This is a genomic window from Rhodomicrobium vannielii ATCC 17100, assembly GCF_000166055.1.
GTDB lineage: Bacteria > Pseudomonadota > Alphaproteobacteria > Rhizobiales > Rhodomicrobiaceae > Rhodomicrobium > Rhodomicrobium vannielii.
Map to the genome: position 1 here is coordinate 1,541,751 of NC_014664.1, position 112,408 is coordinate 1,654,158.

The 112,408-nt window shown below is 59.1% G+C and carries 113 protein-coding genes, 1 tRNA gene, 3 pseudogenes and 1 CRISPR repeat array (2 of these 118 only partly in view); of the genes and pseudogenes, 59 read left to right on the top strand and 58 right to left on the bottom strand.

Annotation, left to right across the window (positions count from 1 at the left end; all coding sequences use genetic code 11):
• Window positions 1-163, bottom strand: partial view of an ATP-grasp domain-containing protein gene (locus RVAN_RS07020; protein ID WP_013419057.1) — the 5' portion only. Its footprint begins 1,136 nt before the window's first position; 163 of the gene's 1,299 nt are visible here — the first part of the coding sequence; it begins with the start codon at window positions 161-163; the stop codon falls past the left edge of the window.
• 66 nt (window positions 164-229) lie between these two features.
• Window positions 230-2,119 (bottom strand): OPT family oligopeptide transporter, encoded by a 1,890-nt coding sequence (locus tag RVAN_RS18805; RefSeq protein WP_013419058.1) that lies wholly within the window; start codon window positions 2,117-2,119, stop codon window positions 230-232.
• 402 nt (window positions 2,120-2,521) lie between these two features.
• Here RVAN_RS18805 and RVAN_RS07035 point away from each other — a divergent pair, with 402 nt between their 5' ends.
• The 7 genes from RVAN_RS07035 (at window position 2,522) to RVAN_RS07065 (ending at window position 11,356) form a co-directional block, all read left to right on the top strand.
• A complete protein-coding gene (locus RVAN_RS07035) occupies window positions 2,522-3,478 on the top strand; it encodes a TauD/TfdA family dioxygenase (RefSeq protein ID WP_013419059.1) in 957 nt (318 codons plus the stop codon).
• A gap of 302 nt (window positions 3,479-3,780) precedes the next feature.
• A complete protein-coding gene (locus RVAN_RS07040; protein WP_013419060.1) occupies window positions 3,781-4,776 on the top strand; it encodes an iron ABC transporter substrate-binding protein in 996 nt (331 codons plus the stop codon).
• Between the two features lie 58 nt (window positions 4,777-4,834).
• The gene (locus RVAN_RS07045) at window positions 4,835-6,463 is read left to right on the top strand and encodes an ABC transporter permease (protein ID WP_155942374.1); all 1,629 of its coding nucleotides are present in this window, start codon (window positions 4,835-4,837) and stop codon (window positions 6,461-6,463) included.
• On the top strand, window positions 6,460-7,494 hold the full coding sequence (locus RVAN_RS07050) for an ABC transporter ATP-binding protein (RefSeq protein WP_013419062.1): 1,035 nt from the start codon (window positions 6,460-6,462) through the stop codon (window positions 7,492-7,494). The genes RVAN_RS07045 and RVAN_RS07050 overlap by 4 nt, the downstream gene beginning before the upstream one ends.
• A 429-nt stretch (window positions 7,495-7,923) precedes the next feature.
• Window positions 7,924-8,000, top strand: a tRNA-Arg gene (locus RVAN_RS07055).
• Between the two features lie 224 nt (window positions 8,001-8,224).
• Window positions 8,225-9,343 (top strand): Fic family protein, encoded by a 1,119-nt coding sequence (locus tag RVAN_RS07060; protein ID WP_013419063.1) that lies wholly within the window; start codon window positions 8,225-8,227, stop codon window positions 9,341-9,343.
• Window positions 9,344-9,436: 93 nt separating this feature from the next.
• Window positions 9,437-11,356, top strand: a complete 1,920-nt coding sequence (locus RVAN_RS07065) for an AIPR family protein (protein ID WP_013419064.1) — start codon at window positions 9,437-9,439, stop codon at window positions 11,354-11,356.
• A 26-nt stretch (window positions 11,357-11,382) separates the two neighbouring features.
• Here RVAN_RS07065 and RVAN_RS07070 read toward each other — a convergent pair whose 3' ends face one another.
• Window positions 11,383-11,616: a helix-turn-helix transcriptional regulator gene (locus RVAN_RS07070; protein ID WP_013419065.1), complete on the bottom strand. Its 234-nt coding sequence runs from the start codon at window positions 11,614-11,616 to the stop codon at window positions 11,383-11,385.
• Between the two features lie 63 nt (window positions 11,617-11,679).
• Between RVAN_RS07070 and RVAN_RS07075 the strand changes: the two genes are divergently transcribed.
• From RVAN_RS07075 to RVAN_RS07100, 6 genes are all read left to right on the top strand, one after another.
• Window positions 11,680-12,174: a hypothetical protein gene (locus RVAN_RS07075; protein ID WP_041787325.1), complete on the top strand. Its 495-nt coding sequence runs from the start codon at window positions 11,680-11,682 to the stop codon at window positions 12,172-12,174.
• A gap of 142 nt (window positions 12,175-12,316) precedes the next feature.
• Entirely contained in the window at window positions 12,317-12,655 is a 339-nt protein-coding gene (locus RVAN_RS07080; RefSeq protein ID WP_013419066.1) for a hypothetical protein, read from the top strand.
• 318 nt (window positions 12,656-12,973) lie between these two features.
• Window positions 12,974-13,363 (top strand): plasmid mobilization relaxosome protein MobC, encoded by a 390-nt coding sequence (gene mobC / locus RVAN_RS07085; protein ID WP_013419067.1) that lies wholly within the window; start codon window positions 12,974-12,976, stop codon window positions 13,361-13,363.
• Entirely contained in the window at window positions 13,363-14,571 is a 1,209-nt protein-coding gene (locus RVAN_RS07090; RefSeq protein ID WP_013419068.1) for a relaxase/mobilization nuclease domain-containing protein, read from the top strand. Before mobC ends, RVAN_RS07090 begins: the two co-directional genes overlap by 1 nt.
• Before the next feature lie 133 nt (window positions 14,572-14,704).
• A complete protein-coding gene (locus RVAN_RS07095) occupies window positions 14,705-16,678 on the top strand; it encodes a type IV secretory system conjugative DNA transfer family protein (protein ID WP_013419069.1) in 1,974 nt (657 codons plus the stop codon).
• A gap of 11 nt (window positions 16,679-16,689) precedes the next feature.
• Window positions 16,690-17,208 carry a hypothetical protein gene (locus RVAN_RS07100; protein WP_013419070.1) on the top strand — a complete coding sequence of 173 codons (519 nt, stop codon included), beginning with the start codon at window positions 16,690-16,692 and terminating at the stop codon, window positions 17,206-17,208.
• 6 nt (window positions 17,209-17,214) lie between these two features.
• On the opposite strand, the gene RVAN_RS07105 is transcribed toward RVAN_RS07100, so the two are convergent.
• Complete coding sequence (locus RVAN_RS07105; protein WP_013419071.1) at window positions 17,215-17,583, bottom strand: hypothetical protein; 369 nt, start codon at window positions 17,581-17,583, stop codon at window positions 17,215-17,217.
• 75 nt (window positions 17,584-17,658) lie between these two features.
• Between RVAN_RS07105 and RVAN_RS18810 the strand changes: the two genes are divergently transcribed.
• The 6 genes from RVAN_RS18810 to RVAN_RS18815 all read left to right on the top strand — a co-directional run bounded on the left by RVAN_RS18810 (window position 17,659) and on the right by RVAN_RS18815 (window position 25,408).
• Window positions 17,659-19,083 carry a M48 family metalloprotease gene (locus RVAN_RS18810; RefSeq protein ID WP_013419072.1) on the top strand — a complete coding sequence of 475 codons (1,425 nt, stop codon included), beginning with the start codon at window positions 17,659-17,661 and terminating at the stop codon, window positions 19,081-19,083.
• Window positions 19,084-19,175: 92 nt separating this feature from the next.
• A complete protein-coding gene (locus tag RVAN_RS07115; RefSeq protein WP_013419073.1) occupies window positions 19,176-19,757 on the top strand; it encodes a beta-class carbonic anhydrase in 582 nt (193 codons plus the stop codon).
• 364 nt (window positions 19,758-20,121) lie between these two features.
• On the top strand, window positions 20,122-20,466 hold the full coding sequence (locus RVAN_RS07120) for a hypothetical protein (RefSeq protein WP_013419074.1): 345 nt from the start codon (window positions 20,122-20,124) through the stop codon (window positions 20,464-20,466).
• Entirely contained in the window at window positions 20,467-21,036 is a 570-nt protein-coding gene (locus RVAN_RS07125) for a hypothetical protein (protein ID WP_013419075.1), read from the top strand.
• A 14-nt stretch (window positions 21,037-21,050) separates the two neighbouring features.
• The gene (locus tag RVAN_RS07130; RefSeq protein ID WP_155942375.1) at window positions 21,051-21,578 is read left to right on the top strand and encodes a hypothetical protein; all 528 of its coding nucleotides are present in this window, start codon (window positions 21,051-21,053) and stop codon (window positions 21,576-21,578) included.
• Between the two features lie 320 nt (window positions 21,579-21,898).
• Complete coding sequence (locus RVAN_RS18815; RefSeq protein WP_155942377.1) at window positions 21,899-25,408, top strand: beta strand repeat-containing protein; 3,510 nt, start codon at window positions 21,899-21,901, stop codon at window positions 25,406-25,408.
• Between the two features lie 72 nt (window positions 25,409-25,480).
• Here the strand turns inward: RVAN_RS18815 and RVAN_RS18820 are convergent, their stop codons facing one another.
• On the bottom strand, window positions 25,481-26,242 hold the full coding sequence (locus RVAN_RS18820; RefSeq protein WP_013419078.1) for an N-6 DNA methylase: 762 nt from the start codon (window positions 26,240-26,242) through the stop codon (window positions 25,481-25,483).
• Between the two features lie 513 nt (window positions 26,243-26,755).
• On the opposite strand from RVAN_RS18820, the gene RVAN_RS20080 reads away from it, so the two are divergent.
• The 3 genes from RVAN_RS20080 to RVAN_RS07155 all read left to right on the top strand — a co-directional run bounded on the left by RVAN_RS20080 (window position 26,756) and on the right by RVAN_RS07155 (window position 28,646).
• Window positions 26,756-27,658 (top strand): DUF6035 family protein, encoded by a 903-nt coding sequence (locus RVAN_RS20080; protein ID WP_013419079.1) that lies wholly within the window; start codon window positions 26,756-26,758, stop codon window positions 27,656-27,658.
• Between the two features lie 110 nt (window positions 27,659-27,768).
• Complete coding sequence (locus RVAN_RS07150; protein ID WP_041787329.1) at window positions 27,769-28,167, top strand: hypothetical protein; 399 nt, start codon at window positions 27,769-27,771, stop codon at window positions 28,165-28,167.
• Window positions 28,164-28,646 carry an ImmA/IrrE family metallo-endopeptidase gene (locus tag RVAN_RS07155; protein ID WP_013419080.1) on the top strand — a complete coding sequence of 161 codons (483 nt, stop codon included), beginning with the start codon at window positions 28,164-28,166 and terminating at the stop codon, window positions 28,644-28,646. Before RVAN_RS07150 ends, RVAN_RS07155 begins: the two co-directional genes overlap by 4 nt.
• Here the strand turns inward: RVAN_RS07155 and RVAN_RS07160 are convergent.
• The 5 genes from RVAN_RS07160 to RVAN_RS07185 all read right to left on the bottom strand — a co-directional run bounded on the left by RVAN_RS07160 (window position 28,643) and on the right by RVAN_RS07185 (window position 32,099).
• Window positions 28,643-29,515, bottom strand: a complete 873-nt coding sequence (locus RVAN_RS07160; RefSeq protein WP_041788554.1) for a DDE-type integrase/transposase/recombinase — start codon at window positions 29,513-29,515, stop codon at window positions 28,643-28,645. The two genes, RVAN_RS07155 and RVAN_RS07160, sit on opposite strands and share 4 nt — an antisense overlap.
• Window positions 29,516-29,546: 31 nt before the next feature.
• Window positions 29,547-30,575 carry a P63C domain-containing protein gene (locus RVAN_RS07165; protein WP_013419082.1) on the bottom strand — a complete coding sequence of 343 codons (1,029 nt, stop codon included), beginning with the start codon at window positions 30,573-30,575 and terminating at the stop codon, window positions 29,547-29,549.
• An 86-nt stretch (window positions 30,576-30,661) separates the two neighbouring features.
• Entirely contained in the window at window positions 30,662-30,904 is a 243-nt protein-coding gene (locus RVAN_RS07170) for a hypothetical protein (RefSeq protein WP_013419083.1), read from the bottom strand.
• Window positions 30,905-30,913: 9 nt separating this feature from the next.
• Window positions 30,914-31,207: a hypothetical protein gene (locus RVAN_RS07175; RefSeq protein ID WP_013419084.1), complete on the bottom strand. Its 294-nt coding sequence runs from the start codon at window positions 31,205-31,207 to the stop codon at window positions 30,914-30,916.
• Between the two features lie 679 nt (window positions 31,208-31,886).
• Window positions 31,887-32,099, bottom strand: coding sequence for a hypothetical protein (locus tag RVAN_RS07185; protein ID WP_013419086.1), 213 nt, complete (start codon window positions 32,097-32,099; stop codon window positions 31,887-31,889).
• Window positions 32,100-32,169: 70 nt separating this feature from the next.
• Here RVAN_RS07185 and RVAN_RS19560 point away from each other — a divergent pair, with 70 nt between their 5' ends.
• Together RVAN_RS19560 and RVAN_RS07195 are read left to right on the top strand one after the other, a co-directional pair.
• A complete protein-coding gene (locus RVAN_RS19560) occupies window positions 32,170-32,616 on the top strand; it encodes a helix-turn-helix domain-containing protein (RefSeq protein ID WP_013419087.1) in 447 nt (148 codons plus the stop codon).
• A gap of 1,316 nt (window positions 32,617-33,932) precedes the next feature.
• On the top strand, window positions 33,933-37,898 hold the full coding sequence (locus RVAN_RS07195) for a HEAT repeat domain-containing protein (RefSeq protein WP_013419089.1): 3,966 nt from the start codon (window positions 33,933-33,935) through the stop codon (window positions 37,896-37,898).
• Window positions 37,899-37,928: 30 nt separating this feature from the next.
• Here the strand turns inward: RVAN_RS07195 and RVAN_RS19565 are convergent, their stop codons facing one another.
• The 7 genes from RVAN_RS19565 to RVAN_RS07230 are packed head-to-tail and all read right to left on the bottom strand — an operon-like array spanning window position 37,929 to window position 42,161.
• Window positions 37,929-38,327: a tyrosine-type recombinase/integrase gene (locus RVAN_RS19565; RefSeq protein WP_081449410.1), complete on the bottom strand. Its 399-nt coding sequence runs from the start codon at window positions 38,325-38,327 to the stop codon at window positions 37,929-37,931.
• On the bottom strand, window positions 38,285-39,892 hold the full coding sequence (gene tnpC / locus RVAN_RS07205) for an IS66 family transposase (protein ID WP_013419090.1): 1,608 nt from the start codon (window positions 39,890-39,892) through the stop codon (window positions 38,285-38,287). The genes RVAN_RS19565 and tnpC (RVAN_RS07205) overlap by 43 nt, the downstream gene beginning before the upstream one ends.
• Window positions 39,893-39,951: 59 nt before the next feature.
• Window positions 39,952-40,305 (bottom strand): IS66 family insertion sequence element accessory protein TnpB, encoded by a 354-nt coding sequence (gene tnpB / locus RVAN_RS07210; protein WP_013419091.1) that lies wholly within the window; start codon window positions 40,303-40,305, stop codon window positions 39,952-39,954.
• Window positions 40,302-40,745 carry an IS66-like element accessory protein TnpA gene (tnpA, locus tag RVAN_RS07215; protein ID WP_013419092.1) on the bottom strand — a complete coding sequence of 148 codons (444 nt, stop codon included), beginning with the start codon at window positions 40,743-40,745 and terminating at the stop codon, window positions 40,302-40,304. The genes tnpB (RVAN_RS07210) and tnpA (RVAN_RS07215) overlap by 4 nt, the downstream gene beginning before the upstream one ends.
• Window positions 40,746-40,756: 11 nt before the next feature.
• A complete protein-coding gene (locus tag RVAN_RS07220; RefSeq protein ID WP_081449411.1) occupies window positions 40,757-41,440 on the bottom strand; it encodes a site-specific integrase in 684 nt (227 codons plus the stop codon).
• Complete coding sequence (locus RVAN_RS07225) at window positions 41,437-41,883, bottom strand: type II toxin-antitoxin system RelE/ParE family toxin (protein ID WP_013419093.1); 447 nt, start codon at window positions 41,881-41,883, stop codon at window positions 41,437-41,439. Before RVAN_RS07225 ends, RVAN_RS07220 begins: the two co-directional genes overlap by 4 nt.
• A complete protein-coding gene (locus tag RVAN_RS07230) occupies window positions 41,880-42,161 on the bottom strand; it encodes a hypothetical protein (protein ID WP_013419094.1) in 282 nt (93 codons plus the stop codon). Before RVAN_RS07230 ends, RVAN_RS07225 begins: the two co-directional genes overlap by 4 nt.
• Before the next feature lie 484 nt (window positions 42,162-42,645).
• On the opposite strand from RVAN_RS07230, the gene RVAN_RS07235 reads away from it, so the two are divergent.
• The 8 genes from RVAN_RS07235 (at window position 42,646) to RVAN_RS19570 (ending at window position 51,846) form a co-directional block, all read left to right on the top strand.
• On the top strand, window positions 42,646-43,692 hold the full coding sequence (locus RVAN_RS07235; protein WP_041787332.1) for a hypothetical protein: 1,047 nt from the start codon (window positions 42,646-42,648) through the stop codon (window positions 43,690-43,692).
• A gap of 225 nt (window positions 43,693-43,917) precedes the next feature.
• A complete protein-coding gene (locus tag RVAN_RS07240) occupies window positions 43,918-45,702 on the top strand; it encodes an SIR2 family protein (RefSeq protein ID WP_013419096.1) in 1,785 nt (594 codons plus the stop codon).
• Between the two features lie 481 nt (window positions 45,703-46,183).
• Window positions 46,184-46,591: an IS66-like element accessory protein TnpA gene (gene tnpA, locus RVAN_RS20985; RefSeq protein ID WP_041787200.1), complete on the top strand. Its 408-nt coding sequence runs from the start codon at window positions 46,184-46,186 to the stop codon at window positions 46,589-46,591.
• The gene (tnpB, locus tag RVAN_RS07250) at window positions 46,588-46,935 is read left to right on the top strand and encodes an IS66 family insertion sequence element accessory protein TnpB (protein WP_013419097.1); all 348 of its coding nucleotides are present in this window, start codon (window positions 46,588-46,590) and stop codon (window positions 46,933-46,935) included. Before tnpA (RVAN_RS20985) ends, tnpB (RVAN_RS07250) begins: the two co-directional genes overlap by 4 nt.
• A 96-nt stretch (window positions 46,936-47,031) precedes the next feature.
• The gene (gene tnpC / locus RVAN_RS07255) at window positions 47,032-48,615 is read left to right on the top strand and encodes an IS66 family transposase (protein WP_013419098.1); all 1,584 of its coding nucleotides are present in this window, start codon (window positions 47,032-47,034) and stop codon (window positions 48,613-48,615) included.
• Between the two features lie 312 nt (window positions 48,616-48,927).
• Window positions 48,928-49,812 (top strand): ArdC family protein, encoded by an 885-nt coding sequence (locus RVAN_RS07260; protein ID WP_013419099.1) that lies wholly within the window; start codon window positions 48,928-48,930, stop codon window positions 49,810-49,812.
• Between the two features lie 125 nt (window positions 49,813-49,937).
• On the top strand, window positions 49,938-50,903 hold the full coding sequence (locus RVAN_RS07265; RefSeq protein WP_013419100.1) for an HNH endonuclease: 966 nt from the start codon (window positions 49,938-49,940) through the stop codon (window positions 50,901-50,903).
• Window positions 50,904-50,934: 31 nt separating this feature from the next.
• The gene (locus RVAN_RS19570) at window positions 50,935-51,846 is read left to right on the top strand and encodes a S1/P1 nuclease (RefSeq protein WP_013419101.1); all 912 of its coding nucleotides are present in this window, start codon (window positions 50,935-50,937) and stop codon (window positions 51,844-51,846) included.
• Between the two features lie 64 nt (window positions 51,847-51,910).
• Here the strand turns inward: RVAN_RS19570 and RVAN_RS19575 are convergent, their stop codons facing one another.
• Entirely contained in the window at window positions 51,911-52,240 is a 330-nt protein-coding gene (locus RVAN_RS19575; protein ID WP_081449413.1) for a type II toxin-antitoxin system RelE/ParE family toxin, read from the bottom strand.
• A 42-nt stretch (window positions 52,241-52,282) separates the two neighbouring features.
• Entirely contained in the window at window positions 52,283-52,543 is a 261-nt protein-coding gene (locus RVAN_RS07280) for a type II toxin-antitoxin system ParD family antitoxin (RefSeq protein WP_041788568.1), read from the bottom strand.
• Window positions 52,544-53,114: 571 nt separating this feature from the next.
• On the opposite strand from RVAN_RS07280, the gene RVAN_RS07285 reads away from it, so the two are divergent.
• Genes RVAN_RS07285 through RVAN_RS20600 form a run of 5 tightly spaced genes read left to right on the top strand, consistent with a single transcriptional unit; the run spans window position 53,115 to window position 54,553 of the window.
• Entirely contained in the window at window positions 53,115-53,339 is a 225-nt protein-coding gene (locus RVAN_RS07285) for a hypothetical protein (RefSeq protein WP_041788570.1), read from the top strand.
• A complete protein-coding gene (locus RVAN_RS20465) occupies window positions 53,336-53,503 on the top strand; it encodes a hypothetical protein (protein ID WP_013419105.1) in 168 nt (55 codons plus the stop codon). Before RVAN_RS07285 ends, RVAN_RS20465 begins: the two co-directional genes overlap by 4 nt.
• Complete coding sequence (locus RVAN_RS07290; protein ID WP_013419106.1) at window positions 53,500-53,697, top strand: hypothetical protein; 198 nt, start codon at window positions 53,500-53,502, stop codon at window positions 53,695-53,697. The genes RVAN_RS20465 and RVAN_RS07290 overlap by 4 nt, the downstream gene beginning before the upstream one ends.
• Window positions 53,694-53,903: a hypothetical protein gene (locus RVAN_RS07295; RefSeq protein ID WP_013419107.1), complete on the top strand. Its 210-nt coding sequence runs from the start codon at window positions 53,694-53,696 to the stop codon at window positions 53,901-53,903. The genes RVAN_RS07290 and RVAN_RS07295 overlap by 4 nt, the downstream gene beginning before the upstream one ends.
• The gene (locus tag RVAN_RS20600) at window positions 53,900-54,553 is read left to right on the top strand and encodes a hypothetical protein (RefSeq protein ID WP_013419108.1); all 654 of its coding nucleotides are present in this window, start codon (window positions 53,900-53,902) and stop codon (window positions 54,551-54,553) included. Before RVAN_RS07295 ends, RVAN_RS20600 begins: the two co-directional genes overlap by 4 nt.
• Window positions 54,554-54,913: 360 nt before the next feature.
• Here RVAN_RS20600 and RVAN_RS07310 read toward each other — a convergent pair whose 3' ends face one another.
• Together RVAN_RS07310 and RVAN_RS07315 are read right to left on the bottom strand one after the other, a co-directional pair.
• Window positions 54,914-55,366 (bottom strand): hypothetical protein, encoded by a 453-nt coding sequence (locus tag RVAN_RS07310; protein WP_013419110.1) that lies wholly within the window; start codon window positions 55,364-55,366, stop codon window positions 54,914-54,916.
• Complete coding sequence (locus RVAN_RS07315) at window positions 55,350-56,057, bottom strand: ParA family protein (protein ID WP_013419111.1); 708 nt, start codon at window positions 56,055-56,057, stop codon at window positions 55,350-55,352. Before RVAN_RS07315 ends, RVAN_RS07310 begins: the two co-directional genes overlap by 17 nt.
• A 343-nt stretch (window positions 56,058-56,400) precedes the next feature.
• Here RVAN_RS07315 and RVAN_RS07320 point away from each other — a divergent pair, with 343 nt between their 5' ends.
• Window positions 56,401-57,456 (top strand): replication protein RepA, encoded by a 1,056-nt coding sequence (locus tag RVAN_RS07320; protein ID WP_013419112.1) that lies wholly within the window; start codon window positions 56,401-56,403, stop codon window positions 57,454-57,456.
• 430 nt (window positions 57,457-57,886) lie between these two features.
• Here RVAN_RS07320 and RVAN_RS07325 read toward each other — a convergent pair whose 3' ends face one another.
• Together RVAN_RS07325 and RVAN_RS20085 are read right to left on the bottom strand one after the other, a co-directional pair.
• Complete coding sequence (locus RVAN_RS07325) at window positions 57,887-59,032, bottom strand: hypothetical protein (protein ID WP_155942378.1); 1,146 nt, start codon at window positions 59,030-59,032, stop codon at window positions 57,887-57,889.
• Entirely contained in the window at window positions 59,013-59,423 is a 411-nt protein-coding gene (locus tag RVAN_RS20085) for a hypothetical protein (RefSeq protein ID WP_013419114.1), read from the bottom strand. The genes RVAN_RS07325 and RVAN_RS20085 overlap by 20 nt, the downstream gene beginning before the upstream one ends.
• Before the next feature lie 288 nt (window positions 59,424-59,711).
• On the opposite strand from RVAN_RS20085, the gene RVAN_RS07330 reads away from it, so the two are divergent.
• Window positions 59,712-59,873 carry a hypothetical protein gene (locus RVAN_RS07330; RefSeq protein ID WP_155942379.1) on the top strand — a complete coding sequence of 54 codons (162 nt, stop codon included), beginning with the start codon at window positions 59,712-59,714 and terminating at the stop codon, window positions 59,871-59,873.
• Window positions 59,874-59,882: 9 nt separating this feature from the next.
• Here RVAN_RS07330 and RVAN_RS07335 read toward each other — a convergent pair whose 3' ends face one another.
• Together RVAN_RS07335 and RVAN_RS07340 are read right to left on the bottom strand one after the other, a co-directional pair.
• Window positions 59,883-60,536 carry an RloB family protein gene (locus RVAN_RS07335; protein ID WP_013419116.1) on the bottom strand — a complete coding sequence of 218 codons (654 nt, stop codon included), beginning with the start codon at window positions 60,534-60,536 and terminating at the stop codon, window positions 59,883-59,885.
• On the bottom strand, window positions 60,523-61,794 hold the full coding sequence (locus RVAN_RS07340) for an AAA family ATPase (RefSeq protein WP_013419117.1): 1,272 nt from the start codon (window positions 61,792-61,794) through the stop codon (window positions 60,523-60,525). Before RVAN_RS07340 ends, RVAN_RS07335 begins: the two co-directional genes overlap by 14 nt.
• A 351-nt stretch (window positions 61,795-62,145) precedes the next feature.
• On the opposite strand from RVAN_RS07340, the gene RVAN_RS07350 reads away from it, so the two are divergent.
• Window positions 62,146-63,267, top strand: a complete 1,122-nt coding sequence (locus RVAN_RS07350; protein WP_013419118.1) for a Fic family protein — start codon at window positions 62,146-62,148, stop codon at window positions 63,265-63,267.
• A 371-nt stretch (window positions 63,268-63,638) separates the two neighbouring features.
• On the opposite strand, the gene RVAN_RS07355 is transcribed toward RVAN_RS07350, so the two are convergent.
• From RVAN_RS07355 to RVAN_RS07395, 9 genes are all read right to left on the bottom strand, one after another.
• The gene (locus tag RVAN_RS07355; protein WP_013419120.1) at window positions 63,639-64,820 is read right to left on the bottom strand and encodes a site-specific integrase; all 1,182 of its coding nucleotides are present in this window, start codon (window positions 64,818-64,820) and stop codon (window positions 63,639-63,641) included.
• A 392-nt stretch (window positions 64,821-65,212) separates the two neighbouring features.
• Window positions 65,213-65,617 (bottom strand): hypothetical protein, encoded by a 405-nt coding sequence (locus tag RVAN_RS07360; protein ID WP_013419121.1) that lies wholly within the window; start codon window positions 65,615-65,617, stop codon window positions 65,213-65,215.
• Complete coding sequence (locus RVAN_RS07365; protein ID WP_013419122.1) at window positions 65,601-65,885, bottom strand: hypothetical protein; 285 nt, start codon at window positions 65,883-65,885, stop codon at window positions 65,601-65,603. The genes RVAN_RS07360 and RVAN_RS07365 overlap by 17 nt, the downstream gene beginning before the upstream one ends.
• Window positions 65,882-66,352: a helix-turn-helix transcriptional regulator gene (locus tag RVAN_RS07370; protein ID WP_013419123.1), complete on the bottom strand. Its 471-nt coding sequence runs from the start codon at window positions 66,350-66,352 to the stop codon at window positions 65,882-65,884. Before RVAN_RS07370 ends, RVAN_RS07365 begins: the two co-directional genes overlap by 4 nt.
• The gene (locus RVAN_RS07375; protein ID WP_013419124.1) at window positions 66,349-66,858 is read right to left on the bottom strand and encodes an HNH endonuclease; all 510 of its coding nucleotides are present in this window, start codon (window positions 66,856-66,858) and stop codon (window positions 66,349-66,351) included. The genes RVAN_RS07370 and RVAN_RS07375 overlap by 4 nt, the downstream gene beginning before the upstream one ends.
• A 3-nt stretch (window positions 66,859-66,861) precedes the next feature.
• Window positions 66,862-67,065: a helix-turn-helix transcriptional regulator gene (locus RVAN_RS07380; protein WP_013419125.1), complete on the bottom strand. Its 204-nt coding sequence runs from the start codon at window positions 67,063-67,065 to the stop codon at window positions 66,862-66,864.
• Window positions 67,066-67,077: 12 nt separating this feature from the next.
• Window positions 67,078-68,001, bottom strand: coding sequence for a hypothetical protein (locus RVAN_RS07385; protein ID WP_013419126.1), 924 nt, complete (start codon window positions 67,999-68,001; stop codon window positions 67,078-67,080).
• Window positions 67,998-68,993 (bottom strand): YqaJ viral recombinase family protein, encoded by a 996-nt coding sequence (locus RVAN_RS07390; RefSeq protein WP_013419127.1) that lies wholly within the window; start codon window positions 68,991-68,993, stop codon window positions 67,998-68,000. Before RVAN_RS07390 ends, RVAN_RS07385 begins: the two co-directional genes overlap by 4 nt.
• 177 nt (window positions 68,994-69,170) lie before the next feature.
• Window positions 69,171-69,800, bottom strand: coding sequence for a helix-turn-helix transcriptional regulator (locus RVAN_RS07395; RefSeq protein ID WP_013419128.1), 630 nt, complete (start codon window positions 69,798-69,800; stop codon window positions 69,171-69,173).
• 901 nt (window positions 69,801-70,701) lie between these two features.
• On the opposite strand from RVAN_RS07395, the gene RVAN_RS07400 reads away from it, so the two are divergent.
• Genes RVAN_RS07400 through RVAN_RS07415 form a run of 4 tightly spaced genes read left to right on the top strand, consistent with a single transcriptional unit; the run spans window position 70,702 to window position 75,367 of the window.
• The gene (locus tag RVAN_RS07400) at window positions 70,702-72,123 is read left to right on the top strand and encodes a DEAD/DEAH box helicase (RefSeq protein WP_013419130.1); all 1,422 of its coding nucleotides are present in this window, start codon (window positions 70,702-70,704) and stop codon (window positions 72,121-72,123) included.
• A 48-nt stretch (window positions 72,124-72,171) separates the two neighbouring features.
• Complete coding sequence (locus RVAN_RS20470) at window positions 72,172-72,402, top strand: hypothetical protein (RefSeq protein ID WP_041787342.1); 231 nt, start codon at window positions 72,172-72,174, stop codon at window positions 72,400-72,402.
• Entirely contained in the window at window positions 72,402-72,821 is a 420-nt protein-coding gene (locus tag RVAN_RS07410; RefSeq protein ID WP_013419132.1) for a VRR-NUC domain-containing protein, read from the top strand. Before RVAN_RS20470 ends, RVAN_RS07410 begins: the two co-directional genes overlap by 1 nt.
• Window positions 72,818-75,367: a toprim domain-containing protein gene (locus RVAN_RS07415; RefSeq protein WP_013419133.1), complete on the top strand. Its 2,550-nt coding sequence runs from the start codon at window positions 72,818-72,820 to the stop codon at window positions 75,365-75,367. The genes RVAN_RS07410 and RVAN_RS07415 overlap by 4 nt, the downstream gene beginning before the upstream one ends.
• A 17-nt stretch (window positions 75,368-75,384) precedes the next feature.
• On the opposite strand, the gene tnpC (RVAN_RS07420) is transcribed toward RVAN_RS07415, so the two are convergent.
• The 3 genes from tnpC (RVAN_RS07420) to tnpA (RVAN_RS20990) all read right to left on the bottom strand — a co-directional run bounded on the left by tnpC (RVAN_RS07420) (window position 75,385) and on the right by tnpA (RVAN_RS20990) (window position 77,816).
• Window positions 75,385-76,968 carry an IS66 family transposase gene (gene tnpC / locus RVAN_RS07420; protein ID WP_013418084.1) on the bottom strand — a complete coding sequence of 528 codons (1,584 nt, stop codon included), beginning with the start codon at window positions 76,966-76,968 and terminating at the stop codon, window positions 75,385-75,387.
• Between the two features lie 96 nt (window positions 76,969-77,064).
• The gene (gene tnpB / locus RVAN_RS07425) at window positions 77,065-77,412 is read right to left on the bottom strand and encodes an IS66 family insertion sequence element accessory protein TnpB (protein WP_013419097.1); all 348 of its coding nucleotides are present in this window, start codon (window positions 77,410-77,412) and stop codon (window positions 77,065-77,067) included.
• Entirely contained in the window at window positions 77,409-77,816 is a 408-nt protein-coding gene (gene tnpA, locus RVAN_RS20990; RefSeq protein ID WP_041787200.1) for an IS66-like element accessory protein TnpA, read from the bottom strand. The genes tnpB (RVAN_RS07425) and tnpA (RVAN_RS20990) overlap by 4 nt, the downstream gene beginning before the upstream one ends.
• Window positions 77,817-78,487: 671 nt before the next feature.
• Here tnpA (RVAN_RS20990) and RVAN_RS07435 point away from each other — a divergent pair.
• Window positions 78,488-79,204 (top strand): HNH endonuclease, encoded by a 717-nt coding sequence (locus tag RVAN_RS07435; protein WP_013419134.1) that lies wholly within the window; start codon window positions 78,488-78,490, stop codon window positions 79,202-79,204.
• On the opposite strand, the gene RVAN_RS19585 is transcribed toward RVAN_RS07435, so the two are convergent.
• From RVAN_RS19585 to RVAN_RS07445, 3 genes are read right to left on the bottom strand one after another with little or no spacing between them, the layout of a single operon-like run.
• Entirely contained in the window at window positions 79,150-79,647 is a 498-nt protein-coding gene (locus RVAN_RS19585) for a very short patch repair endonuclease (RefSeq protein ID WP_210160455.1), read from the bottom strand. The two genes, RVAN_RS07435 and RVAN_RS19585, sit on opposite strands and share 55 nt — an antisense overlap.
• Window positions 79,613-81,607, bottom strand: coding sequence for a BbrUII/HgiDII family restriction enzyme (locus RVAN_RS07440; protein ID WP_013419136.1), 1,995 nt, complete (start codon window positions 81,605-81,607; stop codon window positions 79,613-79,615). Before RVAN_RS07440 ends, RVAN_RS19585 begins: the two co-directional genes overlap by 35 nt.
• Window positions 81,604-82,695 (bottom strand): DNA cytosine methyltransferase, encoded by a 1,092-nt coding sequence (locus tag RVAN_RS07445; protein WP_013419137.1) that lies wholly within the window; start codon window positions 82,693-82,695, stop codon window positions 81,604-81,606. The genes RVAN_RS07440 and RVAN_RS07445 overlap by 4 nt, the downstream gene beginning before the upstream one ends.
• Before the next feature lie 483 nt (window positions 82,696-83,178).
• Between RVAN_RS07445 and RVAN_RS07450 the strand changes: the two genes are divergently transcribed.
• Window positions 83,179-83,379, top strand: a complete 201-nt coding sequence (locus tag RVAN_RS07450) for a hypothetical protein (RefSeq protein WP_013419138.1) — start codon at window positions 83,179-83,181, stop codon at window positions 83,377-83,379.
• 11 nt (window positions 83,380-83,390) lie between these two features.
• Here RVAN_RS07450 and RVAN_RS07455 read toward each other — a convergent pair whose 3' ends face one another.
• Window positions 83,391-84,206, bottom strand: coding sequence for a DNA-methyltransferase (locus RVAN_RS07455; protein WP_013419139.1), 816 nt, complete (start codon window positions 84,204-84,206; stop codon window positions 83,391-83,393).
• A gap of 338 nt (window positions 84,207-84,544) precedes the next feature.
• Between RVAN_RS07455 and RVAN_RS07460 the strand changes: the two genes are divergently transcribed.
• The gene (locus RVAN_RS07460) at window positions 84,545-84,739 is read left to right on the top strand and encodes a hypothetical protein (RefSeq protein ID WP_013419140.1); all 195 of its coding nucleotides are present in this window, start codon (window positions 84,545-84,547) and stop codon (window positions 84,737-84,739) included.
• Between the two features lie 82 nt (window positions 84,740-84,821).
• Here the strand turns inward: RVAN_RS07460 and RVAN_RS07465 are convergent, their stop codons facing one another.
• The 3 genes and pseudogenes from RVAN_RS07465 to RVAN_RS20475 form a co-directional block, all read right to left on the bottom strand.
• Window positions 84,822-85,202, bottom strand: a complete 381-nt coding sequence (locus tag RVAN_RS07465) for a helix-turn-helix domain-containing protein (protein ID WP_041787348.1) — start codon at window positions 85,200-85,202, stop codon at window positions 84,822-84,824.
• Window positions 85,199-85,306 (bottom strand): annotated as a pseudogene (locus tag RVAN_RS20785) (type II toxin-antitoxin system HigB family toxin); the annotation flags it as partial. The gene RVAN_RS07465 and the pseudogene RVAN_RS20785, both read right to left, overlap by 4 nt.
• The gene (locus RVAN_RS20475) at window positions 85,291-85,863 is read right to left on the bottom strand and encodes a hypothetical protein (protein ID WP_013419142.1); all 573 of its coding nucleotides are present in this window, start codon (window positions 85,861-85,863) and stop codon (window positions 85,291-85,293) included. The gene RVAN_RS20475 and the pseudogene RVAN_RS20785, both read right to left, overlap by 16 nt.
• An 825-nt stretch (window positions 85,864-86,688) precedes the next feature.
• Between RVAN_RS20475 and RVAN_RS07480 the strand changes: the two genes are divergently transcribed.
• The 3 genes from RVAN_RS07480 (at window position 86,689) to RVAN_RS07490 (ending at window position 91,987) form a co-directional block, all read left to right on the top strand.
• Entirely contained in the window at window positions 86,689-88,710 is a 2,022-nt protein-coding gene (locus tag RVAN_RS07480; protein ID WP_013419143.1) for a hypothetical protein, read from the top strand.
• A gap of 509 nt (window positions 88,711-89,219) precedes the next feature.
• Window positions 89,220-90,851, top strand: coding sequence for an ATP-dependent nuclease (locus RVAN_RS07485; RefSeq protein WP_013419144.1), 1,632 nt, complete (start codon window positions 89,220-89,222; stop codon window positions 90,849-90,851).
• Window positions 90,848-91,987 carry a UvrD-helicase domain-containing protein gene (locus RVAN_RS07490; RefSeq protein WP_013419145.1) on the top strand — a complete coding sequence of 380 codons (1,140 nt, stop codon included), beginning with the start codon at window positions 90,848-90,850 and terminating at the stop codon, window positions 91,985-91,987. The genes RVAN_RS07485 and RVAN_RS07490 overlap by 4 nt, the downstream gene beginning before the upstream one ends.
• 565 nt (window positions 91,988-92,552) lie before the next feature.
• Here the strand turns inward: RVAN_RS07490 and RVAN_RS18835 are convergent.
• The 5 genes and pseudogenes from RVAN_RS18835 to RVAN_RS07515 form a co-directional block, all read right to left on the bottom strand.
• Window positions 92,553-93,323, bottom strand: a complete 771-nt coding sequence (locus tag RVAN_RS18835; protein WP_013419146.1) for a BRO family protein — start codon at window positions 93,321-93,323, stop codon at window positions 92,553-92,555.
• Entirely contained in the window at window positions 93,320-93,538 is a 219-nt protein-coding gene (locus RVAN_RS20480; protein ID WP_013419147.1) for a hypothetical protein, read from the bottom strand. The genes RVAN_RS18835 and RVAN_RS20480 overlap by 4 nt, the downstream gene beginning before the upstream one ends.
• Window positions 93,539-93,881: 343 nt before the next feature.
• On the bottom strand, window positions 93,882-94,238 hold the full coding sequence (locus RVAN_RS07505) for a hypothetical protein (protein ID WP_081449415.1): 357 nt from the start codon (window positions 94,236-94,238) through the stop codon (window positions 93,882-93,884).
• A gap of 25 nt (window positions 94,239-94,263) precedes the next feature.
• Window positions 94,264-94,895: a CRISPR direct-repeat array (repeat unit 32 nt; unit sequence GTCGCTCCCCGTGCGGGAGCGTGGATCGAAAC).
• Window positions 94,896-94,933: 38 nt separating this feature from the next.
• Window positions 94,934-95,527 (bottom strand): annotated as a pseudogene (locus tag RVAN_RS19590) (IS1595 family transposase); the annotation flags it as partial.
• A gap of 34 nt (window positions 95,528-95,561) precedes the next feature.
• Entirely contained in the window at window positions 95,562-96,527 is a 966-nt protein-coding gene (locus RVAN_RS07515; RefSeq protein WP_041787352.1) for an IS481 family transposase, read from the bottom strand.
• A 128-nt stretch (window positions 96,528-96,655) separates the two neighbouring features.
• On the opposite strand from RVAN_RS07515, the gene RVAN_RS07520 reads away from it, so the two are divergent.
• From RVAN_RS07520 to RVAN_RS18850, 7 genes and pseudogenes are all read left to right on the top strand, one after another.
• Window positions 96,656-97,243: an OmpA family protein gene (locus RVAN_RS07520; protein WP_049779262.1), complete on the top strand. Its 588-nt coding sequence runs from the start codon at window positions 96,656-96,658 to the stop codon at window positions 97,241-97,243.
• 105 nt (window positions 97,244-97,348) lie between these two features.
• Window positions 97,349-97,829, top strand: a pseudogene (locus RVAN_RS19595) (integrase core domain-containing protein); the annotation flags it as partial.
• Window positions 97,830-98,112: 283 nt separating this feature from the next.
• Entirely contained in the window at window positions 98,113-98,520 is a 408-nt protein-coding gene (gene tnpA, locus RVAN_RS20995; protein WP_041787200.1) for an IS66-like element accessory protein TnpA, read from the top strand.
• Window positions 98,517-98,765, top strand: coding sequence for an IS66 family insertion sequence element accessory protein TnpB (gene tnpB / locus RVAN_RS07535; protein WP_425337399.1), 249 nt, complete (start codon window positions 98,517-98,519; stop codon window positions 98,763-98,765). The genes tnpA (RVAN_RS20995) and tnpB (RVAN_RS07535) overlap by 4 nt, the downstream gene beginning before the upstream one ends.
• Window positions 98,692-98,865 carry an IS66 family insertion sequence element accessory protein TnpB gene (tnpB, locus tag RVAN_RS21125; protein WP_425337400.1) on the top strand — a complete coding sequence of 58 codons (174 nt, stop codon included), beginning with the start codon at window positions 98,692-98,694 and terminating at the stop codon, window positions 98,863-98,865. The genes tnpB (RVAN_RS07535) and tnpB (RVAN_RS21125) overlap by 74 nt, the downstream gene beginning before the upstream one ends.
• 96 nt (window positions 98,866-98,961) lie before the next feature.
• A complete protein-coding gene (gene tnpC, locus RVAN_RS07540) occupies window positions 98,962-100,545 on the top strand; it encodes an IS66 family transposase (RefSeq protein ID WP_013418084.1) in 1,584 nt (527 codons plus the stop codon).
• Between the two features lie 242 nt (window positions 100,546-100,787).
• Window positions 100,788-101,072, top strand: a complete 285-nt coding sequence (locus RVAN_RS18850; protein WP_013419151.1) for a hypothetical protein — start codon at window positions 100,788-100,790, stop codon at window positions 101,070-101,072.
• 696 nt (window positions 101,073-101,768) lie between these two features.
• On the opposite strand, the gene pufB (RVAN_RS19600) is transcribed toward RVAN_RS18850, so the two are convergent.
• From pufB (RVAN_RS19600) to pufB (RVAN_RS07570), 5 genes are all read right to left on the bottom strand, one after another.
• On the bottom strand, window positions 101,769-101,921 hold the full coding sequence (gene pufB, locus RVAN_RS19600; RefSeq protein WP_013419153.1) for a light-harvesting antenna LH1, beta subunit: 153 nt from the start codon (window positions 101,919-101,921) through the stop codon (window positions 101,769-101,771).
• 547 nt (window positions 101,922-102,468) lie between these two features.
• A complete protein-coding gene (locus RVAN_RS07555) occupies window positions 102,469-102,672 on the bottom strand; it encodes a light-harvesting protein (RefSeq protein ID WP_013419154.1) in 204 nt (67 codons plus the stop codon).
• A gap of 22 nt (window positions 102,673-102,694) precedes the next feature.
• Window positions 102,695-102,850, bottom strand: a complete 156-nt coding sequence (pufB, locus tag RVAN_RS07560; protein ID WP_155942554.1) for a light-harvesting antenna LH1, beta subunit — start codon at window positions 102,848-102,850, stop codon at window positions 102,695-102,697.
• A gap of 112 nt (window positions 102,851-102,962) precedes the next feature.
• Window positions 102,963-103,157 carry a light-harvesting protein gene (locus RVAN_RS07565; RefSeq protein WP_013419156.1) on the bottom strand — a complete coding sequence of 65 codons (195 nt, stop codon included), beginning with the start codon at window positions 103,155-103,157 and terminating at the stop codon, window positions 102,963-102,965.
• Window positions 103,158-103,181: 24 nt separating this feature from the next.
• Window positions 103,182-103,334 carry a light-harvesting antenna LH1, beta subunit gene (gene pufB, locus RVAN_RS07570; RefSeq protein ID WP_013419157.1) on the bottom strand — a complete coding sequence of 51 codons (153 nt, stop codon included), beginning with the start codon at window positions 103,332-103,334 and terminating at the stop codon, window positions 103,182-103,184.
• A gap of 579 nt (window positions 103,335-103,913) precedes the next feature.
• On the opposite strand from pufB (RVAN_RS07570), the gene RVAN_RS07575 reads away from it, so the two are divergent.
• On the top strand, window positions 103,914-104,573 hold the full coding sequence (locus RVAN_RS07575; protein WP_013419158.1) for a response regulator transcription factor: 660 nt from the start codon (window positions 103,914-103,916) through the stop codon (window positions 104,571-104,573).
• A 347-nt stretch (window positions 104,574-104,920) separates the two neighbouring features.
• On the top strand, window positions 104,921-107,269 hold the full coding sequence (locus RVAN_RS07580; RefSeq protein ID WP_049779264.1) for a GAF domain-containing protein: 2,349 nt from the start codon (window positions 104,921-104,923) through the stop codon (window positions 107,267-107,269).
• Here RVAN_RS07580 and RVAN_RS18855 read toward each other — a convergent pair.
• The 4 genes from RVAN_RS18855 to gntA all read right to left on the bottom strand — a co-directional run.
• Window positions 107,264-109,774, bottom strand: a complete 2,511-nt coding sequence (locus tag RVAN_RS18855; protein ID WP_013419160.1) for a hybrid sensor histidine kinase/response regulator — start codon at window positions 109,772-109,774, stop codon at window positions 107,264-107,266. The two genes, RVAN_RS07580 and RVAN_RS18855, sit on opposite strands and share 6 nt — an antisense overlap.
• Before the next feature lie 62 nt (window positions 109,775-109,836).
• On the bottom strand, window positions 109,837-111,324 hold the full coding sequence (locus RVAN_RS07590; protein WP_013419161.1) for an ATPase domain-containing protein: 1,488 nt from the start codon (window positions 111,322-111,324) through the stop codon (window positions 109,837-109,839).
• Window positions 111,325-111,577: 253 nt separating this feature from the next.
• Window positions 111,578-112,162, bottom strand: coding sequence for a DUF1989 domain-containing protein (locus RVAN_RS07595; protein ID WP_013419162.1), 585 nt, complete (start codon window positions 112,160-112,162; stop codon window positions 111,578-111,580).
• 1 nt (window position 112,163) lies between these two features.
• Window positions 112,164-112,408 carry the end of a guanitoxin biosynthesis heme-dependent pre-guanitoxin N-hydroxylase GntA gene (gene gntA, locus RVAN_RS07600; protein ID WP_013419163.1) on the bottom strand. It continues 394 nt past the right edge of the window, so 245 of the gene's 639 nt are visible here — the last part of the coding sequence; its start codon lies beyond the right edge, outside the window; it ends in the stop codon at window positions 112,164-112,166.

Consider the following 112,408-nt stretch of genomic DNA (forward strand, 5'->3'; position numbering starts at 1 on the left):
CCGACCGCAGGATCAGCGCCTCGGGCAGCCAGTCGCTGTAATCGGCACCGCCGCGGTTAAGGACCACGATCGGTATCAGAGCCGCTGCCTTGGCCGCCTGGATCGCGGGGACAACCTCGCCAAGCGCGTCGTAGCCAAGTATCAGGGCCACATCCACAGCCATGTTCCGCTCTCTGCGTCAGCTTCGAAGGGCGCACGATGCGCGAAATTTCCTTCGATTTCGATAGTCTCACCTTATGTGAACGCCGACGGCCGCCAGAAGCGGGATGAGCAGCCCGCCGAGCAGCGCCTCGCCCGCGATCATTCCCGAGGCCACGGTGATCGCATAACGGTCGTAGGTTTGCCGGTGGAAACGCCTCCAGACGAAGCCCGCTACGCCGCCAAGCGCTATGGGAATGTTCAACTCCCCCGGAAGGATGAGCGCGAAACCGAACCCGGTCACGCTCGGTATCCAGCCGACCCATGCCCGGTCTGACAATTCCCTGATGACGCTGACGACGATCCCCGCAATCCCGGCGATAATGGTCGCAAGCAGCGCATATTCCGGCAGTGCTTCGATGCCCTTGGAAAGCAGCACCGCCATGTTCGCGATCTTGAGCCCCGTGGGCGCGACGAGGCCATCGCCGCCAAGGCCGTATTTCTCGATGAGGATGGGATACATGATCGCGACGGCGGCCGCGCCGATGGGAACGGTCGCAATCTGCACATAGGTGAGAATCTGCGGCGAGGAGCCGATTATCCTGCCGGTCCTGTAATCCTGGATCATCCCTTCGGATTGCGAGGTTATGTTTCCGGCGATGCCCGCCGCGATCAGGTTAGAGCTGATATGCGTCGGCCAGAAGACCGCGAACAGCGCCTGAAGCGCGTTTGCCATCGCCGAAACGGGACCGATATTGGTCTCTCCCTGCACGCGCATGCCTATGAGCATCAGCGGCAAAGACGCCAGCACCGCGACGAATGTCTGGAGATACGACATCTGGAAGAACGCATGCTGGATCACGGCGAGCAGGATTGTCAGGCACACGGCGCTGACGGCGACGGCTCTCAGCGGTATGTCCTTTTCTCTGAAACCCCGCTCGATATGGAGATCCTGGAAAATCTCCGCGATCGACCGCCATTTCATGAACAGCGTCGTGAAGGTCGCCGTGACCATGAGCGCGGTCGCGGGCCACATCACCCAGAAGACGACAATCGGAAAATACTTCTGGGCGTGCATGTTTTGCATGAGCCCGCAATGCTGCGAGATGAACAGGGCCTGATCGGGCGCGGGTTTGACGAGCGCGACGAGGGCCTGGCATCTGTCCCAATATTCGGGCGCGATCTGGCCCCGGACGATGTCGTCCCCGATCCCCGACCCGATGACCCACGGGCCGATGATGTATCCCGTCACGAGAGTGCCGAGCAGCATCGAGAGGCCGACATTAATCCCGACAAGCAGGCCGCTGCCGACGTTGAGGAAACTCCATTCGAAGCCCATGCGATAGGGCTTCGCAAGGTAAAGCGTCGGCAGCCAGCCGAGCCCTTCGCGCAACAAGACCACGCCTGCGGAAGCCACCGCCGTCAGCCCGAGTGCGCGCATCTTGTGCCGCGCTTCGCTCGGATGCGAGTCGAGAACCTCAATGGTTTCCGCCGCCGCCACGCCGCTCGCAAAGACCATTCTCGGGTCGTCGAGAATGTGCCTGCGGAAAATCACGGTGAAGACGACGCCGATCATGCCCGAGCAGGTGAGCCACAGGAACATCGGCCACGGGGCGATCTTGAGATGCATCTCGACGGTGTCGTTCAGGTCGAGATAGCCGAATGCAGCCGCGACAACGCACATGAACGCGGTCGAAGCCGCGCTCGTCCCGGCGGTCTGGATGACGTTGTTGAGGAAGCGGTTCTGTCCCCGCGTGCTGTACGCCGTGACGTTGAGGAACATCGCGCCGAGAAAGGCGGAAACGACGCTCGCGTTCGGACCGAAGCCAAGCTTGAGGACGATATAGGGATAGGCGCCCGCGACGAGCGACGAGATCAGGGCGGCGCCGATGACGGACTGCCATGTAATTGCGCGAAGCGGTGATCTGTCGGGCCGCGTAATCCGCTCGGGTATGCCAGAGGGGTCTAACGAATGATCCATGTTCCCATCGCGCGCGGCAGCTTAACCCGTGAAGCGAATTTGACATTGGAGTTCCGGTTACTGCGGGCCCTCGCTCAAATGTCAAATTCAGAAGCCCCACTGGAAGCAAAGGTTCGCTAGTGGTCTTTGTGATTCCGACATTTTCTCGCGAGCGTGCTGCAAATGGATGCAAATGTCGGAATCGAGCCATCAGGATACGCATGAAAGGTTTCGCAATGGATCAGCGCAATTCAGCTGTGCGAACGAGCTTGATTACTGCCGCCCGTAAAAAGGAATTTGAAGCTTTTGTGATTCACTGAGAGGACACGCGCGAAGGTCGATGCATGAGCGGTGCAGTTCCGTGACCTGCGGCCGGAAACGCGGCTTCGCGCAGATTTCCGCCCGCAACCGGATGTAAAAGAGATGGGCCACGAAAACCTTGGCGATGCACTGCCATATAGAGTTTCGGCGGAAGAGATGCCTTCGCCGACGCCGCTTGCCGACTACTTCGCCGCAAACGAGCCATCCCTTCGAGCGGCGCTCTACAAGCACGGCGCGATCCTGTTCCGCGGGTTCGATATCGTCGATGGGGCTGCGTTCGGAGCCGCCGCCACCGGTATGGCTGGGCCTCTCCTGGATTACCGGGGCGGCGTCGCGCGGCGGCGGCAACTTGGCCACGGCGTTTACAACTCCACGGAGATGCCCGCCGACCGGACGCTCGCGGCCCACAATGAGAAATCCTACTCCGCTTCACACCCTGATCTGGTGCTTTTTTGCAGCGTGACGGTGGCAGCCACGGGCGGGGCTACGCCTCTCGCGGATGGCAGGCGCGTCTGGCAAAGACTGAGCACGCGCCTCAAGGAGGCACTCCGAACGCGGCGGATCACATACATCCAGAACCTGCACGGGGGCGTTGGGGCCGGAAAGTCGTGGATGGCGGCTTACGAGACGGAGGATCGCGCAGAGGTGGAAGCGTTGCTGACCTCTATCGGCGCGCGCTTCCGCTGGAAGCCGGACGGCTCGCTGCATGTCGAGGAGACGGTCAGCCCGATCAAGGTGCATCCCGTGACGGGGGCCGAGGCTTTGTTCTGCCCGGCCGACACATGGTATCGCAGCACGAGCGATTTCGGCAGCGGACGAACGGGCGCGGATCGCGGGGCGGAGGAGTTCCCTCAATATTGCCGGTTCGAAGACGGGGAAGAAATCGAGCCCTGGATGGTCGACGAAATCAGGTCCGCGATTTTGGCCGAGCTTCGCGAGTTTGCGTGGCGTCGCGGCGATGTGTTGCTCGTCGATAATCGCATCGCGCTTCACGGGCGTGCTTCGTTCACCGGCGAGCGGCTGGTGCTCGTCGCCATAGCAATGGATGAACCGCGCTGATCGCAGCGCCGAGGTCGGTATCACGGGATAAGCCGGGAGCAATGTCCGGTCTTGGCCACACAAACGCGACAAAAACGCCACGCTCACGCCCGATTTACCACAAAGCCTCACGACGCGGCTCGCGTGTTTCATGACGATGCGCGGCGAAGTATATCTTGAATGCAATCTCTCCATTGAAGTCACCATGAGTAGTTTATAATTATTCTATTTCTATATTATTCTTGAGTTATAAAGGCTTGCCCCTCATCTCCGTTTGTCTTAAATGCAAGATGCATTTAGAGGTAATGACACGGGAAGCCACCATGAGAAAAACTATTTTTGCCGGCGCGCTTTCAATCGCAACGATTATTTCGGCAATCGCGGCGCAAGCGCAGGAATTGACCGTTTATTCCGGTCGCGGCGAAAGCTTCGCTGGCCCGATCTTCAAGATCTTCGAGGAGCAGACGGGGATCAAGATCAAGGCGCGTTACGGTTCCACGGCCGAATTGTCCGCACTTCTGAAGGAAGAAGGTGCGAAATCGCCCGCCGACGTGTTCCTTGCGCAGGACGCTGGCGCGCTGATCGAAAACCGCCCGCTTTTCGCCGATGCGCCGAAGGCTCTCTCCGAAACCGTGCTGCCTCAGTTCCGAAGCAACGATTCGAAGTGGCTTGCCACTTCTGGCCGCGCGCGCACGCTCGCCTACTCGAAGGAGCGCGTCAAAGGCGACCAACTTCCGAAATCCGCGTTCGACCTGACAAAACCGGAGTGGAAGGGCAAGGTCGGCTATTCGCCAAAGAACGCAAGCTTTCAGGCGTTCCTGACGGCGCTACGCGTTCAGGAAGGCGAGGAAAAGGCCAAGGCGTTCGTCAAAGGGCTCGTCGATAATGGCGCGAAGACCTACGCGAACAACGTCGCCATCGTGCAGGCCATAGCCGACGGCGAAATCGATGCCGGCCTCGTCAACTCCTATTACCTGACGCGCTTCGTCGCCCGCGATGCCAAGGTGCCGGTCGCGCAGACCTTCTTCGAGAAGGGCGATATCGGCAATCTGTTGTTCGTGTCGGGCGCAGGAATCGTCGAGACCAGCAAGAACAAGGCGGACGCGGCGAAGCTGCTGGACTTTTTCCTTAGCCCCGCCGTGCAGCAGCACTTCGCAAGCGCCATCGGCGAATATCCGGTCATCAAGGGCGTTATCCCGAACCCGACGCTGACCGGCCCCCTCGCGACGCCGACCGACTACGCGCCCAAGGTTCCGCTCGAAAAGCTCGGCGACGTCAGCGCGACCAAGAAGCTCCTGACCGAGCTTGGCCTCCTGTAACGATGAAGCTTCGGACCGAAACGGCAGGCGGGATGCGCAGCCCCCGCGCACAGGCGAGATGACAGCCCAACCGCAAGCCACCGCCGAGCGTCCGGCACCATGGATCGAGGTTTTCGGCCGTCGCCGCGCGACCGGGCGAAAACCGCCGCTGTTCCTCATGCTGCCCGCCATCGTTGCGGGCGGCATGATGCTCATCCCGCTCGTCTATCTCGTCGTTCGGGCCAGCGCCACGGAGCGCTCCGAACTCGCCGCCATCGTGCTGCGTCCGTTCACGTTGGAAGTCACGCTCAACACGCTGGCGCTCGTCGGCTCGGTGCTCGCGCTTGCGACGGCGATTGCATTGCCGCTCGCGCTCATCGTCACGCGCACGGACGTTCCGGCGAAACGCGCGATCACAATCCTCGCCACGCTGCCGCTTGCCATTCCCGGCTATGTGATGGCCTACGCATTGATCGGGCTTTCCGGCTATTACGGGCCTCTCAACGCGTTCTTCGGCCTGCGCCTTCCGCGCCCGGAAGGGCTGTTCGGCGCGGCGCTGGCGCTCTCGCTCTACACCTTCCCTTACGTCTTCCTCAACGTGCGCGCGGCGCTCCTCGGCCTCGATCCGGCGCTGGAGGAAAGCGCGCGCAGCCTCGGCCGCTCGCCGCGTGCCGCCTTCCTGTCGGTGACGCTTCCGCACCTGCGCCCTGCCCTGCTGTCGGCCTGGCTCGTTGTCGCGCTCTATACGCTTGGCGATTACGGCGCGATTGCCCTTATGCGCTACGATGTGCTCTCGTCCGCGATCTTCAGCCAATACGCCAATGCCTTCGAGGTGAACTACGCAGCGTGGCTCGCGCTGATGCTGCTCGCGATTGCGGCGGCCTTTCTCGTGCTCGAAGGTGCGTTGAACCGCGGGCGGCGTCTGGCGCGGACGGGCACAGGAACGCGCCGGAGCGTTCCCGTCGTGAGGCTCGGGCGATGGCGCTGGCCGGCGCTCGGGTTTGCCGCGCTCGTTCACCTCGCGTCGCTCGGCGTGCCCGCGCTCGTCATCGCCTTCTGGCTTTCGCGTGCTCCCGCCGATGTGGATTGGGCCAAGGTGCCGGCCACGGTGCTGGGCACACTTTCGGTCGCGCTGCCCGCCGCAGCGCTCGCCGTCGCCATCGCGGTGCCGGTGGCGCTGGTCGCAACCCGCTGGCCGTCGCGGCTGACCTACGGCATCGAGCGCATGACGTATTTCGGCTATGCCGTGCCCGCGCTCCCCTTTGCGCTCGCAACCGTGTTCTTCACGCTCGCGGTCGTGCCCGCCCTCTACCAGACGCTTGCGATCCTCGTCATCGCGCTGGCGCTGCACTCGGCGGCGCTGGCCGTCGGTCCCGTCCGCGTACGCCTCCTGCAGATCGGCCCACGCGTCGAGGAAAGCGCGCGTTCGTTCGGCTATTCCGCGCCAGCCGCCTTCCGCTCCGTGACGCTTCCGGCGCTCTCGCGAAGTGTGCTGGCCGGCGCGATCTTCGTTTTCATAATGGTCGCGAAAGAACTGCCGATAACGCTTATTCTCGCGCCCTCCGGCTTCACCACCATGGCGATGAACGTCTTCAGCCGCACGCATGAGGGCATGCTCTACGAAGCCGCGCCCTATGCCGCGCTCATGATCGCCTTTTCGGCGATATCCGTCGCGCTGATGCTCCGTTCCGAAAGGGATCGCCCGTGACCGACCTCACGAAAACCGCCGCGCCCTTCCTGCGCATCAATGGCGTTTCGAAGCGCTTCGGCGATGTGGCCGCGCTTCGCGACGTCTCGCTCGATCTTCGCGAAGGCGAGATCCATGCGCTGATCGGCCCTTCGGGCTGCGGAAAATCCACGCTTCTTCGCATCGCGGCCGGTTTTGAGGCAGCGGACGAAGGCGCCGTTCATCTTGGCCAGCGCCGCATAGACACGCTCAAGCCCGAGGCGCGCGGGATCGGCATCGTCTTTCAGGACTACGCGCTGTTTCCGCATCTGACGGTGGCGCAAAACGTGGCGTTCGCGCTGAAATACGCGGACGACGCCCGCCGGGCGGACGGGACAGCGCCGCTTCTGCGCATGGTCCGCCTCGACGGGCTCGAAAGTCGCTACCCGGACGAATTGTCGGGCGGGCAGCAGCAGCGCTGCGCACTGGCGCGGACGTTTGCCGCGGGTCCGCGCGCCATCCTGCTGGACGAGCCATTTTCCAATCTCGACGCATCCTTGCGCGAGACGACCCGGCGCGAGATCCGAGACATCTTGAAGGCGAGCGGTCTCGGCATCCTGTTCGTCACCCACGATCGCGAGGAGGCGTTGTCTTTCGCCGACCGCATAAGCGTGCTGCGGGATGGCCGCGTCGAGCAGACGGGCCTGCCGAAGGACTTGTATTTCCGCCCGGCGAATGCCTTCGTCGCGGGGTTTCTCGGCTCGACCAACTTCCTCGACGGCATTGCGGACGGGCGGAGTGCCGAAACGCCGCTCGGGCGCGTGACCCTCGACCGCCCCGCTAGCGGACCCGTTCTGCTGTCGCTGCGTCCCGAAGCGATCGGCATCGCGCCCGAGGGCGGCGGCGTGCCCGCCATCGTCGCGAGCCTCGTGTTCAAGGGGCACGACGCCTCGGCTTTCGTGCGGGTGGGCGAGACGACGTTCGAGGTGCTGATGCCAGCATCGCTCGACGTCCAGCCGGGGCAATGCGTGAGCGTCGCGGCGCGCGCGTCCGCCGTGGTGCTGAAGGAATGAGAAGGAAACCGAGGTTAGTCGCGCGCGCTCCGGGTGGCCTTTGGAGCATGCGGCGCTTCGTGCCGCCTCCATGATTACTCGGCGACCTATTTCGGATTTTGGCGCCCTGGATCGGTCGTACGGCCCGAGTGTAATACCAGCGTCCGAGGTTGGGTTGATGATCTGGTCGTTTCCGGCGACGATCCCCCAACTTGGCTTTGTTCTCCGGGCGGCTTCGGGGAAACCGGCTGTTGATCGCTCTGGCGGGGTCGCTAGCGTTTGGTAATCACGCAGCCTCATAAGATCGAGACGCTGGCGAACGCAATCGGGAGTTTCGACAGTGGAGAGACATACGCCTGTGATATATTTCTAAGTAATATCTATCGCACTTATGGCCCCTAGCCGAAGCCCTCTTGACCTTTTGTCGAACCGCGCTCTAATGAGGCTGCGGTCCTCGTAGCTCAGCAGGATAGAGCACCAGATTCCTAATCTGGGGGTCACAGGTTCGAATCCTGTCGGGGACGCCATAAAATCAAGGGTTTAGGCTCCAAGCTCTCCCTCTTCAAAGTTACAACCTACCACCGGCCTACCAAAATAAAGCGGTATCTCTGCCGGAGACGCATGACTTGTGATGCGAAAGTCGCTCGGCGATGCGGTGATTACTGCTCACATTCTCCGCAATGCATGCGGAGAATGACTTGCCTTTGCGGAGAATAGGCGCTCTTATGTCCGCATAAAGTGCGGAGATTAGATGACCTACATCCACGAGCGCAAAGATTGGCCGAACCTGACATGGGATGCGGGGAGGCTGGCTGCGCCGTTGGCACATGTGCGCCATCGACAGGGGCGGCTGATCGGCCGCATGGAAGGACTGGGCTTCCCGCTGCGCGCAGAAGCGTTTCTCCAGACGCTCACCCAGGATGTGCTCAAGTCGAGTGAAATCGAGGGTGAGAATCTCGACAAGGAGCAGGTGCGCTCATCCATTGCGCGTCGGCTCGGCATGGACATCGGCGGCCTGGTTGCTGCGGATCGCCATGTGGAAGGCGTGGTCGAGATGATGCTTGATGCCACCCAGAACTACGCCGAGCCCTTGACCGAAGATCGTCTGTTCGCCTGGCATGCGGCCCTGTTTCCGACCGGACGCAGCGGCATGACCAAAATTGTCGTCGGCGGCTGGCGCACCAACCATGCAGGGCCGATGCGCGTCGTGTCCGGGCCGATCGGCAAGGAGAACGTGCATTTCGAGGCGCCCGAGGCATCGCGTCTGCCGCAGGAAATGGCGGACTTTCTGGGATGGCTTGAGGGACCTCATCAGATCGACCCGGTTCTGGTGGCGGGGCTCGCGCATTTGCGGTTCGTCACCATTCACCCGTTCGAAGACGGCAACGGCCGCATCGCGCGCGCGATCGCCGATATGGCGCTGGCGCGCTCGGAACAAAGCGCGCAGCGGTTTTACAGCATGTCCGCGCAGATCCGGCTGGAACGCAATGCCTATTACGACATCCTGGAACACACCCAGAAGGGCGATCTGGATGTGACGCCCTGGCTCGGATGGTTCCTGGGCTGCCTTGACCGGGCGTTCAACGGTGCAGAAGCGACACTGGCCATCGTCTTGCGGAAGGCACGCTTCTGGGAGGCACAGGGCGGCCGGGCCTTGAACCCGCGTCAACAGGCCATGCTCAATCGCCTGTTCGATGGCTTTGAGGGCAAGCTCACATCCTCGAAATGGGCAAGGATCTGCAAATGTTCGCCGGATACCGCGCTTCGGGATATCGCCGAGTTGGTTAAGGATGGGGTTCTCGTGAAGGAAGCTGGTGGCGGCCGCAGCACCAGCTATGCTCTGGCTCCGGAATGGGGGGAAGAAGCATAACCAAACCGCGCCTGCTGGGGCATAGGTCTCCCCATTTATTATTTACAACTTAACTAAATAGCTCTAATGGTGTTTTATTCTTAAGGGGGAAGCATGACTGACATTGTTAGCTTTGAGGACTTTAAGGAAAGTTGGCTCGAATCCGTTACTGTCGATAACCCGACCACGGTGCAGCTCGGACAGAGGTTTGCGCAGAAGATTGTCAGCCAGTGGCTAGACACTGACGATGAGTCTTTAGATATCACTTACTGCGATGGCTCTGGTGACGGCGGTATCGATATAGCGGTTTTAGAGCGCAATAGCCCCGCTATTGCCGATGAAGATCAGGAAGGAGATACTTGGTACATCATTCAGAGTAAGTATGGTTCTGCTTTTGCAGGGACAGAAACATTGCTTCTGGAGGGCCAAAAAGTTATCGAGACGCTTTCTGGACAGAGAAATAACCTGTCATCACTTGCCAGTGGGTTACTTGAGAAATTAATCAACTTTCGCGCCAAGGCAACAGAACACGATCATATCCGCCTTGTTTACGCTACTGTGGATCCACTTACGCCGAAGCAGCAAGATGCGCTTGAGTATGTTCGCGTCATGGGGCGTGCTAGGCTGGGGCAACTTTTCGATGTCTCGGCTATCTCAATCGCCTCCATCCATGATGCACAAGCGGAAGAAGCTCAGCTCGCCACACGTCGACATCTCACGTTTCCGCTCAATGGGCATTTGACACCAGCAGGAACGGACCTATTGGTTGGATCGGTCTCATTGCCAGACCTATACACTTTCCTAAAAGCATATCAAAAGCGGACAGGATCGCTTGATCAGCTCTACGAGAAAAATGTTCGTCGGTTTCTTGGAGGGCGAGTAAAAGTCAATAAAGGGATGCAGGGAACCCTGCGCGAGGCGCCAGAAAAGTTCGGACTTTACAACAACGGAATCACCATAACTGTATCAGATTTCTATCCATCCGGTTCTGGGGTTTATGAGTTGGTGGAGCCGTACGTGGTGAATGGATGCCAGACGACGCGTTCGATTTGGGAAGTGCTTTCCAGCAAGTTGGATACTGGCGGCAGCGGAAAAAACATCAAGCTCGACGAATGGCGAGAACGTGCCGAAAAGGGATGTGTTGTTGCAAAAATCGCCAAGGTTGGTAGCGACGGAGAGGCGTTGCTTCAGGATATTACCCGTTACACAAACAGCCAAAACGCTGTCCGGGAAAAAGATTTTGTTGCAATAAATCAAGGATTTAAAACTTGGCACAAGGAGCTTGCTTCAGAGCAATACAAGCTTTTCCTTGAGATACAGCGCGGCGGTTGGGATTCGCAGCGCGCATTCCAAAAACAAAATCCAACAAGTCGGCAGTTTACGCGTTTTGCAAGCGCCCTTGACCTTACAAAAGTATATGGAGCTGGCTGGCTCGCCGAGCCTGGCCTTGCTTTCGGAAAAAATCCCCCGTTTCTCCCAAGTGGAAGCGTGTTCAATAAAATGATCGCGGAGCGTCCAAGTGGTCCCCAGTTTGGATCTCGCGAGCTTTATGCTGCCTATCTTTTACTAGAGTCTGGCCGGAAGATGGGATTTGGGCGTGGCGGCATTACGTCAAGGCGCCAAACCAAATTCTTATACTATTTCGTCCTGATCAACTTGCTGCGCGATGTGTTACAGAAAGAGCAATTATCTTCCACCTTGGTGGATATCACCGAGGCGGTGATAAAATTGTTGGAAAAACAGAATGACGCGGGTACCTCTCTGGAAGAGATCGCTGCGGCGCTTATCGACAGTTACATGACCGAGAGTGATGAAAATAGCGTTTTCCACGAGGAAAAGTTTCGTGACGGTAACGGCTTCAATTTCGATCTGAACGGATTTTTGAAGTGGGAACAGCTTGGAAGAAGCTTGGAGCAGACAGCCTGCTTGCAGGCGCAACTATTCTTTCAAAAGCAATTCATGGGTATGAGCCATTCTGGTGGCCGTACGGTAAGGAAGACGTTATCGGACTATCTCAAAGCAAATAATGCTTAAGGCGAAAGCCACGAAGAAACACAGGATCAGCTCCGCCCATACTCCGACGTCGAATTAAACCCGAACTGGGTGAACCACGCTTCCAGGTCTTCCTTGCGATAGACGACCTTTGACCGCTTGCCCGGCCCGAGCTTGAAGTAGCGCGGGCCGGTGCCGGTCACGCGCATGTCTTCGAGCGTGCGGGGTGAGAGGCGCAGGAACGCCGCCGCTTCGACGGTGGTGAGAAGGCCGGAGATTGCGGAGAGCGGGTGATCGCTCATTGCGTCCTCTAGAAAGAATCTTTATTTCTGATTCTTAGCAGGCCTTTACCACAGGTGGAAGCGATGTCGAAGGTCGACGAAGAGTTGCGCCGCGCCATTTCGCGGGCGAGCGCGGAGTTTTTCGAGGCGCGCGACCGGCTGGAAGAGCTGTTCCCGCAGCTGCTGGGATCGAGATACGACCCCGTCGGGCTCACCGAGGAGTTCGGTGCCACCTACACAGAATCCCTGGTCAGCCGGGATCCCGTCAAGTTCGGCCTTTCGGAGACCGAAGCGAGGGAGGCGGCGTTCAACGTGGAGTTGCGTAAGCGGCTCGCCGCTTTCGTCACCGCGCAGGACAGGCTCGATACGTTGACCCTGGAGGACAACATGCGCCGTGACGTCACCCACGACGGGGAGCGGGTCATGGCGATCGATGGTGAGCTTGCCACCCTCGACATCATCAGACGTACGATGTCACGCAACGGTGAGGCGCCCGAGCCGCTGGTGCTGACCGAAGGGGCGGGACCGGAGCATGGTGCCACCCGTTCCCGCCGCCGAGACCGGGGGCGGAGTCGCTAGTTTACTGAGACCTGCATGGCACCACGGTGCCCGGCTTTCTTCTTCGTTTCAGGACCATGCTGTCAGGATAGGACGTATCACGACTGCTTGTTAGCTTGGCACCAAGGTTGCGTGGTTCTGTTGAATGCAGGAGCATGGCGCCATGCTGTTCGCACACCAGATTGATGGACGGGACCGGGAGTGTATCTTCGTGCTGCCGATGGGTTCGGTGGTGAGCTACTTCATGGCCGAGGGCAGCTGCATGCGGCTGCATATCGAGGCGGGTCTTTGTGCGTATGAGGACGAGTTTGAGGCCAACCGGTACGCGGTGCGTGAGGCCGTGCTGGCCGAGGCGGCGCGGCGACTTGGGGTGCCGCTGTCTGAGGTGCTGCTGCTGCCGTTCGAGCGGTTGAAGGCGGTTTGCGACCGTGAGGCCGTTTGCGGCAACCCCTGGGGCATCCGCAGGCGCGCCAGAAACCGTTCTGCGTCGTTTTGCCGATAGGGAGTGAGTTCCCCGTCAGTCCAGTTGAATCTATGCCCGCAGGGGTAAGCAGAGGCTTTCGCATCACCGGCCGACAAATCCTCGGGGGTGCGGGGGCAGACAGCCCCCGCCGTGATCTTTCAATCGTGGCACCTTGGTGACAAGCTTGGCGTTATTTTGGGCAGTGCGTCTGGTACGAAGAGTCGGGGAGTCGGTATCGTTTGTGTAAGGGAGCAAGCAATGCCTTTGTGCCCAAAAATGGGCTCAAAGGCCCGCGCATTCGCCTGTGGCTCAAGCGCAGTTGCTTGCCCCTCAAACGCCGGGGAGGCTTAACGAACCATGCCCGCGAGGGGATACCAGAAACCCGATCCCGTGGACCGGCGTATCCGGGTCCAGCTGACCGATGCCCAGGCGGAGAAGCTTGCGCGACTGTCCGATGGAGCGGGCGTAAGCCAGAGTGAATACATGCGGAGCCTCCTCGATGGTGTGGGCGCCGCCACGCCGAAGGAGCCGCCAAAACCGAAGCGGGCTTCTCCCGCGATGCTGAAGCTCGTTGAGATTCACGAGTTGGCGATGCAGGTGAAGAAGCTCGGCACCAATGTGAACCAGCTGGCGCGGCAGGCCAACACCGGCATGGTGCCGCTGACACGGCGAGAGATTGAAGCGATGCTGGCCCAGCATGAGGCGCTCCTCAAGGCCGCCATCACCGTCATCGAGGCGTCGCTCTGATGATTGGCAAGGTGCCGGATCAGGGGAAAAGCTTTCGCGGCGTCGTGAACTACCTCCTGTTCGGCAAGAAGGATGAGCCGTCGCCCGAACGCGTGGCGTGGGTGGAGACGCGGAACCTGCTCGTCACCGATCCGAAGAAAGCGGCGACGCTGATGCGGCTCACGGCGCAGAAGTCGAAGCGGGTGAAGACGCCTGTCTACCATTACGTCATCAGCTGGCGCCATGACGAGGCCCCGACAGATGACATCATGCGGATTGTGGCTGATACCACCTGTCAGGATCTGGGCCTTGATGAGCACCAGATGCTGTATGTCGCGCACCGCGATACCGATCACCGCCACGTCCATATCGTCGCGAACCGCGTCCATCCGGACACGGGTCGCGCATGGAAGAACAGCCACGACTACCGCCGCATCGAGTGCTCGTTGCGCCGCCAGGCCGAGGGCATGGGGATGGACTATGTGCCGGGGCGGCACAACGATCCCGAGCGGTTTCACGGAAAGTCACGGGCTCCCGCGAATCCGGAGCGCCAGCGCAACAGGCGCCTCAAGCAGCGCGACCTTCCGCGCTTTGATGAGGCAACGCGGTCGAAACACCGGGAACGGCTGCACCAGTTGGTACTGGGTGCCTCCTCATGGGCAGACCTCGATAGTCAGCTCGCGAGCGAGGGATTCGCGGTGTTGCGAAAGGGGCAGGGGTTGGTGCTGGCCGATGCAAGCGGCACCATGAAGCTCTCTGATCTTGGGAGGGATATCCGGCTCAAGGGGCTGGAGGAGCGGTTTGCAGGCAGCTTTGCCGATCACGAAGAGGAACGGAAACAGCAGCAGGCCATGCAGAAGGCGCTCGTGCCGTCACGTCCGAAGACGGTAGAGCGCCAGCCGGAGCCGCCCGCCGACAAGCCCGCAGAGGTCCCGCCCCCCGGTCCGAAGCCCAAAGAGCCAAATCAGAGCGCCGAGCGGTTCGAAGCGCTGAAGGACGCGGGCGATAAGGCCGATATGACGTATTCTCTCTACAACATGGGCCTCGCTTCCCGCGAGCAGGTGAAAAATGCGGCGCGAGAACTGAAGCAGGCGCGGGAGAAGCTGGACGAGGGCAGGCCGCTTATTGAGCAACTCACGAGGGACATGTTCAAGGAAAAAGAGCTCGAACCGGAGCCACGGGCTGAACCTTCGCGGCAGCGGCGTCGTGATCGCGGGCGGGGGCGGTAATCATCATGCCGGGCGGAGCCGCAGCCGCTGAATTTTGAGGATAGCCGCTTTTCGGAAAGGAAAAGCCGATGCGAATCATCGCGCGCATTGGTTAAGTTGACGCTACCAATGGTTGCGAACTTTCCGGGATCCGATGACGCCCTCTCTTTTCCTGTCCTCGCTTGATGCATTGTTGAACGACCCTGCGGGGCGGATTTCCGCGCCCGTGGCGGATATCCTTGCGACAATCCCCGACAGGCAGCTCCAGAAGATCTTCGACGGGGCGCTTGGCGAGCATCCGATGGTGTCGAAGGAGGACATCCTCGGTCCCATCGGCGCGAGCGGCGTCGGTATCCTGACGTATTTCCTCGGTTCTGCGCAGAGGGGGTACGATCGCGGCAAACGGCTGAAGCTGGAACGGATCATCCGGAGCTATACGGTGTCGCGGCCGTCCATTTCGCTGACGGATCAGGAGAAGGGGCTTGTGCGCGGCATGGCGGCGCTCAGGGCCGGTGAGCATATCAGCGGGCGGGAGTATGAGGCCTTTCTCGCTGAGTTTGCCTATGGTGGCGGGCAATGCGCCGTCATTGCAGACCCCCATTGGCAGGGCGAAAAGCACGAGCGCGACGCAAATCAGGGGCTGCATGCTGTGCTGCGGGTCATCCTCAAGCCCTATCAGCAGTTTCTGGCGCAGACAGCCAATACGGTCGCGGGTGCCCGGCACGTGACGTCGCCCGCCGGTTCTGAAATCGGCACCTTCCTCAATCAGGGCAGCCGCTGGTTCGAGCACACGGCGCCGAGCGGGACGTTCACGACCGCGTCCAATATGGGCGACCTCACCATCGGCTGGACACCGGACGGCAAACCGTTCCGCTATGGCGGCGACGAAAGCCTCATCACCATCGCGGCGCCCGGAACCGGCAAGAGCCAGGTGCAGGTGATCCCGAATCTTCTGTCCTATCCGGGCTCCGCCTTCGTGCTCGACGTGAAAGGCGAGCTGTGGGAGGCGACGGCGGGCTACCGCGAGAAACATTTCGGGCCGGTCTACCGCTTCGCGCCCACCGACCCGGCAGGCAACACCCACGCCTATAACCCGTTTGATTTTGTCAGTGCCGACCCCATTCAGGCGGCAGTGGACTGCGAGCTCATCGCCAGCCAGATCATCGCGCCTGACGCGGGCGGCAAGGATCCGTTCTGGGACAACCGGGGCCGGGATTACCTTTTTACCTTCGCGCTCGCGGTTGCGTTCTCCGAACCAGCGGAGCGGCGCAATCTGGCGACCGTGATGGAGATGCTTGCCGTCCCGGTCAACTTCCCGGACGGTGTGGCCGACGCCGCCTACTGGGCTTCTCCCACGCCGAAGCTGATGGCACGGCTGAAGGCGCTGGCACAGCATTACAACATCCCGGCACTGGCGGATAATGCGGTGGCCGTGGAATCAAGCCTCAACGACCGCATCGACGGCGTATTCGACGCGGCGCGCCGCTATCTTTCAATCTTTTCCCGGTCGGTTCGCTTGCGGGCGGCGATGGCGCGCTCGGACTGGACGCCGCTCGCCTTGCGCGAGCAGCCGGGGACGACAGTCTATCTGTGCCTGAGCGGCGACGACATCGACACCTACACCCCGATCGTGCGGCTCATCATCCAGCAGCATGCCAATCTCCTGCTGCGTCATACGGTCGGGAGCAGGCTTCCGATCACGTTCTTCCTCGACGAATTCCCCCAGCTCGGCAACATGGCGAGCATCCTGCGTCTTCTCGACGTGGGGCGCGGCGCCAAGCTTCGCCTGTGGCTGTTTGCGCAATATCTGGGGCAGCTCCGGGATACCTACGGCAAGCGCGCGGATGGTCTCATCAACGCCTGCCGGGTGCGGAGCTTCATGCAGCCCGACAATCAGGCCGCAAGCTTCCTTGCACCCCAGCTCGGCACGGTGGTCCACCTGTTCAGCGGCGAGAAGAAGCCGCTTGCAGAGCCTTACGAGCTCATGGGCCGCGCTTATGCCGACAAGATCATCGTGACCGCGCGCGGCCACGACCCGGTGCTCCTCGACAAACGCTACGCTTACCGCGACTTCGCGGACGAGATGGCGCTGTCTCCTCCCCGCATCCGTCTTTCCCAACAGGCATAGGATGACCCAGAATGGAGAACGACCAGCGCCGTCAAGGGCGGCTACTTGCCTTCCTCAATCCGGACAAGGAGCCGGGTGATGCCCGACCCGCTTTCAGCGGCAGCCTCACCCTTCCGGATGATGCGAGCGAGCGGCGGATTGCTCTTTGGGCACACACTACGAAGAAGGGGCACACGCTTCTTGCCGGGCGGGTAAGCCAGAGCGCGCAGGAGCAGATCGCGGCGCTGTTGCGTCCGGTATCCGCCTCGGAAACCCTTATTGAAGAGGCGCAGTCGGACGGGAAGGAATTTGCGGTCGATCCGGGAGAGGTGCTGCTGTTCGCCAACATCCGGAAAACCCCGGAGCACGCCCAGGCCCCGGATTACTGGGGCTATTTCAATCCCGGCAACGGCGAAGCCCTGATGCGGGTGAGCGTCTGGGCGAAAACGGATGCGCGTGGCAAGGCGATGCTGTCAGGCGCGCTTGATGTGCATGAGCCCGCGCGGGATTTGCAACGGCAGCGGGAGCGTCATCGTGGGCGGAGCCGCTGAGCGATGCTAGCGGCTGCGGCCTCGGCCGCGCCTGCGGGACGGAGTGTCGGGCGCTGGTTCCGGCCCATCGTCGAGGCTGCGGATCCTGCCCTGCACGTCTTCGAGTGCGCGGGAGAGCGCATAATGCATGACACCCTTGAGGAGCCTGTCGTCGACATGCCCCGCGAGCTCGGTGAGCCGCGTCCATTCCTCGGGTTCGGCGGCGTCGACAATGCGGTCGAGGGCTTCCTTTGCGGCGTCACGGTCGATGCCCTCTTCCTGCGTGAGCCCCTGCCAGCGGGCATAGGCCAGCACCGCCGCATCGGCGTTGGGGAGCTGTTCCTTCGCCTTCCGGCGCTTTTCGACAAGGTCAACCAGTGCGTCGCGGGACCACATGCCGGGCCTCCGATGGATTTGAGCCAAACGTAACATAGCCCTTTTCGCACGCGAGTCATTTCCGAGGATTGTCCAATGACTTCGTCTCAACCCCTTGATTACCGCAAGCTGTGGCTGCCTGCGTGGACCATTCCGCTTCAGCTCACGGCCGCGTTCGCGGCATCGCTCTATGCCGTGTTGTCCTCCATGCCGCCGGTCAAACCCTGCTTTTACTGCACGCCGCAGCCGTTCCCCGCCCTGTCGACCGCGCTTCAAGTCGCGCTTGTGGTCGGCCTCGCAGGGCTTTTTTTCGGGTCCGTCCGGAACGGCGCCATGAAGGGCAAAGCGGCAAGAATGTTCGGGGTCATCTACCTGTCCCCGTCAGATCCCCTGACCAAGCGGGTCCATGACCTTGCCCGCAAGCTCCAGATGCCGCTACCCACCGTTGGAACCGTGTCCATCGCCAATGCCTTTGCGGTTGGCTCCAGTCCCCACGATGCTGCCGTGATCATCGGCCAACCGCTGCTTGGCAGACTGACCGAAAAGGAACTGGACGCCGTGATTGGCCATGAACTCGGTCACATCGCCACCGGCGACATGAGCCGGATGCAAATGGCGGCGGGCTTCCAGTCCATGTTCGACTGGGTGTTCAAAATCATCGGCTTCGGATTGATGATTGCCCTGTATTTCGCGGCCTCCGTGTCCGACAAGCGGGCGCGTGATGCCGAAGGCGGTCTCGTTATCGGCCTTGGTCTTGCTGCTCTCGGTCGCCTTACGGTGGGGATCGCTTCGGAGCTCCTCACGCGGCGCCTGTCCCGCTCGCGGGAATTCTACGCCGACGCCATCGGGGCGTCGCTCACCAGTCCCGACGCCATGCAGAACGCGCTCAGGAAGGTCGAGGGACTCGGCGGCGAGATGAGCCCGCGTGAGAAGGAATACAGGACCCTGATGTTCCGCGCATCGTGGGCGGGCGGCCTCTGGGCCACCCATCCGTCGCTGGAGCAGCGCATTGTGGCCTTGCAGAGAGGAACTTACACGCGTGCCATCGAAAAGGCGGGGGAGCGTATTGACGAGGCAGCGGCGCTGGTGGGCAAGGTCGCCGCCGGGCTGGAGCCCGGAAAGCTTGCGGCGAGGGGACGGACGGCACTGGACGCCGCCGAGCCGCATCTTTCCGCGCTGTCGCAAGGGATATCCTCGGGCGCGCAGGCCGCGAGTTCGGGGTTGCGGGGAGTGTTGGAGGCTTTGCCGCGTCCCCGGTTGCCGTCGTTGCAGGCATTGCGGGTGTTTGTGCTCTACCCGGTTCTGTTTGTCGGCGTTGCCGCGTCGGTCGGTGCGCTGTCCGTTTGGATGAGTGCTGCCTCGGTCGTGACACCGGCTGTCGCACCCGTTCCATCGTGGTCAACGACAACCACGGTAAAGGAAAGCCTGAAGCCTGAGCCTGCTACGCCCGTGGCAAGGAGCGGCAAGGGCTCCCCTCATGTGCCACCCCGGCCCCCCGGAGCCAAGTCCAATAATCTATAGAACTTATCAATAATGCGGCTATCCTTCGGTCATCTGCCGCGACAGTAGGAACAGGAAAGGTCGGCGGCGTTTACACGCATCATGGAGGACCAATGAGCAAGATTGTTGATGAAGTTCTTGAATCCAATCGCGCCTATCAGGCGGAGTTTGGTGACAAAGGCAGCCTGCCGCTGCCTCCGGGCCGTCATTTTGCGATCCTGACCTGCATGGACGCCCGGCTCGATCCCGCGAAATATGCAGGGCTTGCCGAGGGCGACGCGCATGTCATCCGGAACGCGGGCGGGCGGGCGAGCGATGACGCCATCCGCTCGCTTGTCATCTCCTACAAGCTTCTCGGCACCCGCGAGTGGTTCGTCATACATCATAGCGACTGCGGGATGGAGCTGTTCACCAACGAGGTGATTTCGGAGCTCCTGCATGACAGTCTGGAAACCGCGACCATCGACGAGAACGGCTGGCATGATCACGGGCACGGTCCCGGCTCGGATGAAGGCAAGTACATCAACTGGCTCACGATTTCCGACCAGAAGGCCAGCGTGGTCGAGGACGTGAAGCGCATTCGCAGCCATCCCCTCGTGCCGAAGGCCATTCCCGTTTACGGCTACGTCTATGACGTCCATACCGGCGCTTTGATTGAGGTTCCGGAGGCGACGGAAGCCGGTCGGGCCTCCTAGAGGTTTGCTGGCGGCTTCCGTGACGCGGGAGCCGCTTTCTTAGGCAGATCCGTTGCCCCGCACGCGTGCTCTTGGCAGTCTCCTTTACAAAAAGGAGAACAAAAACAATGAGCGAAGCGCCAGCACGCGGCAATTTCATTGCCGGTCTCAATCGGGGCAAGGAGATGGGATCGAAGGATCCTGATTTTACGGGTCGTCTCGGCGTTCCCGGACGCGAGCATGAGCACCGGCTCGTGCTGTGGACGCACCGGGACTCCCGGGGGCGGGCCTATTTTGCGGGATCCATCAACGGGCTTCCCATTGACGGCAACGCTCTGCGCAGATCGAGCGGCTGGCCGACCAGCACCAGACCGCAACCGGGGAAGTGCTTGAGGTCGCGCCGAACCTTGAGCTCGGGCCGCGTCAGGTCATCCTGTTCCCTAACGGCTTCAAGGAACCGCAAGCGACCGACACGCCCGAAGAGGCGGAAAAGCGGGCGAAGCGGCCTGATTTCTGGGGGCGGTTGAATCCCGGCGACGGCACGCCGGGTGTGGGCCTGTCGGTCTGGCTTCGGACGGACCGCTACCAGAACCCGCTGCTGACCGGCAGCACGAGCTATCCCATTCCGGGCCGGACGGATGGGCTTGATGAGCAGGCTCCCGACCAGGCACCCGCCGAGACGGTTCGCCGGAGCCGTCGCCGTTCGGCTGAAGAGGGGGTGGAACGATAGGTGTCTGACGGCACCGCCCGCTATCTCACCGAGCGGGCACTGGCGGAGCTGGAGAAGTTCCGGGGGCGATTGCGCCGGTCGGTTCTCGATGAAACCACAGCCCTATCGGCGGCGCTGGTGCGGCAGTTGCCGGAAGCTGGGATGACCTTGAATGGCAGGACCGCGCCGCCCGCGTCTTGGACGGGGCGGATGCTTACCCTCCATGTGTTCGTCAAGCGAACCCGCGACAGCCTGCTTCTCCTCAGCCATACGATGCTCGACCAGACCGCGCGGCAGGATGAGGACGGGCGTCCGTTCGGCTGGACGTGCTCTCTCCGGCAGGAGTTGCATGGGGCCGATCTTGCCGTTCTGCGCGCACGGGAGATTGCGGTCACCTATTCCGGGGCGCTGGGGGATGAGCCGCTGCCGGTGAAGCTTTCGGAGGCGGCGCAGGAATTTGCGGCTGCGCTGGAGGCCGGGCGGTTCGCCATCGGGGTTTCCGGGCTGGTGCAGGAGATGATGACCGCCGCGCGGCCTCTTCTGCCCCAGAAACCCGAGCACCGTTCCGGCAGATCCGGGCGCGGGCGGTGACGGGGCTGTGCCGTGTGAGTTCGCATCGTCACCTCAAGGGCCGCACCATTCTTTACCGCCCCAAAACGGACTTCGTTGACGCCATGACCGAGGCGCTATCGCTGCAACTCCTCCATCACTGGATGGCCCGTGAGCCGCGTCCGTTCAGGGTGCTCGCCAGTCCAACGCTGGAGGAGTTCACGGCTGCCACACGCCACATCTACCGGACGCCGGATGAGCGGCAGCGGCATTGGCAGAGCTTCTTCACGCAACGCCTGCACTCAGCGCCCGGCAAGCTGCAATCGCTCGTGCAATTCCATCCTGCCCTTGCCGAAGCGGCGGTTTCGCGGCCGCAGCTTTGGCGCATCGTTGCGCATTGCAGCGCGTTCCCGACGCCGCTCACGTGGCGGTTGATGGATCAGCCCCTACAGGAGATCTACATCGCACGAATGCCGTACGGCATGATGGACATCGGCGTGCAAACCGAGATCACCGCCCGTTTGCATAAAGGCGTGGAGCGGCTTGATTACCGTTTTGCGACGCTGGACGAAAATGCACGGTAACCAGCCAAGCTCGGGACTCACCAAAAAACTGCACCCGGAAGTGGCAGGCTGCCGTTTAATGCGAGCCGCCCCGCTGGCGCTCGCGGGTTCGGGCGGCTCGAAAACGGTCACTGGGGGGATGTCCACATTTGCAGCCCCCCTCGTCTTTCCGGATAGGAGAAGTGGCGCAAATGCGGCTCTGTGTCCGGTAGCCCGATGTCCGGCTGGCAGCGTGAGCACACCCCCTTACTTGAAAAACTCACAGAAAGAGGTGTTTGCGGGCGATTGTGTACTAAGCTGCGGCCATGAACCGATTTGGGCTGGCTATGTGTGCGGCGCTGGTGCTGGCCAGCGGTGCCGCGCATGCCGATTCTTGGGGTCAAATCCCGTTTATTTCTGCAACGCTTGGCGATATGCCGAACCGCCTGTGTATGGGCGCCCCGGACCCCGCTCATCAACACGACATCGGCTGCCCGAGCTATTCCCCCTACCTCACCAGCGGCGGGTTGCTGGGAGTGGGGACGTCTTCGCCTACGGCGACATTGCAGGTGTCTGGAAGCTTTATTGTTTCTACCAGCGCGCAAACCACTAATCCCAGTCTGTATGTGGGGACGAATGGGAATGTGGGGATTGGGACGACGGCACTGGCAGAAAAGTTGCGTATAGAGGGCAATATCAAAATGCCCGCGAATTCTTACATCGACTACGGGAGCAATTGGGCAGACGGAACTTTTTCGATCAGGAACTCGGGAACTGATATTCTTACAGTTGGTAGTACGTCCCAATTCACTTCGCATCTACCGATAAGGACTAATGACGGCGATATCTTTTTGCCCGGTTACGGTTTCCGAGACCAACAGGGCGTGGGTATGCGGCGCATAAGCTCCAACAAGCTCGGCCTCCTTACTAATTACGTTGACTGGTTAGTTATCAATAGCACCGGCAACGTCGGCATTGGCACGGCCACTCCCACCACAGCCCTCGAAGTCTCCGGCACCATCAGCGCCACAAACCTTGTGATCAACGGCGTCCCCATCACGGGCGGAGCGACCAGCAGTGACCGCATTACCAGCAACACCGACAACGTCACGGTCAACGGCACCACCCACACCATCAGCTTCACCACCAACGGCAGCGTGGCGAACTATTTGGATTCCTCCGGCCGCCTCGTCACTACGGGGATTTCCGTCACCACCAACCAGCTTTCGGCGACGACTGGATATTTTTCGGGGAATGTGGGGATTGGGGTGGCTCCGACAGCATCCGGAACTTTACATGTCAAGGGAACGATTTACCGATCTAATGGAGCTTATGAATCGACCATTGATAGTTCGGGCTTATCCATTAGCAGTCCAAATGGAACATCTTCTAACATTAGATTTACCCAAGTTGGAATTTCTGACTGGACAATAACTAATAAAGCTGGAACTGGAAGTTTGGCTTTCCAATTGTCAGGTGTGCCTCTAATGGAAATACTTCCGAGCGGCAAAATTGGCCTCGGAACCATCACCCCCACCACCGCGCTTGAAGTCTCCGGCACCATCAGCGCCACGCACTTTGTGGGTGATGGTAGCGGCCTGACCGGCCTTGCCGCCAGCGGAGACCGCATCACCAGCGGCACCACCGCCGTCACAGTTAACGGCGCCACCAGTACCATCAGCTTCACCACCAACAATGTCGTGACGGGGTATGTGGATTCCTCTGGCCGACTCATCACGCCGGGCATTTCCGTCACCACCAACCAGCTTTCGGCGACGACGGGGTATTTCTCGGGGTATGTGAACATCGGCAATGCCACGTCAGGAAAGCTTGGATGGAATGGTAGCCTTAATAACTCCATATCGTTTTCACCTGGTTATACGAAAATAGCAGGCAATCCTTACATCCAACTGGGCAGTGATAGCGTATGGAGTCTCTTGGCTTATCCTACGAATACGAGTCTCAATGCTGGTGTTTTGATTCGAGCTCCAGTTGATGATAAGCCCGCGCTAGTAGTTTTTCCGAAGAATCCGACACACACCGCTGATCTGCAACAGTGGCAGGATAGTAGTGGCAATGTGTTGGCTGAAGTTACGAATAGTGGAAGTCTCGGCATAGGCACCACCACCCCCACGGCCACCCTGCAGGTCTCCGGCAGTTTCATCGTCTCAACCAGCGGCCAAACCACCAACCCCAGCCTGTATGTGGGGACGGATGGAAATGTGGGGATTGGAACGGCTATTCCATCTACCACTCTATCTGTGAGCGGTACGGGCTCCTTTGGAAGTATCATAAGCTCATATGGGCTTTTGGGTAGTCTGAACAATAGCACTGGGCTTCTGCTTTCGTTAGGCGGTAACAGTGGCGGATCCAGCAGTATCGTCAGCGTACTTGGCAGTGCCAGCAATCGTCAGCCAGCTTCCGCAATTACCTTTGTGGGGACTGGCAATGTCGGTGGTTGGCAAGGAGGCGAGATCCGTTTCCAAACCATTCCTGCCGGTGATAGCAATAACTTACGCGATCGCCTTACCATCAAATCAGATGGTACCATCGGCATAGGCACTACAGCCCCCAACGCCAATCTCGAAGTCTCCGGCACCATCAGCGCCACGCACTTTGTCGGAGACGGCAGCGGGCTGACCAATCTTTCGGTGCAGGGAGACCGCATTACCAGCGGCACCACCGCCGTCACGGTGAACAGCGCAACCAGCACCATCAGCTTCACCACCAACGGCAGCGTGGCGAATTATGTGGATTCCTCCGGCCGCCTCGTCACCACCGGGATTTCCGTCACCACCAACCAGCTTTCGGCTACGACTGCGTATTTCAGTGGAGATGTAGGAATTGGTTCGGCATTCGTGGTTCAGCAATCGCCAAATAACACAGGAACAGATAACTTCTATGCGGGTCACCAAGCTGGAGTACTGAACACGTCCGGCTATCATAATGCCGGGGTGAGTGAGCGGGCACTCTCAGCAAATACAACCGGAAACGAGAACACGGCGTTCGGGTATATTGCACTTGGGCTTAATACAACGGGATATTGGAATACCGGCCTTGGCGCGGGGGCGAACTACACCAATGTTTCCGGCAGCGAGAACACGGCGGTAGGCGCTGATGCGCTCAACAAGAACCTGGCAAATAACAATACTGCGGTCGGCTCGCAGGCGCTTGCAGCGAATACCACTGGCACGCTGAACGATGCCTTCGGACGAAATGCACTCAAGGCAAACACAACTGGCTCGAACAATGCCGCGTTTGGGGGTGGTGCACTAGGTAGTAACGTCGATGGTTCTGGTAACATCGCCATAGGTTCAGCTGCTCTAAACGGAAATATTCATGGTAATACAAACGTTGGGATTGGAATTTACTCTCTTCTTACGTCTACCGGAAACGACAACATAGCTATTGGCAATAGCGCTGGTTCTAACCTTACGACCGGCAATGCCAATATCCTATTGGGGTTCAATGTCAATGCGCCAAGCAACACAACCTCCAACTGGCTTAATATAGGTAACATCATTTCTGGCAGTATTGCCACTACCGGTGTCATCGGCTTCGGCGGCAGCGTAACCGTGGCAGGAACAGTTTCCGCAACCCGCTTCGTGGGAGACGGCAGCGGACTGACCGGCATTGCCACCGGCAGCACCGACCGCATCACCAGCGGCACGGCAAGCGTGATTGCCAACCAGAACACCGGCGTGAGCGTTTCCGCGCCGATGGATGTTTCAGGGAATGTAGCCGTCTCGGGAACGGTCAGTGGCAACGCCATGCAGCTTACGGGAGCAGGAACGCCAACCTGCGACGCCGCCCATAAGGGGCTGGTGTACTACAATGACGCCGCAGGCACCATAGAAGTGTGCCGCCCGTAGCTTTCAACCCCTCTTCCTGCCCGAACAATCGCCCGCGACAACGGTATTCATGCGCGGCAGGAAGTGACCCCCTCAGATATCCATCTCAAACTGCCCGCGCTTGCCCTCACGGGCGAGAACGATAGCGGGCGCGGGCTCGGGGCCGGGTTGCGGCTGCATCTTCCGCACGGAATCCTCCAGAAGCTTCTGCGCTTCCGGCTCGGGGAGCCAGCGGAGCTGGCCGCCGAGGATGGTGGAGGCCGTGGCCCAGCCGCCGCGCCCCTTGAGGCGCAGCGTATCGCCCCAGATGATGGTGGAATCCACATTGCGCCAGAGCAGGTTGAGCGCCGCCATCTTGGCGCAGGTGCGGTCGAGGTCCACCCCGAAAAAATACCCCTGGGGCCGAAGCGGAATGCAGGCCATGAGCATCCGCCCGCTGCCGCAGGCGGGGTCGGCGATGGAGGCCCGTTCGGGTGTGCTGTCATCGATGAGCATGAACGCCATCATCCGGCAGAGCGGCATGGGCGAGAAATACTGCGACATGGCGCGCTCACTGCCGCCTTCGGCCTCGTAGATCTCGCCGAGATGGTCGCGGAGCGTGCCGGTCTGGTTGTCCTTGTGCATTTCCAGCTGGATGGCGCCGAGCGCATGGGCGAAGTGGTCGGCGGGGTGCTCCTTGCCCGCTTCGCGCGGGCCGTAGCGGCGGATCACCTCCATGTAGCGGTCTTCCTCGCGGGCATAGGCCGCGAGGGCGAGTTCAAGCCAGTCGTCGAACACCCGGAAGAACCGCTCGCCCGCAATTTTGCGGAGTTCCTGCGTGGCGGGATGGGGCGCGGCCATGCGCCAGTCTGGCATCCGTGCCTTTGCCGGTGAATCCCTCCGGATGTGCCGTTGCCGCCTCGGGCGGCAGCGTCATGGGGCAAATGCTGTGTCAGATGAAGGACAACCCGCCGCCCGAACCCACCAAAAACCTGCCCCGGCCGAGGCAGGCGAGGCGGAGGCCGTCACGGGCCGCCCCGCTGGGCGCGGGGTGTAGGCGGCCCGTGACGGACGGCTCCGAAAACCTGCCCTTTGCCGGGGGGATGCGTCCAAAGGGCCGATTGCGGTCATTGAACCAATTTCCGAAAATGCCTCAAGTTGTGGGTAAGCTGGCGTTCCTGCCTGCGTCGGCCCATGGCACGGAACGCGGCTTTCGCTCTTCCGCAAAATTCTTGGGCTAATTTCGGTCGCGATCCCTGGAACTCGCTCAGAGAGCGGGCACCGGCTTCCATTTCCGGGTCTCTGGGGGAGAAGCTGCCATCGTAACACCATTAGAGGCACGAATCACCTCAACCTGTTTCTTGTGCAATTCCAAATGGCTATAATTCGATGCCCCTAGGCATTCCCGTCGTCTATGACTCTATTAGTGGCAATCTTGTCGAGACCAAGCTAGCCCTCGATCTCGACGACAAAGGAATCTCCCATCTTCGCGCCCGGACGCGACAAGAACGCAGGTCAGGGGCCAGCAGATATCATTGCGGCCTTTGCCGCGATCCGCTGTACGTTTCGAACTCTGGCGGCATACCGCATTTTGCTCATTACATCGAAAGCGGCCGCCATTGTGCATGGCGCGCAGGGTCGCCCCGCAATCTTGACGAAATCAGCGCATCTAGGTTTGGTGGCAAGCCTGAGGGCAAACTACACGCTGGATTGCTCCGCACTTTGAAGGTGCTGTGCGAGCGTTCGACCGGCTTCAGCGAGGTGGGAACTCCGAATGCCACGTTTTTCGGAATTGAAGGCACCGGCCACCGTTATCCTGACCTGCAAGCGTGCTTTCTTGAGCATCGACTTGCCTTCGAGTTTCAACCGTCAAGGACGTATCTGACTACAATTAGCGATCGAGAGATTTTTTATCGGCAAAATCGCGTATTTCTAATCTGGCTGTTTCATGATTTCGAAAATTGGAAAGGGCGGCAGACCGAACGAGACATTGTAGCTCTGAGAAGCCGCCACGCTTTTGAATTGGATGAGCAAGCAATCATTTCGACAATCGAAAGCGGAAGTCTTACGTTCAAGGCTCATTGGCAACTACCGGAATACAATGGCGCACAGTTGAGTTGGCATTGGGAATCGCGCCTGGTGAGAATGGAAGAACTACACTTCGATGATTTCCTAGTGGAAACGCTGGCTGCGCAGCCGTGGCTCTGCGAGGCAGAACTGCTTAATATGACGCACGCAGCGCTGATAATAAAGTTCGAAAAATACTGGGCTGAGAGATTGGATTGGGGGTAGTGTCTCAGTTTGAAATTTCGGTGGGTTGACACTCCATCCCAACCACCTCGTGGAATGTCTTCCAGCTTAAGTTGGATAGGCTAAAGTCATCCAAATTTGTGGGTGATTCGATGCCGAAACCAAATTCATTAGCCCTGCCTCAAGCGACAGATCAAAACGATGTTGCGGCGCTTGCGTTGCAAGCTGTCGATTCAATCGCCAACTTATCTAACCAGTATATGACTTATACAGCCGTCCTGCTTGGGGTTTTTGCCTTGATAGGGCTTGGTGTCGTTTTGAGTGCGGTTCGGTGGTATGCTAAGGATGCCAGCAAGAAGTGCGCCAACGAACACATGCAAAGGTACATCCAAAATGGCCAGGCAAGGGAACTATTGGCGCAACTTGTCGATGAAGCTGTTCAGAAGGAGTTCTCGACAAGAACTTTCGTGAGTGTCCGACCGCAAAGGGCACCTAAAGACGGTGGACCCCGTTTCACAGAAGACCCAAAGTCAAAGCGGAGCCAAGAATGAGCATCATCCCGTCTGAAATTTTGGCTGTGATTGGCCCAAGGCTACGTTCTTCTCCTGTTGACGTCAATGCAATTGCATCAGACCTCGGGTTGGGGATTTACGAAAGCAATTTAGGTAACGGCATATCTGGGGTGTTAGTCCGTGAGCCAGCCTACGGGTCTCCATCTGGCTTTGTGATTTTCGTGAACAGAGATGAGCCTTACGTGCGACAGCGGTTTACCGCAGCCCACGAGATTGGCCATTTTGTCCTGCACCGGGAACGAATTGGTCAGCGCGTTGAAGATAATTATTTGCTGAGAGCACAGGGGCTATCCAACACGCTGGAGTCTCAAGCGAATAGGTTCGCCGCAGACATCCTGATGCCCTACGAGCTTATTCAAACGCTTGTAGATCAGGGCATTAATGGCATTGATGCTTTGGCCAATAGCTTGCAGGTCTCCCAAATCGCCTTGGCAATTCGCTTGGGGCACCCGACCTAAGCGGCCTTCTTTTTATAAGGCCCGCGCTTCTTCGGCTCACACTTCGCGGCGTCGATAAGGGCAATCACGTCATCCCAGCCCCAAAGCTTTTCGGTCAAGCCAGCGGCCATCGCGGGCGAAACCTTCAGGCTCTTATGGATGCGGACGAAATTGTAATAGACGAAGTAGAGCGCCAGAGCGTGGCAGTGGCTTTCGAATTTCTTTGAGAAGGCGTTCGTAAGCCGCGTGAAGCGGCGCATGGACATGCGCATCGTGAGGTTCTGGCGCTCCGCGTAGCTCGTGGAGATGTCCTTCTCCTTCGGGTTTCCGATCTTCGCCGTCTTCTTGATGCCGGTGCATTCTGCTGGGCTGTAGCGGCCCTTAAAGGCTTCCGGTGCGGTGCCGTACATCTTCACGAGCATCGCGTAGTCGATCTCAGACCCGAACGCGCCTTCGACCGCTTGCATGTAGACCTTGTAGCCGTCCGTGGTCATCTGGATGCGGCCATTAAGGCGCGAAGCCAGATCGTCCATGAACAGCTTGGCGAAGTCGGCATCGCGACCGCCCACGAACCAGTTGCAGATCAGCTTGCTATCCGCACAAATCGAGGTCCACGTCCACACGTCGCCAGCGAAGTCGGGAGCCTTCTCAGGAACGTTCTTTTCCTTGGCGTAGACGAAGCTCCAGATCTCATCGCACTGAATTTTCTTGCAGTTCAGGCCCTTCACGTTCTCGTCGTGATAGGCGAGGCAGGCTTCGCCCGCTTCCGCAAGGAGCTTAGCGACCGTGTTTATGGAGACGCCGACCACGCGGGAAATCGACCGCATGGAAGAGCCTTCCACCAGCATGGAGAGGATTTGGACGCGTTTCTCGTGGGGCAGTTTGTTCATGCCCTCAATATATGAACTTTTATGCTTAGCGTCAAGCATGTTTTTCTTCTTCCGGAGGTGGAAGAGAAAATAGGTCGTTGGGGCCCGGTGGGAATTTCTTGCAAAATAACCTAGTAAAGTCTGCCCAGTCGTCGGCGACTGAGAGAAGGGTGGTTACGGCGACAATCTGTTTTTGCAAATGAGGATCGCCGATATCTTCGGTAAGAAAGCGATAATGCAGTTGCCGCCGTCTCCCAGTTTCTGGGGCGCGAGGGTTTTTCCGGCGAAGTTCATCGAGAACGCCTTCTGGTAGTTGCTTATAAATCAATTCATTAGTTAGCTTCCCGATATAATGATTCCGCTTGTTCGAGCCGGGGACATATTTCCATCCTCGCACACGGTGGAGTTCAGCGTAGAAGCTTTGCGGGAAGCGCTGCGACCATGGCATCAGTTCAGGGGATACGTAGGCAGCGAGAATTTTCTGTAATTCATCGCGGGCTCGAAATTCCTGGTAACCTGTGGCTTCATCAACGAGTGCGACAATGCCGATATCGGCAAGGGCCCTCATTAGCTCTTCGGCACGTTGTGCTTTGTCGAGTTGCTGCTCTTGAAGCGCCCCCGCCGCGCGAGCTTTGAGCCATATTTCGCAAACTACGCGCAAGATTCTCGCATCGTATCCGATCACTACTGACCTGCCGTCGACGTACTGAATCGGCGTAAGGGGCCCTGACTCTAAGTCATTGGGAATAAAGGGCTCAAGATGCCTTGGGGCGATGAATAAGGGCAAATGGGCCCCGGCCTCTTCGGCGGCTTTTTTCTTTCGTTTGGATGCGCCGCTTCTGCTCCCCAGAATAGCGTTCGTTATCCCAAACTCTGACAGGACGCGCGTCCCATCCGTCAGGATGGCGCAGGGGATCGTTACATTACCGAGATTCAGGGTTCCTGAAAAATCGACGGATGGTAGGCTTGATCTTTTTTCCCAGCGTGCCGTCGCGGCGATAGATGCGATTGCGGTTCTTTCCTCTGACGTCAGCTTCTGCGCCCGAGCTTCACCGCCCTTGCTTTGGATGGATTTTGACACAGCGTATTCTCCTGAGAAAGCAGGCCAGAGAATTTCCGATTCTGTGCGTGCAAGCAAGCATAAAAATTTTGATTAGCGCATGCTTGCTATTTGCCCCACCGCTTCTCAGCGGCCTTCTTCGCGATCTCCGCGCGCCGCTCTGGCGTCATGGCTTGAGCGCGCGCCTTCCCGCCTCGCTTGCCCATGGATACAGCAGCGGGGTCTTTGCCTTCGTCTTCAGGTTTGGAAGGTGCGTCTTCTTCGACTTCGCCTGTCGCGATCTTCGCAATCTTGACGGCAGCGCCAATCACATCGGCGGGGCGCTTCTCGCCTTTAGGTCCTTTAGGCATCGGATTTCCTCACTTCCCGGAATGGTGGACGATATATTGCAGGATGTCAGGGATGAACCAAATGCCAGCGCAGAGAACGAAAGTCATGACAATCGTTCTTGCGACCGCGCCGCGCCATTTTACCGTGAACAGCGCAAGCCTCTCCGCAATGTAGTGGAGAAATCGAAAAGCCGCGCAGATCATGGCTAGACCGACCGTAGCCCCAAAGGTGGCGTTAGGAGTGTAAAGGTCGATCACCGCTTGGGCGGCGACGAAGAGCAACATCCAGTCAGAGTATGTGTAGGGAGTAGCCTTTTGTTCCATATCCCGGCTCCATGCTTAGCGTAAAGCATACGGCACATGGAGCAGGAAAGCCACCCCCGCGTCAAGCGGGCCAAATTTCAAACTGAGACACTACCGGATTGGGCGGATAAACTATCGCGAGAGGCCGTTTACTGCATCAGATCCGGTCAAACGATCAATAAATCGCGTAGTAGTGAGGCCGTAACATCACGTGCATTTATGGAACTGTTTGGTGCGTGCGGTATGTCTTCACACATGGCCGATCGTGTTAACGAGCTTAACTTTGACGATCTGCTAGATCGCCTTATTTTTTTGAGAGACGGGGTAAATAGATTCAACAAAGAGAATATTCCGGGCTCATTAAACACCGTTCTTGAGAACTGGCCGCATTTCACCGACGCGCTTGTGGCTGTCGCAACAGCATATGGCCATTCAGAGTATCTGAAGAGGCCAAAGATGCTCTCCAAGATCGAGAGGAACGCGAAAGGTAACGACAGGCAAAGACCAGCATCCCAATGTCATGATTTCGACCCGGCTATCGCGATGATCTGTCCTAAGTCGGCCGGGTGGGTCAGGGCTTCATGTCTCCCGATAACGGAGCTTTGGAAACAGCGATCTGTTTCGGCGGAGTCCGGTTCTGAGGGGGCTGCCGCCTACACATGCTCCCACTGAGACTTTCTCTTATCGACCCCAAACGCCATTAAGCCTCCCGCCGCCCATCCCGCTCGGCAGCGGCAAGCCGGGCGTCCATCTCGGCCTGCACATCCTTGGCCCGGAACAGCAATGTCTTGACCTTCGCGGTCACAGCGACATCGTTGCCGTTCTCGGCAACGGTGAGCGCATCTTCGATAAATACGCGCGCGCGGGAAAGCAGCGCGCAAACGCTCTTGAGCTCCTGCACACACAGGGACATGGTCAGCCGCCAACAGATTGTGCTAGTGTCACTTTCATGGATTATTATCATATGACAATGGCACATTCAAGTGACTAAAGTCTCTGTCACGCCCACCCAGTTCCGCATGGCGCGGGCCGCGCTGCTGCTGACCGTGCGCGAGCTCGCCGAGATCGCTGGCGTCCATCGCAACACCATCATCCGCATTGAGGCAGGCGAAGCTTCCCACGGGCCGACCGTGGCGGCCGTCCAGCGCGCGCTGGAGGAGGCCGGGATCATGTTCCTGATGCCGGGTGAGACGCACGGGCCGGGCGTAGCATTGAAGCCCGGCGTGGCGGAGCCGCGCCGTGTTCCGGGTGCGACCTCAGCATCAGAGAGTAGCGACGGCGGCATAAAGGCGCGGGATCCGGAGCTTGCGGCGTTCTGGGAAGCCCGTCCCGCCGGATGGGCGGAATTGTCCGAGGAAGGGCGGCGGGTGATCTCCGAAGCCGCGTTCGGCGATGCGTTGGTCATGGAAGACAGCAGATTGCCGGGCTGATTAGGGTTCCATGCGCTGTGTTGCCCACCCGTTCCAGCTTCAACCCCGACATGGCCTCACGAGTCGTCGCGCCTGCGTTCGTTTGAGCAGAACATACCTAAATAATTAACAGAACAACTTGTCAACGGAGCACATACGTTACTATGATGATGTAGTGAAAGGGTTTCAATGGTGGCCTCAAATTCTGATTCTTCTGCGCTGAAATCGCCCGTTTCTGTAGGAATTGTCGAACTAACTCCTGCGTCGCTCCGATGCATGGGAGAGACCAGTGCATGTCCGGCTGTTTTTCGAACATCGCAGGGTAATCTCTTGATAGTTGGACGTCGTGTCGACACAAGTCAGTATCCTGGCTTAGCCGGTAGAATTGCGGAAGGCGAGGAAGCCGTAGAGATAGAGGAGAAAATTATTACCGGAGCTCTATCCCAGAACACCAAACATGACGAAGAACCAAGCATCTAAGCCGTATTTTGAGCTTCGAGCAGCCTGAGCATGTGTACACCGGTCATGACGGACCTGCTGCCCCACAGCTAAAGTGACAAATTATGCGTCACACGTGGGCAATATCCCCATCACCGGCTGCGCGATCGCGTGCGTCGGCGGGAGCGCTCCGGCCCGGGTGACGGTTGCGGAAAGTCCGGCTCCGGCGTCGGAATGAACACCCTGGCCTCGACACGCGGCACCGGTACAGGTTCGGCCCGCTTCCATTCCTGCGGCTTTGGCTCGGCAGGCTGGATAGCTGGGGCGTTCCGCATGGCGGGCGCGGGCTTTGGCGCCGGTGCCACCGGCTGAGGTTTTGCAGGCTGCGGCGCCTTTGTGGGCCGCATGGCACGCCACGCTCCCCTGGACACCCGGAGAAGGCGACGGAGAAAGCCGCGTTTTGGGGCAAGGGAAGGATGATCGGGCTTGGGCTGCCGGGAGACAGCCCTGCCGGGGCCGGAGGAAGGGTGCGACCCGAACAGAATGGGCAAATACTTGAACAGGGGAAAGAACGGCCACGTATAAAAAAGGCCCGGCCCGCGCGTGAAGAAGCGCCAAAGCCCCGATGAATCGTTTCCAGCCATGCGGCGACCCAAGTGTAGCTCCTTGCAAGAGGATAGCAGCTCTTGCTTGCGCGCAGATGTCGCCGTAGTCACTTTGACTTTATGATACTAAATTCGATGAGAACTTGAGGCGCCAGCTCAGCCATTAACGACATACCCTCTTACAGGCACAAGAAAAAATATTCTCACCGCTATCGCCCCCGCCTCAACCGTGGCAATGTCCTCCCACGAGTGAAGGCACGCTGCGGAAAACACATCCAATCAAGAACTTCTATCATGACAACCGATGCGACTACCTCCGAGACAACAGCGCCGGGCACCCAGGCCCTGAATGGCTTTTGGTATCAGGTCAATGTCTCGGTTTGGGCGGCACTGGACCTTCTGCTCGCCAAGAAGGCCGCAAATGAGGTGATTCTGGAACCAACGAGTCAGGAGGATCTTGAGGCAGACCTAGATGATACTGAACAAGGCCCGATGGCTGCTCGGGCTAATTATGAGAGCTATCGCCTCATTATTCAGGCGAAACTGCGCAGTACCGATACTTGGAACGTCCAGGGCCTAAAATCCCTCCTCACGCATGGCAGCGAGCGTCTTCCCGCCGCGTCGCGGCTGAAAGATGATCCCAGCACCAAATATGTTCTGGTTACAAGCGCGGCTCTTTCCGGCAAGGCGCGGAAACTCGGGGTGCAAGTTTTCGGAGCTTGGCCCCCGCCTGCAGATTTGCCCTCATCTCTTAGATCAGCTGTCCCCGACGCTGCCGGTCGCCTAGCAGTTCTTGCTGGCGAGGACTTGGAGTTCAAGATTCCCAGGCGTTTGCGGGAATTATTGGAAGACAGCTTCAAGGTGCCGCATTCGCGGTATGAGGATTGCGTCAGAGCCCTCCAACACGAAGCGCTAAGACGCATGCGCGGCGATTTCAATGGTATTTGGGCACGGACGGATCTTGAATTAACGATCAAAGCCCATGATGGTATGATCGCCAGCTCCGCCGAAGCGGAAAGCTTCGTAAAGCCAACCAATTGGGCACAGTTCAAACAGCAGCTTGAGGAGCGGCACGCCATCATTATTGTGGGGCATTCGGGCACCGGTAAGACTACAGCCGCCGAAGTCCTCATGAGCGAACTGCGCGAAGCAATACCAGGCCTTTCGGTGATCAGGGTTACGCAAGGTCCCGCACAAGTCAGGAACGCGCCTAATGGCCCGGTAGTGTTCATGATTGAGGATCCCTGGGGGCGCTATCGGTTCGAGCCCTCTTCCGAACCTTGGAATGACGAACTGCCCGAGTTTCTCAAGACTTCCAAGCCTAACCGGCTCTTTATCATCACTAGCCGTTCAGATGTTTTAGGCGAAGCCCACACACGCAAGCTCTTGAACAGGTGGTTCGCAGAGCTTGAGTCCGAACACTACGGCCTTCGGCAACGCCACCAGTTGTTTGATAACCGTGTACGAGCGCTGCCACCCCAACTCCAGAGGTTAGCTGTACAGAGCCGAGATCACGTTTTAGGGGAACTTGCTACTCCACTTGAAATTCAGAAATTCTTCGATGGTCTGATCGATACACGAGAACCAGAAATAAACGATCCTGAGTTTATCCGGCAGTGCCTGGAGGCTGCTCACCGGGATTCGATTGAGGCGACCGTGGTCAGTCAGGTTAGAAACCGGGATGCCTGGGGTAGCGCGGCCGTCGTATGGGGGCTTCTTAAGGCCTGCTCGAAAGTGTCCCGTGCCTCAACTCTTCCCGCCATAGAAACTAGACTTGCGCAGCGAGACAGGGATTTTGAGGATGGATTAGAGCCCTTTATCAACTTTCTGGTAGCAGGCAGGAATCTCCGTCAGGTGGATTCCATCGTCAGCTATTATCACCCGCGGGTTGAGGCCGGGCTGGAAACCGCCATTGGTGAGAAAAAACAGCTTACCAGACGTGTGCTTGGCTATTTGGTGGATGAACTACTAGCCCTGGATCACTCGACAGAGTGGGGTTACGAACCAGCCGCCCGGCTCATTCAGGCGGTAAGGCGGCAAAAGGCGTTTACAATCCAGGTAACACCTGCGTCTCAAATCGCCCTCGATACTTGGTTTCGCAAACGCCTTACAACCGAAAGCCCCCATTTTGAGGAGGACCTACAACTTGCCGCAGATGTTGGTTCCGAAAGTTCAGCGACCGCCGAGTTTTCGCGTTGGCTGTTTGAGCGTGACCTTCAGCGCCACCTGTTTGATGATGAGTGGGCCGCGCCCGTTCGAGATGAAGCCTGGTATCAACGAATGCAGAGTGACCCTGACATCGCTCGAATTGCAGGCATTTTCGTGCGCCAGGTTATGCCGATAGGTCCTCACGATTACTCATCAGATTGGCCGCCATTGTTAAGACGCCTAGCCCCAGATATCACAAAGGATTTTTTGGTGGCCGCTACGAGGCTTGCTCGTTCCGGCTTTCATGGCAGTGTCAATATGATTGCCAAGGAGGCTGCTGCTGATCTTGACGCGTTTGCTGCCGTTGCGAGTCAGGCAATACAAATACTGAACGAACCCCGCAGTACTTCCGAGTTGGCCACCGCAATCGCAGCCGCCGATGGCGAGTTCAATGGCGATTATGCGGACTACATGTTGAATGAGGACGAAGGTTACGCCGCTGGAGTTATGCTTGAAACTTACGTTCAGGAAATGCGGCGCGTGCGAGGATGGACTGCCCTGCGCGACCATCAACAGGTCACTGACTTATTGAACGATTGGATCCGCGTCGCGGGTCAAACTTCGGTCTCCGACGACGAGCTTGCTGCGCTATGTAGCCTAGCCTGGGGAAGCCCATACGAAGACAATTTCTGGCATGTGGCTGAACAGCGGTGGCGTCCGTTTCTTGAAGATCGTCTTCTCACGCGCGTTTTAGAGGGGCATCAAAGCCCGTTGATTCGCGCCTCGGCGGTTGGGTGTTTTGCACGGCATATGTCTCAGCGCGCATCCGGCCTAGCGGCCGATTTACTTTCGCGCGGGGATATCCGTCGGCTGCTTGAGTTGACCTTGGATTGCAAATGGGGACAGTTCGATAACGACGAGGCGGCCAAGAGCTTGCTCTCGAACATCCTCAAAGTGTTCCCGAAGAGCGTGCACGCCGCTGTAAATTTCGTAAGTGCCTCGGATGAAGTGCTGGTGGACGAAGAAGCCATCGACCTTCTCAGCACCGTTGACCCTGGATCTAATGATCGATTGCGGTTGCGTATCGCGCAAGGACTTGCGGGAGCTAGAAAAGATGTTGCCTCCTACCTCGATGTGTTAAATCAATCCGACAGCCGCGATATTGCCAAGCAATCGGCTGATATTGCGGTTTCTCAAGGTTTATGGCAGCGCGTTCGGAATGCGCTACAGCACCGATATGCGGAAGTGCGCTGCGTGGCGCTTTCGGCGCTTGCCAAGCGGACCACAGGTCCGTTGCCGCCGGAGCTGCTGGCTCTGGGCAAAGACCCCAGCGGTTATGTTCGAAGGGACCTGGTGAATCTGCTGAACCAGAATCCCGAACCTTCATATCTGAAAACGCTGATTGATCTGGCGCATGACGACTGGGCAGAACATACGGCTTCTTACTTTGAATTTGCCGACTACCCGATTGCACGAATAGCCACCCAGACACTTTGTGACCTGTCGTCCCTTCCCGACGAATACACCGAAACCCTTTGGAACCTGCAAAGCAACACGCAGGATCCTAAGGTGCGGGAGAACATTCTCGCAACGTTGGCTGAAAAAGGCTCTGAATCGGCCTTCCAGCGAGTTTTTAACCTGGCACTAGCTGATCGAGGCAAAATTTCCCGATGTGCGCAGGCAGCGTGGGCTGTTGTTGGGGCCGTAGACCGTCTCAAAGAACAGGATGCCGATCGCATTAACCCGCACTTTCTTAAGCTGGCGCATCCCTCAAGGGTGGTACCGATGGTGTTCGTCTTGGGTATGCGAGGAAGCAATGCCCATATTCTTGAATGTGCTGCAGCGCTGGCCTCGTACCCTGACAGGCGTGCCATTCTGCTCGCCGTATTAATCGCAGCCCGTGAGCAGTCGACAGAGCTGGCACGCAGTGTTGGGAAATTCTTGCCAGTCGATATTTTCGAAGCGTTTCTCACGGCCTGTGAAGGAGGATCGCCCCTGCCGCCCAGTTCCATCGAAAATCTTGGTAGTGTCGAAGTCGTTGATCAGGTTATTAAAGTCTTGAACCAGTCTGGCTCACTATTCTCCCAACCTGAACAAGCTCGGGCTGGCTGACCAGGATACGGCTATACTTCGCAGAAATAATCAAGAAAGTCGAATGAGCTCCACATCATCCAGAGTCGCGCGGTCATTGCGCCGGTCATAGAGCTGGGTGGTGCGGGTAGACGAGTGGTTGGCCATCGCCCGCGCGCGCTCAAGGACGCCGCCGTTTTCGAGGTAGCTGGTGATGCCGGTGGCGCGGAAGGTGTGGTTCACCACGGCCGTTTTAAGCCCTGCGGCTTGGGCGCGGCGCCGTACCATCGCCCAGGCTTCCACCCGATGCAGCGGGCGATTGGTGAGTTCACGGGAACGCGACAGGGAAGGAAACAGCGGCCGTGCCGACTGACCGTCCAGCCCGGTTTTTTCAAGGTAGTCGCGGAGGTATTCCGTAAGCGGTGTTCTCAGACCACGGGAGCAGCCTTTTGGTGAACGGCAAAGGCCCAGGGCATGAGTTCATCGATTTTGCGCATCGGCCAGCCATTGACGAGGCGTGAGAGAATGCTGGCGAGCCAGGCCTGTGGATCGACGCCATTGAGTTTGGCCGTTTCAATGAGCGAAGCGACGATTCCCCAATGCTCTGCTCCGCGGTCGTGGCCGGCGAAGAGTGCGTTTTTCCTGTTCAGAGCCAAGGGCCTGATGGAACGCTCGACGGTGTTGGTGTCCATCTCGATGCGCCCGTCGTTCGCGAACAGGATGAGGCCGTCCCAATGGTGGAGAGCATAGCGGATGGCCTTGGCCATTTTGGAGCCGCCGGGAACGAGGGAGAGGGTCTTTTCAAACCAGGACTTGAAACGATCGAGTAGCGGCATGCTCTTGGCCTGTCGGACCTTGCGGCGCGCTTCGGCGCTCTGGCCACGGATGGTTTCCTCGATTTTGTAAAGCGCTGCGATCTGCGCGAGCGCGGCGTCGGCGAGCGGCGCGTTGCCGCCCACAGCGATTTCATAGAACCGCCTCCTCAGGTGCGTCCAGCAGAAGGACAGGATGAGCGGTGCCGACGCTGGCCGGTTGCTCGCGAGGTCCTTGTAGGCGCTATAGCCATCGACCTGCAGGATCCCGCTGAAGCCTGCGAGATGGCTTTTCACATGCTCCGATCCGCGGCCTGGCGCATAGCAGTAGACAACGGCGGGCGGATCGGAGCCGCCCCAGGGCCTGTCGTCGCGGGCGTAAGCCCAGAGCTGGCCGAGCTTCACGCGCTTTCGTCCCGGATCCAGGACGGGGCAGCGCGTCTCGTCGGCGAACAGTTTCGGCGAGGTTTTCAGGATCTCGAACAGGCGCGTCTGAAGCGGCGCCAGAAGCGCCGCCGCTTTGCCGACCCAGTCAGCGAGCGTGGAGCGATCGAGATCGACGCCCTGGCGGCGATAGATTTGCGCCTGCCGATACAGCGGACAGTGATCGGCATATTTCGCGGTCAGAACGTGAGCGACCAGTGCCTCGGTCGGGATGCCGGCCTCGATCAGACGCGTTGGCGCCCGAGCCTGAACCACAGCGCCTTCGCAGGCCCGGCAGGCATATTTCGGCCGGCGCGTCACGATCACTTTGAACTGGGCCGGGATCACGTCCAGCCGCTCCGAGCGATCCTCGCCCATGACATGCATGGCACCGCCACAACACGGACAAGCTGTGCTTTCCGGTTCGATGACGATCTCCTCCCGCGGCAGATGGGAGGGCAGCGCCCCGCGATTGACAGAGCGGGGTCCTTTGCGCGACGCTTTCAGCGTCGCGTTCGAGGTCTCATCCGTGGCACCCGTTTCGGCGATCGCCTGCTCGGTCTCCTCCATGGCGAGGCTCAACTGATCGGGATCGAGCTTCTCCGATTTGCGGCCGAACTGCGCGCGACGCAGCTGGCGCAGCGTCTCCCACAATCTCGCATTGGCGCCCTGAACGCGGGCCAGTTCGGCGTCCTTTTCGGCGAGCGCTGCGTCTTTCGCCGACGCTTGTTCCGCCCAGTGCGCCACCAGAGCTTTCAGGACGCCGATATCGTCAGGGAGCTGATCCGTAGCTGCAATCATGACGCGAACAGCACCATGATTTGCAATCACAATCACGCAAAAACAGAGAGATATCAGGCTTATTGCACCGCCTGAGGACGCGCCCTTCGAACCGCACGGACCCGGGCCCAGTCCAAGCCCTCGAACAAGGCGGACGCTTGCGCAGGCGACAGACGCATGACCCCGTCCTCGATCCTTGGCCAGCGGAACTTCGCATCCTCGAGCCGCTTGTAGATCAGGATCAGCCCCGAGCCATCCCAGATCAAAATCTTGATCCGGTCCGCCCGCTTGGAGCGGAAGATGAAGGCAGCGCCGCAAAACGGATCGAGCTTCAAGACCTCCTGAACCGTGGCCGCAAGCCCATCCATGCCTTTCCTGAAATCGACAGGCCGCGTCGCGATGTAAATCCGAGGTGGAATGGCGCCGAAAATCACCGCCGCCTCATCGAAAGCCCGTCGATAATTGCCAGGATAACCTCGCGGCCGGCCGTCACCGGGATCCGCGCCCGTCCCCCTGCGAGTTCGAGTTCGATCAGCCCGGATGGCGGTGCCTCTTCTTTATGCTCAGGCTGAGGCGCATCCTTTTTCTCGATCAGCAAAGGGGCAAACGTCACCGGCTCTGGTTTGGGCGGTCGCGATCTCAGCCCCGCTTCACGGCGCCATTTGAAAAGCTGGCTCGCAGCCACGCCGTGTCGGCGCGCAACCTCGGAAACGCCGACCCCGTCCTCAAGCGTTTCCTGCACGATCGCCGCCTTCACATCGGACGGCCACGACCGTCGCCGGGCAACGCCGGTGATCACCTCAATGCGCTGGAACGTGTCGGCCCGCGCGCACGACGCAAGCTCCGTGATAGGACTACGACCAGGATTAGACATAAGACGATCCCTCAATGAACCGTCACACTCGCAGCCGTTCGTGCAAAATGGAAGGTGAGGTCAGAACGCCGCTTACGGTATTCCTCAAGGGTGTGATGGCAGGGCATTTCATGCCGCTTGCCGCCCTTTTCGTGCAGGCGAACCCAGAGGCGGTTCCGCTCATGGAAAAGATCGCCCACCGTCATGTGGGTGACCGCACCGATGCGGGCGAAGGTGTAGGTCATGAGCGCAATGAGCGCCCGGTCGCGGAGCCCGGCCGTGGTGGTGACATCGATGGCGTTCAGGAGCTGCGCGGCCTGGGAGCCGGTGAGAACCGGCGTCTTGCCGCGTGTGGCGCTGTATTTGGGGCCACGGACGCTGATGGCCGGGTTGGTGGGGATGACGCCGCCGGTGGCGAGGTAGTCGAGAAAGCCCTTCACAGCGGCGAGCCGCTGCTTGATGGTAGCGGTTTCCAGATCGGAGGCCTTCATCTCCTGCACCCATTGAGAGACGACCACTGGCGTCACCTGTGAAAAGTGCTCCAAGCCCCGTTTGCGGATCCACAGGAAGAAGACCTTGACGGCCCGCTGGTAAGCGGCGCGTGTGTTCGGGTTCTCGATGTGGGCGAAGAAGAATTCTTCGGCACGGGCGAGGGCGGGACCGCCCTCATGTTCCAAAACGGGAAAAGCGCCGGGAGGGGTAATCTCGTAGCTCATCCCTTCCTGTCAGCCTTGATCCGTGACTTGGAGCGCGCCATGACCTCGTCATGGGGCACAAATGGCCCGCCAGCATCAGCCTTGGCAATAGCCCTGTTTGCCTCGCGGTTGAACCAAGCCTCATAAGACTCTCGTTCTTCCAACCTGTCCAGGACGTTCCGATCCAGATAACTGACCCCAACGACAGTCACCATGTCACTGGAAACGACGAAAAAAACGGACACGGTTCTGAGGCCGGGAACCCCGCTGCTACGAAAGCCGGGTCGAAATTCTTCGTGACGGGTACCGATCTCTGCAAGTTCGTTCAGGCTGACGATGAATCCAAGGATGCGGTTTTTGAGCGCGTCGGCCCTTTCTTTTCCATCACGCCTGCGAACAAGACGCCACGCCTCCCGAATATCCTGTTGCGCCTCGGGGGTAAGCTGGAAACGACGGGATTTCACGCTGGCATACCAGCTTCATCCTGTTCAATCTGTTCCTCCAGCCCCCGGACGAACTCCTCAAGACTGAGTAGCCGTTCCGGGTGAGCCTCAGCTTCGTCGCAACGCCGGGCGATTTCCTCCCACCAGGCTTTGCGCTGGCGCTCCAACTCAAGCAGATGGTCCACGGCGGAATCGAATGCAGAGCTCAGGGACGGATAAACACCACTTTCGACCAAAGCCCTCAAGGCGGCGCCCTTGTCGTTATTCAGGCTGACGCTGAAGCGTGTCGTATTGGACATTGAAGGTGCTTTCCTTGTGCGCCAACATTAAGACGTAATCCGCGCTTATGCAATCGTAATAACGTTTATTACTACAACCAAAGACCAGCTCTCCTACTTTCTGCGTCTATATTACATAACGTCCTTTATGTTATAATTGAAAATAAGGCAGATCAAACGCCATCGTCCTATCACTCGCACAGCGTGAGTGACGGCACCCTCATGAGAATACCGTCAGATAATTCCAATACAATCTATTATGACGCGATACGTGCTCTATGCCTTACATCAGGTTCGGGCATACTTTAATTTGACAACAAAAAAGCCAACCAGTACACACGAGATATTTCTGCTCTGCAGAAGGTACATACTGTCGCCATCGGCACATTTTTGTTCAAATTTTTCCCGTGTTGTCCCTCCTCGATTCGTTTTTTCCGCTAAGGTTGAGCTGATTCGGGCTTCATCGCGAGCGGCGAAGCCGAAGTCAACAAAGGCGCTTCCGATCATGAAGCTCGTACGAGATGCCCGCTCATTGAAAGCGAAGGCGCTTGGCTCGCTAAGACGAGGCCTCTCCGCATTCAACTCCTACGAGGAAGATGGGCGGACAACCACGGTTCTTCTTCACCTTCAACATGCTTGTGAGATGTTACTCAAGGCGGCGTTGGTGCAAAAACAGGTCAAAATCTTCGACAAACAAACGTCTACATCGTTTGGATTCGCAAAATGCCTCAACCTTGCACAGGCGAATTGCGGGGTTGCCGATGAGCAAGCCGGAGCTATGAGGGCCATCGATGCTCTTCGAGATGCAGAGCAGCACTGGCTTCTCGTCGTCAGCGAGCAACTTCTCTATATGCACTGCCGAGCCTTAGTCACAGTTGTCGACGAAATACTCAAGGGCTCCTTTGATGATGCCTTGGCCTATCATTTGCCTTTGAGGGTTTTGCCGGTCTCTACGACACCACCGGCAAATATTGACGTGCTTTTGGACCGGGAATTCACCCAAATCAACGAACTTCTCACCCCAAGGCGCAGAGCACGTGACGAGGCACGAGGCAGGATACGCGCCCTGCTTGCGATGGAAGCACACGTCGTGGAGGAGGTGGCCGTTTCCGAGAAGGACATTGATAGAATTGAAAATGCAATTCGCGTAGGGAACGCATTCGGAGCCGTATTTCCAAGGCTTACCTCTTTAGGAACTAGCATCGAAGGTGAAGGAATCGAGGTAAAAGTCCATTTCACGAAGCGACAGGGTGCGCCCGTTAGATTCGTAGCAGCAGACAACCCCGAAGAGGCAGCAGCTGTACGGGAGCTAGACCTAAGAAAGAAATATCACCTAAGTCGAAGAGATCTAGCTAAATCGTTGGGCCTAAGCGAGCCCAAAGCTGCAGCACTCAGACGACATCTGCGGCTCGACCAGAATACCGACTATTGTCATGTTTTTGAATTTGGGAAGACCAAGTTCCCCTATTTTTCTGACAATGCACTAGGGGTAATGCGACAAGCTCTCCCGCAGATGGACGAAATTTGGAGGATTACTCGGGAAAAGGGATGAGCCTGCGCGGTCTGGGGAGCGCAAGGCTGCAAAAGCCGCGCCTCTTCGTTGCATATAGCCACGATAAAGTTTACACCCGCAATACGAAAGCAGATATTTTGATTTGAACGCATGGAAGCGACGAGATTTCGACCCAGTTATGAAGGATGTCAAGTCCCGTGAATTGGTTTCCTCCCACCTCGTGCGGGATGTCGATTCACGCCTTAGAAACGGGGACCACATTCCTTGACGCTGTTGGCCAATGACACCCTCACCCAACTCGCGTTCTCAATTTACGAGAACAAAGGAGTGTTCGCGCTTTTGGTTGGCTCTGGTCTTTCGCGAGCGGCCGAGATTCCAACTGGCTGGGAGATTACCTTAGACCTCGTCCGGCGCATAGGGCTGGCTCGCGGCGAACAGGATCAAAACGATTGGGCCACCTGGTACAGAGATACGACAGGAAAAGAGCCGAATTACTCGCACCTCCTTGATCAGATAGCCTCCACTCCCCACGAGCGCCGTTCGATCTTACATAGTTATATCGAGCCCACCGAAGAGGAGAGACGAGAGGGAAAGAAGACCCCAACGGCCGGACATTACGCAATCGCTGATCTGGTTAAGGACGGGTATGTCCGCGTGCTCGTGAATACAAATTTCGACCGTCTGCTGGAAAACGCTCTGCGCGAACGCGGCGTTGAGCCGACGATAGTCGCCTCTCCGGATGCTCTCGCGGGCGCAGAGCCTGTCACTCATACGCAGTGCTACATTCTCAAGCTTCACGGCGATTACAAAGACGCTCGCATACGAAACACGGATAAGGAACTTGGTAAGTACCCCGCCAAATACGACGCCTTACTGGATCGCATCCTTGACGAGTATGGAATACTCATCTGTGGCTGGTCAGGCCAGTGGGATGATGCGTTGCGAGCGGCTTTTCTACGGGCACCTAATCGGCGCTACCCCACATTTTGGGCGGCGCGGGGTGAAGTAGAGAGCGGAGCCGAAGAACTCATTAATCATCGCCGAGGCAAGGTCATCACCATCGAAAGCGCCGATACGTTCTTCACCAGTCTTAGAGACCGGGTTCAGACTATCGAGCAAACTCATCGCAAAAACCCGCGCGGCGTTGAGCTACTCGTAGCCAGCACGAAACGCTTTTTGGCTAAACCCGAATATCGCGTCCAGCTTGATGAAGCTTTCTCTCAAGAATTAGACATTGTTCTAAAGGAACTTGAAGCGCCCGAATTCAACCCGCACGGGCAGTGGAGCCAGGCGGAATTTCGCTCGCGTGTAAGCAGATACCAAGCAGCTTTCGAGGCGCTGGCGGCGATGGCTGGCGTTCTCGGTCGGTGGGGAGACGACAAGGAATTCCCCCTCCTCCTCGACATTATTCAAACTCTTTACGATCAGGCGGAAAAAATCGGCGGTGGGATAACGAGCTACCTCAATCTTCGCTCTTATCCTGCTGTTCTGGTCTTCACCGCTTATGGGCTTGGTCTCACCCGAGCCCGCCGCTGGAGAATCCTCTATCGCCTGTTTAATGCCGTAATAGGTCGTCGGGACAGAGACCCACAAAGAACGGTTGAGACCCTGTTCCTCCATACTTGGAAAGGCACCGCACACGATGCCTGGAAGCAAATTGAAGGGCTTGAGAAACGTAAAACCCCTTTGAGCGATCACCTGCTTGAACTATTTTCTGACTGGTCGAAGCGGTTCGTAGGCGTAACTCCCGATTTCGAGATTGTGTTTGAACAATTTGAGCTACTTGCTTCCCTTGCTCATCTCGAACGAAATGAAAAGTCCGTCGTGCAGCAAGAACTTGCAAATGGACGCCAAGATTCGTTCCTTTGGATGCCAGTCGGGCGTTTAGGCTGGCATGAACGTAGTATGGACAAGATACTTTCCGAGGTAGAGCAAGAGCCACTTAAAACCGAGTTGTCAAAAGCCGGATTTGGCAAGGGAGACCCTGAATTTATCGATGTTTTCTCGGCTAATTTCAAGCGCATCGCCGCTAGGATGACTTGGATGTGATCCCAAATTTAAATGCGTCTTCATGTCGAGCGCCCTGTTTTATAGAGGTCAGCGGCGGCAAACCAAGCGTGGAGGCCGTGTCCCGCAGCTCTGCTGACCTGGACATTAGCAGTTATCAAGGAATACTTGACAACTGAATCCTTCACCACTCACCCTCTGCGAATATGGCTTTCAGGTGAAGGCTGACGTTTTGCTTGCTCGTTTCAAAAAGTGCAGCGATCTCAGACTGCGTAAGCCATACCGAGCCATCGACAAGCCGCAGCTGGAATCCTCCCGACCTTCGAGCTGAATGCTACGGGGTCTCTCGGTTGTCTCCAACCATGAGCGTCCTCTTCGGCGCGCAAAGGTGCTTATTTCCTGGGCATTGGCTTGCCTCTCTGTGCGTTTGCCGGTAAGCCTCCGCTGAGGGCCGCCTTGCGGGGCGTGTAAGAGACAGGTCTTGTCTGTGACGCTTGTCGCGACAGGAGCTATGCCCGTGCCTATGTCTGGAGATACTTTTGCCCGCCGGTATTCCGTAGTTGCTGATACCCGGCGCCGCTGGAGCGAGGACGAGAAGCAGGCGATCATCGCCGAGGCTTTGCAGCCCGGCGTGAATGTGTCAGCGGTCGCCCGCAGGCATGGGATCAAGCCAAGCCTTCTGTTTCGTTGGCGGAAGCTGGCCAAGAACGACGAGAAGCCAGAGCCCGCACCGGCATTCCTGCCGGTCTCTCTGACGGCGCCAGGGAAGAGCCGCGACACGATCTACGATCACAGCGCCAGTGACGCGCCCGCCGCCGATAATCGCATCGAGATCGAGCTTTTGAACGGGCGGCGCGTGCGGGTTGGCCCCGGCGCCGACATGGGCGCGTTGAAGCGCATTCTCGATATTGCCGACGGGAGGAGACCATGATCCCGGTTCCGACCGGCGTGCGGGTGTGGCTGGCGACGGGTCACACCGATATGCGCAGGGGCTTCCCGTCGCTGTCCTTGCAGGTCCAGGAGGTTTTGCAGCGCGATCCTTTGAGCGGCCATCTGTTTTGCTTTCGCGGCCGCCGGGGCGATCTTCTGAAGGTGATCTGGCATGACGGCCAGGGCGCCTGCCTTTTTACGAAGCGTCTGGAGAAAGGCCGGTTCTTGTGGCCGAGCCCGGCTGACGGCGCGATCTCGATTTCGCCCGCGCAGCTTGGCTATCTGCTCTCCGGGATCGATTGGCGCAATCCGCAAAAAACCTGGAGACCGACTTCGGTTGGCTGACGGTTTGCCTTTGAAAACGTTGGCGAACCATGATTCTCTTGTCGGGTGACCACGCCGCTTGACGCTCTTCCTTCCGACCTTGCCGCCGCGCATGCGATGATCCTCGCCGAGCGCGCCGCCCGCCTTTCCGCCGAGGCCGTTGCGGCTCGCGCTCGCGCGGCGACATCCAGCACGGACGCGCTGATCGCTCATCTGAGGCTCGAGATCGAGAAGCTGCGGCGGGTGCTTTACGGTAGCCGCTCGGAGCACAAGGCGCGGCTCCTGGAGCAGATGGAGCTTCAGCTCGAAGAGCTGGAGACAGCCGCGGCCGAGGACGAGCTTCTCGCCGAGACAGCCACAGCCCGGACGCAAGGCACGCCATCCTCTACGCGCAAGCATCCATCGCGCAAGCCTTTCCCGGCGCATCTGCCGCGCGAGCGCGTGGTGCTCCCGGCGCCGACATGTTGTCCGTCTTGCGGCTCGACGAAGCTGTCGAAGCTCGGCGAGGACGTCACCGAGACGCTCGAGGTTGTTCCGCGCCGCTGGAAAGTCATCCAAACGGTGCGCGAGAAGTTCTCCTGCCGGTGCTGCGAGGCGATCGCGCAACCGCCGGCGCCCTTTCATGCAACGCCGCGCGGTTTTGCCGGGCCGGGCCTTTTGGCCATGATCTTGTTCGAGAAGTTCGGCCAGCACCAGCCTCTCAACCGGCAAAGCGAGCGGTATGCGCGCGAAGGCGTCGAACTTTCCGTCTCGACGCTGGCCGATCAGGTTGGGTCCTGCATGGCGGCGCTGCAACCGCTCCAGGCGCTGATCGAGGCCCATGTTCTTTCGGCCGAACGGTTGTTTGGCGACGACACGACGGTGCCGATCCTGGCGAAAGGCAAGACAGTCACCGGCCGCATCTGGACCTATGTCAGAGACGATCGCCCTTTTGGCGGGACCGCGCCGCCGGCCGCGCTTTACTACGCTTCGCGAGACCGAAGGCAGGAGCATCCCGAGAGCCATCTTCGAGACTTCGCCGGCATTTTGCAGGCCGACGCCTATAGCGGCTATAACGGGCTTTACGATCCGGCGCGCGAAAAAGGCGCCATCGTCTCGGCGCTGTGCTGGGCGCACGCCAGGCGCCAGTTCTTCGAACTGGCTGACATCGCCGCCAACGCGAAGCGCGGCAAACAGGCGCCGGCCATCTCCCCGATTGCGCTGGAAGCGGTCAAGCGCATCGACGCGCTGTTCGACATCGAGCGCTCCATCAACGGCCTTCCCGCCAGCGAGCGCCTGCGCGTGCGCCAGAAGCAAAGCGCGCCGCTTCTGGCCGATCTGAAAACCTCGCTTGGCGAGGAGCGCTCGCGATTGTCGCGCTCGGCTTCCGTCGCCAGGCCCATCGATTATCTGCTCAAGCGCTGGGATCGGTTCGCCGCTTTCCTTGGCGACAGCCGCATCTGCCTGAGCAACAACTCGGCCGAACGAGCGCTGAGAGGTTTTGCGCTCGGAAGAAAGTCGTGGCTCTTCGCCGGTTCAGATCGCGGCGCCGACCGGGCCGCCTTTATGATGACGATGATCATGACGGCCAAACTCAACGGCATCGATCCGATGGCTTGGCTGGCCGATGTGCTCGCCCGCATCGCAGGCCAGCCGCAAAGCCGACTCCATGAGCTGCTGCCCTGGGAATGGAAGCAGCCCGGCTTGCAACTGGCGGCGTAGTCATCAACCGCAAGCGCTCACGCTGCGGCCCTCACCGGATGCTTACGTTTGCCGGAAGCCAGCGAGGGTCTCCCAGCCGAACAACCGACCGAGAACGGGCCGACCTGTGCTCCGAGGCCGCGCGCGGATCATCTGTGCCCCTTTCCCGCCGGGCCTGCCCGGCTTTCCCCAGCGCCTAAGCCCTTCGGCGGCGCCCCGCAAGGGGCAGGCCCTCCGCTGACGCGGCCCTGACGGGTGCGGGTCTTCGCGCGCGCGGGCTTTCCGGGGCGCGGAGCCGGGCAATCAGGCCCGGCGAAGGAAAGGACACCTTCCATGACCCGCGCCGCACCTTCCCTCGACGTCTATCAGGCCGTCACCGACCGCATCGTCGCCGCCCTTGAATCCGCCGGGGAAGCCTCCCTGCCGTGGCATCGCCCGGGCCTCGACAGTCTCCTGCCGAAGAATGCTTCCACCGGCAACGGCTACCGGGGCATTAACGTCGTCTCCCTGTGGGCCGAGGCCCAGCTTGCCGGATACACCCGCAACCTTTGGGCCAGCTACCGGCAGTGGCAGGAACTCGGAGCCCAGGTGAAGAAGGGCGCCAAAAGCTCCATCGTCATCTTCTACAAGGAGTTCGAGGTCGAGCCCGAAACCGCCAACCCCGACGACGACGGCAAGCGCCGGGTCGCAAAGGCGAGCCGCGTGTTCAACGCGAGCCAGGTCGAGGGGTTCGAGCTGCCGCCCATGCCGGAAAACCTCGGGCCGATCGCCCGCAATGCCCGCGCGGACGAGGTGGTTGCCGCCACCGGCGCCGACATCCGCCACGGCGGGGAAGCGGCCTATTACCGTCCGTCCGCCGATTACATCCAGATGCCCGAGGAAGGGCTGTTCATGGATAATGCCCATCGATGCCGGTCGGAGGCTTACTATTCCGTGCTGTTCCATGAGCTCGGGCACTGGAGCGGTGCCGAACGCCGCCTCAACCGCAAGCTCGGCAACAAGTTCGGGTCGCCCGACTACGCCCTGGAGGAGCTGATTGCGGAGCTGACCAGCGCATTCCTCTGCGCCGAGCTCCGGTTCTCCCCGCAGCCGCGTCCCGACCACGCGCAGTATATCGCGAACTGGCTCAAAGCCCTGAAATCCGACAAGCGCGCCGTGTTTACCGCGTCCGCGCGGGCCGCCGAAGCTGCCGATTTCCTCGTGAAGCCCTCCTCGTGAGGGCTTTTCATTTTGCGGACGCTTGGAAGGGGCATGGCACCTGCGCTGATGCCTCATCGCCAGGGATTGCAAGTCACCGAGCGCACCCGTAAGAAGGTACTTGTTCGTAGTTACACCGGCTTCCCATGCGCTTTTGGTGGGTTAATCAGAACCAGACCTATCGCCACGAGATCCGAGGCGGATACCTCTGGTCGCCCAAGCGCAATGCCAACGGTAATCGCAACGCTTTCTACGAATCCATGCGAGAGGTGGCGCCGGGAGACATCGTATTCTCCTTCAAAGACACCCTTATCTGTGCCATCGGCGTGGCGCAGTCCTACTGCTGGGAAAGCCCCAAGCCAGACGAGTTCGGTAACGCCGGGGCCTATTGGGAAGATATCGGCTGGAAAGTCACCGTGCTGTTCACGGAACTGACGCACAGGATCCGGCCTAAAGACCACATGGACCTGCTGAAGGCTCTTCTACCCCGAAAATACAGTCCGCTCCAGGATAGCGGCAACGGCAATCAGGCCGTCTACCTCACTGAGGTGCCCGAGGGCATGGCTGATGCCCTCGTGGGACTTATCGGTTATGAGGCCCAAGTTGTCCTGCATGCAGCCGGGGAGGTGCTGCCCGTCCCGGCTGACGATCTTGAAGAGCAGGAACGGAAAATCGAACACAGGATCGAGGCGGACAGTACGATCGTGGAGACCGACCGCCAGGCGTTGATTCGGGCGCGGCGCGGCCAAGGCCTGTTCAAGGACCGGGTTAGCCGGATTGAAGCTTGCTGCCGCGTAACTAAAGTCGACAACCCAACCCATCTGATTGCCAGCCATTGCAAGCCTTGGCGAGATTCAACGAACGAGGAACGGCTCGACGGGGAGAACGGTCTTCTTCTCACGCCGAGTATCGATCACCTATTCGATCGGGGCTTCATCAGTTTCGAAGATACGGGGAGGCTCATCATCTCACCCGTGGCGCACAGGCCATCCCTTCGGAGGATGGGGGTCGAGACCGACAATCCCGTGAACGTCGGCGTCTTCACGAGCGGCCAGAAGAAGTTTTTGGATCTCCATCGAAACGGTGTGCTTCTTCAAGCCATGCGCGGGTAGCGCACTTCAATAATTGATACGGACGACGATTTTGAGAAAACACATACCAGCCGCCATCCTTACAGTTTGTTCTGCCGTATTCCATGCCGGTCCTGCCTTCGGATGGGGTGACACCGGCCACAGGATCATCTGCCGCATAGCTTACGACGAGCTGCGCCCGGAGGTCCGTGGCAGGGTTGATGCGCTGGAAGCGATTGATCCCCGCTACAGGACGTTTACTGACCTTTGCACAGCCGCCGACAAGTCTCCCCGTATGCGGCCTGCGGAGCATTTCGTGAACCTGCCCCGTTCGGCCCGGTCCATTGATCCAGCGACACCATGCCCAGTATCGGATCGATGTGTGGTGTCCGCCGTCCTTGATGATATGCGCGACCTCGCTTTTGCCCAGGACGTTACCGAGCAACTCCGTCTTTTGAAGACCCTGACGCATTTCATGGGGGATATACACCAGCCCATGCATGTGAGCTTTGAGGATGACAAAGGCGGCAACCTCATTAGCGCGTCGGGCCTGTGCGGACGAAGCCTTCATGCCGCGTGGGATAGCTGCCTTATTGAAAAGACGCTGGGATTCGATTCGGACACTATCGCTACGTCATTGGAGGCCGAGATAACCAGCGGCGACCGTTCCCGTTGGCTCGCAGGCGACATTGGCCCCAAGGCCGTGGCCAGTTGGGCAAACGAAACCTTTACCATTACGACGCGGCCGGAGGTTGGCTATTGCGAACGGGCCTCGGACGGGTGCCGCTACAGCGCATACCAGCCCGAATATCACGGAGGCGCCCAGAAGGTGGTCGTTGTTGACGAGCACTATCTGTCCGTGAACGCTCCCTTCGTGCGGGACCGCATCAAGGCAGCAGGTGTCAGGCTCGGCGCGGTTTTGAACAGCGTTCTTATGCCAGACCAGTCACCGGTCGGTGAATACCCCGAGCGTACACGGCAATAAGAGACGAGGTCGGCAGTGCCGTTTCTGGGGAGTAGTTCCTGTCTCCTTCGAAGCATTGCTGCGGCTAATGCTCGAAATCGAATACAATCGCGCTAACGTCCCTTGCGCCATGCAGAAAGCGAACGACGCGGGTTTCGCGGTCGGTAACGCGGAAATAGATGCAATAGTCGCCCAGAACATGCAGGCGAAGGCCGGGGCTTATCCACTCGCGGGATACGCCACTGTGACCAAGATCGGCGAGAGCAACCAGCTCGTCATCGATGCGCTGAAGGAAGCGCATGGCAACCTCGCCACCCGCCTTCTCCGTCAGATGTGTGATGGTTTCGCGGATATCAGCGCGAGCGGCATCGGAAATGTCGAGCCGTTTGGGGGAAAGCGGAGGGTGAGTCGGCATGCCGCACTGTAAGCGGCTTTTCAACCTTTGGCGAGACGGGGCTCAGCGTTTGATGGCGTCCTGCATTTCCCGCACCAGGTCTCCCGCTTTGTAGCTCCGGAAGCGCCCGGCAGCCAAGTCGGCATCGCCCTCGGCGATAGCCTGCCGCAGGGCCTTGAGCTTCAGCTTCTCTTGTTCCAGAAGGCGTAGTCCGGCACGCACCACTTCGCTGGCATTGCCGTATTCGCCACTCTCAATCTGGGCGCTGATGAAGCGGTCATCCCGGTCCGTCAGGGAGACGGTTTTGCGGTATTGGGTGGACATAGTCTGCTCCCTCTTCTCGACCACAGTATAGGTCATATCATACCTAATCACAATAGGTGTGATATGTAATTCGCACGCTCGGTCCCGGTGGTCCATGCCAGAGAGCTTCAGGGTTAGGTGCGGCAAGGCTCCATCTCCAGCGTCCGATGCAGGTCACCAGAGTTTGCGTTCGGGCCGTTAGTCAGCGGGGTGCCTAGTGGCCCGCGTCGTGGGTTTCCTGAGCCTTGGCATGCCCGGCCCATCTGCCGATCCCTTCTCTATCCAAAACGCCGCCTGAAGGCCCAGACGAGGCGTTGCCTGCCCCGAGGAAGACCGGGGTGGACTCCGCTTGGACGCCGATGCCCTGACGGGGCTCTCCTTTGGCAAGGAAATCCTCCCCAAGCGGCCTTGAAATGTCGGGTGGTCTGGACCCCGGCGCGTACCAGCCAAGGGGCTTCCCCAGCTTCCGCGCTTCGCTTGTGCAGCCGGGCGATGCCCCTCCCCGTTGGCAGGCCCGCTCATGGCCGGTGTCCCTCTCCTTACCCGACAGGCCGCAAAGGGTGCGGTCTCGAACCAAAAGGAGAAACCCATCATGAGCAACAAGCAGCAACCCGGAAGAAAGCCCACCCACGGCGTCTTCCACATCCGGGGCGAAGGCAAGAACGCTTACTGGACGAAGATCGGCGCCGCCTGGATCCACGAGGACGGCGAGGGCCTGAACCTGAGCCTCGACTTCATCCCGACCGATGCCAGCGGACGCCTCGTCATCCGCGCCAACAAAGCCGACGCGCAAACCCAAGGGGAGGCCGCCCGATGAGCCGCAGCGACTACGCCTTCCTCGCCGACCAATTCCCGGAGTTCAGGCTCCGGGCAAGGTCCGACCAGGAACTGGAGGACCTGCTCGATGCCTGGTTCGCCCACGACCACCTCGACGATAATCCCGTCTACAGCTGGAACGACGACGAAGAAGACGCCCAATGAGTCAGCTCAAGAGCTACACCGTCGCGATGATCATGTGGGAGACCTGGAACATCTGCGTCGATGCCGCCTCGGCGGATGAGGCCAAGGCACAAGCCCGGGCCTCTTACGAAAGGCACGGCCGTGGAGAATTCTCCCATCAGGCCAGCGGCGTCGACGGTTTCGAGATCATCGACGAACAGGAGGCCGACGAATGAGCACCGTCAATCCCTCCTGCAAGGACTTCACTATCATCCTGTACGAACGGAACGTGTTTCAGTTCACGGTCAGGGCCGAAAACGAGGAAGCTGCCGAAGACGTTGCCCTGGAAACCTACTACGGCTGGTCGGAAGCCGACCGCGCCCGATACATCTCCGGCGAACAGGGCGGCGTTGAACTGGACATCGAGGAGGCCGCCCAATGAGCGCCCCTCGTCTCCTCCTGCCCCATGAGCTTCGCACCCGCCATCTCGTCACCGAGACTGCCCGGGCCTTCCGGTTCGGGCCACGGCTCCATCCCAATCGGGCTGCCTATGAGTTCTACCCGACGCCACCTGAGGCAACCCGCGCCCTCCTTTCGGCTGAGACGTTCGACGGTCCCATCTGGGAGCCCGCCTGCGGCACCGGTTGGATCTCGACGGAACTGATTGCTGCCGGGTACGACGTCGTGTCCACCGACCTGGTCGATTACGGTTACGGTGAACCGGGCCGGGATTTCCTTGCTGAGCGAAAGCCGCTGGCGAGGCACATCGTCACCAATCCACCCTACGGGCGCGGGCTCGCCGATATGTTCGTGAAGCACGCGCTGGAGCTGACCGCCGAGAGCGGCGGCACGGTCGCGATGCTGCTGAACCTGTCGAGCCTTTGTCATCCGCTGCGGCATGCGTTTTACGTGAGCCACCCACCCGCCGTCATCTATGCGCTCGACGAATGCATCTGCTGGCCGTATGGCGACCCCGCACGGGCGACCACCACCATCGCAAAGCAGCGGTATTGCTGGCTGGTGTGGAAACATGGGCATTCCGTGGCGACGGAGTTCCGGTGGCTGCGGGTGCAGGACTTCGGCAGGACATAAACGAAACAGCCGGTTTTCACCGGCTGTTCGAGGGACACGCTACACGTCTCTCTCTTCCTGTCTAATCCTCTGTAAAGTATCTGCAATAATAGACAGGAACGATAGAACTAGCCCAAGTATAGCGCCCCAGAGAGCCGCCAACAGGCGCCACTCTTCAGGCGCTAAGAGATAGGATTGTGCCGAAAGAATCGCGAAGTACGAGAATGTAAACCACTTTCTCATCTGCACCTCCCTAAGGCCGCACCCCTTTGACCGGGGTGGTCAAAAGTACAAGTGCGCCGAGTGCAGAGGCTTATGGGAGGCGGGAGAATTGCGACTGACGGGGCTTCCGCAAAGCAGGGCGCTGGAACCGTAAGGCGCCTAATCCCTCAGGATATCGATCCGCGCAGCAGAGTCGGACTTCCTGCCGTCGCAAAGGAGATCTTCCTTCCGCACCGGGATCTTTGCCAGCGCCAGCGCATGAAGGATATAAGCCGTCACCGTCATGTCCTTCTCGAACGCGCGTTTCCTGAGGGCCTTTGAGACATACTCGGGCGCATAGATCGTGATGGAGGTCCGTTTTCCAGATGCGGCATCGGGCTCGCTCTGCTCGGCTTTCGGCCTGACGGGCTTCGGCCGGAGTCGCACGGGCTCGGGCTGCGGCGCGATTGAATGCACCACGGCTTGGCGGGGCGCGCTGTCGGCGACGTCCTGAGGGACAGCCTCGGGCACCACCAGCGCCGGGATCTGCTTCTCGTCCATGAACTCTTCCATCGCAGGGCCAAGGCCGAGGTTGAACGTATCCCGGCGTTTCAGTTTAAGCGGCGAGTTCATGGACGGCCTCCTCCGGATTGATGATGTCGAGGACTTCACCCAGGAGGGCATCGATCTCCTCAATGGTCTTTTTGACAGGAGCCCGTGTGTCGTCGGCAAAATGCGGGGGCTTCCCGGTGAGGAAGGCTTCCCGGTAGGCCGCGCGGTTATAAAGGAGCGTCCGGAATCTTGGCAAACCGGCCGCATCGATCTGCTCGACGGCGGCTGTCTGATAGGCCGGATGAAGCGGGTGAACATCGTTCAGGAGAATGAGGTGCGGGATCTTCTTGATCTGGCCGCGCGTGACAGCGCGAATGTCACGCAGAAGCCGCGTCGCCTGCACGAGGTCGGGGCCGCTGATGCGGGCGGGTGTGATGATCAGATCCGCAGCCGTGGCGGCGATGTACAGAGCCCTCTCCGCCGAACCGGCGACATCGATGAGGATGGAATCATACCCGGCGTCAACCTGGGATTCGAGCGTGTCGGTTAGCTGGTCGCTGGCCAGCGCCTTGACGGTGAGGCCCGCAACAGCGTCGGGATACTTTTCGTACCAGTCGGCGAGGGTTTTGTTGTTGTCGAGGTCAAGGATCAGAACCTTGCCCCCACCCCTGACGATCGCCCCTGCCAAGGAAAGGCAAAGGGTCGATTTGCCGACGCCGCCCTTGGGAGACCCAAAGACGATGACGCTGGCGCGTTCTTGCAGTTGTTCCATGCAGGCAATATCCGGACATCAGGAGATATGGTCAACAGGACAACCGGAGATATGGAGAACTGAACTGCCTGTCTTTAGTAAATCACGAACTCCGGTGTGACTGAAATGCAGCAATATTGAGATGCATATTTGGTGAGATACGTTAATCCATAACTCTTGATTTCCATAAATAAGGCATTCAGGTTTAGCTGACTTCCATACATCAAGAGAAAAAGAAGTCAGTAGAACATGACAAACATAACTCTGGAGAACCACATTCATGCTTATCAGGAGTTCCATAAATCTTGTCATTCAACAGTCGAAGCCGATTCCCTGAAACGCAAATCCGCGCTAATGTCTTCTCGTGAAATTGACCGACGCCCCAAACATCCGCGACCAGGACCTTCTGGCCGAGCTGGAGCGTCAGCGCACGAGCCCCGTTCTGGAAGTCATTATCCGCCAGCTGGAGCAGAAGCAGGCGAGACGCGATGAACTGGCGGCGCTTCCGCGCGACCAGCGGCGGCGCGTGGTGACGGCGGGCGCGCTTGAGCTCTCGGAGCCGTCGAAGCAGGACCTTCGCCATATCCACAGCGTGCTTGCCATCTGCGGCCTGCCTTACGACCGGCTGCCCATCGAGCAGCGGGAGTTCGAGCGCAAGCAGGGCAACATGGCGCTGGATGTGACAGCCGGTTTCCTGCGCGACCCCAATGGCGAAAAAATCCACCAGCCGGTGCCCTTCGGGCCGAAGGCGAGGCTGATCCTGATGCACCTTTGCTCGGAAGCCATCCGTCAGAAATCCCCGACCATCGAAATCGCCGACACGCTGACCGGCTTCGTCCGCGACATGGGCTTCCCGAAAAGCGGCGGCAAGAAAGGCCCGCTGACCGCGTTCAAGGAACAGCTCAACGCGCTTGCCGCCTGTACGATGAAGCTCACCGTCTGGAACGGGGAGCGCGTACGGACACGCTCCATCACGCCCATCGACGAGATGGACCTGTGGCTTCCGACCCATCCGGACCAGCGCAGCCTCTGGCCTTCGACCGTCACGTTCAGCCCGGCCATGTATGAGAGCTTGCAGAAGCACGCCCTTCCCATCAACACCCATGTCGTCAGGGCTTTTGCCGGGTCCGCGCGGAAGCTTGACCTGTATTTCTGGCTCGGCTACCGCATCCACAACATCGAAGAGCCGGTCACCATCAGCTGGGAGGCGCTTAAGGACCAGTTCGGGTCCGGCTTCAAGCGGGACAGGGACTTCCGGGCAAACCTTGCCCGCGAGCTCAACGAAATCAAGGAAACGCTAAGAAAGCTGCCGGTGAGCGTCACCGAGAACGGCCTGAAGCTCACGCCCGCCGAACCGAGCGCGCTCGCGCTGCCCGTGGCGAAGCCGGTCAAGCCGACCCTCATCCCGAAGGCATCCTGAGCCCCCTTTCTGGCGCAGACTTACTCGCGCCCAGCCGCTAATTATTCCGCAGATTTTCAGGGCATTTTGGCGCCATAGCGCAGACTTGCTCGCACCTTGGCGCAGACTTACTCGCGGGGAGGCCCCATTTGGCGCAGACTTACTCGCGCCCTGACGCAGACTTGGTCGCGCTTTGGCGCAGACTTGCTCGCGCTTAATATAGAACAGAACATTCCAGAACACGCCCAGAACATCTCTTTTACAGAAAAGAATCAGAATTTCAGAAAAGGAACTCAAAATTTCGGTACGATGAAATTCCTTTCGCACGGGGCAACCAGACCATTCCACCTGAGCCTCACGCAACGTCGGGCAATCAGGGGGCATGGAAGGCGGCCAGAGGCGGTTTTTTACACCCTGATAGAACCACCTTCGTTCGGGACGTCAAAAACCCCTATAAAGCCCGTTCAGGAAGTGCTGGCACGGGGGTAAACGAGACGTTTCGCCATGCCGCATCGGTTCCGACCGAGCCGCGTTCGATCCCGAGCTCATCGGCGATCGCCTGAAAGGCCATGATGAAGGCGGGCAAGGTGAAGGGGGCCAGCACGCCTTCCCGGCACCAGCCGAGATAGGCCTGATACAGCATCGGCGCGGTCAGCACGCCATCGGTCGCCGGATGGAGGCGCGCCAGCATGAAGGCGTCGACCTCGCCCAGCCGCTTGACGGGCACGACCGGAAGGTTTGACGGCATGGCGGGTTCCTTCGGAGCGGGGAGGGCGGCGTCGCGCCAGGGTGTGGTGACGAGATAGAGACCGAGCCCGCTTCCCGCTTCGACAAGCAGCGCAAGCAGCAGCGCGAGGCCGAGTTGCACGTCGTCGCTCCGGAAGGTCCTGTCGAACCAGCCGCCGAGCTTCGAGATGGCGGCGGCCTGCGGGTCCTCGGTGGTTGACGCGGCGGGGACCGTGTCGAGCTTTTGACGCACGTCCGTCAGTTCACCGTCGAGGCGGCCCGCTTCCTTCGCGGTGGCGAATTCGACGCCGAGGCGGCGCCAGCGCTCGCAGGGCTCGCGCGCTTCGAGCCGGTTGAGCGTGCATTCGCCCGAGAGGTCGCCGATTGTTCTTCGGCCGTAAACCGGTGTTGCGAGGATATCCGCCCGTTCCTGTTCGATGACGGATGGAGCGCGGGGGGTGCCGAGCGCGTCGCGGGCCGACTTGGCGCGGGTATAGCGGTCCTTGAGATCCTGGTACTTTTCGGCGCCGCCCTGCCGTTCGGCAGCCTTGGCGATGCGATGCTGGGCCGCGAAGCCGACCGCGCTTGAGAACGAATAGAGCGTGAATATGCCGAACACTGCTACCGCGCCGATGACCGCCAGCCGGTCACGCTTGCGGATGCCCCAGGCGATGGCAAACGGCATCATGGCCTTGATGCAATCTGCGGCGCCCGCGACGACGCCGTAGAGCCAGGCGTCGAACTCGGTGTCGGCGCTCCGGTAAGCCATGCGGAAGTTGAGGAGAACGGAGCCGAGGATCAGCACAAGACTGGCCGCGATCCCGAGGATCACCAGCACGTCGACGAAGTGGTCAGAATCCCTTTCCTTCACGGACACAGCGTAAGATGCCTTCCCATTCCTCGGGCTTGTAGCGCTGGCGGACCTGTTCGAGCTGATTTTCAATCGCCGAGCTCAGGACTTGTTCGCAGAAGGCATTCTTGTCAACTCCCGATGCAAGGCAAAGCACAGCCAAATCATGGGTGAGGGGTTCCGGAAGGCGAAGATTGAGGCGGCGGCGCTCGCCCTTGTAGTCACAGCGGCGCACCAAAGCTTTGGGAGCGGGTTTTAGCGCAACCGGCGTAGGGATTTCGATTGCGGGAGCGGTTTTCTCGACAGGCGCATGGGTTTGGGGAACCGGGGGAGCGGCTGGGACTTGGGGTGCCAACGGCTTAACCGGCGCGAACCGCCGCTTGAGTTCTTCCTGCCGCGCTGCCTTGTCCATATGTCGCTCTTTCCTGTGGTTGCAGCCTACTCAAATTCGCAACCGGGGACAATCGGATGTCTGGTCTTTTGCACTCCCGCGTTTGAAGACTTGCGCAGATGAAAAGCGTTGGAGATACGTAAGTCCTCACATGAGAATGGCCGCATATGCTTGATATCGCAGATGCTCACCTGTTCAGCACCGGCGTTGCGGGTTCTTGACGTATACAGGTCTTGGCCCGACCCTTTGGGCATGAGCTCCGCACCACCCACCAGCGTCAGGCCCGCCGCAAAGCTTGTAAAGCTCAGCGTGGAAGTGCCCGACTACGTGATGAAGAAGCTGAAGCAGCGCGCGCTCGATGAGGAGCGCTCCCTCCGCGCCGTGGTGCTGCGGGCCTTGCATCAGCACGGCATCGAGGTCGCCGAGAATGACTTCATTGACGACGGACGCCGGAAGGAACGGATTGCCTGACCGAAGCGATTACCGTGCCGCTCTGATGCTGCGAAGCAGCGAAACGACCTCATCCACCGAGGTGTAGGGATCCCTGCCGTTCTCGGGACTGAAACGGGCCTTAAGGCGCTGGGCTCTTGCAACAGCTTGCGCCAATGACGGTTCGGTGCGCTCGTAAACTCCTTCCATGCCCTTCTCATAGCCCGGGAGATCGCTCCGCAACTCCCGGATGAGTGCATGGCGGTGCCAGAAATCATGCACGTCGCGGAAATGGAGAAGGAGCCACAGCTCGAAACATGGAACTGAGGGTATCGCTATGAACCGGATGCTTTTTCCCTCGTCGTTTTTCCTGGACTGATCGAGGGCAGCTGCGCGGCGCAGGGCCTCATGATACGTGCGATGCTCATCGCGGTCGAAAACGGCGAATACCCACTCAAAGGCCTTTTCTTTCAGGAATAAGTCCCAAGCAGTATCAACGATCTGGATTGGCGCCGTACCTTCTCCCGGAACGATCCTGATATGGGCCGACGGCACCCTGTTCTGCTGGCGGATATCCTCGAAATAAATGGGCTCGGTCTTGCTGCCCTCGGTGACGATGAGGATGCGATCGTATGGAGGACGCGTCCCTTTCTTCCGGGCCAGGGCTCGGGCCTGCCGCTCGCGGGGATGATTATCGCGAGCCACTTTGCCTCCGCGAAATCAGCTTGTCGCGAAGGATGGGAACTCCCCCATACCGTCCACTGAGATAGCCCCGTTCGAGCGCTTCGCCTTTCCGGGGAGAAAACTCCGTAAGGGGCACCAGCGCCGAGGATTGATCCTGCTGTTTCTCCACCAGCCAGATCTGGTCCCGGCGGAGCAGGTGCCCCTCCAGCAAGGACGTATCATGGGTGGTAAAGACGATCTGCGCGCCCTTCCGGTTAAGCTCGGGATCCTGAAAGGCCTTTATGATCTGCCGGACGAGAAGGGGGTGAAGGCTGGCATCCAGCTCATCGATCACGAGAATCCTGCCCTTCTCAAGGATGTCGAGAAGGGGGCCAGCCAGCGAGAAAAGCTTCTGGGTGCCGAGCGACTCGTCAGCCAGATCGAACTCCGCTGCGATATTGCCCTTGTGAGTGAATCGCGGGACGAGGAAATCCCTTTCCACCCGATGCACATTGGAGGCTCCCGTGGTCAGGTCCATCTGCACCGTTTGCTCGAATCCCTTCTTCTTTTCCGTGGAAATGGAGGTGATGCCGATGTCGGCAGCGCGGAGCATGGAAACGATCGAATCCCGGCGTGGGGCTTCCTCCAGTGAAGACGCCGAGTAGTCGAATGGGACCTGCCGTCCGTCCGGGATGACAACGAGCGATTCCGCGAACCATGCGAACAGGGGCTGTAACTGTGCACTGTTAAGCTGGACCGCAGTCGACAAAAAAAGCGCGTTTGGCCGGGTTGCCTCCTGCCATGTGCGCTTCGGGCCGGTCAGATAGGAACCCGGCTCTATCTTGTCCTCGGTCCCTTCGACTTTCCTTTCAAACCACTTCTGGGGCTTGTTCCGGACATAGACCAGCAGCCACTCGGAGACGATCCTCTCGGGTGTAAGCTCAAAGCCGTATTGGTAGCGGACGCCGTCAATCAGTACCGTGATCTCGAAAAGCGTTGGCTCTTCGGCCGTCTGTCCGTCCAGTCGGAACGGCTGTACGTTGAACAGTTGTCCCGCCTGAATGAGTGTCGCCGATTCCAGCACAATGCCGCGCATGAGGGTGATTGCGCGGATTGCATTTGATTTTCCGCCCGCGTTTGCGCCGTAGAGAGCCGCCGCGCGGAGAACCGAGGGCACCGCTGGGACGCTGGTGTCGAATGTATTGGTGTCCCGCAGGTCGGTGTCGGTGGATGCGACCAGGGACAACGCGCTCTCGTCCTTGAAGGAGCGGAAGTTACGCACACGGAAGTCGATTAACATGGTGTTATCCCAATAATTTCGGCGATTATTGCGTATAATATGCAAAAATGCAAGTTATTTTGTATTTTTGGCTCAGAATGGCCTTATTTGGTGGTGCGCCCTCCGGAAATTCAAAAGGGAGCCGAAGCTCCCTCGTGAAGACTTTCGTCATCACCGGCCCGGCCCTGGCGTCCCCGCTGTACCTTGGTGCCAATCTTGTGACAAAAGCCGGGGGGGGCAACGGCTTGGCCAACCTGATTGCCAGCGGCGTCAGCACCGATGGAGAGCCCCCCCGAGGTTGAGGTAAAAAGGCTGGATTTCTACCTCAAGGTGAGCGCATATTGTGAGGCATAAAAGGGAAGTTTTTGCCTCATGGTGTGGAATTGGCAGCAAGATCAATGGCCTCAATTCAGCTGGAGGCCTGATGAGCTTGAGGGCCTGGAGAAGGCTTTCCTCAAGCAATCCGGCGTCCTGATCGGGGCGTATTTTCACGTCGACCCTGCCGACAAGGACCAGCTTGCCATCGACCTCATGAGCAACGAGGCCCTCAAAACCTCCCAGATCGAAGGGGAAATCCTTGATCGGGAGAGCCTTCAGCAATCCATCCGGCGTGATCTTGGCCTTGCCACCCTGCCGTTCAAGGCGCCCCCCGCCGAGCAGGGCATTTCACGGATGATGGTGACGCTCTATCGGACGTTTGGCGAACCGTTGTCCGCCGTCGCGTTGCGACAGTGGCACGCGATGCTGATGAACGGCCGCGTGGATATCCAGTGCATTGGCCGATACCGGACCGATCCCCAGCCGATGCAGGTGGTATCCGGGCGGCTTGACCGTCCCGAGGTTCACTTCGAGGCCCCTCCCGCCGGGCAAGTCTCTCGGGAAATGGCGCGATTCATCCGGTGGTTCAACGAAACCGCCCCCGATGGGAAGAAGCCGCTCCCGCCCGTCACGCGGGCAGGGCTGGCCCACCTGCACTTTGTTTCCGTCCACCCCTTCGAGGACGGTAATGGCCGGATTGCCCGTGCGCTAGCCGACAAAGCGCTGGCGCAGGGACTGGAGCAGCCGAGCCTGTCGAGCCTTTCGCAGGTCATCCAAAAGCGGAAGAAGGATTATTACGACGCGCTGGCGCGTAACAACCGGGAGCTTGATATCACGGACTGGCTGGTCACGTTCGGGGGCATGATCGTGGATGCCCAAGCCTATACCGAAACCATGATCCGCTTCCTGATTGAAAAGACACGCCTCTATGACCGCATCCGGGGGCAGCTCAATCCGCGTCAGGAGAAGGCTCTCGCGCGGATGTTCCGGGAGGGGCCGGACGGGTTCAGGGGCGGGCTCAGCGTCGGCAACTACATCTCCATCACCGGCACCTCGCGGGCGACCGCCACCCGCGATCTTCAGGAACTGGTGGCGCTTGGGACGCTCATCCGGACGGGCGAGATGAAGTCCACGCGGTATCACCTGCCCGCTCAAGTGAAAGCAACGGGGACGTAAACAAAAAGCCGGTTCGAGACCGGCTTTGTCGTAGGGGAGGCAGCGCACTTTCGCGCGCTGCCTCTGGGGATCATTTGAGAATGATCCCCAAGTTTAGTAGGATGTAGAACAACCAGAAGATTGGGCTTTTAGTGTATCCCACACTCCAAGCCCACCCTAACAGCACCCAGCTCAGTATTATGAACTGGAGCACTGTTAGAATCTGGTTTCCAACTGAAACAGAAGATGTCTCCATCTGCACCTCCCTACGGCGCACCCCGCCGAGTGGCAGGATAACGGGTTAAGTGCGCCAGTGTGCGAAGGCTTATGGGAGGCTGAGCGAAAGCCCCTGACAGGGCTCTCTCCTGACAGTCGCGCTTCGCAGAAAAGCCTTATTGCGGCGTGGAGGGTTTGCCCCCGGATTGAAGCGCAGTCCCGATAAGCGCGCCCGCCGCTTCCACCAGTTCGGCCGCCACCTTGTCGGCCACATGGGCATAGCGCGCCGTGGTCGCTGGCTGGGAATGACCCAGAACCCGCCCGATGACGGGCAGGGAGCCGCCGAGGCCCACGCTGACGCTCGCGAAGGAATGGCGGAGATCGTGAATGCGAACATCGTCGAGGCCCGCTTCCTTGCGGATCCTCCGCCACGGCTTTTGCAGGTTGACGAGATGCTGGCCTTCGACGCGGCCCACCAGGACGAAAGGGTTGCTGTTGAGGCGCGGCAGGGTGCCGAGCAGGTCGAGGGCGGCCTGGTTCAATGGGATGACCTTGGCGCCGGTCTTGCTGTCCGGCAGGTTCAGGATGCGGCGGTAGGTGTCCACGTAGGTCCAGCGCAGGGTAAGGATTTCCGAGAGGCGGGCGCCCGTCAACAGCAACAGACGAATGGCTGCGATGATGTAGGGATCGACCGTCTTGTCGTCTTCTGCCGCTGCGAGCGCCGCGCCGAGCCGCGCCAGCTCATCGGGGCTCAAATAGCGCTCTCGTTTGGTTTCCCGGTATTTCCGGATGTTGCGGCATGGATTGCTCTCCGCTGGCCTCAATCCCTGTTCTTCCGCCCAGTTCATGATCTTGGAGAGGACCGACAGGGCATGATTGGCGTTGCGCGGTGTTTCCGCATGCCGGGCGTGGAAGGTTGCCACCGAGGTCTTGCGGATGTCGGCGATCGGGGTTGCGCCGAACGCGGGCTTCAGGTGCAGGCGGATGATGGTGCCGTAGGATTCACGGGTCCGTGGCTTGAGCTTCGGGAAGTGGATGGCGATGAACTGGTCCGCAACGTGCCCGAACAGCAAGCCCTTGGCGCGCTTGGCCTGTTTCTCCGCGCCGATATCGTTTCCCGACGCGGCTTCGCCGAGAAGGCGCAGGGCTTCCCTGCGGGCAGTCTCGACCGTCCAAGGGCTTCCGAATTTGCCGATGGTGACCCAGCGTTGGCGGCCGTTCACCCTTGTCTTGAGCACGAAACTGACGCTGCCGTTCGCGTTCGCCTTGGCGGCGAACCCCTTCACCTGCCCGTCCCACAGCGTGCTACCGGGGGACAGTGCCTGAACGCCTGTGAGCGTGATCTTGATGCCCGCCATCCGATGATCCGTAAGCTGACGACCTACCACCGACCTACCAAATTCCTCCGCTCCGGGGGAGATGCCGACGCATTGCTCCGTAAGATTATCCAATAAAAACAGGCTTTTTCGTGGATGGCGGGACGGCGCCGTAAGCGCCGCGTCAGATTCCTAATCTGGGGGTCACAGGTTCGAATCCTGTCGGGGACGCCATAAAATCAATAACTTACAGCCTTAAAAACCTCCTCAAAAATCTGCATTTTGCTCCGGTGTACACTCCCGCATACACACATCAGCGGGGAGAGAGTGACAGGTTTTGCACGGTTTCGCATCGTGCCGGCCAGCTGGGCGGGGCCTTCTCGCGATTAGCTTGACGGCGGATTGTCCGCACGCTCGCGCGTGCGGAAGCGTGTTCATTGGGCGGCCTCGACCTGGGGCGAGGTCACTTCCATGACGTGCGTCGCACGGCCATGTCTCCACTCGCCGCCATCCGGACGGCGTCCGGAATAGACTGCGTACTCACACACCCATCGGGGCAACGGCCGCTCTTCGAACCATGCCAGCAAATAAGGCGTGGCAGGCTGCGCCTCGCTCACTGGCTTCCATGTCGGCCGGGCGAGCACCGACCGAAGCTTTTCGTCGTTCGCGGCGATAAGCGCCGAAAGCTCCGCCGTGAAAGCATCCAGGAAGGCGGTTCCGCTCTCGGCCGCGAACGCGGCGCGTCCTATCATCGTAAGCGCGATGTCGCGCGGCGTGACGCTCTCAGCAATTTTCGAAACGAGTCCCTCATAACCGGGGATATCAAGCGCACTTTCCATTTGCGGCCCTCTCTTGTGCTGCCAGGGTGTCTTCGATGTCCCGCGCTATGGCTGCCTTCGACGCGAGCCACATTGCGATCTCGATCTCGAAATCGGTCGCGATAGAAGCTCCGTCGCGTTGTCGCTTCGCGCTGATGATTTCGGTGCAGGTCCAGCGTTCGCCCCGGTAGTCGGGGCCTGTGCGCTGGAGCCGGGCGATTCCGTCGAAGAGGCCGTTGCGACCGTCTTCACCCTTCGCGGGAAATCCCCTGAAGGCATAGCGGATCATGGGGCCGCCTCCGAAATCGGACGAAGCACGACCTCGAAGCCGAGCGCGCCGGCGAAGGCGACCAGGTTGGCAAGCTGAGGGCTCGCACCCGCCCGCCACGCGAACATGGCGTTGACGCTGATCCCGCTGCGCGCCTCGAGGTCCAGGAAGCTCATGCCGAGGCGCTTCCGTTCAGCGAGAAGCATCGCCATTACGTCCGACTGCTCGTTGAAGGCCATCTCGCAAGCGGGCGCGCACTCGCGGTGAAGAACCACCTCGAAGCCTAACGCGCGGGCGAAGGCGACGAGATTTCCCATGGTGGGGGCTGACCTGCCCGCCAGCCAATATTGAGCGGAGTTGATTGCAACGCCCGACCGCGCCCGAAGCTCGTCGTTTCGGATGCCGATACGGCGACGCGCCTCAAACAAGGCCGCGATGGCTGGGCGCTGGTTGGTAAGACTGATTTCGGTGGTTGCGGGGGCCGTCATGCGCTGACCCTCCGCTCTTTCCGCATCGCATCGCGCAGCCGAACTTTCTCGGCCGCTGACAAAGTGCCGGCTGCGGCGTTGCAGCGTCGATGGGCGAGGAAGCAGTTCGAGAGATGGTTCGGGCCGCCGTGAGCGACCGGCACGAGATGTTCGATGGTGGGCGCCATGTCAGGATCGCAAGTCACGCCAGGCGCAGGCACGGCGTGGCCGCAGAAGAAACAGCCCGCGCCATCGCGTGCAGCAAGCGCGGCGAACCGCTGCCGAAGCCGCGATGGCGTGCGCCCGCGCCTTGTTGCTGCGAGGGCGGGGATCTCCCCACGCTCGAATTGTTGCGCGAGGGCTAGAAGCGCCGCCGGCCAGATCTGCCGGCCGCGCCTCGTTCGATGCGCGACGAGGATGCCGACGCTCGTCCGCACGCGAATGACTTCCCATTCGTTCACGGGCCCGAGCACCTCGCCGCCGCAGCCGGACAGCCATATTTTGAACGCGTCGAGGTCCGGGGGCATGGCTCAGTTCGCCTCCCGCGTGCTCGTGCGGATCCGATCGCGCTGGGTCTCGAATTCGTTCACGTCTTCGGCGCGATAGAAGATGATGCCCGAGCGCTTGAGGAAACGGGGGCCCGTTCCGAGCCGCCGCCATCGGGCAAGGGTGACCTGCGACACGCCAAGGCGCGTCGCAAGCTCTGGCGTTCGCAGAAGCTCTGCGTCTGACATCGTTCAGTCCTCTCAGTCTGGGGAGTAGCCGCCGTCTTCACCGGGCGCGTCGAAGACGTCGCCCGCGTCGGTGTAGTCGGCATCGATGATTTCAGCCTTCGCCGGAGCGGCGGCTTTCGGCTCTTCACGCTTTGGAGCGGGTTTCTTTTCCGGCGCGGCCTTCTCTTCGTCAGCCTGCTTTGCGTCTTCGGCTTTCTTCAGCGCGGCGTGCACGCCCTTCGGGCGGCCGACCGGCTTTTCATCGGCCTTCGCGACGGGCTCGGCCTCGATGACCCCGCCCTTGAGCGGCACAGTATCGAAAGCGGTGTCCTGTACCTCGTCCACGGCGGGCATTCCGTTCAGGACGTGCGGTGCGTAAAGACGCCCGAAGAACGCGGCGGCGCGATAGCGGCCCATGAGATCCGGCATGGACTGCCACTTCGAGCCGCTGCGGAAATACCAGCCTTCAGAAACGGCCATAGAGAGCGTGACGGGCGGACCTTCGAGCACCTCGCCGGTGCCCTTTTCGACCGCGTAGGCGATGAATTCCTTGTCCTTGATCTTGACGCTCTTGGCGACCCGCTCTCTCGCACCTTTCGGCCCGGTCCATTCGTAGGTCGTCGCGTCGCGCTCGCCGAGGTCCGTCACGCGAAAGCGGATAGGCGAGAACAGGCCGCAGGCGTTCAGGGCCGCGATGATGAAGTTTGACGCCCAGGACGGACGCCCTTCGATGACATGCAGGTTCTGCATCACCATCAAGGGCGGGATCCGCATGCGGTTCGCGATGTCGAGCGCGATAAGCGCGTTGCCCATGTTCTCGCCGCGGTAACTTTCGGGAACGAGGTTCGATGAACAGAGCGCCCGGCAGATCCGTTGCGCGGTCGAGAATGCTTCGTCGCCGGAGAAGACGCTGAGCGGCTCCTGCCGTTGCACGGTTAAGGCCGTGGTTTCGGTCATGACTTGCCTTTCTTGGGCTTTGGCTGGGTGATGCGGAGGTTGCGGTAGGTCGTGGCGGGATAGTTCACGACCGATGCTGCGCGATGCGTCGTGGTGGCGGAGACCTTCCAGCCCACTCCGAAGACCGTCTCGGTGTCCTTCAGGAAATCGAGAAGCTCGGCGCGGGTGGCCTTCTTCAGGTCGTCCGCCTTCTTCGCGGCCACCTCGGCCTCGTGCGCCGCCTCGATCAGCTTTGTGAGCGTGTCCCGGTCCACATCCGGCTCGGGTTGGTCGAGGTTGATGCTCTTGCCCGGCTCTGCGTTGCGGTAGAGTGCGCGCAGCGTCTCATAGTCCTTGAGGTAATCTGGGGCTGGCGGCTCGCCGCGCGCGACGCGCTCGCGCATTTCGCCGGCGGCTGTGAAGATCTTCTCGATGACCTCGGCGTCGGCCTGGCGTTCGAAGAGCTTCACGGTGTTGCCGCCGACGAGCCCGCCGATCACACCCCACGAGAAGCCGCAAACGCCGATCTGGTGTTGGAGCTGGAATTCGATGTGGGGCGGGGCCTCATCCTCGGCCCAGTCGTCTTTGCCGACGAAGAAGTCGACGTTCTTGATTTCGAGACAGCCATAACCGAGTGCGGGGCGCGCAGGATCGAAGACGATGTAGTCGGGCGAGCAGCCGAGGCCGGAATGGTCCTTCGAGCGAGCGTAGAGGAAGCGGTGCCCGTCGATGATCTTCCAGCCGTTGTCCTTGCAGATGCCGCGCGCAATGGCGCTTTGCAGGCGCTTGCCCCAGCGCATGCGCTCGTTTTCCTCGAACTCGACACGCAGCGTTCCGGCCAGCTGATGATAGAGGTCGAAGGGCGTCTGGTAGGGCGAGACGCCAAAGAGCGCAGCGGCCTGAGTGGCTGTGATGTCGCTTTCGCGGAGCGCCAACCAGGCGCGCTCGGTGCTCGGCTTGAACCACTCAGCATCGCTTGAGTACGGTTTGCAGTTTGTCAACGCAGTAGACATGCTAAATTCCCTCCCCGTCGATCAAGGCGCGCAGCCCGAACTTTGAGAAGGCGAGAACCGGCGCGAACGCGCCGAACTGAATAGGGGGTGCCATGTGGTGGAGTCGGTTTGCTGTTGCTGTAGTTTACAACATGCAAACCGTCTCGCGAAATGTCAACAATAAATGATAGGTCTTAACTATCCCGCCAGAATGGCGATCACCGGCGCGTAGGCGTCCAGCTTCGAGGTGATGTCTTCGCATCCAACTGCCGAGAGAAAATAGCCGTCTTTTTCCAGGCGGTCGACAAAGCGCATGAGAATGCGGCCATCGGCGAGCCAAACCATGTTGTAGCGGCCGACCATCGCTTCGGGATCGACCGGCCTTTGCGAGCCGACGACACACATGGAGCCATCGAACATGGCCGCCTGAGTGCCGGCTGTTCGATACTCAAGCGCCTGGGCACCTGCTGGCGCATCGATCTCAAGCCGCACCATCGTGCGCCGCCTGCTTGGCGGATAAAGATCCACCGCGAAATCGCCGCCGATGGTCCCCGCCACTTCGAGCGTGACGCCGCGCTCCAATTTTGCCACCGCCTCTATGGCATCCATCATGTCTCCGGAAGTGCGGCGAGCGATCTCAAGAAGCGGCATCCGCAATTCTCGGGAAAGCCCCTGTGCCAGTTCGAGATTTGCGGATCGTTTCCCGTCGAGCACGAGGGAAAGCAGGCTTTTTGATATACCGAGACGCCTTGCAAGCTCCGCCTGCGAGGGGATCCGCAGCTCGGCGATGCGGCGTTCAAACCATTTGCGATCTATGTTTTTTGCCATCGTAGGACAAACGACCTCCAGGCCTACAGTTTAATGCGCCGGATTATCGGAAATGTTCTCGGATTGTCAACGATTATCATTAACCGATTGTGATTGCTCAGCGTCCCCGCATTTCCGCAATAACAAACCTCTTGCATGGTCGTTTACCATATGTCACCACTTGTCTCGCGTGCTTCGGGTGAGGAGTTGCGAAGGGAAAGCGCCAGATTGCCGGCTCGGGTAATTCTGCGCGCCTATATGGTTGACAACATGAAAACGAAAGAGGTTGTGCGGATGCAGCCGAATTCCATGACGACGGTCCGATGGCAGAGGGATGGTTTATGCCAGCTCACGTTGACCAAACCGGAAACAGATTATCAACAGATATGCAACTAGTTCTCGCCAACCGGGGGAGAGAAAGCGCGCGAGAACTGTCGCAGCGCATCACGGCGGCTCGTCGCTATTCCCCGATGTTCGAGAGCAGAAGGAGTGAGGACCGCAAAGTAAAAAATCGGCACCAAACGTAAAAAAGTTCCATCAAGGTCATAGAAATGCACCATCTCATCTTAGGGAAAGCGAGCTATCTTTGGGCACTTGGCGCCTCCCTAATCGTGATCGCTCGCTACACGAGCGTTAGTGTCGCTGATCTGAGAGATCTGATCAGCCGCAACCCCCAGGACTTTGCCGTACCCGCATTGGATTTTCCACCGACGGATGCAAATCTGGCCGCACCCGGAACGTGCGGGGTTCCCGCCTATTTCATGAGGCCCGGGCTTTGCGAGTATTCAATCGAGAGAAACGGCGATCTGTCTTCCCCGCGAGCTCTGTGCTGCGGGGAGCCCACTGCTGACGGCCTGAGCTATTGCCCTTATCACGCCAGGCTGATGGCTGAGCGACTGCAGGAAGCTGGGGCGGCAGTCTGATGGCATTTGCGCTTCGCCCCTACCAAGCCAAGCTGATCACGGACACTCGCGACGCCCTCCGCGAAGCGAAATCCGTGCTCGTGCAGCTGCCAACCGGCGGCGGCAAGACGGCAATTGCCGCCTACATGGCGGGTAGCGCGGCGAAGCGCAAAAAACGCGTTGTTTTCGGGTGCCATCGCCGCGAGCTCATCAAGCAGACGATGAAGACCTTTCAGAAGGTCGGCATCCCCTTCGGCGTCATCGCTGCCGATTTCACGCCGGATCCTCGTCAACCCATTCAGATCGCCAGCATCCCGACGCTCGCCAAGCGGCTCGACCGCTACCCGGCGCCTGACCTCTACGTGCCGGACGAAGCGCACCATGCCGGTGCTGCGACATGGGCTGAGGTCATCGACAGCTTCGCGCGCCGGGGAACGAAAACCGTCGGTCTGTCGGCGACACCCGAACGCCTCGATGGCACCGGACTTGGCCGCTGGTTCGATACGATGGTCTACGGCCCGAGCACGGCGTGGCTCATCGAGAATGGCTTCCTGTCCCCATATCGGCTCTTCGCTCCAGGCACCATCGATGTCACCGGCATCAAACGCACGGCAGGCGACTTCAACAAGGCTGCGCTTGAGGAGCGGGCTTCGACCTCGGCTATCACCGGGAATGCGGTCGAGCATTACGCGCGGTTTGCGCGCGGTCGCCGCGCGATGGTGTTCTGCGTGTCCATCAAACATTCGATGAGCGTGGTGGAGCGCTTCCAGGCTGCAGGCTTTCGCGCGGCGCATATCGATGGCAAGTCCGAGAACCGCGACGAGTTGATCGCCGCTTTCGAGACCGGTCAAATTCAAATCTTGTGCTCGGTGGATCTGGTCTCGGAGGGCTTCGACCTGCCCGCGCTTGAATGCGCGATCCTCCTTCGCCCGACGCAGTCCTTGGCGCTCTACCTTCAACAGGTCGGCCGGGCGCTGCGCACGCACCCCGGAAAAACCGAGGCCATCATCCTCGATCACGCGGGCAACAGCCTGCCTCGCGAACAAGGCGGGCGCGGGCACGGTCTGCCGGACGATGACAGGATTTGGTCCTTGGACGGGCGCGCTACCAAGAAGCGGGCGAGCGAGGACGACGACGAAGAGAGCGTGCCGACGCGGCAATGCCCGATTTGCTTTCGCGTTCATGCGCCCGCGCCCGTCTGCCCGAACTGCGGGCATTCCTACCCAACGGCGGGGCGCACCATCGAAGAGCTCGCGGGCGAATTGCAAGAGATAGACCGCGCCGCAGCGCGGGTTGAGCGCGTTCGCGAGCAAGCGAGGGCGAAGAACCTTGATGACCTGATCGCTCTCGGCAAGGCGAGAGGCATGAAGAACCCCTACGGCTGGGCCAATCATGTCTTCAGAGCGCGGCAGCAAAAGACAGAAACTCGATACGTTCGCTAAGGGGGACTTGTGGCGAAGACTTACTTTGATCTGGTCAAAACCGGACGAATGGATATCGCCGAAGCGGCCAGCGCGCAGCGCATGCGCGAGTCCGGCCGCCATACGATGGATTCGATGCTGCCGCCATCGCCGAAGGCGAGACATGAAGGCTACGCCTTTGGCATCCTCGACGGCCTTGCGGTTCGCTTCGTCCAATGGTTCGGCCCGAGCGGCGCCGGCGAGGTCTTTCGCCACTATGCAGCCGTGTGCGAGCGCCAGACGACCGCAGCGAGGCGGTGATGAGCTCCACCGGCACCGCGCTCATGAACCGCGTGCTGATCGCGTTATCGGCTGCGGGCCTCACCGTCTGGCGGAACAACACCGCTGTCGGGTGGGCGGGCAAATCCCTTTCGCTTCGCCCGGGCGAGATCTATCGCGCGCGGGGCGGCGAGCGCGTCGTGCTCAACGCGCGGCCGGTCAGGGCAGGGCTGTGCGAAGGCTCATCCGACATCGTCGGGATCGAGGCCGTCACGATCACGCCCGACATGGTTGGGCGGACGGTCGCGATCTTTCACGCCTGGGAAGTCAAGGACGGCTCCGGTCGTCTCTCCACGTCGCAGCGGCGTTTCCTCGAACACGTTGAGGATTGCGGCGGCGTGGCCGCAGTCGTGCGTTCGGTCGATGAGGCATTGCAAGCGGTCTTCACGAGGCGACGGTGAACGAAGCGGACATCAAGGAAGCCTTCCTCGCCGCGATGCGTGCGAGCGGCGTGCACATGGACTGCGCCTCCAACCGCGGCGGCCATCCGATCGCAGACGGAAAGATACAGCGGGCCGATTCGACCGGCAAAGGACGGCGCAGGAAATATGACATCTGGTATATCCTGCATGCAGACGAGCGCCCGGTTGGAGAATTCGGCGACTACAAACACGATATCCGCGACACGTGGATCGCGGGGAAAGACCTCAAACAGCTTTCTGATGCCGAGAAGGCCGCGTATCAGCAGCGATTTGCCGAGATAAGGCGCGAGCGCGAAACCTATCAGGCCATGCTGAGCGCGAATGCGGCCAAGGCGGCTGCCCTTCTCCTGTCAGGGGATTGCAGCACCAGCGTCAAACCCAAAGGGCACCCCTATCTCGCGAAGAAGGGCTTGCCCGCGTTTCCAGGCGCGCGCGTCTTGACGAAGGATGTGCGCTACGTGATCGACCCTGAGATTGGCGAGCAGACGGTGAGCGCGGGCACGCTGATCGTGCCGATGTTCCACACGAGCGAGGGCAACGCGAGGCTCGTCAGCGTCCAAAGGATCTTCGCAAACGGCGACAAGCGATTCCTGAAAGGCACCCCCAAAAAAAAGGCTTTCCATCCGGTCGGGCTTCACACCGCGCCAGACGCTCCGATCTACATCGCCGAAGGCTACGCGACCGCCGCGCGCATCCATGAAGCAACAGGTGAGCGTGCTGTGGCGGCGTTCGACGCGGGCAATATGACGCCGGTCGCCATCGCCTTGAAGGCCAAGTACCCCACGGCCCGCTTTATCGTCATGGCGGACAACGACAGGTTCACGAAAGGCAACCCAGGCGTTCGCCACGCACGCGAGGCGGCCGAGGCTATCGTCGCACCACTTGTCATTCCTCGCTTCTCGCGCGAGGAGCGCGCGGCCACAGACTTCGATGATCTGGCCCAATTGCGCGGGCTGGCGGCGGTACGCGACGCGATCGAGGCCGAGCTGAACCCGAAGCCGCGGTCTACACCGCTCCTTCCCCCACCTTCCGAAAAGCCGCTCGAATTTCCCGTCGCTGAAGCCGTGTCGTTCGATTTCGGGGGCGTGGCGGGCGGACCCGTCGCTCTCGGTTACGACGGCGAGGTCTATTATTATCTCACGGACGCGGGGCAGGTGATCGGCCTCACGGCAAACGGTCACTCCAAACTCGCCTTGGTGGGGCTCGCCCCGCTGAGCTGGTGGGAGGCAAATTTCTCGGGAAGACAAGGCTGCAACTGGCTCGCCGCCGCGAGCGCCATGGTGGCCGATTGCAAGCGCCGCGGTGTGTTCCGTCCCGATACCGTCGTTGGCCGGGGCGTCATTCTCGACAACGAGCGCGTTGTCGCTCATGTCGGCGACAAGCTGCTGATCGACGGCGAGCCCGCTCCGCTTGAGCAGCCCGACGCTCCCTGGGTGTATGTCAGGCGCGCGCCCCTCAAGCTGGACGGCCTTCTTCCGCTTTCGAACGACGAGGGTGTGCGCTTCGAGAAAATGATGCAGCGCTTCTCGTGGTACGAGCCAGACATGGGGCGCTTACTCGCAGGGTGGCTCGTCATCGCCCCGATCTGCGGTGCTCTCCCTTGGCGTCCACACATCTGGCTCACCGGCGAGCGAGGCTCAGGCAAATCCTATGTGATGGAGCAGATCGCGATGCGGGTGCTTGGCGGGTTATCCGTTCAAGCACAGGGCGGCTCTACCGAGCCTGGCATTCGGCGCCTTCTTCAGTGCGATCTCCTGCCCGTCTTGTTCGACGAGTGCGAGGCGAAGACCGAGTCCGACAAGCGCCGCATAGAGCAGTTGCTGGGGCTCTCTCGTCAGGCTTCTTCGGCTGAGGGCGCGCCCATCGTCAAAGCTGCGTCCTCCGGCGCTGCATCCTACCGCATCCGTTCGCCCTTCCTATTTGCCTCGATCGACAAGAACGGAACTCAACCGGCCGATGAGAGCCGCACCATCACGATCGCTCTGCGCGGCGTCGCGCCGTCAGCAAGCGACAGCGAGAAGATTGCTCATGCAGAAGCGTTCGCGGCCCTTGATCGCGAGGTGCAGGCTCTCGTGACGACCGATTTCGGGCGACGGCTTTTCTTGCGAACGGTGAGGCTGGCAAAGACCATACGCCAGAACGCCGTTGCTTTCGCGACGGCGATCGCAAAGCGAACCGGATCGCGGAGGCTTGGCGACACACTCGGTGGCCCGCTCGCGGGCTGGCTGTCTCTGAGTAGCGACATGGTTGTCACGCCCGAACTTGCTGCGAAGTGCCTCGAGAAATGGACGTGGCTTGGGGAAGCGATTGAGCGCGGGCAGACCGAGGCGGATCATGACGCCGCGCTCTCGCATCTGTTGCAGGCCCATCTTGGGCTCGACGGCGCCCGGAAACGTACTGTCAGCGAAATGGTTGCTGCGATTATCGAGCGCCAGGAAGTGGCCGAGGTCGAAAGGTACGCAGCCCATCTGGAGCGCTATGGAATGCGTGTTGATCGTAAGCATCCGGTGAGGGCCGCAGCGTGAGCGCTTGCGGTTGATGACTACGCCGCCAGTTGCAAGCCGGGCTGCTTCCATTCCCAGGGCAGCAGCTCATGGAGTCGGCTTTGCGGCTGGCCTGCGATGCGGGCGAGCACATCGGCCAGCCAAGCCATCGGATCGATGCCGTTGAGTTTGGCCGTCATGATCATCGTCATCATAAAGGCGGCCCGGTCGGCGCCGCGATCTGAACCGGCGAAGAGCCACGACTTTCTTCCGAGCGCAAAACCTCTCAGCGCTCGTTCGGCCGAGTTGTTGCTCAGGCAGATGCGGCCGTCGCCAAGGAAAGCGGCGAACCGATCCCAGCGCTTGAGCAGATAATCGATGGGCCTGGCGACGGAAGCCGAGCGCGACAATCGCGAGCGCTCCTCGCCAAGCGAGGTTTTCAGATCGGCCAGAAGCGGCGCGCTTTGCTTCTGGCGCACGCGCAGGCGCTCGCTGGCGGGAAGGCCGTTGATGGAGCGCTCGATGTCGAACAGCGCGTCGATGCGCTTGACCGCTTCCAGCGCAATCGGGGAGATGGCCGGCGCCTGTTTGCCGCGCTTCGCGTTGGCGGCGATGTCAGCCAGTTCGAAGAACTGGCGCCTGGCGTGCGCCCAGCACAGCGCCGAGACGATGGCGCCTTTTTCGCGCGCCGGATCGTAAAGCCCGTTATAGCCGCTATAGGCGTCGGCCTGCAAAATGCCGGCGAAGTCTCGAAGATGGCTCTCGGGATGCTCCTGCCTTCGGTCTCGCGAAGCGTAGTAAAGCGCGGCCGGCGGCGCGGTCCCGCCAAAAGGGCGATCGTCTCTGACATAGGTCCAGATGCGGCCGGTGACTGTCTTGCCTTTCGCCAGGATCGGCACCGTCGTGTCGTCGCCAAACAACCGTTCGGCCGAAAGAACATGGGCCTCGATCAGCGCCTGGAGCGGTTGCAGCGCCGCCATGCAGGACCCAACCTGATCGGCCAGCGTCGAGACGGAAAGTTCGACGCCTTCGCGCGCATACCGCTCGCTTTGCCGGTTGAGAGGCTGGTGCTGGCCGAACTTCTCGAACAAGATCATGGCCAAAAGGCCCGGCCCGGCAAAACCGCGCGGCGTTGCATGAAAGGGCGCCGGCGGTTGCGCGATCGCCTCGCAGCACCGGCAGGAGAACTTCTCGCGCACCGTTTGGATGACTTTCCAGCGGCGCGGAACAACCTCGAGCGTCTCGGTGACGTCCTCGCCGAGCTTCGACAGCTTCGTCGAGCCGCAAGACGGACAACATGTCGGCGCCGGGAGCACCACGCGCTCGCGCGGCAGATGCGCCGGGAAAGGCTTGCGCGATGGATGCTTGCGCGTAGAGGATGGCGTGCCTTGCGTCCGGGCTGTGGCTGTCTCGGCGAGAAGCTCGTCCTCGGCCGCGGCTGTCTCCAGCTCTTCGAGCTGAAGCTCCATCTGCTCCAGGAGCCGCGCCTTGTGCTCCGAGCGGCTACCGTAAAGCACCCGCCGCAGCTTCTCGATCTCGAGCCTCAGATGAGCGATCAGCGCGTCCGTGCTGGATGTCGCCGCGCGAGCGCGAGCCGCAACGGCCTCGGCGGAAAGGCGGGCGGCGCGCTCGGCGAGGATCATCGCATGCGCGGCGGCAAGGTCGGAAGGAAGAGCGTCAAGCGGCGTGGTCACCCGACAAGAGAATCATGGTTCGCCAACGTTTTCAAAGGCAAACCGTCAGCCAACCGAAGTCGGTCTCCAGGTTTTTTGCGGATTGCGCCAATCGATCCCGGAGAGCAGATAGCCAAGCTGCGCGGGCGAAATCGAGATCGCGCCGTCAGCCGGGCTCGGCCACAAGAACCGGCCTTTCTCCAGACGCTTCGTAAAAAGGCAGGCGCCCTGGCCGTCATGCCAGATCACCTTCAGAAGATCGCCCCGGCGGCCGCGAAAGCAAAACAGATGGCCGCTCAAAGGATCGCGCTGCAAAACCTCCTGGACCTGCAAGGACAGCGACGGGAAGCCCCTGCGCATATCGGTGTGACCCGTCGCCAGCCACACCCGCACGCCGGTCGGAACCGGGATCATGGTCTCCTCCCGTCGGCAATATCGAGAATGCGCTTCAACGCGCCCATGTCGGCGCCGGGGCCAACCCGCACGCGCCGCCCGTTCAAAAGCTCGATCTCGATGCGATTATCGGCGGCGGGCGCGTCACTGGCGCTGTGATCGTAGATCGTGTCGCGGCTCTTCCCTGGCGCCGTCAGAGAGACCGGCAGGAATGCCGGTGCGGGCTCTGGCTTCTCGTCGTTCTTGGCCAGCTTCCGCCAACGAAACAGAAGGCTTGGCTTGATCCCATGCCTGCGGGCGACCGCTGACACATTCACGCCGGGCTGCAAAGCCTCGGCGATGATCGCCTGCTTCTCGTCCTCGCTCCAGCGGCGCCGGGTATCAGCAACTACGGAATACCGGCGGGCAAAAGTATCTCCAGACATAGGCACGGGCATAGCTCCTGTCGCGACAAGCGTCACAGACAAGACCTGTCTCTTACACGCCCCGCAAGGCGGCCCTCAGCGGAGGCTTACTGTTGATCCGCCGCAGGAGCCTGGGGATGGCGCGTTTCTTGTCGTGGCTAACCGTTGCAACCCGCTTGAGAGCCTATTCGGGGGGCAGCCGTTCAACCTCAACTCGCTGCGTCAGCACCCCTTCGCGGAGGCCCAAAAGCAACCCGTTCGGTTGGCCGGAAGGCTCACGCGCGTGCGGCGCATCGACCTTGTCGCCGCCGGCGTTGTTGGATGACGCTGCGCTTAGCCGCCACGGGCTGCGGGTGATGACGCACGAAGAGAGGGACGGCGCTGCTCTTCGCGAACAGCCACGCTGCGGCGCCACCCGGTTGCGCGCCGTTGGAGGCCCCGGTTCGCTTAGCAGGTCACGGTAAGGTTCGGGCGCGGCGCTGGCTATCAATCTGGTGGCAGCCGGGCAGTAGATCTAACGGGCCAGTCCTTTCTCGCCTAATATTTGCACGTTCGTTTATTTTGACGACAGGTGGACGGTGTTGAGACATCTTGCGAATGCAAATATTACATCGCCGAAATTAGGCAACCGTTCTGATAACCTTTTTAGTAAAGGTAGCCGTGGCAGATACATATGTTCGCATGGTGGTCGAATGTTAGCATCGGATAGGGCCGTTCCCAAGTCCACAAACGTCGAAGCGATTTCTTTCCGACTGACTAAACTCCGTGAAGCCGTGGTTGCCGGTCGGTCGCGCCTCAGCTGTCTTCGACGCTGGAGTGAATTCATCCGTGAACGCGACGGATATCGCTGCGTCGATTGCCATTCGCAGGAGGATCTTTCAGCCCATCATATCTGCCGCAAATCCTTCTTCAGCGCAGCTCAGTTCGATACCGGGAACGGCATCACGCTCTGTCGCCAATGCCACAAAGAACTACATGCAGGCTTCAATGGACGCCCCAATATGCTTTTGCCGGTGGACGCAGAAGGTGGAGAAAAACTAGGCCTCATGGAACGCCTGTACAGCATCCTATTGGATGATGCTGTCGAGCGAGGATTGATGCGCGAGGACTTCTATTTTCTTAGCGATGAAATCTTGGGCTTTCTCAGGAAAATGCAAGGTTATGAGGTAGATACCTATTTTCCGGGATCACGTCTTGAACAAGCATATTTAATCCTAGCTGTGTCTGAGCGGCAAGTGCTTCGCGCCATCGCAGAGGCAAACGGCTTCGTGTTGGACGAGCGCCCGTTATTACCCGGCGGCGCAATGGAAGTCTTGAACGACGAGGGTGGTCTGGGATCCGGATGTATCGTGTGTCAAAAATACTCCCCTCGCTTCCCAGCCCCAGACAAGTCCGAGTCCGATGGATAAGCCTCGGCCGTAAATGCTGAAGCTAACTTCGCGGCAAGAATTTCGACCGACTTCGTTTCGCATTCCCAAACGATTAACACCTGCCACCCCATTTTGCGCAGTGCAATTTCGGTCAGTTGGTCCCGTGCGACATTCCGATCAAATTTCTCTGTCCAGAATTCTAGACGGGTCTTCGGCATAGTCGCCTTTTTGCAGAGAGGATGACGGTGCCAGAAGCAGCCATGAACGAATATTACGGTCTTGTGTTTCCGCAGCACGATATCAGGGGAACCTGGCAAGTCGCGACGCTGAACGCGAAAACGATAACCCAGCGCGTATAACGTGCGCCGAACCGTCATCTCCGGCGCCGTATGTTTCTGTCCGACCGCTTGCATAATGCGGCTCCGGACAGGGTCTACAGACAAATGGCTACTCAACGGATGGAGTAAAGCTTTCGATAGCATCAAATATTTTCCAAAGTTTGTCTACCTTCTTATGTTCCTCAATATAATCTTGATAGGCGGCTTGAGCGTTGTTGAGCAATTCGTCGTAGAGAACAATCCGAGCGTCGACAGTCTTGAGCTGATCAATAACACCCTGCTTACCGGTGCCAACTGCATCATACCATTCGGGCGGATATTTTCCAAGCAGGCAAACGATCTCAATCGGCCAGCCCTTATCTTTCGTGCCGTCGATGATTTTTTTTACTCCATCACGATAGGAGCGGATTTGCTTAGTGAGGTCATCAAGATGCACAGAAACAGTTGCGCGTTTCAATTCAATAATGACGTGCTTACCCACTGCTGTTCGGTAGGCGAGATCGACGCGGGCGTTCTTCTCCTTTTTGTTCAGCTTGTCAGTGTTATCTTGAAGAAATTTATTCACTTTCGTTTCTGAATGCTCAGAACCTTTTGCCCGTTCCCATGATGGGTCAAGAAGCCATAGATGCTCCTTGATGAAGTCTCGAATGACGAGTTCCTTGTCGTTCTCTGAAATTTTGCTTTGAAGAGTCTTGATCACTCCAAGGCGGAGCTTTACTATTTGGCCATAAAAACTTAACTCCAGGTCGTCGATCTCTCCGAATATCTCAAGGATATACGATACCCCTTCATCTTTAAGTTCATCAAGTTTATCCAACTGCTCTTTGCGACGATAACTTTCAAAAGCCAGGATTGATGCCTTCAATAAGTCTTTTTTGTACTTGTCGTCCGGCGAACGGATTGTATTGAGTCGGCCTATCCAACGTTCAGCCTTCCTCTTTGTGTCGCCCTGGAGACGATCGAGCCAATCTGAAACCGCAGGCACGGAGGCTGCAAGCTTTGCACCATCGGTCCGCCGCCACTCGCTCCAGCGGCCAGCTATGTGGCGGAGTTCGGACAGAACGATGTCTCGCAACGCTTCGAAACGCGGGTCGTCTTCTTTGAGCGACTGGCGACTGCTTGTTGCGATATCACCTTTATCATCAACGTCCAAATCTTCACAATGAAGCTCACCGATGATGTAGTCCGCGTAAATCTCCTTCTGGCCAAAGATGTCAAGAATATCCTCTTGAGCCATCTTGCCGCGCATAAATATCGCAACTCTGTTTAGGTTGTCGCCTTCTTCGTCCTTTAGCTGGCTCGGGCTGGACACGGTACCTATCCATCCGGTGAGGCTTATACCTGCCTTCCTCAACTCGTCACTAATAGCCGGGAGCCTTGGCTCCGCTTGACGTTCAAGTTTGCAAGTACTAGCGAAGGCCGTCTGGTCATCATAGGTCCAGAGATACTGAAGCGCCTTATGATAGCCGCGATCTTCCGGCCCCACCTCGTTTCCATTGATTTGTACGGTGAAATCGTTCTTCGGCCCAATCACCGAAAACCGACGGGCGACACGTCGCTTCAGACCTTCGACGGTCATGCCGGACAATGACCTAGAGATCTTCGAAAGAACGATCCGCGTGCCCGCCACCAAATCGGGTGGCCAGTTGGTCAATTCTTCCGGTCTATAGATGTTCTCGCTTTTGCCTGCAATCGCCTTCCGTATAATGTCCCGGTCCATTCGGAATGCGGTGCGCTCACCGTTCAACGTGGTGAAGACTTCTGCCACCTGGGCGATCGAAAAGATGGATAGCTTTCCGATGCCCTTGCGGCCCATCGGCTTTCGCCCAAGCGCAGTTACGTCTCCCAATTCGTCCCGCCGCTTGAAGCCGACAGTTAGGAAGCGGTCGATTACGCCATCGCGATCCATTCCTGTGCCGTCATCTTCAATGGTGATAGTTTCGGCTACCCTGTTGATCGTGACTTGCACATTCCTTGCGTCGGCATCCCATGCGTTAGCGACTACTTCCGACAGGACGGCCGGAACGTTGCTGTATAGATTGATCCCCAGGTGCTCCAGCGCATTGAGACTTATCGTCATGATCAGTTCTCGCTGTGCTGTCATTCTACTTCCTCCAGGTGTTTCTTCACCGCTCGAGCAATCGCCGCTGCCAGTTTGACCGGAACAGCGTTGCCGATCAGCCGCCCGATGGCCTTGAACTGAATTCGCTCTCCAGGCCGCACGAACTCATAATCGCGAGGAAAGCCTTGCAACATCGCACCCTCACGGAGTGACAGTGCTCTAGCCTGCTCGGGATGGCCAAAGCGACCATTGCCGAACCCGAAGAACTGCGTGGTGATGGTCGGCGATGGCTCTTCCCATTTCATTCGACCGTAGACCGAGGAGTACCCCCGACCGGTCTCAGCCTTGTGGCAGGCTGCGACCAGATCGTCGCCCCACTCTCTCCAAGTGCCTCCAGGTTTTGACGCGGCGATCCTACGAACATTGATGTCCGACAAACGACTTGCGCAATGAAGGGGATCGGCATCGTCAGACTCACCATGGCCGAGTGGCGGTAGCTCGCCGATTTCGTCCATCACCGTTCGGTAGTTATCCTTATGAGTCGGCGTCGGTAGCAGGATCGGCCCCCGCCGAGACGCCAACAAAACCAGCCTGCTACGAGTTTGCGCAAGGCCAAAATCGGGACCGTAAAGAACCTTCCAGATAACGTGGTAATCGGCGTTTTCGAGCACATCCACGAATTCACGGAAGACCGCCCCCTCCTTGAAAGTTAGAAGACGCGGAACGTTCTCCATTGAGACGACGTCGGGCCGAACTTCATCAATCAACCCAGCAAAGTAGGAAAGAAGCTTCCATTTGGGATCATCGTTCTTCTGGTTGTATGTCGAGAATGGCTGACAAGGTGCGCAACCTACCAGCACGCGATGCCGACCGGGAACAAACAAGTCCTCAATCTCCCGCCCTTTGAGCTGCGCTACGTCCCGCCTGATGAAAGGCGCGTCATTATTATGCTCGAAAGCGTACCGACACGTCTCATCCGTGTCGATACCAGCGACTATGTCGAATCCTTCTGAATGGAAGCCGTGAGACAGACCACCCGCACCACAGAACAGGTCGACGACTGTAGCATCTGGTCTCGTCACCGTTTGATGGTCAACTTGGATTTCAGGGGCCACGCTCGCTGTCTTCACTTCATTCCTCCGATCCTTCAACTCCTTTCTGAACATCAAACTTGCGGCTGGCGCCTTAGACCGCGCGAGGCCGTGTGTCGGTACTAGCCACTGGCGTTAGATGCCGATATTGCTTACGTCAAGGGTGTGAGCCCTTACGGGCCACATATAGGGTGGATACCCCCAAATCCCCTCGCTAGGAGGGTATCGTACAAAATTGAGGATACCTTCTGGGCGTTTGTGAAGGGGCGCGTCAGTGTCGTTTCCAAGTTATAATTACTCAAGCTTTCCAACAAGTCATTATAATTTATTAAGAATTGCCGAATGCGAGAGAATTCCTGGGGAGTCCAACCGCTTACATGACCCGTTGGCTCGATTGGAATGTGGGCGCCTCATGGCTCTGGCAGCGAATCGGCTCGCCCCGTTTTCTTGTTGCCCGGCCGAATGTCGCCCGAGGGCGGGGCGACCGCCTTGAATTCGAGAACAAATGCGGAACATCCTCGCATGTCGTTTGAGTCCGAAGAAGCCGCCATCCGCTTCACAATTGAGATGGCCCTCCTATCCGTGAAGTTCGCCCCAAAGCCAGAGCGCAACGAGCATGTGCGCATCGCGCAGACCGATGCCATCCTCGTCGCCTTGCGCCGCTCCGGATACGACGTCGTCAAGGTGCGCGAGGAACCCCATCAAGGAGAAATGAGGCGGTAGCTTTGCGACGTCTACTGCTCATACATCGCATCTTCGATGCGGCGGCACGCGATGTCGAAATATCGCGGCTCGAACTCTATACCGGTGAACACGCGCCCCATCTTGACGCACGCCACGCCAGTGGTGCCCGAGCCCATGAACGGATCGAGGACGTTTTGCCAGTCGTCTCGCGTGCGTAGGAGCTCCTGCATCAAGGTCACCGGCTTGCCGGTTATGTGGTGCTTGTCTTTCGCGATTACCGGGGTGCGGATATAGCCCGTCTGGTAGATGCCTGGCGCGCTGGCGTCCCGCGTGATCGGCCCCGCAGTTGCGGTCACGATGTATTCGACCTGCGTGCGGAACCACCCCTTGTTCGGCCTCGCCGCCTCCGTCTTATCCCAAGGCACGATGCCCCGATAAACCCACCCTCCGACTTGGCAGGCGTCGATGATCGCCGGCAGGTTTCGCCAATCGATAAAACACATGAGCGCGCCGCCCTGGCGGGTCGCCCGCAAGCACTCGGCCATCCAATCGGAGCACCAAAGCGTGAGCGAGCGCTGATCGCGGTTGTCGCCACCGAAGTCGGGATCTGTCTTCTTCGTCCCCGTAAAGCGATACTTTTTGCTCGGCGCCTGGTTCCGTGCGGCCTGGGTGGAGCCTCCGCTCGAGTAGGGCGGATCCGTTATGACCGCGTCAAACCCGTTCAACTCCGGCAGCGCGAGCCGGCAGTCCGCATTGTAGAGAGTGTGTGGGCCGATCTGGACGCGCGAACGCGCGAGCCGCTCGCGCAGCGCTTCGATGATGTCTCGGTGATCTTCTTCATTCGCCGCGCCAGTCATGACGTTCATGGTGCCCCCTGCAAGTGCCTTTGCTCACGCGGAAGCTCCGCGCGCGTGTAGGCTTGCCCCGCTGTTCACAATATGTAAACACCGTTTTCTTGACAGGCCAACAGCTTACCGGTGGATTTGTCCCATAGGCGTTGCACCGGTCTGTTGGATCCAGACGCATAACAAAGGCGAGCGCGCTACAACCGAAGCGCCGATTTCATTGAAATTATTGACAAAAAAGGCACACGCGCGCCTCGCGGGCCTCTCCTTATCGGAGTTAACTATAGATTCCATATCGACAAATCTATTTTTCCATATTTAATCAAATGAACCTGTACCGAGTTTGTGAGGATGAGTTCATGACCGCTGTTCTTTCCGAGACTGCCTTCCGTGCGGATCCCGCCACGCAAGGAACGCCAACCGATCTTGACCGGTTCGAGTTTCTTCTCTCCATGATGGTAGAGCTTAAAGCCCTCACACAACAAGCCAACCTGACACCCGAAACCGTACTTCTGGGAGCGGCAATCAAGGAAATGCGCGAGCGGCTTTCGTGAAGCAATGGGCGCGGGTGAAGCGTGCACTTCGCCTGTGTTGGCCTCAGGTTTGAATATGTAAGGGGCCGGAGAACCCGCCCGATTATGCCGCGTTCAGATGGTAGGGCCGTACGAGGCAGTCTGCCGGGATGCCCCAACCGGTGCTGATCTTGTGGATCATGTCCACGGTCAGCGCCCGACGGCGGTTCAGCACCTCCGATGCACGTGGCCGAGACCCCAGAAGCGCGGCCAGATAGGCCTGCGTTTTTCCGGTCACCTCCATGTGTGTCCGCAACAGGTCAATCGGCTCGACCGCCTCTATCGGAAAGTGCCGGGCCTCGTACGCATCGATCAGATCGGCCAGCACATCGAAGCGATCCGCCTCCGGTGTTCCGGGAGCGGGCTGATTGTCGAAGTAACGGGCGATCTCGGCGAGCGCCCATTCGTGGTCTTCAGCAGTGCGGATCGGTCGAATATCCATCAGATCGCCTCCGGGTTGATCTTGTCATACTCCTTGTGGGTGCCGACGAACTTGATCAGTCCGCGGCGGTAGGGATATGCGAAATGCACGATCAGGCGGAACTTGCTTGTGCAACGGTCTGCAAAACCATTCGAGCGACAGCGACAGGACAATCGATAGGAACCCAAGCTTTGGACCGCGCGTCATATTTCTCGAACCGCGCATGGCGAGTCAAAACCTCCCGCAATGAAGTTTCATCCAATTCAACCAATGCAGTTTGCACTTCGGGAGTTTGCATTCGAGTGGTGAGGAATCGAGGCGCCAAACGCGTCACTGCGCGCACAAGTCTCCCAGCGTTCAAGGTCACACCGGTAGCTGGGTCAGCCAAGATCCGCCTAGCGGCCTCGACTGCCGCGTGAATTTCTCCCCCGCGTATACGGATAATAGGGCGCTCGCCCGGGATCCCGGTCTGTCGGTCTAACGTAACGTCACGGCTCTTTGTTTCGGGCAGACCGTCATCTTTGCACGTCCCGATGCGATCTCTTGCGGCGAATTCGGTTCTCAGACGCCCGAGTTCTTCATCCCATGCTGCCTGCAGCCCAGCGACGAGCGATTCCAAGTCCTGGCGATGCTGCTGGCGCATCTCGCGGAGCTCCTCCCGCAGCTTCTCTATCTCGTCTTCCATCGGCTCGCGGTCTTGCTCTTAATCTGGCGGATAAAGAGCACGATGATTACAATATGTCAACGCTAACCAAGCCGGCGTGAGGTCTTGCGCCTTTCTCGGCCGAAGAAGTCCAGTGGTCACCCTTCCTGCCTAGCGCGATATGAAAAACTTGCATCCGTGAAGTGCCCTGGATCGTGGTTCTCAACTTGCGCGACCATAGCGGTGGGGCGATAACTGAAGTCAGGTATTGACAATTCTATGCAAATATGATCTGTAGACTATACCGCGACGCAGAGAAAGCGGGCATTCACCTTCTTCTATGTGAAGAAGGGCGGTTACGCTTAGGGAAGATCGGTGAGCCCGACCACCCTGCACGCCTTGGGACTGTCCTTATTTATCTGCTGCCGCCTTCGCGACGCTGGACAATATAGCCAGTAAGCAGAAGGAGGATGCGCATGGAGCGTTTCCCTCTCTCCTTGGCACCTCGGATCCCTCAACCAGTTGTTGCGGTCGATCTAGGCTGTGCCGTCGGCCGCCTGCCAAGGAGTATTAGAAATTGTCTGCAAGCAGCCAGATGAAGGAAGTTCGACGTAATCTGGAACGTCTGGGCTTCGTCGCCACGAAGACACGCGGAGGTCACTGGCGTTTCCATCACCCTGCGATGGACGGCCCGGTGTTCGCGCCCGATACGCCTTCTGACCATCGGGGATTGAAGAACCTTCGCGCACTGCTTCGTCGCAAGTTGTGTGCGGCTCCGGTCCGCTGACGATCCCACGGGAGCCGTTTCCAAGCGGCTCTCGCTACCCGTTTTTACGCCAATTCCGACGTCAAACGTAGGAGAATCCTATGACGAATACTGATGAAAATCTCCATATCCTGCCTCGCCCAGTCGAGCGCCTCCCTGATTACGCCCACGCCAAAGCTAGGCAAACGCTTGCTGAGCGATTGACCAACGCCTTCGACTTATCGGGTGCCTCTGCGATTGCCATTTCGAACTCGGTTGTCGATCCGTCCGAAGTACGCGCATCAATCGGGGGCGCCGAGCAACCAGACGTCGAGCGTATTCCTGTGCCTGGCGGCACGTTGCTCGGCATCAGAACGAGCGTGTGGGCGAGGCGGGTGATGCCCGACCCGCGAAATCCGCGTACCTTTCCCGCTCGGCGGCATCCGTTCGCTATTGAACCAGGTACCGGGGGCGAAGACTCCAAATTCCGACCCATCCCGGAACCGCGCCCACTTGATGCTGCACGCCCGCAGGTCGCCGAGCTCGCCGTGATGATCGAAAATAGGCATCACCTGATTTGGGCGTCACAGCACGCTGAGCGCTTCGTGCTGGAAGAAAACAACTGGAAGCCTTCGATCGAGTCACAGGGTGTTATGGAGGCTGTCTGGCTTGTCGCAACGACTTATGAGCATGCGGATGGCTCAGCGCCTGCAACCGTGCTTACGACGGTTGAGGGGTCTTCACGCACAACGGCCGTCCATAGTTTGCTCGAAGTCCACTCACACGAAGTACCGTATGATGACCAGGACGCCAAGTTGAGAGCCTACATTCGCCGTCTCAACGAGTTATTCGATAAGGGCGAACGTGACAGAGCTACCACGGTCGCGCTCCGTTGCGAGCGTATTCCGGCGCTGATTCTCGTAGGCTTCCGCCCCTACCCCGGCGGTTCAACAACCTTTCCGACAGCGGTGAGGTCGTTTGTTGCGCTTCGCCATGTTGATCCTCCTAAGCCTTGGGGGCCCGGTCCTGAAAACGAATCCCTCGCCGACGAAGTTTTGGACGAATTCTGCCGCCGAAATCTTATTTCCGAGACCGAGCGTGATTACTATGCTGGATCCTGCACGAAGGCAGAAGCGAAAGCGGCGCACCTTCCGGTTGATCCAGTGCTGCGCGCGGCACATATCGTGCGTCTGTTTACCAGCGACGACTCCGCCATCAAACATGCGATGCGCGTAGCCGTCACGAGCCAATCAAGTCGCAAGAACATCGGCTCGAAGCTCAAGAATGAGTTGGCGACCGGTCTCATCCTGCGCGCAGTTGCCGATGAGCCGGCAAAAGTCGACCAAATCCGTCGCTACCTTCGTCACGCATTCGGCCAAGCCGTGCATAAGGTTGCCTGGACGTCCACCGGCCGTACTACCGAGCAAATCGTTAAGGAATCCCTGGCCGAGGTTCGCGCTGTAATCGGAGATGGTTCCACCGAAGAACCCGGGCCCGCTTCAATGGAGCTTGCTGTTCGTGCAGCCTACCCTCTTGTCGTCGATGGACGACTGAATGCAGATCGCGGCACCTCAAACAACGAACAGCCAGATCGGCGTACGCCGGGCGAGATTCTTGATACGATGCGTCGATCCATCCAAGGCGTTCACCAGCTTGGACGGGCCCTGCGCGATTACGAAGAGGGCGTCCCACTACGCGCGGTTGACGAGGAAGGGGAGATTAAGCGTACAGCCGATGACTCCGCGGACCAGATTGTTAGCGACATCTACCTGCGGAACGAGTTTCCGCCAGCGGGGAAGATGAAGGCCAGACGCCCCGGCGACACACCGACCGATCGCTACTACAATTCGCTAAGTGCACTCGGCTCAGCGATGATGGATGTCAAGCGGACGTTCGATGATCTGAAAGAAGTGAGGGGGGATGACAACCAGCCCATCGTCGAAGTACAGGGCGTTGAACTTCGTCACATTACTAGCTGGAGAGATCTTTTGAGCATTTGGGATGAAGAGATGGTTGTCTGGGGCCGAACGTTCCGCAAGAAGTACGGGACAAAGGACCACGGTGGGGCAATACCGAGAGAGGACGACGAGCCAACTGAGGTAGATCCTTATGCCGAAGCAGAGTATGAAACTGCCGACAATTGACGGTCGAATAGGTTCGGTGCTTTGGTAAAGCCGCAGCGCCGACCAGCTCAATCTGACGACCGCTTACGCCGCCGCGAGCCGCTTCAATTTGGTGTCGCACTGTAAGCGCAGTTGCGCATCCTCCGGCAGCCAGAGCGACAGGTGCGGAAACATCAGGCGATGAAGCGCGCTGCGTTTCGAGGGGTGGCTGGCACCGGGGAGGAATGGCGGATCAACCTGGAGTAGCGGGCGTTCTCCGAAGTCAGGCTATGCCCGCAGTTGGCCCTTCTGCTGCCTTGTCTTAAAGGGGATTCCAACCCGGCGGAGCGGAAACACCGTGAAAGATCTCGTAAAAACTGTCGCCTCGACGCGAAGCGCGTCAGCGGCAAGGAAAAGCAGGCCGATTTCCCGGCCCGCCTGGTTCTCAAGCGTGGCGGCCGGTCGCTATCAATGCACAATAATCGCTCACTTTGGCTCGCCGATTTTTTCGGAACAAGCTATGATTGCCTCGCGAGGAAGTGGGGTGCGCGATGTATATCGAGAAGGTCAAAATCAAGAATTTCAAATGCTTTGAAGGTTGGTTCGAGGTTGATTTCGATCAGGGTGTCAACATCATCGTTGGCAATAATGAGGCCGGAAAATCCACGCTACTCGAAGCGATCCATCTGTGCCTGACGGGCATGCTGAATGGGAAATATCTTCGCAACGAACTATCTCCCTATCTCTTTAACAGGAATATCGAGCGGGCGTATCTGGACAGTCTCGCCACGAAAGCCCCACTACAACCGCCGGAGATACAGATCGAACTGTTTCTTGACGGTGAAGACGATGCGCTGGAAGAACTTCGCGGAAACGGCAACTCCGAGAAGAACGACAAGGCGCGTGGCCTCCTCTTCTCAATCGAGTTCGATAAGAAATACGACGGTGCCTACACTGAGTTGCTGAAGGGCAAAGAGATCAACTCGATACCCTTGGAATTCTATCAGGTACAATGGTCGGAATTCTCCCGCCAGCCGGCGATGGCCCGCACCATTCCTATCAAGTCGGCCCTCATAGATTCAACGAGCACGCGTGTGCAGAGCGGTTCGGATATGTACATCTCCCGCATCGTCCGAGAGTTTTTGGACGACAAGGAGCGTGTTGCGATATCCCAAGCCCACCGCAAGCTGAAAGACGCCTTCAAGGCCGACGGCAATGTCGGCGCCATTAATGAAAGATTGGCGGAAGCGGCGAAGATCAGCCGAAAAAAGGTCAGCATCTCGGTCGATATGTCGTCTCACAATGCCTGGGAAAGCAGCCTCATGACTTATATTGAGGATGTGCCCTTCCACTATATCGGCAAGGGCGAGCAGTGCATCGTCAAAACGCGCCTCGCGCTGAGCAGCAAAAAGAACAGCGAAGCGACCGTATTGCTGATCGAGGAACCGGAAAACCACCTCTCGCACTCGAAGCTCAACCAGCTCATCAGCGATATCAGCACCGACAATAGCGGCAAGCAGGTCATCATCACCACGCATAGCAGCTTCGTCGCGAACAAACTTGGACTGGACCACCTGATCCTGTTACGGGAAGCTAAGGTCACACGGATCAAGGATCTGGACGCGAGCGACTTCTTCCATAAGCTGCCTGGCTACGACACGCTGCGTCTTGTGTTGTCGCAGAAGTCGATCCTTGTAGAGGGCGATGCGGACGAGCTGGTCGTCCAACGGGCCTATATGGATGCCAACGGGGGAAAATTGCCTATCGACGACGAGATCGATGTCATCTCGGTCGGGCTTTCGTTCCTGCGTTTTCTCGAACTGGCGACGGCGCTGAAAATCCCTGTCGTGGTCGCAACCGACAACGACGGGGATACTGCTGCGCTTGAAAAGAAGTACGCCAAATACAAGGACGTCAATCATATCACAATATGCTATGATCCTGTGGTGGATAAGGGGGACTTGGTCCTCGGCGGCAAACCTTTCAACTATAACACCCTTGAGCCGAAGCTGGTCAAATCCAATAGCGTCGAGACCTTCAACACGCTGTTCAGTACCAAGCATGATCTCGATAACCTTCATCGTTATATGAAAAACAACAAGACCGAGTGCGCGTTGGCGATTTTCTCGGCGAAGATAAAAATCACTTATCCGAAATATATCCTGGATGCGATCGCCAAATGATGGGGCCGAATAAGCTCGTCATTGCTGCGGCAGGCTCGGGGAAGACCACCTACCTCGTCAGGCAGGCGCTTGCGGTTGAACAGAAACGGGTCCTCATCACCACCTACACGGAATCGAACGAAGAAGAGATCCGGCGCAAATTTTTCGAAATCAATGGCTCGGTTCCGGGCAACGTGCATATCCAGACCTGGTTCAGTCTGCTGATCGAGCATGGCATCAAGCCCTTTCAAGGCAAGCTGTTCGATTGGGATGTCGCTGGTATGCTTCTGGTTTCGCAGAGATCCGGTTTTCGCGGGCGTGACCTGCAAGGTCGTCCCATGTATTGGGGTGAGGAAGATTTCAGACGTTGCTACTTCGATCGTCGGAATCGCGTCTATTCAGACAAATTGTCGAGGTTGACGATACGGTGCAATGAGGCATCGGACGGCGCTGTCATCGAGCGGCTTTCCCGTATTTATCCATTTATTTTCGTAGATGAGGTGCAAGATCTGGCAGGCCACGACCTCGACGTTTTGGCGGCGCTCTTCCAAAGCCCCGCCAACGTCGTCATGGTGGGTGATCCCCGTCAGGTCACCTATGTGACCCATCTGGAGGCTCGCCTTAAGAAGTACAGGGATGGAGGTATTGCCGACTTTATTCGGGCGGAACTTCCCCGAAAGGTTACCTGCGATATTGATGTGACCAGCCTCATGACATCGCACCGAAATAGCACCGCTATCTGCGAATTGTCGTCGAAGCTCTATCCAAAAATGGCTGCTGCGACCGCTTGCAAATGTCCCGACTGCAGGCAACCGGCCCCTATTGATGCGGGTCTCTTCATCGTCCGGCGAAAGGATCTGCCCCGGTATCTCGAGACGAGGCGACCGGTGCAGCTCCGATGGAGCTCGACCGTCAAGATCGGATCTCCCGATCTACCGGCGCTAACGTTTGGACGGTCAAAAGGCCTCGGCTTCGACCGCGTCATTATTTATCCCACCAAAGAAATGGTGGACTGGCTGAAGAATGTCCAATCGCAGCTGAAGGCCGAAACCCGCGCAAAACTCTATGTCGGTCTCACCCGCGCGAGGCATGCGGTGGCAGTGGTCTACGACCCCGCCGATGGTGAGATCGTCGCAGGATTTACCGTTTTCGAGTAGGGAAGTCGCCGAAACATGTTTTTGGAGCCACCTCTATGCTAAAGGCATCAACCGCGAACCGCCCTAGTCCTGAGTAATATCCGCTTTCAGGCGATTGAAGCTAAGGGCTCAACGGCCGCAATGGGGGCGCGAAGCGGCCGTTCACAGCGGCGTGCCGGGACGATCGCTTTGGGGTCAATTTCGCCGTAGAGAACGGGCGAGGAAGGGGATCCGCGACGACCGCTCTTGATGGTGTTGCGGCTTTTAGTTCAGGATTTTCGAATTTCGGCAAACGGCCTTCTGCGGCCTTGTTTTGAACGGGATTCAAGCCGGGAGGGGGATCACCTTCGGAAGCCGGGGGGAAACTTTCGGCGCGAAGCGAGACAGCGTCAAAGGGAAGAGCAGGCCGGTTTCCCGGCCTGCCTGATCGTCGCGCCCGGCGGTTGAGCCTGTGCCGCACGAAGCATCGATGCAGCGTCATGTGCGAGGTGGAGATCGCGCCGACCTGCTTCAGCACCTTGTGGCACTCACGGATGGACAGCCCTTGTCTACGCAGAGCCCACCGCAAGTTCCTCTTGCTCGGGCGTCAGACTGCGCTGCCGGCGCGGTGCCCTTTCTCTGCGCAAAGCGCTCCGGCCTCAAGCAGCGCCTCCATGGCCGGCCCCGTGGTGCGGCGTGCGATCTCGATGAGCGGCACTCCTAGCTCGCGGGCAAGGCCCCGCGCAACCGGCAGAGCCGTCGACCGCTTGCCATCCAGCATGAAGGACAGCATGCTCTTCGACACGCACACCCGCTCGGCGAGTTCGGTGTAGCTCTTGATCCCGGCAGCAGCCATCCTTGCCTCGAACCAATCGCGGGTCCAGCCGTCTACCGGCATCTGCCAGGCCTTGCGCTCCAAATCCATGATCCGGTTCTCAAGCCCAACAGCATAGTCGGTGGTTGAAAGCATCAAGCGCTTCAAGGCGAGCACTTCGTCCGCGAGGACCAGTTCACGTCGGCGCGGCTCCTCGGCCTGGCGGGCGCTGTACGAGCCCGTCTTACGAATCGATGGCAGGACTTCGGTCACAACCCAGTCCTGAAAGCGTTCGGCGGCTGGCTTGTCGCTACGCAGAACAAGGCGATAGAAGCCGGGCTCGTTGATGATGGTGACGTTCGGGTTGCCCCGACGAATTACATCCGTCAAGCGGATGGAATTCTGTTCATGCTCCTTCAAACGAGCGCTGGCGTTCCCGACATTGGCAATTTCCAGCACGCGGCACACGTCGGCCAGCACAAACCATGCCTCGCCGTCGCGGTTGACGATGCGGACATTGTTGCCCTCGAAATCGAACGGCACGATTGCAGCGCCGCTCTTCATGCCTCCCTCCCGATGCGGGTGTTTTCCAATTTCGCGACGGCGCCGAAGAGGATCTCCGTGGCGAGGTCGATGCATGCCCAGCGGTCCTCATCGGATGCGCGGCTTTCGAGGGTGGTCAGCAGCAAATTCGCGACGCGGTGGAGCGATTCAAGGGGGTCGCCAAGCAGAGGCGCCGCTTCATGCTGTTCGGAGGGGATTGCGAGTGAAATTGCCATTGGAGGCTCCCGATAGTTGTTCAACCTCTCGTCCTGTTCAAGGGACGAGACCGGGTGCTTGAACACCGCTATCGGACGGCCTGCGGCTTTCCCCCGAAGGGTATTTTATGGTCGCAGACACCCGGCCATAGGCGAACGCTCTCCGAGGCGGAGACGTTGCTATTCCCGTGGACATAAAAAATCCGCGATGACTTTACGGAGCGCGGATCCCGCCGATAGTAGAAGGTGTGTTCAGCACCTACCCAAAACATAGGCTCCGATCCGCGCACTCGTCAAGCGGGCAGAAGCTGCTTTTCTTCGGCTTCATCTTCTTCGTCGCTGGTGGCTTTGATCGGCTTTTCCATCAGTCACGAACCTCAAGTTCGCCCCGCTCCCGGATGGTCGCCATCACGGACGACTGGGTTGCCGCGTCGATGCCGCGCGCTTCCATGGCGTTCCTCAGAAGCGGCGCGTCGCAGCCATGATCGCGCATCCAGTGGGCGATGATCTCGGCCCGGTCCTTGCGGTCGCGGCAGAGCTCGGTTGCCAGCCGCAGTTCGGGCGCCACCACCGCGACACGCTTGTCGCCAACGGCGATTTCGGAAAAATGCGTCCAGGGGCCGCTGCCGAAGGCCTCAATGAAGGTGGACTGCGACGGAGTCTCGACGGTGCTGGCATCGACCTGGACGCCGTCCACCTCGAACGCCGCGTAATATTGCACGCAACAGGGCATCCACGTCGGCGGGGTCACTCCCCGTGCGGGAGCGTGGATCGAAACCCTCTCTCATATACTTGATAGCCAGTTGAACGCGGGTCGCTCCCCGTGCGGGAGCGTGGATCGAAACGTGTACACCCTCGCCATCTTCGGATCATCCCAGCCGTCGCTCCCCGTGCGGGAGCGTGGATCGAAACACTAGACCAGAATAAAAGAAAGCCTCTGTTGCAATGTCGCTCCCCGTGCGGGAGCGTGGATCGAAACATCTATACGTCGACGGACGGGGGCGCGACGTGGGGTCGCTCCCCGTGCGGGAGCGTGGATCGAAACCTCGGCAAGCTCATCTCGGCCGATACGGTCGAGGTCGCTCCCCGTGCGGGAGCGTGGATCGAAACCCCTTAATAGATCGGATGCAGCAACTTTTTTTAGTCGCTCCCCGTGGGGGAGCGTGGATCGAAACCCTTTCGTTGCACCCATTATCTCTAATAATTCGGCGTCGCTCCCCGTGCGGGAGCGTGGATCGAAACTGGTAGGATGGAGCCTCCGGCCAGAGGCGCAGCGCGTCGCTCCCCGTGCGGGAGCGTGGATCGAAACGAGAAAGAGATTTGGCGCTTCATGTGACTTGCTCCCCGTCGCTCCCCGTGCGGGAGCGTGGATCGAAACGCCGCACTCACGCTTGGCGGGTTGCCTATCGGGCAGTCGCCCGCCGCTTCTGTCTTGGCAACGGTCGTGATCGTGCGGCCTTGACGCTCGCGAGCAACAACCACGACTTGGCGCTTGCCGGTCTGGTTCTCAGCAAGGCGACGGTCCTTCCGATCTTCCTTGCGGTTCTCTGGGCGAACGTGACCGCCAAAATAGGCTCCATCAAGCTCAACATCGCCCTGCAAAGCGCCTTCATCGCGAGCCGCCTTTATTGATTCACGCAGCTTGTGGAGGAGAACGAAGCAGGTCTTGTAGTCGCAACCAAGATCGCGGGAAAGCTGAAGCGCGGAATAGCCCTTCGCGCCATTGGTGAAAATCGCGATGGCTCCGAGAATGTCACGAATGCGAAGCTTGCGGCTGTGGAAGATCGTACCGGAGGTGAGGCTGAATTGCTTGGAGCACGCCTTGCACTTCCAAACCGGACGGCTCTTGAGGTCGTAATGGTTTGTTCCGCCGCACTCCGGGCAAACAGGGTTGCCATCCCCCCAGCGGATCGCGCGGAAGGCTTCTTCTGCTTGCGCGTCCGACATGCGAAGAACCTTCGCAAGTGAGAGTGTGCGAGCCGCCGGGGAGAGAAGGAAGTGTTGAGCCATATTAATCACCATATTTGGTGATTTGAATATGCACCTAGATGTTCAGTCCCGGCATTTGATGGATTGGATCGATCTTGAATCTTTCCGGCTCATTCGTCCAGCATTTACAGATGAACTCATAAGGCGTGAGGCCTTTGAGGGTCTTTAGTCGGCGAGCAAAGTTATAGGCGTTGATGAAGTCCGATAGGTGGGTTTCGAGCTGCTCGTGACGGTCGTAGTGATAGCGTTTGACCGTCGCCTCCTTGATCGTCCGGTTCATTCGCTCGACCTGGCCGTTTGTCCAGGGATGCTTGACCTTGGTGAGGCGGTGCTCAATGCCGTTCTCGCTGCATCGCATGTCGAACATGTGCGTCATGTATCTGGCCGTTGGTCCATCGGCATAACGCGGCGGAAACGTGAACTGGATGCCGTTGTCGGTGAGCACCGTGTGAATCTTGTAGGGAACTGCCTCTATCAGGGCGACGAGGAAGGCTGAAGCGGACGTCCTGCCGGTCTTTTTGACGAGTTGCACGAAGGCGAATTTGCTCGTGCGGTCAATGGCGACGTAGAGATAGAGCTTGCCTTCGGCCGTCTGCACTTCGGCTATGTCGACATGAAAATAGCCGATCGGATAGGACTTGAACTTCTTCCTGGCGGGCTTGTCGCCTTCGACGTCCGGCAGCCGAGAAATACCGTGGCGTTGAAGACAGCGATGCAGCGACGAGCGAGTCAGATGCGGTATCGTCGCCTGTAGCGCATAGAGGCAATCGTCGAGCGGCAAGAGCGTATGCTTGCGGAAGGCGACGATTATCGCCTCTTCCTCGACCGACAGAACCGTGGATTTCGGCTCTTTCGGTCCAGTCGGCACATCGGCGACGGATGAGCGCTTCTTCCATTTCGAGACCGTCTTCGGGTTGATGCCGTAGCGCTTGGCCAGGGCCCTCAAGCTCTCTTGACTATGCTGTATCGCTCGACGGACCGCCTCAGTCGTTGTGGCGCTCCCATGAAGAATTTGTCCTATAGCGCATCCTTCCAGCCGAGGGAGAATAATGCACCATCAAAATCTGGGATTAAACATCTTAGGCGGAGCAGGTCATGGCAAATTTGCGATGCACAGCAAGGTGCGCCCTAGGTCACTGCAGCGCCATTATGCTGATTGTTGGAGCCTTGGTCTGCTTCAGGGTGGCGACAGCCTTCGCTCAATATCCCGAAACAATAGATGCCGAGACTATTGTGAAGGCTCTGCAGCCCAAGAACGCTCCCCCCACCAGACCGCTCGTGCGCAGCTATACCCCGCTCAACCGTGGCATTGCGATCGAAGGACCTGAAATCGGAGAAGAGCAGGCGCCCAACATCGATCTCGTCGTGAATTTCGAATACGATCAGTCCGCGCTTACTATGAGCGACGCGCAGATCACCGTTGATACCTTGGGCCGCGCCTTGAACGATCCGCGCTTGGCCAGGAGCCGCTTTATGATTATCGGCCACACGGATGCGCGGGGCGGCGACGGATACAATCTGGGGCTCTCACAACGTCGCGCGAACGCAGTAGCAGCTAGGCTGAGGGATTTCCACGCCGTCGCCGCCAACAGGCTTGTCGCGGAAGGTCGCGGTATGCGTGAGCTTAAGGACCCCGTGAGGCCGCTGGGCGGCATCAACCGTCGCGTCCAGATTAAAACGATCACTTGGGATTCGAGCGCATCGGCGGATAGGCTGAGACCGCTGCCTAAACCCTAGCCGCCGGACGTCGATCACCGAGCCGTGCAGCATCAGCCGCCTTTGTCCCCACAGTTTGATCCTCCGACGCAACGCCGTACCCCGAGCTCAACCGCAAGAAGCTCTATCTACAAGGAGGAGCGCCTGACCACGAGAAAGCGCGGAGGTCGCAAGCGGGCTCCGGGAACGCGGGCGCCGCTGGCGGTTCCGCAAGGGATCAACCAGCGCTGGTCACTGACTTCGTGTCGGACGCGCTGATCGACAGCCGGCGCTTTCGCATTCTGGCAGTGATCGATACCTTCAACCGGGATGCCTCGCGCTCGTCACCGATGTCTCGTTCTCCGGCGTCGGCGTCGCACGTGAACTCGACCGCATTGCGTAGCTTCGCAGCTATCCCTACCTCGTCGTCAGCGACAACGGCACAGAGCTGACCTCGAACGCGATCCTGAAATGGCAGGAGGCGCGCCGGGTCGACTGGCATTACATCGCGCCCGGCAAGCCGATGCAGAATGGGTTTGCAGAGAGCTTCATCGGGCGTCTTCGCGACGAATGCCTGAACGAACACCTGTTCGGAAGCCTGAAGCAGGCGCGCCGGATCATCGAAGCCTAGCGCCTCGACTACAACTCGAGACGCCCCCATACTATTTGATCTATCATATTGTAGAGGCTTGACCTTCTGTCGAACCGCGCTCTAATGAGGCTACGGTCCTCGTAGCTTAGCAGGGTAGAGCACCAGATTAATCCTGTTGGGGACGCCATTAAAATCAACAATTTACAGCCTTAACAGCCTCCTCAAAATCGTAAGCCTCCGCTGAGGGCCGCCTTGCGGGGCGTGTAAGAGACAGGTCTTGTCTGTGACGCTTGTCGCGACAGGAGCTATGCCCGTGCCTATGTCTGGAGATACTTTTGCCCGCCGGTATTCCGTAGTTGCTGATACCCGGCGCCGCTGGAGCGAGGACGAGAAGCAGGCGATCATCGCCGAGGCTTTGCAGCCCGGCGTGAATGTGTCAGCGGTCGCCCGCAGGCATGGGATCAAGCCAAGCCTTCTGTTTCGTTGGCGGAAGCTGGCCAAGAACGACGAGAAGCCAGAGCCCGCACCGGCATTCCTGCCGGTCTCTCTGACGGCGCCAGGGAAGAGCCGCGACACGATCTACGATCACAGCGCCAGTGACGCGCCCGCCGCCGATAATCGCATCGAGATCGAGCTTTTGAACGGGCGGCGCGTGCGGGTTGGCCCCGGCGCCGACATGGGCGCGTTGAAGCGCATTCTCGATATTGCCGACGGGAGGAGACCATGATCCCGGTTCCGACCGGCGTGCGGGTGTGGCTGGCGACGGGTCACACCGATATGCGCAGGGGCTTCCCGTCGCTGTCCTTGCAGGTCCAGGAGGTTTTGCAGCGCGATCCTTTGAGCGGCCATCTGTTTTGCTTTCGCGGCCGCCGGGGCGATCTTCTGAAGGTGATCTGGCATGACGGCCAGGGCGCCTGCCTTTTTTACGAAGCGTCTGGAGAAAGGCCGGTTCTTGTGGCCGAGCCCGGCTGACGGCGCGATCTCGATTTCGCCCGCGCAGCTTGGCTATCTGCTCTCCGGGATCGATTGGCGCAATCCGCAAAAAACCTGGAGACCGACTTCGGTTGGCTGACGGTTTGCCTTTGAAAACGTTGGCGAACCATGATTCTCTTGTCGGGTGACCACGCCGCTTGACGCTCTTCCTTCCGACCTTGCCGCCGCGCATGCGATGATCCTCGCCGAGCGCGCCGCCCGCCTTTCCGCCGAGGCCGTTGCGGCTCGCGCTCGCGCGGCGACATCCAGCACGGACGCGCTGATCGCTCATCTGAGGCTCGAGATCGAGAAGCTGCGGCGGGTGCTTTACGGTAGCCGCTCGGAGCACAAGGCGCGGCTCCTGGAGCAGATGGAGCTTCAGCTCGAAGAGCTGGAGACAGCCGCGGCCGAGGACGAGCTTCTCGCCGAGACAGCCACAGCCCGGACGCAAGGCACGCCATCCTCTACGCGCAAGCATCCATCGCGCAAGCCTTTCCCGGCGCATCTGCCGCGCGAGCGCGTGGTGCTCCCGGCGCCGACATGTTGTCCGTCTTGCGGCTCGACGAAGCTGTCGAAGCTCGGCGAGGACGTCACCGAGACGCTCGAGGTTGTTCCGCGCCGCTGGAAAGTCATCCAAACGGTGCGCGAGAAGTTCTCCTGCCGGTGCTGCGAGGCGATCGCGCAACCGCCGGCGCCCTTTCATGCAACGCCGCGCGGTTTTGCCGGGCCGGGCCTTTTGGCCATGATCTTGTTCGAGAAGTTCGGCCAGCACCAGCCTCTCAACCGGCAAAGCGAGCGGTATGCGCGCGAAGGCGTCGAACTTTCCGTCTCGACGCTGGCCGATCAGGTTGGGTCCTGCATGGCGGCGCTGCAACCGCTCCAGGCGCTGATCGAGGCCCATGTTCTTTCGGCCGAACGGTTGTTTGGCGACGACACGACGGTGCCGATCCTGGCGAAAGGCAAGACAGTCACCGGCCGCATCTGGACCTATGTCAGAGACGATCGCCCTTTTGGCGGGACCGCGCCGCCGGCCGCGCTTTACTACGCTTCGCGAGACCGAAGGCAGGAGCATCCCGAGAGCCATCTTCGAGACTTCGCCGGCATTTTGCAGGCCGACGCCTATAGCGGCTATAACGGGCTTTACGATCCGGCGCGCGAAAAAGGCGCCATCGTCTCGGCGCTGTGCTGGGCGCACGCCAGGCGCCAGTTCTTCGAACTGGCTGACATCGCCGCCAACGCGAAGCGCGGCAAACAGGCGCCGGCCATCTCCCCGATTGCGCTGGAAGCGGTCAAGCGCATCGACGCGCTGTTCGACATCGAGCGCTCCATCAACGGCCTTCCCGCCAGCGAGCGCCTGCGCGTGCGCCAGAAGCAAAGCGCGCCGCTTCTGGCCGATCTGAAAACCTCGCTTGGCGAGGAGCGCTCGCGATTGTCGCGCTCGGCTTCCGTCGCCAGGCCCATCGATTATCTGCTCAAGCGCTGGGATCGGTTCGCCGCTTTCCTTGGCGACGGCCGCATCTGCCTGAGCAACAACTCGGCCGAACGAGCGCTGAGAGGTTTTGCGCTCGGAAGAAAGTCGTGGCTCTTCGCCGGTTCAGATCGCGGCGCCGACCGGGCCGCCTTTATGATGACGATGATCATGACGGCCAAACTCAACGGCATCGATCCGATGGCTTGGCTGGCCGATGTGCTCGCCCGCATCGCAGGCCAGCCGCAAAGCCGACTCCATGAGCTGCTGCCCTGGGAATGGAAGCAGCCCGGCTTGCAACTGGCGGCGTAGTCATCAACCGCAAGCGCTCACGCTGCGGCCCTCACCGGATGCTTACTCAAAATCTGCATTTCGCTCCGGTTTAGTGGAGCTTTTGGATTTGACATTTGAGCGAGAGCTAGCTGCAACCGGGACTCAAATCTCAAATTCGCTCCACTAGGATACACACATTTGCGGGCAGAGAGCGACCGGTTTTGCACGGTATCGCATCGTGCCGGCCGGCAGGGCCTTCTCGCGATTAGCCTGACGGCGGATTGTCCGCACGCTGGCGCGTACGGCAGCGTCTTGCGGCGATCATCGGCGCCTCACCGGTAGGATCGGGTTGCGACACCAACGCAACCGGGGAACTGCCGCTGACCGACGACATCATGAGCTTCCACACGCTGCCTGAGAAGACGCCCGACGCCGACATCCTGCGCGAGATGATCAGTTTTACCGCCGAGCGGCTGATGGAGATGGAGGTCTCTGGCCTTACCGGCACCGCGGTTGATCATCGCGACGCGCCTTTGGTGCACGACCGTTATGAGTCCACGGGCTAAGTATATTTATCTCGTCGCGTCGACTTTACTCTATTACCGTGCGCTTCGGCTTTACCTTCAGACTCCAGAATTTTCCAATTACAAAGCCAGCAATCATGAGCGCGGCACCGAAGGCTGTCTCATATAGCTTCATTCCTTGGAGATCTGACAGCATATTTTCGGAGCCAAGACCCGCAGCCAAGAAGGGAAGGCCCGTCAACATGAGAAAAAGTCCGATGATTGTTCCAAATAACCCCATAGTAGTAAGCCTTTCATATTAGAGGTTAGCGCCCGTGACTGTGTTCGTCTATATGAACTGTTTTAATGCACATTGTTCAATTATTTATTTTGTCGCATCATAATAATTACGAGTGTATATATTATACTTAATCAGAAGGTCACACAATGTGCGCCGTCCTTGAGGCCAAAAAAAGAACTGCGCACAGACGTGGCTGATCGTCTGTGCGCAGGTAAATGCCCGTTAGGAGCCCGGGCTTGGAGTACGTATATGGCTGAACTACGTACTTCAATTCGGCACCAGGATGTTTCCTGGTGCAAAGGAAGATACTGCTTGACTTGGGACGAGACGGACGACGACAGCGCGGCAGCAACCTTCAGAATCCGCCGCGCAGGTCTTTTTGACCCATATCGAGTGGTCCAAACTCCCGCACGCACAATCACCGCAGTCGAGCAACGCAACCCGTTAGAACTATCTCTTCAGTGAAGCCAGGGCGTAAAAGCGTAAGCGAGAAAGTGCGCAAATAGAGCGATCGCACCAAAGGTCCGCGTGCCGTTTAGAACGTAGCTGTGCAACTCCTCGGCTTCCGCAAGCGTAAGGCCACTTGGGTAGACTTTCACCGGATCTGCCATAATCTTAATTCCTCGAAGATTGATCAAGCATCGTGTTGGAACCGCATCCTTATTCTTACGTTCCAACACGCTGCATAAGGAAGTTCAGAGCGCGATCAACACTACGCAGTGCTGTCATGCTCAGAGCTTAAGTCATTCTTATCGGCTGTACAAGAATGAAAAACACCAACTCTTGTCAGTATTATCCACATACACGCAGTGAATTGCGTAATATAAAGCCAGTCATAATTGAAAATATATATATCTAAATCAGCGTAGGCTTGCACCGCTTCTGCTAATACGCATTACGGCGCTGGAGTGTCTGTTACGGCTCCAATAGATGCGCGGAGGCACTCTTCCCAAGCCAGTAGAACGCTTGATATTGCAAGTCGTGCAGACGAAGCGTAAGGCGAAACGTCAGAGGGGACACATATCAGAAAGCAAGTCGCCCCGATGTCGCCCCGCCAGCCCAGAGCGCGTATCCCGCGCACAGGCCGCGTTGAGGCGGCTGCACGCGGGAAGGCTCGGCCTTGAAGCTATCTCCAAGGCGCGAACTTCAGGCCTGCGCTTACGAGTGGCTCGGCAGAACGTAGCTGATCGAAGCAGCCTTCAGCTTTTCGCCGCCGAAGTACTTCTTGAGCAACGTGGTGTGGCCCAGAACTCCCAAGTGCACCACCAGCGCGATGATGGCGACGGCGCCCAGGAAATGCGGGATTCCGAGCGAGGGGCGTACGTAAAGCCAGATGGCGGCTTGTCCATCGGTATCGGCCATGTGTCTTCTCCTTCTTACAGGTTTAGTGGAGCCAAGGTGTGTAGACATAGGCAAGAACGTGAGCGATGACAGCGATAGCGCCGAAGACGCGCGTGCCGTTGATCACGTAGCCGTGCAGTTCCTCAGCTTCAGCCAAGGTCAAACCGGTCGGGTAAACTTTTTTTGGATCTGCCATGATGGTACCTCCAAAGTATTCGTGCTGAACCTGCACGAAGGTGTGCCACTGAAATCGCTGAAGAAGATGGAACACCATCTTCTCCTACGGCGATATAACAATGTGCGACGAATTACTAAGCGTGCGGAATGACGTGTTCGATCGCCACTTTCGCCTTGCCCTCGATGTAGTTCGGAAACCACTTCGTGTTTGCCAGCAGGACTGCATGCACGAGCACCGCTGTAAAAGCGACGCCGCCAAGAAGCCACAGCAACCCGACCTCAGGTTTCACAACGAGCCAGATCTTGGCTTGTCCATCAATATCGGCCATGTGTAGTTCTCCTTTGAGATTAGGTTAATGAAGCCAAGGCGTGAAGGCGTAGGCAAGCACATGCGCGAGAACCGCGATGGCGCCGAAAGTACGCGTGCCGTTGATCACGTAGCCGTGCAGTTCCTCGGCTTCCGCCAGGGTGAGACCGGTCGGATAGACCTTATTTGGGTCTGCCATAGTTATCTCCAATAAAGATTGCTCGTGCTGAACCCGCACGTTGGGCTGCGCTAACGGCACGAAATAAGAGTGGTGCCTTAGCAGTGTCAGCATAGGCATACGATGAGATGTGTCAATTCGAGTTGACGCATTAATACTGTGTCACGGCGACACAACCGTAGTTTATCCAACATCTATAGATTCGTAGTGCGTATTAATACATACGCGTGTAGTAGAATTATACGCGGCGCGCGTACGTATTTATACTGACGGGCGGGGTGTAACCACTTACAGCGCTGATCGCGATTCATGCAGATTTGGGAGGCATTCTCGTTTATGAAGGCGCGCGCCGCCCGGAGCGGCGGACGATAACGGCCAGCTCCAGCGCGGCGGCCTCGCCTTACGCAAAGCGTGCGGGGCTTTCGCCGGTCGTGCTGTGAATGCGCGCATCGGCAATCTCGCGAGACAGCGTGATGGGCCTCTAGCGCGTTCATGTCGCATGGCGGCAACTTGCCATGTCGCCTGAAGAACTTGCGTGGAGTACGCTCTAGGTTGTGTCTGCTCCAGGTCGGCTTTGCACTTGTGAATCAGGGTACCGCTATGACCGAGCTTCGCCGCTTGCGCGTTTTTATCGCCGACGATCATCCCGTAGTGCTCGCTGGCGTTCGTTCAGTACTTGATCGCGATCCAGATGTGGAAATCGTCGGCGAGGCGCGAGACGGAGAAACAACACTTCGAATGGCTATAGGGCTTAAGCCCGCCATGATGGTGCTCGATTTGTCCATGCCTGGGCTCAACGGCGTGGAGGTCACACGGCAGTTGCTAGCTCAGCTTCCGGATTGCAAGGTCGTTGTGTTGACCGTGCATGAAGATCGCGCGTACTTGCGCAAGCTGATCGAAGTTGGTGCCGCCGGTTACGTGCTAAAGCGCTCGGTTACCGATGATCTGCTTCGAGCAATTCATGCTGTTGCTTCAGGCGGTATGTATCTCGATCCATCAATCGCCGCGCACGCTGTCGATCGGACACTTGATAGCCCTTCCGAGAACGCGACGGCAGGAGCCGATCTCAGCGAGCGCGAAGTGGAAGTGCTGCGCTTCGCCTCGGTGGGGCACAGCAATAAGGCGATCGCAAATATCCTGACCATCAGCGTCAGGAGCGTAGAGACTTACAAGGCGCGAGCAATGGATAAGCTCGGCTTGGACAACCGGGTCGGTTTGGTGGGATATGCGATCGAGAAAGGCTGGCTTGCCGCAAGCTGATCAGCCTCGCGTTCCGCTTCATATCGAAGTCAAGGCACCTGTAAAACAGCTCGTGTGCGACGGCTGTTTGTGAGGTTTTCCGAAGATTTCGTTGATTATTTGGAGGAGTTTAGCGAGACATTTGTCACGATTCGCCGCCATATTTTTGGTGTCTTACCTTTTGCCGGGTCATAATCCTGACGGCTGGGAGATGAGATTAATGACCAGCGCTCCAAAAGACGATAATGTTGACGCAACGCAAGGATTGCGAGGGTAGCGAAACTTAGTCCCATGCCCGCAGGCGCTTGCAAAAGGTTTTCGCCGCCGCTCTTCCGAGACAGAACTTTATGCGTTCCAGACAAAAGGCAATGAGTGGCGAGGGCGGCCTTGACACAAACGGTGACTCAAGCGGCAACGCTCCCGCGTTTGGAGCCGATATATCGAACTGCGACCGCGAGCCGATCCATATACCGGGATCGATCCAGCCCCATGGCGCTTTGCTGGCTATCGACCCCGAGGATCTTCAGATCCTTCAGGCGGGCGGGGACACTGGTCGGATGCTCGGCGCCGAGCCTATCGAGTTGCTTGGCCAAAATCTGTCCGATTGTGTCGCCGGCGACCGCATATCGCGCCTGAGAACGTTGCTGCATACTGAAGGCTCGTTGATACGGCCAGTGCATGCCTTCGGTATTATCGGCAAGCACGATGAGATGACGATCGACACGTTTGTCTATCGCAGCGGCAGCCATGTCGTGCTGGAGTTGGAACCCATATTGGAGGAGAGCCCCGAGGACACCTTGGCGATGGTGCAGACCATGCTGGCGCGCGTCCAAGAGGCTGAAAGCACGCATGCCTTCTGTCAGGCTCTCGCCGTCGAGATGCACCGCGTGTCGGGCTTCGACCGCGTCATGGTCTATCGCTTTCTGCAGGACGACAGCGGATGCGTCGAAGCAGAGTCGCGGAGCGAAGGGATGGAGTCTTTTCTGGGGCTCCACTATCCCGCCTCCGACATTCCCCGGCAGGCGCGCCAACTTTACCTGACGAACTGGCTGCGACTAATCCCCGATGCCCGCTACACGCCCGCGCCGATCCTGGCTATGGACGACACCCGAAACGCTGAGCCGCTCGACCTGAGCCACAGCCGGATCCGCAGCGTCTCGCCGATGCATCTGGCGTATCTGGCGAATATGGGCGTGGTGGCATCGATGTCGCTCTCGATCGTACTGGGAGGGCGGCTTTGGGGGCTGATCGCATGTCATCATCGTGAGCCCCGCTTCATCTCTCATCGCCTGCGGATGGCCTGTGAGCTGTTTGCGCAAATGGCCTCTTCGAGGCTCGAAACCAAGGTCGGTGCCGAGGAGTTCGAGGCGCAGCTTCGAAGCAAGCGCATCCACGAAGATCTCGTTACTCACATGAGCGGCGTGGCGGGAATGGCCGAAGGTCTTACCCGTTATCGGCCGAACCTGCTCGATTACATCCCCGCTGAAGGCGTTGGATTGTGGCTGGATGACCACTATACGAGACTTGGCTGCACGCCGCGCAAAAAGCAGGTGGCGGCGTTGGTCGCCTGGCTGAACGAAACGGTTACCGCAGGCGTCTTTCATACGGACAGGCTGCCACTGCTCTATCCGCCCGCCGCTGAGTTTGCCGACGTCGCCAGCGGCCTTATCGCGCTTTCGGTTTCGAAGATGCCGAGGGATTACGTGCTCTGGTTCAGACCGGAAGCGCTGCGCACCGTTATCTGGGCCGGCGATCCCAACAAACCCGTCGAAACCGTCAACGGAGGTCAGCACATATCGCCGCGCAAGAGCTTTGCCGCCTGGAAGGAGTCGGTCCAGCTGCATTCTCATCCTTGGCGGAGCGTCGATGTGGAGGCCGCAAAGATCTTGCGCCTCTCGCTCATGGAGGTGATTCTGCGGCGCATCGATCAGCTTTCCCGCGAACGCGAGGAGGCTCGAAGCAAACAGGAAGCGCTGAGCGCTGAACTCGACCGCCGCCTCGAACAATGGCAGGCGGTTGCCGCCGAACTCAAGGAGGAGGCCCGGCAGCGCGCTCTGGTCGAGACTGAGCTGTCGCAGGTGCTCCGGTCCACGGTTGAAGAGCAGGAGGCCGAGCGGCGCAGGATTGCGCGTGAATTGCATGATAGCCTCGGACAGACGCTTACGCTTCTACAGCTTGGCCTTGACAATCTCGGGCATACTCTGCCCGAGAGCGATAGGATCAGCCGCCAGCTCAGCGCGCTGAAGGCGCTGGCCAATAGCTTCGGCTCGGAAGTAAACCGGCTCGCCTGGGAAATCCGGCCCACGGCGCTCGACGATCTCGGCTTGGAGACCGCCATTCGCCATCTGGTGGAGACCTGGGGCGAGCGTTTGAACATGCAATTCGATCTGCGCCTGCCGTCCATCGAAAGGCGGCTTGATCCCACGGTTGAGACAACACTCTACCGAGTAGTGCAGGAGGCCATTACCAACATTGCGAAGCATGCAGAGGCAACGCGGGTTGCCGTGCTTCTAGAGGCAAACGAGAAGGAGGTTCGCCTGATCATAGAAGACAACGGACGCGGCTTTTCGCCCGGCGAGCGCGATCAACACGGCGCGCCAGCGCGACGCCTCGGCCTGTTAGGCATCCGCGAACGTCTCTCTTTGGTTTCCGGCACCCTTGAGGTCGAGTCGTCTCCAGGGCACGGGTGCACGCTTTTCATCGTGGTGCCGCTATGATCCCGAACTCCCAAACATTCCGTCGTTCTGGCTGGCATGAAGTCGCTTTGACGGCAGAACCCTGCGTTGGAGATCGTTGGCGAAGCGCATGATGGGCAGACGGCGCTGGAAAATGCCTTCGCGCTCAAGCCTGACATACGTGCCGGCCCAAATCGAATCGGCTCCAGCCTTGTTATCAGCCAGGAGAGCCTCCTTGCCCCAAGCATCAGCGAGGGCGCGGGCAAGCTCGGTTTGGCGGAATGGTTTGGAAAGCACGACCAAATCTGCGGCGCGTTCCTTCGGAATGTTCGCAAAACCGGTGATTATGACGGCTGCAAGCCCGGGCCGTATTGACCTCGCGTCTTCGACAAGCTCGAGCCCGTTCCTTCGCGGCATCAAATAATCGGTGGCGATGAGATCGAACTGATGCGCGCCCAGCAACTCAATCGCAGTCTCAGCCGACCCTGCCTGCGTGACAGAATGACCGAGATCGGCCAACATTTCTGCGGCGCTTTTGCGAGCGAGCTCCTCGTCGTCAACGAGAAGAATGGACAGCGGACGTCCCCGCGAGAGCGTCTCGTCTGCGGAATCCTTGATGGCGCCAGCGACGCTTGCCGTAGAGGGAAGCAAAAGTTCGGCCGTCGTTCCCTCCCCGGAGCGGCTTGCTAGTCTCAGCATCCCCCCGGACTGCGCCGCAAGCCCATAAACCATTGAGAGGCCAAGGCCGGTGCCCTTGCCAACGCCTTTTGTTGAATAGAAGGGTTCGATGGCGTGTTGCAGCGTAGCTTCATCCATCCCATAACCCGTGTCGGTCACCGCTACACGAATGTATGCGCCGCTTTTCAAGTCCTTGCTGTCGTTCTGTACGGTTTCAAGCGAGATCTCGATGATGATTCGGCCGCCGTCGGGCATCGCGTCGCGCGAATTCACAGCCAGATTGAGAAGCGCAAGCTCAAACTGATTTGGGTCCACGCTTGCCGCCGGAAGCCCTTCGGCGATTTTCAGGTGGATATCGATTTGTGGGCCGAGCGTCCGGAGCATGAGGTCCATCATGCCATTCACGAGATCCCCAACGTCGACAGGGCGCGCCTCCAGATTCTGCCGCCGGGCGAAGGAAAGAAGTCGCGAGATCAGCGTGCGCGAGCGTTCTGCTCCTTGAAGCGCCATCCCGATCAATCTCTGCGTGCGCTCGTCGTCAGGATACCTGCGCTGCAGCATTTCGAGGCCGGCTAGAATAGGCATCAAGAGGTTGTTGAAGTCATGGGCTACGCCACCCGTGAGTTGACCGATGACTTCGATCTTGCGCACCTCGTGCAGCTTCTGCAGGGCTTCCTCGCGTTCCCGCGTCCGCTCATCCACCCGCCGCTCAAGCTGCGCGGCGAGGTCTCGAAGAGCGGCCTCCACCTCTTGCTGCTGAGAGATGTCGGTATTGCTGCCAAACCAGCGCGTGATCTGACCGCTGCTGTCCCGTACGGGAACAACGCGGGTCAAAAAGGAGCGGAACCATCCATTGGCATCCCGCAAGGGGAAAACCATTTCGAAGGGCTCTCCGCTTCGCAGGCTTTTTTCCCATCTCTCGAGCACTAGTGGCAGGGCGGCCGGATCATGAAGCGATTTCCAGCCCCATCCTTTCACGTCTTCCGGCTTGCTCCCCGTGTAGGAATACCATCGTTCATTATACCAAACGACATCGCCATCCGGTTCTGCCATCCAGCATAAGGTGGGGATCGAGTCGGCAAGCTGGCGAAGCTCTCGCTCGCTATCGAGCAAGCTCTCTTCTGATTGTTTTCGAGCGGTGATGTCACTGGACACGCCGGTTATACGATGTGCCCGCTTTTCGTGATCGAAGAAGACCGGTCTGCCTCGCACGGCGATCCAATGCACCGATCCGTCAGGCCAAACGCAGCGATATTCGCCATCGTAATCGGAGCCGGTGTCGAGCCCTGTGCTTGCCGCACGAAATGCGGCATCACGGTCGTCGGGGTGCAGGGAGGCAACCAGATCGTCAAAAGAAAAGGCAGCGTCCGCGGTGCGTCCAAAAATCGCCTTGCATTGCGGCGACGCCATGAGGCGGCGGCTCGGAACTTCGAGGGTCCAGGCACCGAGCTTCCCGGCTGATAAGGCCAGTTGCAGCTCTTCCTCGGCCTTGCGAAGCGCCACGAGTCTGGCGCGAGCTTCGTATTGCCTCCTGCGGCTTCGCAGGGCCGCTTGCGCCAAGCTGACGAAGGTGGTCGGATGGAACGGTCGCTCAAGAAAGGTGACGTTGCCGAGCATGTCGAGCAGTCGCTTTGCTGAAGGATTTCGTTCCAGGCCGCCCCCGCGAAACGTCAAAAGAATGAACGGGAAGTCTGACCATTCGGGCTGGCATTCGATAAAAGCAGAAAGACTTCTCGTATCCGCGCCTCGCAATGCTTCCTCGGCCACCACCGCGAACCCGGCGCCGTCCTGCAACTCGGCGACAAGGTTAGGAAGATCCGCACAGGGCTGCACGTCGATCCCCGCCTCGGTCAACAACGACGCGGCCACGGCGGAGTCCCGCCCTATTGGGGCCAAGATCAGCGCGCGTTTGGAGAACTGATGCACAGCATTTACGTTTGTTCATTGAGCAAAGACGGCTTGCCGCCCACAAAGGACGGATCGCCCCGTAATATGCCATTGAATTCGACGAGGGGTTCCCCGAGGGTGATGCCGCGTTTATCGATGCGATACTCCCGAATCGTGTCTTCGTGGGAGCTTGTACGCTTTTTTGCCACCGATATCGCCCGCCGCACCCGCCCCGCGGCCTCGAAATAGCGCAGCACAATGACCGCATCGGCCAGATAGGTAACATCAACCGGCGAATACAGATCCCCGACCAGACCGTGCTGCGCGATCGTCAAAAAAGTCGTGGCGCCTTGCCGGTTCAGATATTGCAGCAATTCATGCATGTGCAAAAGCAGCGACCGTTCTTCAGGCATCGCAGCCTGATATCCGTTCAAACCATCGATGACCACGGTACGCGCCGCATCCTGTTCGATCCACCGGCGCACGTGATGAGAGAATTCCCCAGGCGACAAAGAGGCCGCATCGACTTGTTCGACGACCAACTTCCCTGAGCGGATCATGGCTTCCAGGTCGAAGCCAAGGGCCTTTGCCCGGTAGAACAAGAGACCCAATTCCTCGTCGAAAATGAACATGGCCGCGCATTCGCCACGTTTGATCGCGGCGGCAATGAAAGAGATTGCGAGAATAGTCTTTCCAGTGCCTGACGGTCCTGAGATCAGCGTGCTCGACCCTCGTTCGATCCCGCCTCCGAGCAAGGTGTTCAACTCCTTGCTTTCGGTCTGAAGCACGGTCCGCTGGAACTCGGTCATGTGCTCGGACGAAACGAGACGGGGAAAGACGCTGACGCCGCCGGTCTCGATGACAAAATCGTGGTAGCCGCCACGATATCGCTGCCCGCGATACTTGAGGACGCGCAAGCGGCGGCGGTCAGCCCCATAAGCGAGCGTCAGCTCCTCCAGACGGATCACGGCATGGGCGACGCTATGGACCGTCTTGTCCAACGTGTCGGTTGTCAGATCGTCGAGCATTAACACTGTCGTGTCATAGCCGGCGAAATAGTGTTTGAGAGCGAGGATCTGCCTGCGGTAACGAAGCGAGCTTTGTGCAAGAAGGCGGATTTCCGACAAGCTGTCGAGCACGATCCGGTCCGGCTGCACGCGCTCGACAGCCTCGAAGATCCGCTGTGTCGTCTCGCCGAGTTCGAGATCGGAAGAATAGAGAAGGCTCTGTTGCTGGTTCTCGTCGAGGATGTTTTCAGGCGGCAATAACTCGAAAATCTCAACGCTATCGCCGAAATCCCAGCCATGAGACGCGGAAGTTGCCCGAAGTTCCTCTTCCGTCTCCGACAATGTTATGTAGAGGCCTTTCTCACCCGCTTGCAACCCTTCAAGCAGGAACTGGCACGCAATCGTTGTCTTTCCGGTGCCCGGATTGCCTTCCAGCAAGAACAGGCGTCCCCGTTGAAAGCCGCCGCCGGTCACAGCATCCAAGCCGGGAATTCCGGTTGCGGCCTTTCCGACCAACTTGACCATTGCCTGGTCCGCTTTCCCAGAATTGAAGCGATGCCGTCTCATCGCTGATATGTGAATAATGCCGACGTGTCTATAATATAGAGTAACTTCCCCTTGCGACATGGGGGCGCCGGAAATATGGATGTCGGCGCAGGCGTGGCAAAAAAGAACGCGGACGCTCGACACAATGGCACGCCTAGGCCGACGAATGTCCGGTGCCGTTAACCGAGCGACTTTCATCTAGGCTGCGATGCGCTTCGCGCGTTGGCTCCGCTCAAGGCAGTATCTCAAACTCGATGGGCTTGAAGCTGTAGTTGTTCGATTGCGGGGCCGAGCACGCCGTGAGCCCGATGATCAGATCCTGCTCAGCGCGGAACACGATGAAGCCACTCGCTTTGCTGAGCGGCGGCTTCACTGCGATCTTCCCGGTCACGCCGTCCAGTTCGACATTCATGAATATGTTGAAACAGGCAGGAATCGCGTTTGCCCCGATGCCATACGGAGCGAGCGCTTCCACCAGATTGCCGAGGCACCCGCGGTGGGGATCGCGGTCGCCATAGATGATGCGAAACGTGTCCGCGCTGCAAGGCGTCAGCAAGAAGTCATGGCGGCCCACGGTGTCTTCAAGAATCGTAAGGAGAGGCTGGCTGCGGTTCGAGTAGATCGTATCGCCGACGCTTAGATAGATTTTCTCCAGGTAGTCGAATGTGCGCCCGGAAGACATGACTTCCGCCGTGTCTCCAGCAAAGGCGGCGAACAGATCCGCCACCTGCTCGCCTTGCGGATCGATGACCTTCAATCGCGCTCCTTTGCCGAGCCTGAAGGCGCGTCCCGACCGAGGCGGGATTACTTCGCTCATGTCACACGCCGCGCGCGTCGAGGCCGAAAGGGGCATCGCCAGTCATCAGGCGCGGCGCGTCCGCTGTATTGGCCGCTTCGGACCGGTCGCCGAAATTGCGCAAGGCCGGATTAGCCGACCCGCAGAGCGCGGCGTCCCTCTTTCTGATGGTGTCGCGCATACGGTCGTAACGACCCTGCCGCCGCAGAGTTTCGAACTGCTCGTGCAGGTTGAAGACGAGAGCCGGGCGAAAATAGCGGCGCGAGA

Bases quoted from the DNA above. Each gene is read 5' to 3' on its own strand.
- RVAN_RS07355 (WP_013419120.1), bottom strand. From the start codon at position 64,820: ATGGCGGGCATCAAGATCACGCTCACAGGCGTTCAGGCACTGTCCCCC.
- RVAN_RS07565 (WP_013419156.1), bottom strand. From the start codon at position 103,157: ATGGCCGATATTGATGGACAAGCCAAGATCTGGCTCGTTGTGAAACCT.
- tnpB (WP_013419097.1), top strand. From the start codon at position 46,588: ATGATCCCGGTTCCGACCGGCGTGCGGGTGTGGCTGGCGACGGGTCAC.
- RVAN_RS07490 (WP_013419145.1), top strand. From the start codon at position 90,848: ATGATGGGGCCGAATAAGCTCGTCATTGCTGCGGCAGGCTCGGGGAAG.
- RVAN_RS07370 (WP_013419123.1), bottom strand. From the start codon at position 66,352: ATGACGGCCCCCGCAACCACCGAAATCAGTCTTACCAACCAGCGCCCA.
- tnpC (WP_013418084.1), bottom strand. From the start codon at position 76,968: ATGATCCTCGCCGAGCGCGCCGCCCGCCTTTCCGCCGAGGCCGTTGCG.
- tnpB (WP_013419097.1), bottom strand. From the start codon at position 77,412: ATGATCCCGGTTCCGACCGGCGTGCGGGTGTGGCTGGCGACGGGTCAC.
- RVAN_RS07080 (WP_013419066.1), top strand. From the start codon at position 12,317: ATGCTGTTCGCACACCAGATTGATGGACGGGACCGGGAGTGTATCTTC.
- RVAN_RS07595 (WP_013419162.1), bottom strand. From the start codon at position 112,162: ATGAGCGAAGTAATCCCGCCTCGGTCGGGACGCGCCTTCAGGCTCGGC.
- RVAN_RS07520 (WP_049779262.1), top strand. From the start codon at position 96,656: ATGCTGATTGTTGGAGCCTTGGTCTGCTTCAGGGTGGCGACAGCCTTC.
- RVAN_RS07580 (WP_049779264.1), top strand. From the start codon at position 104,921: ATGAGTGGCGAGGGCGGCCTTGACACAAACGGTGACTCAAGCGGCAAC.
- mobC (WP_013419067.1), top strand. From the start codon at position 12,974: ATGCCCGCGAGGGGATACCAGAAACCCGATCCCGTGGACCGGCGTATC.
- tnpC (WP_013418084.1), top strand. From the start codon at position 98,962: ATGATCCTCGCCGAGCGCGCCGCCCGCCTTTCCGCCGAGGCCGTTGCG.
- RVAN_RS07160 (WP_041788554.1), bottom strand. From the start codon at position 29,515: ATGAACAAACTGCCCCACGAGAAACGCGTCCAAATCCTCTCCATGCTG.
- RVAN_RS07230 (WP_013419094.1), bottom strand. From the start codon at position 42,161: ATGTCCAATACGACACGCTTCAGCGTCAGCCTGAATAACGACAAGGGC.
- RVAN_RS07360 (WP_013419121.1), bottom strand. From the start codon at position 65,617: ATGGAAAGTGCGCTTGATATCCCCGGTTATGAGGGACTCGTTTCGAAA.
- RVAN_RS20475 (WP_013419142.1), bottom strand. From the start codon at position 85,863: ATGGAAGACGAGATAGAGAAGCTGCGGGAGGAGCTCCGCGAGATGCGC.
- RVAN_RS07310 (WP_013419110.1), bottom strand. From the start codon at position 55,366: ATGAACTCGCCGCTTAAACTGAAACGCCGGGATACGTTCAACCTCGGC.
- tnpC (WP_013419090.1), bottom strand. From the start codon at position 39,892: ATGATTGCAGCTACGGATCAGCTCCCTGACGATATCGGCGTCCTGAAA.
- RVAN_RS07380 (WP_013419125.1), bottom strand. From the start codon at position 67,065: ATGTCAGACGCAGAGCTTCTGCGAACGCCAGAGCTTGCGACGCGCCTT.
- RVAN_RS07185 (WP_013419086.1), bottom strand. From the start codon at position 32,099: ATGTCCCTGTGTGTGCAGGAGCTCAAGAGCGTTTGCGCGCTGCTTTCC.
- RVAN_RS07285 (WP_041788570.1), top strand. From the start codon at position 53,115: ATGAGCAACAAGCAGCAACCCGGAAGAAAGCCCACCCACGGCGTCTTC.
- RVAN_RS07315 (WP_013419111.1), bottom strand. From the start codon at position 56,057: ATGGAACAACTGCAAGAACGCGCCAGCGTCATCGTCTTTGGGTCTCCC.
- RVAN_RS07060 (WP_013419063.1), top strand. From the start codon at position 8,225: ATGACCTACATCCACGAGCGCAAAGATTGGCCGAACCTGACATGGGAT.
- RVAN_RS20600 (WP_013419108.1), top strand. From the start codon at position 53,900: ATGAGCGCCCCTCGTCTCCTCCTGCCCCATGAGCTTCGCACCCGCCAT.
- RVAN_RS07045 (WP_155942374.1), top strand. From the start codon at position 4,835: ATGACAGCCCAACCGCAAGCCACCGCCGAGCGTCCGGCACCATGGATC.
- RVAN_RS07395 (WP_013419128.1), bottom strand. From the start codon at position 69,800: ATGGCAAAAAACATAGATCGCAAATGGTTTGAACGCCGCATCGCCGAG.
- RVAN_RS07040 (WP_013419060.1), top strand. From the start codon at position 3,781: ATGAGAAAAACTATTTTTGCCGGCGCGCTTTCAATCGCAACGATTATT.
- RVAN_RS07290 (WP_013419106.1), top strand. From the start codon at position 53,500: ATGAGTCAGCTCAAGAGCTACACCGTCGCGATGATCATGTGGGAGACC.
- RVAN_RS20480 (WP_013419147.1), bottom strand. From the start codon at position 93,538: ATGGCAATTTCACTCGCAATCCCCTCCGAACAGCATGAAGCGGCGCCT.
- RVAN_RS07235 (WP_041787332.1), top strand. From the start codon at position 42,646: ATGAAGCTCGTACGAGATGCCCGCTCATTGAAAGCGAAGGCGCTTGGC.
- RVAN_RS18820 (WP_013419078.1), bottom strand. From the start codon at position 26,242: ATGCCAGACTGGCGCATGGCCGCGCCCCATCCCGCCACGCAGGAACTC.
- RVAN_RS07385 (WP_013419126.1), bottom strand. From the start codon at position 68,001: ATGACCGAAACCACGGCCTTAACCGTGCAACGGCAGGAGCCGCTCAGC.
- RVAN_RS07115 (WP_013419073.1), top strand. From the start codon at position 19,176: ATGAGCAAGATTGTTGATGAAGTTCTTGAATCCAATCGCGCCTATCAG.
- RVAN_RS07175 (WP_013419084.1), bottom strand. From the start codon at position 31,207: ATGGAACAAAAGGCTACTCCCTACACATACTCTGACTGGATGTTGCTC.
- RVAN_RS07220 (WP_081449411.1), bottom strand. From the start codon at position 41,440: ATGAGCTACGAGATTACCCCTCCCGGCGCTTTTCCCGTTTTGGAACAT.
- RVAN_RS07195 (WP_013419089.1), top strand. From the start codon at position 33,933: ATGACAACCGATGCGACTACCTCCGAGACAACAGCGCCGGGCACCCAG.
- RVAN_RS07435 (WP_013419134.1), top strand. From the start codon at position 78,488: ATGTTAGCATCGGATAGGGCCGTTCCCAAGTCCACAAACGTCGAAGCG.
- RVAN_RS07555 (WP_013419154.1), bottom strand. From the start codon at position 102,672: ATGGCCGATACCGATGGACAAGCCGCCATCTGGCTTTACGTACGCCCC.
- RVAN_RS07105 (WP_013419071.1), bottom strand. From the start codon at position 17,583: ATGTGGTCCCGCGACGCACTGGTTGACCTTGTCGAAAAGCGCCGGAAG.
- RVAN_RS07070 (WP_013419065.1), bottom strand. From the start codon at position 11,616: ATGAGCGATCACCCGCTCTCCGCAATCTCCGGCCTTCTCACCACCGTC.
- tnpB (WP_425337399.1), top strand. From the start codon at position 98,517: ATGATCCCGGTTCCGACCGGCGTGCGGGTGTGGCTGGCGACGGGTCAC.
- tnpB (WP_425337400.1), top strand. From the start codon at position 98,692: ATGACGGCCAGGGCGCCTGCCTTTTTTACGAAGCGTCTGGAGAAAGGC.
- RVAN_RS19575 (WP_081449413.1), bottom strand. From the start codon at position 52,240: ATGCCGACTCACCCTCCGCTTTCCCCCAAACGGCTCGACATTTCCGAT.
- RVAN_RS07365 (WP_013419122.1), bottom strand. From the start codon at position 65,885: ATGATCCGCTATGCCTTCAGGGGATTTCCCGCGAAGGGTGAAGACGGT.
- RVAN_RS07095 (WP_013419069.1), top strand. From the start codon at position 14,705: ATGACGCCCTCTCTTTTCCTGTCCTCGCTTGATGCATTGTTGAACGAC.
- tnpA (WP_013419092.1), bottom strand. From the start codon at position 40,745: ATGTCTAATCCTGGTCGTAGTCCTATCACGGAGCTTGCGTCGTGCGCG.
- RVAN_RS20085 (WP_013419114.1), bottom strand. From the start codon at position 59,423: ATGGACAAGGCAGCGCGGCAGGAAGAACTCAAGCGGCGGTTCGCGCCG.
- RVAN_RS07280 (WP_041788568.1), bottom strand. From the start codon at position 52,543: ATGTCCACCCAATACCGCAAAACCGTCTCCCTGACGGACCGGGATGAC.
- RVAN_RS07155 (WP_013419080.1), top strand. From the start codon at position 28,164: ATGAGCATCATCCCGTCTGAAATTTTGGCTGTGATTGGCCCAAGGCTA.
- RVAN_RS18835 (WP_013419146.1), bottom strand. From the start codon at position 93,323: ATGAAGAGCGGCGCTGCAATCGTGCCGTTCGATTTCGAGGGCAACAAT.
- RVAN_RS20080 (WP_013419079.1), top strand. From the start codon at position 26,756: ATGCCCCTAGGCATTCCCGTCGTCTATGACTCTATTAGTGGCAATCTT.
- RVAN_RS07440 (WP_013419136.1), bottom strand. From the start codon at position 81,607: ATGACAGCACAGCGAGAACTGATCATGACGATAAGTCTCAATGCGCTG.
- tnpA (WP_041787200.1), top strand. From the start codon at position 98,113: ATGTCTGGAGATACTTTTGCCCGCCGGTATTCCGTAGTTGCTGATACC.
- pufB (WP_013419157.1), bottom strand. From the start codon at position 103,334: ATGGCAGACCCAAATAAGGTCTATCCGACCGGTCTCACCCTGGCGGAA.
- RVAN_RS07150 (WP_041787329.1), top strand. From the start codon at position 27,769: ATGCCGAAACCAAATTCATTAGCCCTGCCTCAAGCGACAGATCAAAAC.
- RVAN_RS07485 (WP_013419144.1), top strand. From the start codon at position 89,220: ATGTATATCGAGAAGGTCAAAATCAAGAATTTCAAATGCTTTGAAGGT.
- RVAN_RS07410 (WP_013419132.1), top strand. From the start codon at position 72,402: ATGAGCTCCACCGGCACCGCGCTCATGAACCGCGTGCTGATCGCGTTA.
- RVAN_RS07100 (WP_013419070.1), top strand. From the start codon at position 16,690: ATGGAGAACGACCAGCGCCGTCAAGGGCGGCTACTTGCCTTCCTCAAT.
- tnpA (WP_041787200.1), top strand. From the start codon at position 46,184: ATGTCTGGAGATACTTTTGCCCGCCGGTATTCCGTAGTTGCTGATACC.
- RVAN_RS07260 (WP_013419099.1), top strand. From the start codon at position 48,928: ATGACCCGCGCCGCACCTTCCCTCGACGTCTATCAGGCCGTCACCGAC.
- RVAN_RS07455 (WP_013419139.1), bottom strand. From the start codon at position 84,206: ATGAACGTCATGACTGGCGCGGCGAATGAAGAAGATCACCGAGACATC.
- pufB (WP_013419153.1), bottom strand. From the start codon at position 101,921: ATGGCAGATCCGGTGAAAGTCTACCCAAGTGGCCTTACGCTTGCGGAA.
- RVAN_RS07170 (WP_013419083.1), bottom strand. From the start codon at position 30,904: ATGCCTAAAGGACCTAAAGGCGAGAAGCGCCCCGCCGATGTGATTGGC.
- RVAN_RS07075 (WP_041787325.1), top strand. From the start codon at position 11,680: ATGTCGAAGGTCGACGAAGAGTTGCGCCGCGCCATTTCGCGGGCGAGC.
- RVAN_RS07450 (WP_013419138.1), top strand. From the start codon at position 83,179: ATGTCGTTTGAGTCCGAAGAAGCCGCCATCCGCTTCACAATTGAGATG.
- RVAN_RS07590 (WP_013419161.1), bottom strand. From the start codon at position 111,324: ATGGTCAAGTTGGTCGGAAAGGCCGCAACCGGAATTCCCGGCTTGGAT.
- RVAN_RS19585 (WP_210160455.1), bottom strand. From the start codon at position 79,647: ATGCTATCGAAAGCTTTACTCCATCCGTTGAGTAGCCATTTGTCTGTA.
- RVAN_RS07340 (WP_013419117.1), bottom strand. From the start codon at position 61,794: ATGTTAATCGACTTCCGTGTGCGTAACTTCCGCTCCTTCAAGGACGAG.
- RVAN_RS07350 (WP_013419118.1), top strand. From the start codon at position 62,146: ATGGTGTGGAATTGGCAGCAAGATCAATGGCCTCAATTCAGCTGGAGG.
- RVAN_RS20465 (WP_013419105.1), top strand. From the start codon at position 53,336: ATGAGCCGCAGCGACTACGCCTTCCTCGCCGACCAATTCCCGGAGTTC.
- RVAN_RS07480 (WP_013419143.1), top strand. From the start codon at position 86,689: ATGACGAATACTGATGAAAATCTCCATATCCTGCCTCGCCCAGTCGAG.
- RVAN_RS20470 (WP_041787342.1), top strand. From the start codon at position 72,172: ATGGATATCGCCGAAGCGGCCAGCGCGCAGCGCATGCGCGAGTCCGGC.
- RVAN_RS07575 (WP_013419158.1), top strand. From the start codon at position 103,914: ATGACCGAGCTTCGCCGCTTGCGCGTTTTTATCGCCGACGATCATCCC.
- RVAN_RS18805 (WP_013419058.1), bottom strand. From the start codon at position 2,119: ATGGATCATTCGTTAGACCCCTCTGGCATACCCGAGCGGATTACGCGG.
- RVAN_RS07035 (WP_013419059.1), top strand. From the start codon at position 2,522: ATGGGCCACGAAAACCTTGGCGATGCACTGCCATATAGAGTTTCGGCG.
- RVAN_RS07375 (WP_013419124.1), bottom strand. From the start codon at position 66,858: ATGCCCCCGGACCTCGACGCGTTCAAAATATGGCTGTCCGGCTGCGGC.
- RVAN_RS07090 (WP_013419068.1), top strand. From the start codon at position 13,363: ATGATTGGCAAGGTGCCGGATCAGGGGAAAAGCTTTCGCGGCGTCGTG.
- tnpA (WP_041787200.1), bottom strand. From the start codon at position 77,816: ATGTCTGGAGATACTTTTGCCCGCCGGTATTCCGTAGTTGCTGATACC.
- RVAN_RS07265 (WP_013419100.1), top strand. From the start codon at position 49,938: ATGCGCTTTTGGTGGGTTAATCAGAACCAGACCTATCGCCACGAGATC.
- RVAN_RS07065 (WP_013419064.1), top strand. From the start codon at position 9,437: ATGACTGACATTGTTAGCTTTGAGGACTTTAAGGAAAGTTGGCTCGAA.
- RVAN_RS18810 (WP_013419072.1), top strand. From the start codon at position 17,659: ATGACTTCGTCTCAACCCCTTGATTACCGCAAGCTGTGGCTGCCTGCG.
- RVAN_RS07295 (WP_013419107.1), top strand. From the start codon at position 53,694: ATGAGCACCGTCAATCCCTCCTGCAAGGACTTCACTATCATCCTGTAC.
- RVAN_RS07460 (WP_013419140.1), top strand. From the start codon at position 84,545: ATGACCGCTGTTCTTTCCGAGACTGCCTTCCGTGCGGATCCCGCCACG.
- RVAN_RS07390 (WP_013419127.1), bottom strand. From the start codon at position 68,993: ATGTCTACTGCGTTGACAAACTGCAAACCGTACTCAAGCGATGCTGAG.
- RVAN_RS07400 (WP_013419130.1), top strand. From the start codon at position 70,702: ATGGCATTTGCGCTTCGCCCCTACCAAGCCAAGCTGATCACGGACACT.
- tnpC (WP_013419098.1), top strand. From the start codon at position 47,032: ATGATCCTCGCCGAGCGCGCCGCCCGCCTTTCCGCCGAGGCCGTTGCG.